Origin of the sequence: Acinetobacter brisouisimilis, from assembly GCF_000368265.1 — a bacterium.
Lineage (GTDB): Bacteria > Pseudomonadota > Gammaproteobacteria > Pseudomonadales > Moraxellaceae > Acinetobacter.
Genome location: NZ_KB851219.1, coordinates 255,262 through 370,604 on the forward strand (window position 1 = coordinate 255,262; position 115,343 = coordinate 370,604).

103 protein-coding genes, 3 tRNA genes, 1 other RNA gene and 1 riboswitch (2 of these 108 only partly in view) are annotated in these 115,343 nt (G+C 39.6%); of the genes, 50 read left to right on the forward strand and 57 right to left on the reverse strand.

Annotated features, from left to right (window positions below; all coding sequences use genetic code 11):
• Positions 1 to 738, forward strand: the 3' portion of a protein-coding gene (locus tag F975_RS04880) for a DegT/DnrJ/EryC1/StrS aminotransferase family protein (protein WP_004750931.1). It extends 438 nt beyond the left edge of the window; the window shows 738 of its 1,176 coding nt (coding positions 439-1,176); the start codon falls outside the window, past its left edge; the stop codon is at positions 736 to 738.
• A 135-nt stretch (positions 739 to 873) separates the two neighbouring features.
• Positions 874 to 2,751: a polysaccharide biosynthesis protein gene (locus F975_RS04885; RefSeq protein ID WP_004750932.1), complete on the forward strand. Its 1,878-nt coding sequence runs from the start codon at positions 874 to 876 to the stop codon at positions 2,749 to 2,751.
• A gap of 659 nt (positions 2,752 to 3,410) precedes the next feature.
• Here F975_RS04885 and F975_RS04890 read toward each other — a convergent pair.
• On the reverse strand, positions 3,411 to 4,319 hold the full coding sequence (locus F975_RS04890; RefSeq protein WP_004750935.1) for a hypothetical protein: 909 nt from the start codon (positions 4,317 to 4,319) through the stop codon (positions 3,411 to 3,413).
• 920 nt (positions 4,320 to 5,239) lie between these two features.
• Here F975_RS04890 and F975_RS04900 point away from each other — a divergent pair.
• The 8 genes from F975_RS04900 to F975_RS04935 all read left to right on the forward strand — a co-directional run bounded on the left by F975_RS04900 (position 5,240) and on the right by F975_RS04935 (position 11,785).
• The gene (locus tag F975_RS04900; protein WP_004750937.1) at positions 5,240 to 6,193 is read left to right on the forward strand and encodes a YagK/YfjJ domain-containing protein; all 954 of its coding nucleotides are present in this window, start codon (positions 5,240 to 5,242) and stop codon (positions 6,191 to 6,193) included.
• A 570-nt stretch (positions 6,194 to 6,763) separates the two neighbouring features.
• Positions 6,764 to 7,048 carry a hypothetical protein gene (locus F975_RS04905; protein WP_004750939.1) on the forward strand — a complete coding sequence of 95 codons (285 nt, stop codon included), beginning with the start codon at positions 6,764 to 6,766 and terminating at the stop codon, positions 7,046 to 7,048.
• A 9-nt stretch (positions 7,049 to 7,057) separates the two neighbouring features.
• Positions 7,058 to 7,369 (forward strand): hypothetical protein, encoded by a 312-nt coding sequence (locus F975_RS04910; RefSeq protein ID WP_004750941.1) that lies wholly within the window; start codon positions 7,058 to 7,060, stop codon positions 7,367 to 7,369.
• Positions 7,370 to 7,436: 67 nt separating this feature from the next.
• The gene (locus F975_RS04915) at positions 7,437 to 7,778 is read left to right on the forward strand and encodes a hypothetical protein (protein WP_212749270.1); all 342 of its coding nucleotides are present in this window, start codon (positions 7,437 to 7,439) and stop codon (positions 7,776 to 7,778) included.
• A 391-nt stretch (positions 7,779 to 8,169) separates the two neighbouring features.
• A complete protein-coding gene (locus tag F975_RS04920) occupies positions 8,170 to 9,222 on the forward strand; it encodes a DUF932 domain-containing protein (RefSeq protein WP_004750946.1) in 1,053 nt (350 codons plus the stop codon).
• A gap of 156 nt (positions 9,223 to 9,378) precedes the next feature.
• Positions 9,379 to 10,425: a YqaJ viral recombinase family nuclease gene (locus F975_RS04925; protein ID WP_004750948.1), complete on the forward strand. Its 1,047-nt coding sequence runs from the start codon at positions 9,379 to 9,381 to the stop codon at positions 10,423 to 10,425.
• Between the two features lie 126 nt (positions 10,426 to 10,551).
• Complete coding sequence (locus F975_RS04930) at positions 10,552 to 11,460, forward strand: recombination directionality factor (protein WP_004750950.1); 909 nt, start codon at positions 10,552 to 10,554, stop codon at positions 11,458 to 11,460.
• 97 nt (positions 11,461 to 11,557) lie between these two features.
• A complete protein-coding gene (locus F975_RS04935; protein WP_004750952.1) occupies positions 11,558 to 11,785 on the forward strand; it encodes an AlpA family phage regulatory protein in 228 nt (75 codons plus the stop codon).
• 412 nt (positions 11,786 to 12,197) lie between these two features.
• On the opposite strand, the gene F975_RS04940 is transcribed toward F975_RS04935, so the two are convergent.
• Positions 12,198 to 12,857: a hypothetical protein gene (locus tag F975_RS04940; RefSeq protein WP_004750954.1), complete on the reverse strand. Its 660-nt coding sequence runs from the start codon at positions 12,855 to 12,857 to the stop codon at positions 12,198 to 12,200.
• A 630-nt stretch (positions 12,858 to 13,487) separates the two neighbouring features.
• Between F975_RS04940 and F975_RS04945 the strand changes: the two genes are divergently transcribed.
• From F975_RS04945 to F975_RS04975, 7 genes are read left to right on the forward strand one after another with little or no spacing between them, the layout of a single operon-like run.
• Positions 13,488 to 14,390 carry a helix-turn-helix transcriptional regulator gene (locus F975_RS04945; RefSeq protein WP_034425751.1) on the forward strand — a complete coding sequence of 301 codons (903 nt, stop codon included), beginning with the start codon at positions 13,488 to 13,490 and terminating at the stop codon, positions 14,388 to 14,390.
• A gap of 8 nt (positions 14,391 to 14,398) precedes the next feature.
• Positions 14,399 to 15,271, forward strand: a complete 873-nt coding sequence (locus tag F975_RS04950; protein ID WP_004750958.1) for a dynamin family protein — start codon at positions 14,399 to 14,401, stop codon at positions 15,269 to 15,271.
• A 2-nt stretch (positions 15,272 to 15,273) separates the two neighbouring features.
• On the forward strand, positions 15,274 to 17,541 hold the full coding sequence (locus F975_RS04955) for a dynamin family protein (RefSeq protein WP_004750960.1): 2,268 nt from the start codon (positions 15,274 to 15,276) through the stop codon (positions 17,539 to 17,541).
• Between the two features lie 12 nt (positions 17,542 to 17,553).
• Positions 17,554 to 18,438: a hypothetical protein gene (locus tag F975_RS04960; protein ID WP_004750962.1), complete on the forward strand. Its 885-nt coding sequence runs from the start codon at positions 17,554 to 17,556 to the stop codon at positions 18,436 to 18,438.
• A gap of 37 nt (positions 18,439 to 18,475) precedes the next feature.
• Complete coding sequence (locus tag F975_RS04965) at positions 18,476 to 21,637, forward strand: ATP-binding protein (RefSeq protein ID WP_004750964.1); 3,162 nt, start codon at positions 18,476 to 18,478, stop codon at positions 21,635 to 21,637.
• 14 nt (positions 21,638 to 21,651) lie between these two features.
• Positions 21,652 to 22,263, forward strand: a complete 612-nt coding sequence (locus F975_RS04970) for an HNH/ENDO VII family nuclease (protein ID WP_004750966.1) — start codon at positions 21,652 to 21,654, stop codon at positions 22,261 to 22,263.
• Positions 22,260 to 22,661, forward strand: coding sequence for an SMI1/KNR4 family protein (locus F975_RS04975; protein ID WP_004750968.1), 402 nt, complete (start codon positions 22,260 to 22,262; stop codon positions 22,659 to 22,661). Before F975_RS04970 ends, F975_RS04975 begins: the two co-directional genes overlap by 4 nt.
• Positions 22,662 to 22,953: 292 nt before the next feature.
• Here F975_RS04975 and F975_RS04980 read toward each other — a convergent pair whose 3' ends face one another.
• The gene (locus F975_RS04980) at positions 22,954 to 23,547 is read right to left on the reverse strand and encodes a DUF805 domain-containing protein (RefSeq protein ID WP_004750970.1); all 594 of its coding nucleotides are present in this window, start codon (positions 23,545 to 23,547) and stop codon (positions 22,954 to 22,956) included.
• Positions 23,548 to 23,794: 247 nt separating this feature from the next.
• Here F975_RS04980 and F975_RS04985 point away from each other — a divergent pair, with 247 nt between their 5' ends.
• Both F975_RS04985 and F975_RS04990 read left to right on the forward strand, forming a co-directional pair.
• Positions 23,795 to 25,174: a DUF262 domain-containing protein gene (locus F975_RS04985; RefSeq protein ID WP_004750972.1), complete on the forward strand. Its 1,380-nt coding sequence runs from the start codon at positions 23,795 to 23,797 to the stop codon at positions 25,172 to 25,174.
• Positions 25,175 to 25,179: 5 nt separating this feature from the next.
• Positions 25,180 to 27,201 (forward strand): DUF262 domain-containing protein, encoded by a 2,022-nt coding sequence (locus F975_RS04990; protein ID WP_004750974.1) that lies wholly within the window; start codon positions 25,180 to 25,182, stop codon positions 27,199 to 27,201.
• Positions 27,202 to 27,269: 68 nt separating this feature from the next.
• Here the strand turns inward: F975_RS04990 and F975_RS04995 are convergent, their stop codons facing one another.
• From F975_RS04995 to F975_RS05040, 10 genes are all read right to left on the reverse strand, one after another.
• Positions 27,270 to 28,727 carry a class I SAM-dependent DNA methyltransferase gene (locus tag F975_RS04995; protein WP_004750976.1) on the reverse strand — a complete coding sequence of 486 codons (1,458 nt, stop codon included), beginning with the start codon at positions 28,725 to 28,727 and terminating at the stop codon, positions 27,270 to 27,272.
• Positions 28,728 to 28,785: 58 nt separating this feature from the next.
• Positions 28,786 to 29,568 (reverse strand): HNH endonuclease, encoded by a 783-nt coding sequence (locus F975_RS05000; RefSeq protein ID WP_004750978.1) that lies wholly within the window; start codon positions 29,566 to 29,568, stop codon positions 28,786 to 28,788.
• On the reverse strand, positions 29,565 to 31,331 hold the full coding sequence (locus F975_RS05005; RefSeq protein WP_004750980.1) for an AAA family ATPase: 1,767 nt from the start codon (positions 31,329 to 31,331) through the stop codon (positions 29,565 to 29,567). Before F975_RS05005 ends, F975_RS05000 begins: the two co-directional genes overlap by 4 nt.
• On the reverse strand, positions 31,321 to 33,093 hold the full coding sequence (locus tag F975_RS05010) for a restriction endonuclease subunit S (protein WP_004750982.1): 1,773 nt from the start codon (positions 33,091 to 33,093) through the stop codon (positions 31,321 to 31,323). The genes F975_RS05005 and F975_RS05010 overlap by 11 nt, the downstream gene beginning before the upstream one ends.
• Positions 33,090 to 35,876 carry a type I restriction endonuclease subunit R gene (locus F975_RS05015; protein ID WP_004750984.1) on the reverse strand — a complete coding sequence of 929 codons (2,787 nt, stop codon included), beginning with the start codon at positions 35,874 to 35,876 and terminating at the stop codon, positions 33,090 to 33,092. The genes F975_RS05010 and F975_RS05015 overlap by 4 nt, the downstream gene beginning before the upstream one ends.
• A 76-nt stretch (positions 35,877 to 35,952) precedes the next feature.
• Positions 35,953 to 36,795: a TIGR02391 family protein gene (locus tag F975_RS05020; RefSeq protein ID WP_004750986.1), complete on the reverse strand. Its 843-nt coding sequence runs from the start codon at positions 36,793 to 36,795 to the stop codon at positions 35,953 to 35,955.
• A gap of 116 nt (positions 36,796 to 36,911) precedes the next feature.
• Complete coding sequence (locus F975_RS05025; protein ID WP_004750988.1) at positions 36,912 to 37,643, reverse strand: Fic family protein; 732 nt, start codon at positions 37,641 to 37,643, stop codon at positions 36,912 to 36,914.
• Positions 37,644 to 37,712: 69 nt separating this feature from the next.
• A complete protein-coding gene (locus F975_RS05030) occupies positions 37,713 to 38,930 on the reverse strand; it encodes a tyrosine-type recombinase/integrase (protein WP_004750989.1) in 1,218 nt (405 codons plus the stop codon).
• A gap of 175 nt (positions 38,931 to 39,105) precedes the next feature.
• A tRNA-Arg gene (locus tag F975_RS05035) sits at positions 39,106 to 39,181 on the reverse strand.
• A gap of 122 nt (positions 39,182 to 39,303) precedes the next feature.
• Entirely contained in the window at positions 39,304 to 40,659 is a 1,356-nt protein-coding gene (locus F975_RS05040) for an amino acid permease (RefSeq protein ID WP_004750991.1), read from the reverse strand.
• Positions 40,660 to 40,903: 244 nt separating this feature from the next.
• On the opposite strand from F975_RS05040, the gene F975_RS05045 reads away from it, so the two are divergent.
• Complete coding sequence (locus tag F975_RS05045) at positions 40,904 to 41,245, forward strand: zinc ribbon domain-containing protein YjdM (RefSeq protein WP_004750994.1); 342 nt, start codon at positions 40,904 to 40,906, stop codon at positions 41,243 to 41,245.
• A gap of 22 nt (positions 41,246 to 41,267) precedes the next feature.
• Positions 41,268 to 42,176 (forward strand): polyprenyl synthetase family protein, encoded by a 909-nt coding sequence (locus tag F975_RS05050; RefSeq protein ID WP_004750996.1) that lies wholly within the window; start codon positions 41,268 to 41,270, stop codon positions 42,174 to 42,176.
• Positions 42,177 to 42,214: 38 nt separating this feature from the next.
• Here the strand turns inward: F975_RS05050 and F975_RS05055 are convergent, their stop codons facing one another.
• The 4 genes from F975_RS05055 to F975_RS05070 all read right to left on the reverse strand — a co-directional run bounded on the left by F975_RS05055 (position 42,215) and on the right by F975_RS05070 (position 45,271).
• Complete coding sequence (locus tag F975_RS05055; protein WP_004750999.1) at positions 42,215 to 43,069, reverse strand: SPFH domain-containing protein; 855 nt, start codon at positions 43,067 to 43,069, stop codon at positions 42,215 to 42,217.
• A gap of 2 nt (positions 43,070 to 43,071) precedes the next feature.
• Positions 43,072 to 43,557 carry an NfeD family protein gene (locus F975_RS05060; protein WP_004751001.1) on the reverse strand — a complete coding sequence of 162 codons (486 nt, stop codon included), beginning with the start codon at positions 43,555 to 43,557 and terminating at the stop codon, positions 43,072 to 43,074.
• A 98-nt stretch (positions 43,558 to 43,655) separates the two neighbouring features.
• Positions 43,656 to 44,576, reverse strand: coding sequence for a patatin-like phospholipase family protein (locus F975_RS05065; RefSeq protein WP_034425755.1), 921 nt, complete (start codon positions 44,574 to 44,576; stop codon positions 43,656 to 43,658).
• Between the two features lie 74 nt (positions 44,577 to 44,650).
• Positions 44,651 to 45,271, reverse strand: a complete 621-nt coding sequence (locus F975_RS05070) for a 1-acyl-sn-glycerol-3-phosphate acyltransferase (RefSeq protein ID WP_004751005.1) — start codon at positions 45,269 to 45,271, stop codon at positions 44,651 to 44,653.
• A 589-nt stretch (positions 45,272 to 45,860) separates the two neighbouring features.
• Here F975_RS05070 and F975_RS05075 point away from each other — a divergent pair.
• The 3 genes from F975_RS05075 (at position 45,861) to F975_RS05085 (ending at position 51,324) form a co-directional block, all read left to right on the forward strand.
• Positions 45,861 to 47,288 (forward strand): DcaP family trimeric outer membrane transporter, encoded by a 1,428-nt coding sequence (locus tag F975_RS05075; protein WP_004751007.1) that lies wholly within the window; start codon positions 45,861 to 45,863, stop codon positions 47,286 to 47,288.
• A 2,012-nt stretch (positions 47,289 to 49,300) separates the two neighbouring features.
• A complete protein-coding gene (locus F975_RS05080; protein ID WP_004751009.1) occupies positions 49,301 to 49,975 on the forward strand; it encodes a DNA-binding response regulator PmrA in 675 nt (224 codons plus the stop codon).
• A gap of 14 nt (positions 49,976 to 49,989) precedes the next feature.
• Complete coding sequence (locus F975_RS05085; protein ID WP_034425758.1) at positions 49,990 to 51,324, forward strand: ATP-binding protein; 1,335 nt, start codon at positions 49,990 to 49,992, stop codon at positions 51,322 to 51,324.
• On the opposite strand, the gene F975_RS05090 is transcribed toward F975_RS05085, so the two are convergent.
• Together F975_RS05090 and F975_RS05095 are read right to left on the reverse strand one after the other, a co-directional pair.
• Positions 51,319 to 52,110, reverse strand: a complete 792-nt coding sequence (locus F975_RS05090; protein ID WP_004751013.1) for a BUD32 family EKC/KEOPS complex subunit — start codon at positions 52,108 to 52,110, stop codon at positions 51,319 to 51,321. The two genes, F975_RS05085 and F975_RS05090, sit on opposite strands and share 6 nt — an antisense overlap.
• Before the next feature lie 161 nt (positions 52,111 to 52,271).
• A complete protein-coding gene (locus tag F975_RS05095) occupies positions 52,272 to 53,459 on the reverse strand; it encodes an ammonium transporter (RefSeq protein ID WP_034425760.1) in 1,188 nt (395 codons plus the stop codon).
• Positions 53,460 to 53,735: 276 nt separating this feature from the next.
• Between F975_RS05095 and F975_RS05100 the strand changes: the two genes are divergently transcribed.
• Both F975_RS05100 and F975_RS05105 read left to right on the forward strand, forming a co-directional pair.
• Complete coding sequence (locus F975_RS05100; protein WP_004751017.1) at positions 53,736 to 54,095, forward strand: YidH family protein; 360 nt, start codon at positions 53,736 to 53,738, stop codon at positions 54,093 to 54,095.
• Between the two features lie 212 nt (positions 54,096 to 54,307).
• Complete coding sequence (locus F975_RS05105) at positions 54,308 to 55,333, forward strand: hypothetical protein (protein WP_004751019.1); 1,026 nt, start codon at positions 54,308 to 54,310, stop codon at positions 55,331 to 55,333.
• 71 nt (positions 55,334 to 55,404) lie between these two features.
• Here the strand turns inward: F975_RS05105 and F975_RS05110 are convergent, their stop codons facing one another.
• From F975_RS05110 to F975_RS05120, 3 genes are all read right to left on the reverse strand, one after another.
• The gene (locus F975_RS05110) at positions 55,405 to 56,076 is read right to left on the reverse strand and encodes an HNH endonuclease (protein WP_004751021.1); all 672 of its coding nucleotides are present in this window, start codon (positions 56,074 to 56,076) and stop codon (positions 55,405 to 55,407) included.
• Positions 56,077 to 56,079: 3 nt separating this feature from the next.
• Complete coding sequence (locus F975_RS05115; RefSeq protein WP_004751023.1) at positions 56,080 to 57,543, reverse strand: AAA family ATPase; 1,464 nt, start codon at positions 57,541 to 57,543, stop codon at positions 56,080 to 56,082.
• A 65-nt stretch (positions 57,544 to 57,608) separates the two neighbouring features.
• Positions 57,609 to 60,515 carry a valine--tRNA ligase gene (locus tag F975_RS05120; RefSeq protein WP_034425763.1) on the reverse strand — a complete coding sequence of 969 codons (2,907 nt, stop codon included), beginning with the start codon at positions 60,513 to 60,515 and terminating at the stop codon, positions 57,609 to 57,611.
• A gap of 147 nt (positions 60,516 to 60,662) precedes the next feature.
• Between F975_RS05120 and F975_RS05125 the strand changes: the two genes are divergently transcribed.
• Positions 60,663 to 61,355, forward strand: a complete 693-nt coding sequence (locus tag F975_RS05125; RefSeq protein ID WP_004751027.1) for a hypothetical protein — start codon at positions 60,663 to 60,665, stop codon at positions 61,353 to 61,355.
• An 8-nt stretch (positions 61,356 to 61,363) separates the two neighbouring features.
• Complete coding sequence (locus F975_RS05130; protein ID WP_004751028.1) at positions 61,364 to 62,167, forward strand: SDR family oxidoreductase; 804 nt, start codon at positions 61,364 to 61,366, stop codon at positions 62,165 to 62,167.
• Between the two features lie 38 nt (positions 62,168 to 62,205).
• On the opposite strand, the gene adeC is transcribed toward F975_RS05130, so the two are convergent.
• The 6 genes from adeC to sdsA all read right to left on the reverse strand — a co-directional run bounded on the left by adeC (position 62,206) and on the right by sdsA (position 71,996).
• Complete coding sequence (adeC, locus tag F975_RS05135) at positions 62,206 to 63,660, reverse strand: AdeC/AdeK/OprM family multidrug efflux complex outer membrane factor (RefSeq protein WP_004751030.1); 1,455 nt, start codon at positions 63,658 to 63,660, stop codon at positions 62,206 to 62,208.
• Positions 63,660 to 66,839 (reverse strand): efflux RND transporter permease subunit, encoded by a 3,180-nt coding sequence (locus tag F975_RS05140; RefSeq protein ID WP_004751032.1) that lies wholly within the window; start codon positions 66,837 to 66,839, stop codon positions 63,660 to 63,662. The genes adeC and F975_RS05140 overlap by 1 nt, the downstream gene beginning before the upstream one ends.
• A 12-nt stretch (positions 66,840 to 66,851) precedes the next feature.
• Positions 66,852 to 68,114 (reverse strand): efflux RND transporter periplasmic adaptor subunit, encoded by a 1,263-nt coding sequence (locus tag F975_RS05145; protein ID WP_004751035.1) that lies wholly within the window; start codon positions 68,112 to 68,114, stop codon positions 66,852 to 66,854.
• Between the two features lie 27 nt (positions 68,115 to 68,141).
• Positions 68,142 to 68,756: a phosphatase PAP2 family protein gene (locus F975_RS05150; RefSeq protein WP_004751037.1), complete on the reverse strand. Its 615-nt coding sequence runs from the start codon at positions 68,754 to 68,756 to the stop codon at positions 68,142 to 68,144.
• A 208-nt stretch (positions 68,757 to 68,964) separates the two neighbouring features.
• Complete coding sequence (locus tag F975_RS05155) at positions 68,965 to 71,004, reverse strand: site-specific recombinase (RefSeq protein ID WP_004751039.1); 2,040 nt, start codon at positions 71,002 to 71,004, stop codon at positions 68,965 to 68,967.
• Between the two features lie 14 nt (positions 71,005 to 71,018).
• Entirely contained in the window at positions 71,019 to 71,996 is a 978-nt protein-coding gene (gene sdsA / locus F975_RS05160; RefSeq protein ID WP_004751041.1) for an All-trans-nonaprenyl-diphosphate synthase, read from the reverse strand.
• 324 nt (positions 71,997 to 72,320) lie between these two features.
• Here sdsA and rplU point away from each other — a divergent pair, with 324 nt between their 5' ends.
• The 7 genes from rplU (at position 72,321) to F975_RS05195 (ending at position 78,004) form a co-directional block, all read left to right on the forward strand.
• On the forward strand, positions 72,321 to 72,632 hold the full coding sequence (gene rplU / locus F975_RS05165; RefSeq protein ID WP_004751043.1) for a 50S ribosomal protein L21: 312 nt from the start codon (positions 72,321 to 72,323) through the stop codon (positions 72,630 to 72,632).
• A gap of 18 nt (positions 72,633 to 72,650) precedes the next feature.
• Entirely contained in the window at positions 72,651 to 72,908 is a 258-nt protein-coding gene (gene rpmA / locus F975_RS05170; RefSeq protein WP_004751045.1) for a 50S ribosomal protein L27, read from the forward strand.
• Positions 72,909 to 73,108: 200 nt separating this feature from the next.
• Positions 73,109 to 73,804 carry an outer membrane lipoprotein periplasmic chaperone LolA gene (lolA, locus tag F975_RS05175; protein WP_004751047.1) on the forward strand — a complete coding sequence of 232 codons (696 nt, stop codon included), beginning with the start codon at positions 73,109 to 73,111 and terminating at the stop codon, positions 73,802 to 73,804.
• A 120-nt stretch (positions 73,805 to 73,924) separates the two neighbouring features.
• Positions 73,925 to 74,692 (forward strand): RsiV family protein, encoded by a 768-nt coding sequence (locus tag F975_RS05180; RefSeq protein WP_004751049.1) that lies wholly within the window; start codon positions 73,925 to 73,927, stop codon positions 74,690 to 74,692.
• A 105-nt stretch (positions 74,693 to 74,797) separates the two neighbouring features.
• A complete protein-coding gene (serS, locus tag F975_RS05185; RefSeq protein ID WP_004751050.1) occupies positions 74,798 to 76,069 on the forward strand; it encodes a serine--tRNA ligase in 1,272 nt (423 codons plus the stop codon).
• A gap of 54 nt (positions 76,070 to 76,123) precedes the next feature.
• Complete coding sequence (gene cysG / locus F975_RS05190; RefSeq protein ID WP_004751052.1) at positions 76,124 to 77,497, forward strand: siroheme synthase CysG; 1,374 nt, start codon at positions 76,124 to 76,126, stop codon at positions 77,495 to 77,497.
• A gap of 36 nt (positions 77,498 to 77,533) precedes the next feature.
• A complete protein-coding gene (locus tag F975_RS05195) occupies positions 77,534 to 78,004 on the forward strand; it encodes a tRNA (cytidine(34)-2'-O)-methyltransferase (RefSeq protein WP_004751054.1) in 471 nt (156 codons plus the stop codon).
• Positions 78,005 to 78,211: 207 nt separating this feature from the next.
• Here F975_RS05195 and F975_RS05200 read toward each other — a convergent pair whose 3' ends face one another.
• Positions 78,212 to 78,598 (reverse strand): winged helix-turn-helix transcriptional regulator, encoded by a 387-nt coding sequence (locus tag F975_RS05200; protein ID WP_004751057.1) that lies wholly within the window; start codon positions 78,596 to 78,598, stop codon positions 78,212 to 78,214.
• 129 nt (positions 78,599 to 78,727) lie between these two features.
• Here F975_RS05200 and F975_RS05205 point away from each other — a divergent pair, with 129 nt between their 5' ends.
• Entirely contained in the window at positions 78,728 to 79,282 is a 555-nt protein-coding gene (locus F975_RS05205; protein ID WP_004751058.1) for a flavodoxin family protein, read from the forward strand.
• 70 nt (positions 79,283 to 79,352) lie between these two features.
• On the opposite strand, the gene F975_RS05210 is transcribed toward F975_RS05205, so the two are convergent.
• The 6 genes from F975_RS05210 to rpoD all read right to left on the reverse strand — a co-directional run bounded on the left by F975_RS05210 (position 79,353) and on the right by rpoD (position 85,830).
• Complete coding sequence (locus F975_RS05210; protein ID WP_004751060.1) at positions 79,353 to 80,759, reverse strand: APC family permease; 1,407 nt, start codon at positions 80,757 to 80,759, stop codon at positions 79,353 to 79,355.
• 240 nt (positions 80,760 to 80,999) lie between these two features.
• Entirely contained in the window at positions 81,000 to 82,184 is a 1,185-nt protein-coding gene (locus tag F975_RS05215) for an iron-containing alcohol dehydrogenase (protein WP_004751062.1), read from the reverse strand.
• 4 nt (positions 82,185 to 82,188) lie between these two features.
• Positions 82,189 to 82,692 carry a hypothetical protein gene (locus F975_RS05220; RefSeq protein WP_034425770.1) on the reverse strand — a complete coding sequence of 168 codons (504 nt, stop codon included), beginning with the start codon at positions 82,690 to 82,692 and terminating at the stop codon, positions 82,189 to 82,191.
• Between the two features lie 80 nt (positions 82,693 to 82,772).
• Positions 82,773 to 83,441 (reverse strand): lipoyl(octanoyl) transferase LipB, encoded by a 669-nt coding sequence (gene lipB / locus F975_RS05225; RefSeq protein WP_004751066.1) that lies wholly within the window; start codon positions 83,439 to 83,441, stop codon positions 82,773 to 82,775.
• A gap of 58 nt (positions 83,442 to 83,499) precedes the next feature.
• Positions 83,500 to 83,787: a YbeD family protein gene (locus tag F975_RS05230; protein ID WP_004751067.1), complete on the reverse strand. Its 288-nt coding sequence runs from the start codon at positions 83,785 to 83,787 to the stop codon at positions 83,500 to 83,502.
• A 96-nt stretch (positions 83,788 to 83,883) separates the two neighbouring features.
• On the reverse strand, positions 83,884 to 85,830 hold the full coding sequence (rpoD, locus tag F975_RS05235) for an RNA polymerase sigma factor RpoD (protein WP_228127409.1): 1,947 nt from the start codon (positions 85,828 to 85,830) through the stop codon (positions 83,884 to 83,886).
• A gap of 283 nt (positions 85,831 to 86,113) precedes the next feature.
• On the opposite strand from rpoD, the gene F975_RS05240 reads away from it, so the two are divergent.
• Both F975_RS05240 and F975_RS05245 read left to right on the forward strand, forming a co-directional pair.
• Positions 86,114 to 86,317 carry a PA3496 family putative envelope integrity protein gene (locus F975_RS05240; RefSeq protein ID WP_004751071.1) on the forward strand — a complete coding sequence of 68 codons (204 nt, stop codon included), beginning with the start codon at positions 86,114 to 86,116 and terminating at the stop codon, positions 86,315 to 86,317.
• 66 nt (positions 86,318 to 86,383) lie between these two features.
• Positions 86,384 to 86,908, forward strand: coding sequence for a YecA/YgfB family protein (locus tag F975_RS05245; protein ID WP_004751073.1), 525 nt, complete (start codon positions 86,384 to 86,386; stop codon positions 86,906 to 86,908).
• Between the two features lie 133 nt (positions 86,909 to 87,041).
• On the opposite strand, the gene tmpT is transcribed toward F975_RS05245, so the two are convergent.
• Together tmpT and trhO are read right to left on the reverse strand one after the other, a co-directional pair.
• Entirely contained in the window at positions 87,042 to 87,686 is a 645-nt protein-coding gene (gene tmpT, locus F975_RS05250; RefSeq protein ID WP_004751075.1) for a thiopurine S-methyltransferase, read from the reverse strand.
• Positions 87,687 to 87,828: 142 nt separating this feature from the next.
• Positions 87,829 to 88,761 carry an oxygen-dependent tRNA uridine(34) hydroxylase TrhO gene (gene trhO, locus F975_RS05255; protein WP_004751077.1) on the reverse strand — a complete coding sequence of 311 codons (933 nt, stop codon included), beginning with the start codon at positions 88,759 to 88,761 and terminating at the stop codon, positions 87,829 to 87,831.
• 98 nt (positions 88,762 to 88,859) lie between these two features.
• Between trhO and F975_RS05260 the strand changes: the two genes are divergently transcribed.
• On the forward strand, positions 88,860 to 89,342 hold the full coding sequence (locus F975_RS05260) for a DUF1289 domain-containing protein (protein ID WP_004751079.1): 483 nt from the start codon (positions 88,860 to 88,862) through the stop codon (positions 89,340 to 89,342).
• Here F975_RS05260 and F975_RS05265 read toward each other — a convergent pair.
• Positions 89,339 to 89,890, reverse strand: coding sequence for a TetR/AcrR family transcriptional regulator (locus F975_RS05265; RefSeq protein ID WP_004751081.1), 552 nt, complete (start codon positions 89,888 to 89,890; stop codon positions 89,339 to 89,341). The two genes, F975_RS05260 and F975_RS05265, sit on opposite strands and share 4 nt — an antisense overlap.
• 85 nt (positions 89,891 to 89,975) lie before the next feature.
• On the opposite strand from F975_RS05265, the gene F975_RS05270 reads away from it, so the two are divergent.
• Positions 89,976 to 90,479: an HPP family protein gene (locus tag F975_RS05270; protein ID WP_004751083.1), complete on the forward strand. Its 504-nt coding sequence runs from the start codon at positions 89,976 to 89,978 to the stop codon at positions 90,477 to 90,479.
• Between the two features lie 17 nt (positions 90,480 to 90,496).
• Here the strand turns inward: F975_RS05270 and ribB are convergent, their stop codons facing one another.
• The 9 genes from ribB to F975_RS05315 form a co-directional block, all read right to left on the reverse strand.
• Positions 90,497 to 91,156 carry a 3,4-dihydroxy-2-butanone-4-phosphate synthase gene (gene ribB, locus F975_RS05275; RefSeq protein WP_004751085.1) on the reverse strand — a complete coding sequence of 220 codons (660 nt, stop codon included), beginning with the start codon at positions 91,154 to 91,156 and terminating at the stop codon, positions 90,497 to 90,499.
• 95 nt (positions 91,157 to 91,251) lie between these two features.
• Positions 91,252 to 91,391: riboswitch (FMN riboswitch) on the reverse strand.
• 135 nt (positions 91,392 to 91,526) lie between these two features.
• Positions 91,527 to 91,907 (reverse strand): aspartate 1-decarboxylase, encoded by a 381-nt coding sequence (panD, locus tag F975_RS05280; RefSeq protein ID WP_004751086.1) that lies wholly within the window; start codon positions 91,905 to 91,907, stop codon positions 91,527 to 91,529.
• 90 nt (positions 91,908 to 91,997) lie between these two features.
• Positions 91,998 to 92,576 carry an aminoacyl-tRNA hydrolase gene (pth, locus tag F975_RS05285; RefSeq protein WP_004751088.1) on the reverse strand — a complete coding sequence of 193 codons (579 nt, stop codon included), beginning with the start codon at positions 92,574 to 92,576 and terminating at the stop codon, positions 91,998 to 92,000.
• 22 nt (positions 92,577 to 92,598) lie between these two features.
• On the reverse strand, positions 92,599 to 92,895 hold the full coding sequence (rplY, locus tag F975_RS05290; RefSeq protein WP_004751089.1) for a 50S ribosomal protein L25: 297 nt from the start codon (positions 92,893 to 92,895) through the stop codon (positions 92,599 to 92,601).
• A 102-nt stretch (positions 92,896 to 92,997) separates the two neighbouring features.
• The gene (locus F975_RS05295) at positions 92,998 to 93,951 is read right to left on the reverse strand and encodes a ribose-phosphate pyrophosphokinase (RefSeq protein ID WP_004751091.1); all 954 of its coding nucleotides are present in this window, start codon (positions 93,949 to 93,951) and stop codon (positions 92,998 to 93,000) included.
• Between the two features lie 39 nt (positions 93,952 to 93,990).
• Positions 93,991 to 94,065: transfer RNA gene (locus F975_RS05300), tRNA-Gln, on the reverse strand.
• Entirely contained in the window at positions 94,064 to 94,897 is an 834-nt protein-coding gene (gene ispE, locus F975_RS05305; protein WP_004751094.1) for a 4-(cytidine 5'-diphospho)-2-C-methyl-D-erythritol kinase, read from the reverse strand. The genes F975_RS05300 and ispE overlap by 2 nt, the downstream gene beginning before the upstream one ends.
• Before the next feature lie 14 nt (positions 94,898 to 94,911).
• The gene (gene lolB / locus F975_RS05310) at positions 94,912 to 95,511 is read right to left on the reverse strand and encodes a lipoprotein insertase outer membrane protein LolB (protein WP_004751096.1); all 600 of its coding nucleotides are present in this window, start codon (positions 95,509 to 95,511) and stop codon (positions 94,912 to 94,914) included.
• The gene (locus tag F975_RS05315) at positions 95,495 to 97,204 is read right to left on the reverse strand and encodes a tetratricopeptide repeat protein (RefSeq protein WP_034425774.1); all 1,710 of its coding nucleotides are present in this window, start codon (positions 97,202 to 97,204) and stop codon (positions 95,495 to 95,497) included. The genes lolB and F975_RS05315 overlap by 17 nt, the downstream gene beginning before the upstream one ends.
• A gap of 117 nt (positions 97,205 to 97,321) precedes the next feature.
• On the opposite strand from F975_RS05315, the gene hemA reads away from it, so the two are divergent.
• Positions 97,322 to 98,605 (forward strand): glutamyl-tRNA reductase, encoded by a 1,284-nt coding sequence (gene hemA / locus F975_RS05320; protein WP_004751100.1) that lies wholly within the window; start codon positions 97,322 to 97,324, stop codon positions 98,603 to 98,605.
• Positions 98,606 to 98,887: 282 nt separating this feature from the next.
• Positions 98,888 to 99,121 carry a hypothetical protein gene (locus tag F975_RS05325; RefSeq protein WP_004751102.1) on the forward strand — a complete coding sequence of 78 codons (234 nt, stop codon included), beginning with the start codon at positions 98,888 to 98,890 and terminating at the stop codon, positions 99,119 to 99,121.
• 47 nt (positions 99,122 to 99,168) lie between these two features.
• Here the strand turns inward: F975_RS05325 and F975_RS05330 are convergent, their stop codons facing one another.
• Both F975_RS05330 and F975_RS05335 read right to left on the reverse strand, forming a co-directional pair.
• Entirely contained in the window at positions 99,169 to 101,031 is a 1,863-nt protein-coding gene (locus F975_RS05330) for a DNA primase (RefSeq protein ID WP_004751104.1), read from the reverse strand.
• 111 nt (positions 101,032 to 101,142) lie between these two features.
• Positions 101,143 to 102,258 carry an outer membrane protein assembly factor BamD gene (locus tag F975_RS05335; protein WP_004751107.1) on the reverse strand — a complete coding sequence of 372 codons (1,116 nt, stop codon included), beginning with the start codon at positions 102,256 to 102,258 and terminating at the stop codon, positions 101,143 to 101,145.
• A 72-nt stretch (positions 102,259 to 102,330) separates the two neighbouring features.
• Here F975_RS05335 and rluD point away from each other — a divergent pair, with 72 nt between their 5' ends.
• Genes rluD through F975_RS05350 form a run of 3 tightly spaced genes read left to right on the forward strand, consistent with a single transcriptional unit; the run spans position 102,331 to position 104,769 of the window.
• Positions 102,331 to 103,383, forward strand: a complete 1,053-nt coding sequence (gene rluD / locus F975_RS05340; RefSeq protein WP_034426150.1) for a 23S rRNA pseudouridine(1911/1915/1917) synthase RluD — start codon at positions 102,331 to 102,333, stop codon at positions 103,381 to 103,383.
• Between the two features lie 40 nt (positions 103,384 to 103,423).
• Entirely contained in the window at positions 103,424 to 104,164 is a 741-nt protein-coding gene (gene pgeF / locus F975_RS05345) for a peptidoglycan editing factor PgeF (RefSeq protein ID WP_004751111.1), read from the forward strand.
• A gap of 44 nt (positions 104,165 to 104,208) precedes the next feature.
• A complete protein-coding gene (locus F975_RS05350; RefSeq protein ID WP_004751113.1) occupies positions 104,209 to 104,769 on the forward strand; it encodes a flavodoxin family protein in 561 nt (186 codons plus the stop codon).
• 179 nt (positions 104,770 to 104,948) lie between these two features.
• Here the strand turns inward: F975_RS05350 and F975_RS05355 are convergent, their stop codons facing one another.
• The 8 genes from F975_RS05355 to smpB form a co-directional block, all read right to left on the reverse strand.
• Positions 104,949 to 105,608 carry a methionine ABC transporter permease gene (locus F975_RS05355; protein WP_004751114.1) on the reverse strand — a complete coding sequence of 220 codons (660 nt, stop codon included), beginning with the start codon at positions 105,606 to 105,608 and terminating at the stop codon, positions 104,949 to 104,951.
• A complete protein-coding gene (locus F975_RS05360) occupies positions 105,589 to 106,656 on the reverse strand; it encodes a methionine ABC transporter ATP-binding protein (RefSeq protein ID WP_004751115.1) in 1,068 nt (355 codons plus the stop codon). Before F975_RS05360 ends, F975_RS05355 begins: the two co-directional genes overlap by 20 nt.
• Positions 106,657 to 106,668: 12 nt before the next feature.
• Positions 106,669 to 107,499 (reverse strand): MetQ/NlpA family ABC transporter substrate-binding protein, encoded by an 831-nt coding sequence (locus F975_RS05365; protein ID WP_004751117.1) that lies wholly within the window; start codon positions 107,497 to 107,499, stop codon positions 106,669 to 106,671.
• 2 nt (positions 107,500 to 107,501) lie between these two features.
• The gene (locus F975_RS05370) at positions 107,502 to 108,338 is read right to left on the reverse strand and encodes a MetQ/NlpA family ABC transporter substrate-binding protein (protein ID WP_004751119.1); all 837 of its coding nucleotides are present in this window, start codon (positions 108,336 to 108,338) and stop codon (positions 107,502 to 107,504) included.
• A 24-nt stretch (positions 108,339 to 108,362) separates the two neighbouring features.
• On the reverse strand, positions 108,363 to 109,748 hold the full coding sequence (locus tag F975_RS05375; protein ID WP_004751120.1) for an LLM class flavin-dependent oxidoreductase: 1,386 nt from the start codon (positions 109,746 to 109,748) through the stop codon (positions 108,363 to 108,365).
• Complete coding sequence (locus F975_RS05380; protein ID WP_004751122.1) at positions 109,748 to 110,971, reverse strand: SfnB family sulfur acquisition oxidoreductase; 1,224 nt, start codon at positions 110,969 to 110,971, stop codon at positions 109,748 to 109,750. Before F975_RS05380 ends, F975_RS05375 begins: the two co-directional genes overlap by 1 nt.
• 10 nt (positions 110,972 to 110,981) lie before the next feature.
• On the reverse strand, positions 110,982 to 112,181 hold the full coding sequence (locus F975_RS05385) for an SfnB family sulfur acquisition oxidoreductase (protein ID WP_004751124.1): 1,200 nt from the start codon (positions 112,179 to 112,181) through the stop codon (positions 110,982 to 110,984).
• 301 nt (positions 112,182 to 112,482) lie between these two features.
• Positions 112,483 to 112,959 carry an SsrA-binding protein SmpB gene (gene smpB, locus F975_RS05390; RefSeq protein ID WP_004751126.1) on the reverse strand — a complete coding sequence of 159 codons (477 nt, stop codon included), beginning with the start codon at positions 112,957 to 112,959 and terminating at the stop codon, positions 112,483 to 112,485.
• Between the two features lie 146 nt (positions 112,960 to 113,105).
• Here smpB and coaD point away from each other — a divergent pair, with 146 nt between their 5' ends.
• From coaD to F975_RS05410, 5 genes are all read left to right on the forward strand, one after another.
• Positions 113,106 to 113,597, forward strand: a complete 492-nt coding sequence (gene coaD / locus F975_RS05395; protein ID WP_004751128.1) for a pantetheine-phosphate adenylyltransferase — start codon at positions 113,106 to 113,108, stop codon at positions 113,595 to 113,597.
• Position 113,598: 1 nt separating this feature from the next.
• Complete coding sequence (locus F975_RS05400; RefSeq protein WP_004751130.1) at positions 113,599 to 113,868, forward strand: YfhL family 4Fe-4S dicluster ferredoxin; 270 nt, start codon at positions 113,599 to 113,601, stop codon at positions 113,866 to 113,868.
• Between the two features lie 20 nt (positions 113,869 to 113,888).
• An RNA gene (rnpB, locus tag F975_RS15335) (RNase P RNA component class A) lies at positions 113,889 to 114,244 on the forward strand.
• Positions 114,245 to 114,306: 62 nt separating this feature from the next.
• A tRNA-Met gene (locus tag F975_RS05405) sits at positions 114,307 to 114,383 on the forward strand.
• Positions 114,384 to 114,528: 145 nt separating this feature from the next.
• On the forward strand, positions 114,529 to 115,343 hold the 5' portion of the coding sequence (locus F975_RS05410) for a sensor domain-containing diguanylate cyclase (protein WP_004751132.1). Its footprint extends 643 nt past the window's final position; 815 of the gene's 1,458 nt are visible here — the first part of the coding sequence; it begins with the start codon at positions 114,529 to 114,531; the stop codon falls past the right edge of the window.

Sequence of the window (115,343 nt, forward strand, 5' to 3'; positions counted from 1 at the left end):
GAAGAAAAAGGACTGTATGTGATTGAAGATTGTGCTCAGGCACATGGAGCAGAATATAAAGGTCGATCTGCAGGTTCAATTGGTCATATAGGAGCTTGGTCTTTCTGTCAGGATAAAATAATGACTACAGGTGGTGAAGGAGGTATGGTGACTACCAATGATGAAGGCTTGTGGAAAAAAATGTGGTCGTATAAAGATCACGGTAAAAATTTCGATAGCGTTTATAGTAAACAGCATTCTTCAGGTTTTCGTTGGTTACATGACTCTTTTGGAACTAATTGGCGTATGATTGAGATGCAGGCTGTCATTGGTCGTATTCAACTTGCTTGTATGCCGAAATGGACAAAAAAACGTACTGAACATGCTGAGCAGATTTTAGAGGCTTTTGAAGATAGTCCTTATTTTACTGTACATCGCCCATCAACTGATTATGTTCATGCGCAATATAAATGTTATGTGCAAGTAAATATAAATGCTTTACCATCAGATTGGTCACGTAATCGTATTATGAATGAAATCAATGCGTTAGGTGTGCCCTGTTTTAGTGGATCTTGTTCTGAAGTTTATTTGGAGCATGCTTTTGATGGTACATCATGGCGACCTATAGAGCGGTTGCCAAATGCGAAGCAGTTGGGGGAAACGAGTCTAATGTTTTTGGTACATCCAACGTTGAGTAAAGATAATATGAAAAAGACTTTAGCTGCTATTCGACAGGTTATTCAAATTATGCAAGTATAATTAAAAGAAAGTGTTGTGGATATATTGTTTTTGATGGTTTGTATTTATTATTTAACAATAAAATACAAAACTGTGAAAATTGTTTTTTGTGTCTTTATTTAGAAAATTGCAAAGACAGTCAGTTAAGGAATTTCCGTGAAACGCACGATTATTCAGCTATTATCGATGTCCAGAAGGACTAAACAGGTGAGTTTATTACTGCTGGATTTATTGATTCTACCTATTCTCTTATGGATATGTTATGCGATTCGGTTATTTGACTGGAATGTTGAAATCATTCCGGGAATGATTCTCAGTTGGATTCTAATCAGTGGACTTTCAGTTTTGAGCTTGTTACTGATGGGAGCCTACCATTTTATCGTGCGGGCTTTTAGTGAACTGTTTATTACAAAACTGGCTTTTGCTGTCAGTTTAATGGTTATAACTTTATATTTATTAGCCTATATGAAATTGACTTCTATTCCCATGTCGATTCCACTCATGTACGGTTTTTTCATGTTTGGTTGGGTCTGGTTCAGTCGTGCACTTATTCGTTTTATTGTACAGGCTATGCTGAGATCTAAAGCTAGGAAGAAGCGCGTTGCCATATATGGTGCAGGTCTTGCTGGACAGCAAATTGCTGCAGTCTTACTACATTCAGATGAGCATATACCATTATTTTTTATTGATAGTAAAAAAACCTTACAGGGGCAGATCATTGGTGGATTAAAAGTCTATTCAGTTGAGGAGGCATTTAACCGTGCCTTTAAAAAATATGCGATTGATGAAATTTTAATTGCATTACCCTCGATAAGTCGTTCACGTAAAAATGAAATCATTAAGCTGCTTGAACCTGCACATTTAAAAATTACTGAATTACCTGATATGACGCAACTGATGGATGGTGAGATTAAGATCAGTGATATCCGTGAAGTAGATATTATTGATCTGTTGGGGCGTGACCCAATTCCACCAATTGAGCCATTACTGACCAAAAATATCCAAGATAAAGTGGTAATGGTAACTGGGGCTGGTGGATCAATTGGTTCTGAATTATGCCGTCAGATTGTGAAAAACCAGCCAAAACAACTGATTATTTATGAATTAACTGAGTTTGCACTTTATAGTATTGATAAAGAGCTGCGTTTAAATAGTAATTGTAACATTATTCCGATCTTAGGTAGTGTACTAGAACAGGGGAAATTGGAACGGGTGATTGAGCAATATGCTGTGCAGACTGTTTATCATGCTGCTGCTTACAAACATGTGCCTCTGGTAGAATGTAATCCGATTGCCGGTTTAAAAAATAATGCATTAGGAACAGCTTTTAGTGTAAATGCCGCTGTGAAAAAAGGGGTAGAAACATTTGTACTGATTTCAACTGATAAAGCAGTACGCCCAACCAATGTGATGGGAGCCTCAAAACGTATGGCTGAACTTTACTGTCAGGCCATGGCAAAAGTACAGCATCAAACTCAGATTAGTATTGTCCGTTTTGGTAATGTTCTTGGATCATCGGGTTCTGTCGTTCCTTTATTTAAACAGCAAATTAGTAAAGGCGGTCCGATTACAGTGACTCATCCTGAAGTGACACGTTACTTTATGACTATTCCAGAAGCATCACAATTGGTGATTCAGGCTGGAGCGCTAGGTACCGGAGGAGATGTATTTTTACTGGATATGGGGGATGCAGTACGAATTCAGGATCTTGCTCGGCAGATGGTGACATTGAGTGGTTTACAGATTAGGGAAGCTGGAAGTACATATGGTGATATTGAGATTCACTATACGGGATTGAGACCTGGTGAGAAACTCTATGAAGAGCTATTGATTGATCAGGATGATACTGAGGTTACTGAACATAGTCGCATTTTACGTTCTTTTGAAAAAGATTTCCCTTTAGACGAATTGCAACCGATCTTTAAATCTCTAGAAAAAATTAAAGCGACGGAACAGGATATCAATTGGGCACTTACACAACTGGAGTGCTATGTTGATGGCTATCGACGTAGTGGGCAAATACAAGTGAATTAATGTTGAATTCACTTGTATTTGTAGTGAGTGCCAGAGACTTAATTTTGAACAGTGAATGATTATTACGATTGCTTTGCCTTTCCACAAGGCAACTAGCATGTATGGTACGGTCTATCTGTACTGTAAAGGAAGGTATTCGTTCAGAATGCGAATATAGATTGAGTATTTTTTATATTGCTGAATTTAATCTTATTTTTAGAGTTGTTTGGATTATTGAAAATGAAAATAAGGTATAATATAAATTCGTGCAGTCTGCGGGACTCGAATTTTTAATTTATACTATTGAAAAGTAATGAAGTAAATAAATTTAAAATTTTTTGTACCGCATATTGTACCGTAAAAAATAAAAGTGCTATCTAATTGATATTTTTAAATTCGCAGTTGACTTGATACCGAGTATTACGCCCACCACCTTCCAATTTAATTTACACTAGATTGTGCGTGGCTATAGCTTTCTCACGTTGATTACCTTTTTGTATTGAGATGGGTACGATATTGTTTAGAGCCATTTTTTGTTGTTTGTATTCGATTTATAAAATAAATCGAATACATGGCTTAATAAGCTCATAATTGTTGATACCTATACTGGATGAACTCTACATACTTTACAAGCACATTGGGTTTCTTAAACATTGTATCTATGGGTTACTTAGCCTCAGTTAATACAAGTTTTTACCTGTTTTTTGATTGCTATACTCTTGATATTTATCTCTAATGATAGATTCGAGTACTTGAGCTTGAGGCTTGTTCAATATCTGCGATAAAAACTCTAATTGTTTATGAGTTTCTTTAGTAAGTGGTAGATGGTAAGCTTTCTTCGTTTTTCCAGCATCTCTAAATTTTTTTTGGCTCCATGCACGACGCATTTTATCTAAAAATAAATTTTTCTCGGCTGGTTGACCAAGGCTTAATGCATCTATTTCTGTGATAACATAAAGATAATTATCTATTAATTGGGTGCTTTGCGATACTAAACAAATATCATTCATTAATGGCTGAAATAAACTTTTTTCACTCTTTTTAATATAAGAAAATGCCCATTGAACTTGTTCTAAATCTTCCTTATTAATCCAAGAAATATCTCTATTATTTGATAAAATATTTCTCCATATTAATTGAAATTTTTTAAAGTTCTCTAATTTGTAAGAAGTTTTACTCTCAGAATAAAGTTTATTAGACAGCTGGATACATTTAATATAAATATTATCTTCAAAAAAATTAGGAATTTCCGAAAAACTATCAAAACTAAAAATTAAAGAACTCAATTCTTTCTCACAAAATTTTTTAAAGAAACTCATTTCTCTAATATCATTTTTATTTAAAAATCTTAAGAGATCAGACTCCTTAATAGAGTGATTTTTTAAAAATTCTTCAATTTCATAATTTTCCTCCTTACAGAGGTAATTTGTTAATTTTCTTTTAAAATCAGCAAAATCACAATAATTCTCTAATAAATTACTAGAGTCTTTAGACCATAAAGCAAGAAGTTGAGGATAACCTAAACTATTAATTTTTAGCTCATACTGATGATATTTTTTTAAATATATTTCTTGGTTATATTTGTGCATTTTTGACCCGAATTTCGTTTAATTTTACTATTATTTTAGCATAAATTTAATCTTATTTTTAAAAATATATGCATAATATTATCGTGATATTTACGTAGTAAAAAATCTATATATTTTTATAAATTAAAAATAAAAACTAATTTAATCAATATTTTATTAGAAATAAGCTTCATTTCATAAATCATTTTTATTCAATTTTATATTGTAAATTATAGCAATAAAATTAAACCTAAAACCAAGTCTTTCACCTTCGTTTTGGTAGCATTCAGCTAGAATTTTGAAAGTTTTCAAACTGCCAAATATATACTCAATCCCTGTTCGTCTTTTGTTGATCTCTTGGTTATAAATTTTCAGTTCGGAATCTAAGTACACCATCTTTTCACTTTGAAGGGTAATAAGGTATTTGAATACAAAATATAAATTTCCTGATAGCCTTACCTGCAAGGATAAAAGCTCTAAAAGGAATCTAGTTTAAATTACGTTTGAATAATTCAAAATCATGCACAGCATTGCGACTGATACATAAGTCAGAATTTGCCAAGTTTTGTAGTAGATAATGGTCTATATCTTGTAATTTATTATATTTATTAAATAAAAAATTAATTAACAGAATTTAAAAATTTCTAGTAGTTATTTTTATAGAAATTTATACTTCTTTATTTAGTTATTAAATATTTCATGAAAATTAATTAGTGATTAAAAATAATCCGAATTCATTAGCTTAACTTTAGCTTAAAAATATCTTAAAAAACCCTTTAAATTCATTGGTTAAATTTTAATTTTTATTAAATTTATTTATATAAAAATAATCAAAAATTACTTGGTTAATTATATTATATCAGATTTATTAAGATCAATATTTTAATTAAAAAAAACCTAAGTAACTCATGTCATGGTGAATAATATTTTTCGGAGACACCATGCAATTAAACACTTTTCTATCCAATCAAATTTCTGAATCAGATGTTTTAATTGAAATTGAAAATTTTATTAAGATTATTATCAACAATGGCTTTGATTTTTCTCTTAAATCAAAGTTTAAAGAGCTACTTGATCAGTTTAATGAAATCTATAATATAGATTACTATTATAGTGACTATAATTCTATCTTTGTATTAATAAAATTAGAAATTGACATGATGCGTTATCATGCTCTTTCTAACTTCAGCGATAGTTATGATTTTGTTCTTTATTTTAGTCGTGAGCAATTAAAAATTCTTGAATTTCAAATTCAAAATCATAAAGAATACATACGAATGTATTTAGATCAATTTTCATTACAGGAGCAGGAAAATACGCGAAATTTAACAGCTTATGTTCGTAAGCTATTTGATCACTATGCAAAGTTATTAATTGTCAGAGTGGATCTAGGTTACCTCAATACATCAAAGAACCAGATCAATATCGAACATTTCTATGAACATGTTCAAATACTTCGAAATCGTTTATCCAATAAAGATACTTGCTTTGAACATCTGCATGGTTATGCTTGGGCCTTAGAACAAGGACAAAGCAGAGGCTATCATGTTCATTTACTCCTGATTTATGATGGAGCAAAAGTGCAAAATGGATCTTATTACGCACAGCAAGCGGGTAAAAAATGGATGGACATTTCTCTAGGGCATGGCTGTTATTTTAATCTTCATCAGCAAAAATATATCAATCAGTTGAAGATGGCAGGATGCGATATTGGGATTGGCATGGTCTCGAGAAACAATGAGAGTGACTGGGAACGTTTACTTCCAGTGATCGAATATCTTACAGATCATGATAAACACGACCAGCATCTCAGAGTGAAATGCTCTAGCACTATGCGAACCTTTGGCACAGGACTATTTGCAAATAGCTTTCGAAGAGGGATTAAAGGGCGTTAATTCAACCAAAAATGCTTCACTTATACATTATGAATGAAAAAAGCAATTTTCACTTTTTTATGCTGAGCGATCGCAAGGTTTTTATCCACTCAATAGAAGCCTGAATTGACTTCAATCAGCCTCACCATTATTCTTATCCTGCTGACCTACATTGTCAGCCGGTTTTGACAGACCGATCCATCTAGCGTATCAGGTACTTATATTCTTCCTGAGTATAAGTCTTGTGCGAAACCTTCTCGTCCCCCTTTGCGGTAGAACGGGAGGGGGACGCGTTCGCGCGTGCTGGTACTAGATGACCAGTCTGTCAACCCCTTTTCGTTCTGCCACCATAATCAATTGACAGTGATTCGGCAGAGCTTCTATTACATCTAGGAGTCCGTCATGGTCATTCAAATTTTCCCCTTACTGTACTGAATTTTATTTCAAACAACTGACTTTTTACCCAGCAGTTGATGGGATTTATTCATCTCATTTTATTGATATCTGCATATCTTCCTGCAAAAGGGAGCATGCATCTTCGTGTCTTTAAAATTTTGATTTCAATACAGAACAATACCAGAGGGGAGCTTTATGAGAATTCAATCATTCAGCATACTTGCTGTACTATTTTTACCCGTTTTATCCGCTTGTTCATCTACCGATACCAAAGACCGTCAAGCTTATATCCAACAATGCATGTATCCCAATGCTGCCATTAAAACTGCAGTGAGTAGTGAAAAACTCTGTACATGTACTTATGACAGCATTCGTGAAAAATTTGGTAAGCCTTTCTTTATCGTCCCAATCACCAGTGAAGAAGACCAAAGACGTCTGGATTTTGCCAGAGGTTATACCGTAGGCAAATGCGTAGAGTAGGAGCAGACTATGTTAAAAAATAAATTACTTTTCATCATGACCACAACTTTGTTTGTTGGCTGTAGCTCAGTTCAAGAAAAAGCTTGTCGGGAAGAAGCAGATGTTGCTGAAACTGTGATGGATGCACGCCTTAAACAAAGCAATATTGCCAATGCAACCCTTTTACTGGCAGGAAACAATACTGAGCTCAGAGAGCGACTCAGACCGATTATCGATGATGCATATGAATATGACCGCGGAGGGTTATCCACTTTTGATGCGACTAAAAAACGATTTAAAGAGAAATATTACCAACAGTGCATCAATCGTCAAGACAAGTAAATACCATTCAAAAATTGAAGAATGGAAAAAAATTTATCCAATATTATGCTTTCGCTGAAAGAAGTAAATGAATATGAAAATTAATAAACTACTTTATGCATGTCTTATTGTCCCAGCATTCTTAATCGGATGCGGTGAAGGTTCATTCAAGGAACAAGAGATAAAAGATTTGTATAACCAATACGCAAACTTAAATCCTAAAGTTAAATCAGTATCAAATATAAAGTGTAGTCAGGAAGGCTACGTTTTCCCAGAAGAAAAAAAACGCCCAATATTTGCTTGTAGTTATGACCTTGAATCAGAAAGTGGTCAGGAGGTTAAAGAGAAAGCGGTACTTATTCAGGATGAGGCAGGCCGTTTATCAATTCACGCCTCAGCATTGTTTGATGGTTCTAATATTCAGTATTAATTCAATTCAAAAGCTTGAGAAGTCGATTATGTCTTTAATTTTTTGGTGTATAGGCATCATCATTCTATTGATTTGGTTAGGGCCAAGTTTTTTCTCATGCTCATATGTTTTGCTATCTTGTCAGCGTTATTGGGGATTGGGAGAAAAAGATAAAATGAAGAAGATCGTGATGTCTATACAGTAAGATCAGGGTGCGATTAATACGACTGGAGCGGTTGGGCTGATTGAAAGGAATTTCACTTATATAACATAAACATGAATCACCAAATAGAATGTTTATCTTGAGTCAATAGATACATTCTTCATTCAAACAGTCTTAGCTAAAGCTGCTGAACTTTATTCCATTCAGGGATGAGGTTCAGCAGCTTTTTTGTTTATAAGGAAACGATTTATGGCACATCTGATTGAAAATATGGCGTATGTTGGCGAAACCCCTTGGCATGGTCTAGGGAATAGCCTAACACCTAATCAACCGATTGAAGTCTGGGCACAGCAGGCGGGCATGGACTGGCGAATTGAATCCTCCAATGTCAGCTATATGGCACAGAATGAACGTGGACAGAACATCATTCTGCCGTATGAAGAACAACGGGTGTTGTACCGTTCCGATACGCATGCCCCTTTATCTGTGGTCAGTCAGCGTTATCAAGAAGTCCAACCCTTGGAGATTCTGGAATTCTATCGGGATCTGACCGAGCAGGCTGGCTTTGAACTGGAAACTGCAGGGGTGCTCAAAGGCGGTAAGAAGTTTTGGGCATTAGCCAAGACTGGACAAACCTCTATGCTCAAAGGCAAGGATGTCAGCAATGGCTATATTCTACTGGCAACTGCATGTGATGGCACACTCGCCACCACTGCCCAATTCACTTCGATCCGTGTAGTCTGTAACAACACATTGGCGATTGCTCTGAAAGGACAAAGCAGCAGTGCGGGTGTGGTGAAAGTACCGCATAGCACCAAGTTCGATGCCGAGAAAGTTAAACAGCAACTGGGTATTTCAGTACGAGCATGGGATGAACACATGTATGAAATGAAACAGCTCAGCCAACGTAAAGTCACCCAGACCGAAGCAGTCGCCTATTTCGATGCCGTGTTTAACAACACTAGCCTAAGCCTTGCTGATCAGGACGACAGCATTATTCAGTTCTACCGCAATGTTGCCACCCAAGCACAAAGCAATCCAACAGGCAAAGCTGAGACTAAAACTGAACCGAATGGACGAGCCATGTCCAAGGTCATGAGCATGTTTAACGGGCAGGGACGTGGTGCTGAACTGAGTTCAGCCAAAGACAATGCCTATGGCTTGCTGTGTAGCATCACCGAGTTTGCCGATCACGAACGTCGAGCTATGAGTCAGGATCACCGTCTGGATTCAGCATGGTTTGGGGCAGGTGCAGCCCTGAAACAACGGGGATTAGAGCAAGCTTTACGTCTTATTGCTTAAGTCAGATTTTTCTAGTCATTCTGAATTCAATCAATACCTTGTCATAACTTTAGCACCCCAATTTCTTCATTAATTTTAACCCTTAAAACGCCCTAATCGATTGTGTTCGGTTGGGGTTTTTTTATGCCCAAAAATTAACACATACAGGAATTTCTCATGAATACAGCCCTTTCAATTTCAAACCGATCTACATCAATTCAGCCAATTCTAAATAACACTCGTCCGAAACTGTTTACCGCCAAACGCTTTGTCGATACCCGAAAGCTCAGTCAAGCCGAATGGCTAGAAGTGCGTCGCCAAGGCATTGGCAGTAGCGATTGTGCCGCAGCCTGTGGACTCAATCCATATATGTCGATGCTGGAACTATGGATGATTAAAACGGGACGCATCCAACAAAACATCGAAGATGATCATCAGGGGCATGCACCTTTGTATTGGGGTAAACAGCTCGAACCCTTGGTGGCTGAATACTACAGCCTGCATACCCAGCATAAAGTAAGACGAGTGAATGCGGTGTTACAGCACCCTGATCCCGATAAGCATTTTATGTTGGCAAACCTCGATTATGCCGTAGTGGGCAATCCTGAAGTCCAGATTCTGGAATGTAAAACCGCAGGTGAACATGGGGCAAAACTATGGCGGGATGGTGTGCCTTTATATGTACTCTGTCAGGTACAACATCAGCTTGCCGTGACAGGCAAACAGGCGGCACATGTCTGTGTGCTGCTGTGTGGGCATGAAACCAAGATATTTAAAGTCAGCCGCAATGAATCAGTGATTACGCACATCATTCAAGCCGAGCGTCAGTTCTGGGAGTGTGTGGAACAGGATATTCCACCGTCAGTCGATGCCAGTGCCTCGGCTGCTAAAGCCCTGCAATTGCTCTATCCAGAGCATGTGCCATTGAGTACGACTGATCTGTCTGAAGATAACGATGCCAATCAACAGTTTGAGCAACTGCTTCAACAGCGCAATTTGATTGAACAGCATCAGGAACAGTTTGATCTGCTCAAGCATCAGCTCCAAGCCAAGATGCAGGATGCGGAACGTGCTGTGTTTCAGGGTGGTTCAGTCACATGGAAACGCTCCAAGGATTCAATCAGTCTAGATAGTAAAGCTTTACTGAAACAACATCCTGAATATCTACAGCAGTTTCCACAAACCAAGCAAGGCAGCCGACGCTTTCAGATTTACAACGATTAAATGGAGTGGTTTTACTCAACTACTTTCACATTCAAGCAACCAACTTCAGAAATCCCATGCTTAGTGCATGGGATTTTTTATTTGTAATTTAACTAATCACTGATGAAATGAACAGAGGATATCCACATGATTAAAGGTCTCATCATCACACCACCTGTACTGGGTCGTATCAGTATCGGCAAGGTAGTCGAAAAGAACGGTAAACGCCTGCCTGAAAAAGACGATCAATTTACCATTACCAGTCAAATCCATACCAAGGAGGGTTGGGTCAAACATCCCATTGATGAACAGCTGCGTGCCAAATCCCCCAATCAGAAACTGAGAAGTATTCCTGTCAGGATGCTGTTTGATGATCCAGAACTGAATCTACGGGCTGAATATACCTTGTTTGACCGTCAGACGGGACGACCCGTGTGTATTGGCGATGGGGAGAGTTGTCAGCGTCGAACAGGCAACGGGGTTGAACAACATCCCTGCCCATCACCTGATTTGTGCCCATTGGCTCAAGGTGGGCAGTGCAAGCCCTATGCCCGTTTATATGTCAACTTGGATGAACAGGATGAGCTGGGTAGCTTTGTTCTTAGAACCACAGGTTTTAACAGCATTCGTACCTTAACCGCAAGGCTGCGTTACTACCATGCCGCAGTGAATGGCTTACTGTCTTGCCTACCGTTACAGCTCACTTTAAGAGGTAAGAGCACCAGTCAAAGCTATGGCACACCAATTTACTATGTCGATTTGACTTTAAGGGAGGGAGTCAGTTTACAACATGCCATCATTGCAGCTAAACAATTGCAACAGGAGGCGCAAGCCTGCGGCTTTCAGCAGGAGTTACTGGATCAGGTGGCTCGACAGGGTTATGCCAATGCAGTGTTTGATCGGGATGAGGGAGACGATGGAATGCAGGTTGTAGATGAGTTTTATTCTGAGCAGCAAGATAATTTATCAGGAGTAGGGGGCAGTCCGAATCAAGCAGTCACGGAGATTCAGCAGATTCAACAAGGCTTGCAGCAAAGTGTTCGGGTGGTGAACTAGGGAAAGATGGGGGAGGGTGTCTCAGTGTAGATTTATACAGGATACCCCGATCATTTGAGCGAATAAGCGCTCGCATCAATGATCAGGAGTAAACATCATGAATGCGATCACAGGTCAAACTTTTTTGATGAATCAAATCATTAACTTAAAAGAAGTTATGCATATTACAAATTTGAGTCGAGCAACTATCTATAACATTATGAATGAAAAACATAAGCAATATGATCCAACTTTTCCAAAGCAAATCAATTTAACCGTTGGGCGTGTCGGTTGGTCTGCATGGGAAATCAATCAATGGATTGCAGTTAAGTCTGAAAATCGCTAATTTGAGTGGGAGCTTCGGCTCCCTTATTTTTTTTGTAAAAAATAGTACTTTTCGTAATTAGAAAATCATATATAGAGCTATAGGTGATAAAGGTCATTATAGTTTGGTATTGATAAAACTTAGAAAAAGAGAATCGCATGGATTATTACAATATAAATTCAGATGAATTTTCCAGCAAACCTACAATGCATATATGTAAACCTTATATTCTTTCTTGAGGTTTTTTTAGAAAAATATATGATTTTTTATTTGGGTTGTGGTTCATGTCGAGATACTTTTGGATTTATGCAACAAGTCTATCAAGTGAAAGTTATAAATAGCTAAGAGAAACTTGTAAGGTTGATACAGAAATACACGGATTTAAATATTACATTAGTAAGCTTTTTAAGCTAGGTAAGTGATGGTGATATACTTAACAGGCTTTCACTTTTGGGGAGATTGAACGCCAGCTACGATTAATTTTCGCTTCAACAAACAAACAGTTATCTTTAACAATGAAGATGTACGCATACCCATCTCCAGTTTTATAAGCATATTCGATTTTGACTTTCGTGATAGAAAAATTTTTCTGCTTTGCAATTTCTTTACGAAGCTCTAACCCCACATCTTTCGATTCTGCCTCATGAGTGATCGTTAAGGTTTCTATATAAGCATATATGTCTGGAACATCTGTGATTGGGGTGAAATTATTTATAGACCAAGAATCATTTCTCGATAGATGTCGGGTGACTAGCATATCATTTTTTTCAACTTCTTCAGTGTCTGAGGCAGCTTGTGTTTGCAAGTTTTTTGCATCTTCAAGTTCTTGAACAGATATTGATCTATTGGTTGTATCCAACACATCCGATGTATTGTGGTTAGAAGCTGGTGCTTTTGTAGGAATGGATGCTGTTTGTTTTGATTGTGATGATTTGGATAGGTCTAAAAAGATTTGTGCAATTAACTTACCAGAGATTTTAGCAATAACTTCAAGTATGTTTTCAGTAACGCCTACTGGAAGTCTACATCCACTGAGAGAAATAGTACTTATACAACATAAAATGATTAGAAATTTCTTAACCAAAGTTGACATTCGATTCTCAATTTTATAAGTGATGACATTATTTTGGTTAAATTGAAGGACAGGTGATGTCCTTAAAAATAGTTTGTTGTGGATATATTCTGTATTAAATGTAATGCAGATTAATAAAAATAAAATTTAGGAATGGTATAGATAAATCATTTTGAAGAACCAAATCTAAACTTATTGAGGGTTTTACTCTTGGAGTATAGCAGCATCAATATGTCTAACTAAATCAGCTGCCTTCTTCAACCCGTTGTATAAATAAATGTGATCTATCTGTTGTGTGAGTGTGTATATAATTGTTTGTATTTTAATCAAATGCGCAATACAGTCATTTCATCTGTATGAAATTTATAGTAATTATCCCTATTGATGATACATTAATTAATTTACTCAAATTGAGCACAAGAATGGCACTAAAGGTAAGCTCTTCATTTATTCTACGCTATTGCACTCATTTGATTAAACAAATAGCTAAAAAAAATGGTGGGCCTGACACCACCTGTCAGAAGAGTAGAGGAAAATACAGCATCTTAGATATGTTATGCAAAATTCGAAAGAGATAGTGTCTTGATGTTTTAAATCAATTGCATCTTAAAAATTTCATATAACATAAAAATGAGAAATAACGGGGTAAGTATGGAAGTAACTTCTTCTGCGCATGAGCGGCTAGCTGAGCGGCTAGTAAAAATTATTGTTAGATTAAATGCTGGTGAGCGGCTTAGTCCAAAAGAATTGGCACAAGAATTCAAAACACATCCACGCACAATCCAGCGTGATTTTGAACGCTTGGAAATTACCGAATTGCCAATTATTCGTGATGAAGAAACCAAAAGGTTTTATCTAAATCCAATCACAATGGGTAATTATGGTGTACGTGATATCGTGAATTTTGCTCAATTGTCAGGTGTACAGAAGTTATATCCAAAGCTGAATGTTCCTTTTCTGCGAGATTTATTAGACAAGGGGAAGCCACCAATTTATTCAGCTAAAGGCTATGCCTTTGAAGATGCTTCAGTTTATGCAGATCACTTTAAAAAATTAAACGAAGCGATACAGCAGAAAAAACAAATTCAATTTTTCTATAAAGATTTACTTAGGCATGTAAAACCTTATCGCATAATCCATCATCATGGCAGTTGGTACTTGGCAGCTGTCGAACAAGAGGAATTAAAAACCTATCGCTTAGCGCGAATGAACAGTATCAGTTCTCCAAAAGCGGTAGTTTATTTTGAACATGACCCTGTGATTTTAGAACGACTTGAAAACGAAAATGATATTTGGCTCGGCACAGAAAAAATTGAAGTGATTTTAACTGTACAACCAGATGTTGCAACGTATTTTACTCAACGTGCGTTATTGCCTGAACAACAAATTATTAAGAATTTGGAAGATGGTGGTTTATTAATTTCCAGCCAAATCACTCATTACCACCAAATCCTCCCTCTGGTTCGTTATTGGATTCCTCATGTCAAAATCGTTAATCCAATAGAGTTGCAGGATGCATTGGAAGTTGGACTAAAGAGCTATTTGGAAAGTTAGGGCAATATATGGACAAGAAATTAAAATTAGCTTTCTTTGCAACAATGAGCTCAGGTAAGACAACATGTATTAATGCATTGCTAGGAACTGAGTTACTACATTCTGCAAATGAGGCAACAACAGCCACAATCACAACAATTAGCCATGCTGATGAAACCTATATTTTTTGCTATGATGAAAATCAATTTCTATTACATCAAAGTTCGAATTTTAATTTTGATAGTATAAAAGTATTAAATGCAGCTCAAGATATTTCTTATATTGAAATAGCATCAAAATTTGAAGTAAATAGAAACCTAGTTATTGTTGATACGCCTGGTGCTAATAATAGTAGAGATCTGAGCCATAGGAATTTATCGTATAAATATTTAAGTAATTATGATGGCTATATTGTTTATGTAATTAATGCTAGTCAACCATTTATAAATGATGATTTTGTTTATATAAAACATATTTTAAGTAATATTAACAAGGATAAAATCATATTTTTGGTGAATAAGCTTGACGTTTTAGATAGTGAGCTGGAATCAGTGGAAGGGTTTTTGGCGAATCTAAGAGAATATTTCAAATCATTAGGATTTGATGAGCCTAAGTTCTTTCTAGTGAGTGCCTACCATGCACTGATTTTAAAGAAGATAGAAAGAAGAGAGCATCTGACAGGTAAAGAAAGAAGGGTATTTCTGAAACTGTTAGGAGATAAAAGTGATAACGAATTTTTAAAACATCTAAATTTGCCAGAAGATATAACATTGAGAATAGATGAAACAGAGTTTTATGATTTTTTAGATAATAAATCTGAAAATCTCAAAAAGTTATATCTGAATACAGGTTTTCCATATTTTGAAGAATTTATTAAACAAGGTTTAAGTAAGAAAATTTAACTATGAATAACATTAATATCAAATATAACCCATTTACAGTAGAAACAATTTTTACAGTGAATGGTACAGAGCTGTCTGATCAGAATATCTTATCGGAGTTAAAAAATAGAAGATTACAACTTTGGGTTGCTAATCTTCCGGAAAAGTTATCCGAGTTTTTTAATGATGATATTAATATAGTAATTACATTTGAAGGGTTAGAATCAGACTATATTGATTTAAAGGAAGAAGTGGAGCGAGCAAATGCGAATGGCATGAACATTGATTTGAATGTAAAGCCCTTTGCTGATAGCGCAGAATCCCGTTTAAATGCAATTAAGACTTTGGTAAGTAAAGCAAAAGAAAACAAGAAATTTGTGAACTATTTAGAAAATAATAGTGAGGTTAAGCAAGGTTTAGAAGAGTCATTTAATAATGACGTTGATGCATATGTTGTAGCTACAATGTCATCAGGTAAATCTACATTCATTAATGCTTTGTTAGGTCATGATTTATTGCCCGCAAGAAATGAAGCAACTACAGCTACAATCGCTCAAATTTTTAATACTAAGTTGGATGGGTATTATGGAGAGAGATATGGTAAAGATAACGTTTTACTTGATGAAAAGCAATCTATCGACCTTAGAGTATTGAATGAATGGAATGATCTTGAAAAGACACATACCATCCGTATAGAAGGTTCAATTCGAGGTATTCAAGAAAGAGACAACGTTCGACTAGTTTTAACTGATACACCTGGACCAAATAATAGCCGTGATGAATCACATGCTCGATTAACTATGTCTTATATACAAGATTCAATCCGTAATCCTTTAATTTTGTATATCTTGAATGCAACACAGTTAGGTATTAATGATGATAAAAATCTATTGAGTTTAGTTGCAAAGGAAATTAAAAAAGGTGGTAAACAAGCAAAAGATCGCTTTATTTTCGTCGTAAATAAATGTGATGAGTTTGATCTGGAGAAAGAATCTCTAGAAAAAGCATTAGATAATGTTAGAAACTATTTACAGGAAAATGGCATTGATGACCCATTGATTTATCCTGTATCTGCTTTTGCAGCAAGATTAATTCGAAATGATGAGCAAAAACTGACAGCTAAAGAGCGTAGAGAAAAGAATAGTTATATTGATCAGTTCCAAGATGATCATTACAACTTTGTTAAATATATGCCATTAACTGCTAAAGTCTCTCGAAAAGTTGAAGAATTAGGATTTTTTGATAATCAGGAGTTTAATACAGCTTTAAAAAATACTGGTATTCCTGCTGTTGAAATGATGATTGATGAATATATTGACAAATATAATCTTCCACATCGTTTAAATAGAGCTAAAGTAGCTTTAGAAAAAGCGATTAATTCTGCTTTAAATGAGGAGAAAATCACACTTTCATTAGAACAAGATGAGGGTGAGCTTAAAGAAATTTTAGATAGTATCCATAAGCTTGAGCAAAAACGAGAACAGGGTTTTCAAACTGAAACTTATAAACAAAAGTTAAAAGAGAAAAAGAATCAACTCCCAACTACCACAATAGATGCTATTGAATCTTTACGCACAGATATTGTAAAGACATTAAATAATGCAGGAAATAGTTTACGTGGTGAGATAAGTCAACAACTCGCCAATAAAAAATTAGAAAGTATTGAAAATGAATTGAAGTTTAAGTTTGGAGAAGTAATCAATGCATTAGAAAATGCTTATACTCTGATGCAAAAGGATATTCAAAGTGATCTTAGTGTTGAATATCAAAAATATGTTGCATCAATATTTGAAGATGCTAATTCATTGAATATTCCAACATTGGAAGGTCTTAAACATAAGCTGCAACATTTGAATATTGCAGTAGCAAGGACCGTTTCTGCTGAAGTAAAGTCAAAAAGGGTAAGAGTTGGACAGAGACAGGTAAGTACTTCTCGTTGGTATAACCCATTCTCATGGGGACGTACGGAGACAATTGGTATTTATGAAGATAAAAAATATGTGTCTTTAGATGAGTTATGGGGCGTGCGGCTTAAAGAAGTGCGAGGACCATTCGATAAATTGCTAGTCGACGGTATAAAACATTTGCAATTTGGGGCAAATCAGATTGTTGATCTTTATATTGCATTTATGAGCAAAGAATTTGACCAACAATTCGATAAGATCATTTCTGATTTGACTGAAAAAATTCAAGATAAAGATAAACGTGAGCAAGTCATTGCAAAAGCGAAGCAAGAATTGCTATGGATTCAAAACTTACGCACTGAACTGAATACAACTTTAGTAGTTTAAGAGAGATTCAAAATGAATTTGAATAAGGAACAAGTTTTACAGTACTTAGATCAGTTAAATGATCAAGTTGAACTTCAGAGTCTGCGTGATGTTAGTAGTGATTTTGAGGCTTTTAATTCTATTTTGGGTGCTTTGATCGAAGAAAAGACACATTATATACGAGAAGATTTTGATCGTTCTCGATTGCAGTTAGATAAAAATTTTTGTCGAGAACGGTTAAATCGAGCGATAGATATTAAACTCAATTTGATTGTTATTGGTGTAAAAGGCTTTACAGAATCTAGTCATATGGAAAATATGATTGCTGATAATGTATCCGCAACACGAAGCCATAATGTAAATAATGTAGAGCAAAAAGCTATATTAAGTAATTTGCCTTCTACATTTGTTGATGAACTATCAAGTCGTGATCTACATGGATTAAAGATATCTTTATTAAATTTGTTGTTAGATCATAGTCAGCCTATTTCCAAGCTAAATGAGCTTTTATTTCTAATGAAAGATAAATGCTCTGATGTATTTGAAGAATATAGAGAGGATATGTTTAATAAACCAATGAATGAAGATGTGAATTTTTGGACATCTGATTATTTTCTAAAGCAAAATGTATCATTGGAAACAAATTTTTCATTCAAACGTTATCAACATCTTTTAGATGTTCGTGAATATTTACGAGTAAATGGTGATCCTGACTTTCAATATATTGAACGAACTAAGGAGAAAACATCTAGTTCCCAAGGCAAGAAAGATGATGAAACTGGTAAAGATCAACATAATACTGAAAGTAATTCAAAATCTTGGATAGATGAGTTAATTGATATTTTGGTTGAGAGTCTACAGAAAATAAAAGATGTCAGTTGTGATTTAATTGAAAAAGTTAAATCGAAATTAAAATAAATCAATAGATATAAGATTAAGATAAGGAAAAATATGTATGAATGATTTAGTCAAAGCAAAAACTGGTGTAAGTTTTAAACAGCAAGACCTTGATAAAATGCTGCAATCCACAGAGTATATTATCAGCAAAAGCTATTTGCCTGATTTATCAAACATGTCTATTTTTCCTGCAAATGTTGAAGCAGTTCATTTAGGTTCGGAAGTTCGATTATTTAAACTAGAACGTCTAGTACAAAACAATAAACAATCAGTTTTAGAAGGTTTAGCAGCCATTTATACAGCTCTAGGAAAATCGGGGTATAGTATATTTTTTGTATTGGAAAGTGATGGAAACTCTACACAAATACAAATTGGTGTAAAAAGTAAAACTGGTACTGGTGCAGGCACGAATGCAGGTCAATTATTACAAGCAACCTTTGAAGGGCAATTTTCTGGTAGTTGCTTGAAGCGAATGTCTAATGCTGAAATCAACAATGTCTTTGCTCGGATAGAAGAATATCAAAAAAATGATGCAGCAGGTGTGACAGCTGTTACAGCAATTCCATCATTATCGGTAACAGACCGTGAATATTTCATGCAAGGTATGGAACGTTTTATTGATGCTGCTGAGGGGCAAATTTATCAGGCTATTATTCTTGCTGAAGTAGTAGATGAACAATTATTACAAATCATTAAAACTGGCTATGAGCAAATTTATACTCAAATTTCTCCTTTTGCAAAGAACACCTTTAGCTATTCTCAGCAAGAATCAGTAAACTTCGCACAGGTACTAGGTTCGAGTGTAACTGAAACCTTAGGGCAAAGTGTTGGACTTACAGAAACAAAAGGTCAGAGTGTTTCTAACGGAACAAATGAAAGTAATCAAGTTGGGTCATCAAAAAATCAAGCTGCTTCTATATCTCCTTTTGGATTAGGTATAAATGCTAGTCAAAGTAATTCCTCATCTATAACCAAAGGAAATAGTTATACTGAAACTGAGAATTATTCAGACAGTAAGACCACTACAAACACAAATTCAACCGCTAATACTTCGACTAATAGTATAAGTAATGGGACAACAACCGGTACGAGTGAACAGCATACGATTGAGTTTCAGAATAAATCGATACAGCAAATGCTGCAAAAAATTGATCGTAATCTAGAGCGTTTGGATGAAGTTCAGTCTTTCGGTGGCTGGAACTTTGCTGCGTATTTTATCGGTAAAACCCCGATTGTTTCGCACTCATTGGGGAGTATTTACTATGGTCTGATGAAAGGCGACGAATCTAGTTGTGAGGCGTCTAGTATTACTACATGGTCTAATACAAATAAGGACTTGATTTTGGGGTATTTAAAGAATCTTCAACATCCACAATTATGCCCAATATTTAAAGATAAGATAATAGAAAAAATCCCATTTTTAACACCAACGACACTATTATCTACAAAAGAAATCGCTTTAACTCTCAATTTACCACAGCATTCGACTTCTACTTTAAGTGTGGTTGAAACAGCTCCATTTGGTCGCTCGATACAATTACTAAACCAATCTAAAGAAAGTGATGTAGATGGTTTGGAACTTGGAGTATTGCGTCATTTATGGAAAGAGTATAATCAAAAAGTTATTCTTAATAAAAAACAATTGACCCAACATACTTTAGTTTGTGGTTCTACTGGGTCAGGTAAAAGTAATACGTTATACACGATATTAAATGAACTACTTCAACAGAAGATTCCGTTCTTAATTATTGAACCTGTAAAAGGTGAATATAAGCATGTTTTTGGAAATGATCCAAATGTGGCTGTATATGGAACGAATCCTAAGCAAGCAAAATTACTACAATTAAATCCTTTTAGTTTCCCAGAAGATATCCATGTCTTAGAACATATTGATCGGCTCATTGAGATTTTCAATGTTTGCTGGCCAATGTATGCTGCAATGCCAGTGATTTTAAAAAAATCTATCCTTAAAGCCTATGAGGTGGTTGGATGGGAATTGACTGAATCTATCAACTTACGGAAAGAAAAATATTTTCCTACATTTAAAGATGTAGCGAATCAGTTGAAAGAAATTATCCAATCTTCTGCTTATTCAGAAGAAGTTAAAAGCAATTATATTGGTTCACTTGAAACACGGATTATGTCATTAACGGATGGTTTAAATGGAAAAATATTTAATCATCATGAGCTTAGTAATACTATGTTGTTTGATCATAATGTGATTGTGGATCTGAGCCGTGTTGCATCATCTGAAACCAAGTCTTTAATTATGGGGATTTTGGTGATGAAGTTAAATGAGTATCGTATTAGTCAAAATCTTGATATGAATTCAGCGCTGAAGCATGTCACCATATTGGAAGAAGCGCATCACCTATTGAAGCGGACTAATACTAGCCAATCTATGGAATCTGGTAACCTTGTTGGTAAAGCTGTAGAAATGCTGAGTGAATCTATCGCAGAAATGCGAACTTATGGTGAAGCATTTATTATTGTAGATCAGTCACCGAATGCCTTAGATATTTCTGCTATTCGTAATACCAATACAAAAATTATTTTACGCTTGCCTGAAGAGCAGGATCGTCACGTGGTTGGTCGTTCTGTTGCATTAAATGATGAACAGCTACAAGAGATTTCTAAGCTTCCACAGGGTGTTGCAATTGTGCATCAGAGTGAGTGGTTAGAACCGATTCTGTGCAAAATTAACTATTTTGAACAGCAAAACCAACGATACATCTTCAATGCTGAAATTGGAAGTATTTCATCTTCACAAAAATTAAGACAAGAAATTGTACGTTGTTTATTATGCATGAGCCAACGTATTCAAGAAGAAAGTCTCTTTGATATTGAACAGATGCAAGCAAATTTGGAACAAATTGCAGATACATTATTGCGTTTAGAGATTGCTGATTTAATTACCCAATATAAGTCTGGCGTGAAAATGGATGCAATCAAAGATTACGAAAAGATTAGTAGATTAATTGTGCGTAGTTGGGAGTTGGAGGATAAGTTAGAGCCTCTTATTCAGCAAACAACAGATGTTGTTGATTTTGATTCTAGACTAAATCATTTGATTATTGAGTCCGATACATTAATTCAGATGGAAGTAAAACAGGCATGTTTTAAATATTTATCTATGTTGGATCAGCGCTATTTAAAAGGTTATCAAATATGGATAGACCAAATAAAGCCAAATACACTTGAACCTTATAACTTAGCTTAATCTAGAGGGAAATTATGATAGATGTGAAAGGAATGACAGAGATAGCATCTTTATCGAAAGGAAATTGGTATAAGGATACATCTACTTCAATAGAGGGTAAATATTCTATCTCTTCTTTAGATCAACCAATATCTAAAATTGTTCCTGAGAGGATGGAACAATCTTTGACTGATTTATCTGATGATAGAAAACAGGAATTGAAAGAGAAGGGATATGGTGAAAAAACTGTTGAATCTATTCGTTCTGAAGAAGAAGCAGATATTTATGATGGGGCAGAACTTGAAGCGAAAGAAGTCAATGGGCGTGAATGTTTGGTTCGAAAAGATATTGATTATGATCAAGTCGATGATAGAGGTCGGACTAATCTTGACCGAATGAGCAAAGGTTTATCTCCTTTAGATAAAAATGGACAGCCTTATGAACTACATCATATTGGGCAAAAAATGGATTCCCCGCTTGCAGAGCTAACCAAAAAAGAGCATGGTACTCAAGAACGTGGGAACTATACAATTTTACATGAAGCCAAAAAAGAATCAGAAATTAGCCGCACTGAATTTGGTAAAGAACGTGCTGAACATTGGAAAGCTCGTGCTGAAGAAGTGAGACAGGAGTTAGAAAACGCATGAATACTTTGAAAGAGTTTATAGTATCAAACTCAGTTGATACTATTAATGTATCAGATGAGCAAATTCAAGCTACAGAAAAGAATTTACCATTTAAGTTTGATTCTGAATATTTGAATTATCTCAGAACTTGTGGGCAGTTAGAATATGATTATTTAGAATTTTACGGTCTAGGTGTTCCCGCCAATTCTCATGTTAATGTTGGACGAGCTTACCAAGAGTTAAGTGCTATAAGCACTTATCCAGATAATTCTATTCCTGTTTTGGATTTAGGGGATGGGCATTATGCTTTGTATAATGTACAAACTAAAGAAGTTACTGAATGGAGCTTTGATGGTATTGTTAAAATACTAAATACAAGTTTAGAGAAATATCTGATGGTAACATTGCAAAATATTTAAATAGTATTTATTGGTATGATTTAACATTTTATAGTTGTGGGTAATAATGGCATTTTTAATGCAATTTATTCATAAGTTTGGTGCAGTGAGTATTAATAATATTATTTATCAATTTGTATGAAAAATTTATTCATGTAGTATGCTGTTCTTGCACACAATAAGTTTAATTTTTAGCCTTTCTAGGACTACCACAATGGCCTGTTAGAAAAGCAGGAATAGGAACTGCAATAAAAGATTAATCAAAATGCTTAAGAAAAGCTCATAGGTCAAAAGACCTATGAGCTTTTTTAGTTTATGTTGTTATTTTACCATATTGATTTTCTTGAGGATCACTTTCTTTTGACCACCAAATAACTAGTAATATGATTGCAAAAGGAATGATCGCTAATAGCTGATACCATCCTGTTCTATTAATATCATGTAATCGTCGGCAACCAACAGCCCACTCAGGTAGACCTAAACCAATTGCAGCAATTACCCAGAAGATGCCTCCAGTTTCAAGCATTTCATCTAGTAAAAATAAAATAAAAATTAATGTATATTTACATAACACGAAGAACCAAAATTCTTGACGGCTAGCTCTACCATTAAAATTGGCATAATTCTTTAAACATTTAATAAACCAATCTACAAATTGATATTGATCTTCTGACTTAACTGTTTTTTTTGGGAGTGTAGTATTATCCGTCGATAAATTGGAAAGAAGTTCAAGATAAATATCAATGGCTTGTCCTTGTGGAGTGATATCAAAATCAACTTTTAAGCCTCGTTCTGGTACAGAGCGTTCTTTCCATTCATTTCCTACGAAAGAGTAACGTTGAGAATCCTCCCCCGAGATAATTCCTGAATTGGTCTGAATTGAAAAATTTAGAATTATACCTTTCATTTTTGTAGTCCCGTGATGTAAAAAGTGATATTTGCTAGTTGGTTAAAAAGGTATATTGAGTGAATAAAGTGACAGGTGAAGTCACATTTAAAGATTTTGATTTTTATATAATTAAGAATTTATTGAAATTTTAAACATATTTTAAAATTTTTTAAATTTCTTAGCTGGATTTTAAATTATATATAAATGATTTTTATAAAATAATTCGCTAGAATGGTATATAAAATATAAAACTATATGGATTAATGTGTCAAAACCACAAGAGTTGATAAAAGTGGCTGTCTGTAATGTAGCTCAGTTACTCAGCGGTAAAAGAATCGAGACTGTAAACCAGACATATATTCGAGGGCAATTAAGTATTCCAGAATACCAGCGTCCATATGTGTGGGGTGAAAAGCAGATTGATAAACTGATTGATGATCTAAAAGACCATAGCCAACAATTTGCTGACAGTCCTTATTATCTTGGGAGTGTGATCTTACATGCACAAGATGAATGTTTGAATATTATTGATGGGCAGCAGCGCTTAACAACACTTGCTTTACTTGGCTATCTAAATGGCGAGCTTGATGATGTATCTCTAACGTATCAAGCAAGTCTGAGTATCCAGAATATTAAGCAAAATTTACAGTACCTTGAAAAGGTACGGAGTAAATGGGAAGAATATATAAAATTTGAAAATATTGTTGTATCACTCGTAGTAACTGAGTCAGAAGATGATGCTTATAAATTCTTTGAAACGCAAAATACAGGTGGTGTGAGGCTCACGGGGCCAGATATTATTAAAGCCCATCATTTGAGAGCTGTGCCTGTAGATTATAGAAATCACTATGCCAAAGAATGGGAAGATTTAGGTGAATTACAAGGCATAGTCATGACGCTGTTAAGAGGGCGTTATTGGAATAGTTTGAAAGGGCGAACAGTTCCTTTTTATCAAGAAAAACAAAAAAATCGAGATGAAGTAGTTGAAGAGTTTGCCAACCGAACTCTAAAACATCAAGACGATGTTGCTTATGGTCTTATTCGTGTGACATATACACCTATGACCAAACAAGCAAAGCAAGATTTGCAAAATAGTTACCAGCTTAGACAGCCGTTAAATGAAGGTATCAATAGCATTTCCTATATGGAATACTTTCAAAATTTATACCGCAAATATTATAAAGATTTAAAAGTCAGCTATTTACCAGAGTATTCTAAGTTTATTCATTGGTTAAAAGAACTAGAAGGTTGTCGTTTCCTAGAAGAGCTTTTCGTCACTGGGTTGATGTTATACATCAGTCAATTTGGTGAATATAAGCTTGATGTCTTTGCTAAGAAGTTTTTTAGGGTGGCCTATTCAAAACGTGTCAGTAATAAAAAAGCAGTAAGGGCAGATTCAATACCTGAGTTTTTAAAAGGTCATAAAGTGTTAGACCTTATAGCTTATAGCTTTACAGCAGAACAGGTTTTTGAAAGTTTAGATTGCTTTGAACTAAAAGTAGATGAAGATGGACTCAATGAAAACACGGTCAAAAGACATTTTGTTGAAGAAACCAATATATACTTTGGATTGGCAATACAACAAGTCATATATGCAGAACAATTTGCAGATCAGTTGAGTCAAACTATACGGAATTTGGGATAATAAGAATGAATCAAGCAGTAAATACAGAGCTTTTATGCTTAAAGCACGTTGTAGATGAGAGTTATCAATTCGTTATCCCTAGCTATCAACGTCCGTATGTATGGAGTTCAATTCATATTGAAGATTTACTCAATGATATTGAGCAGGCATTTAAAAATAAAGAACCTCATTATTTTATTGGTACGACATTGTCATCAAAAAAAGATCATTCAACTTATGAATTAATCGATGGGCAACAGCGTACAACAACATTGATGTTATTTGCCTTGGCTTGCCATGATTACAGAGATTCGGATTTAAAAGGGCATCCGATACTTAAAGTCTCGACTTATGATAAAAAACCGAGATTGCATTTTGAAATTCGGGAAAGAATTGAATCCTATTTGGGTTCTCAAACAGGGCTTGATGGATTTGGTAAGCCATCGCAAGATCAATTGATCGAAGATGCTTATTTGAAGCATATACATGCAGGTCTTGAGTACATAAAACAAAGACTAAAAAAGATTAGTGAAAGTGAGTTAGATCTTAAGGAATTTATAGACTACATCTTTGAAAATGTAAGATGGATTAATAATATTATTCCTGAAAAGACAGATCTGAATAAATTGTTCTCGAGTATGAATACTTCGGGAATACAGTTAGAGCCAGTAGATATTCTGAAATCCAAAATTTTTAAAAAAATTACTAAGAATAAGAAGCTTTATGAGGCAATTTGGGATGCTTGCCAGAATATGAATACATATTTTGAACGAGTGTTACGTAAAAAAATCGAAGCTTCATCATGGAATCAATTGAAGTATGAGCATCTTGAACAATACGATGCAGAGAAAATAGTATTTGATGTCAATGCTGAAGGACCCAAGGCACTGTCTTTGAAAGGTTTATCTATTCAAGATATTGATAGAAAGAGGATTAATTTAGGTCCTGAAACTGACAGCGATAATGAAAAAGAGATTAAAGATCAGATAGAAGAGGATATTCCAGAGGAAGGGAAAAATCATTGTAGATCTTTTATTAGCTTCGAGTTGTTATTAATTCATGCATTGCGTATCTACAAAGTGTTAAATGATGAGAATGATATTGAAGATCGTTTGATTGCTTCAAACTTACAAAAAATTTTTAAAACCTTTGTAAATCAATCCAGTGAGAAAGAGGTAAAATTTTTTCTAGATGTATTGTGGAAAGTACGATATCAATTTGATACTTGGTGTGTTAAATGGCTAGAGAACGAAGATGGTGGTGGTGAGGAATTACGTTTAACTTCGATAAATCGACAGAAAAAGAAAGAGGCTAAAAAAGCATATTTTAATAGGACAAAGAAAGAACATTCTGCTTTAGAGCTTTTACAATGTGTGCGAATTTTTACTGGTGAACGTAGTGCGCAATATTGGTTAACGCCATTCTTAATACACCTAATCACTGCGGAGTCTAGTTTAGGGCAAGATAAAGTTGTTGAGTGGTTAGAGAAAATTGATAATGATTTATCATTGACAGTAGATGACGTCACTCAAAAAGTAGCGAGTTATCAACTTTGTATTGAGGATGAAATAGGAACAAAAGACTGGCAAGAAATTCAAGATTACCTAGAAAGTCAAAAAGGGACTTCTTTTGAACATTACTGGTTCCAAAAATTAGAATATGTTTTATGGAAAAACTATGGTCGTCGTACAGAGAAGAAATTTAAAAATTATCGTATTACTGCAAAAAACTCAGTAGAGCACGTGCATTCACAAAATGAAAGATATGGAGCTACTTTACAAGAATCATATTTGCACGCGTTTGGTAATTTAGCTCTACTAAGTCCAGGTCAGAACTCTGAATATAGTAATAAGCCAGTGACTGTAAAAATGGCAGAATTTGATAGAAAGCCTTCATACGATTCTTTAAAGCTTAAATGCTTATTTGATACTTTCAAAAATTCTGGAAGTAAGAATCTGAATAGGCAAGTTATTCAGACACATCAGGAGAAAATGTTGGCACTTTTGGAAAAACATTATTCTAGTATAGGGGGAATGAGTAGAAAGTAATTATGGCAACTATTCATCAAAGGCTCAAAAAATTAAAGCTAGGCTAATAGAAGTAGCCTAGCTCTATATTAATTTTTCAAACTTAAAGATACTGATTTAAAAGCTTCTAATGCTGCTTCTAAATGCTCAATAATTTCTTGTTGAAGTACGACAGGTGAAGGCAAGTCATCAAGATTATCTAAGCTGCTATCTTTTAACCAAAAGATATCCAGACTGGTTTTGTCACGTGCGATAATATCTTCGTAAGGATAGTATTTGAATCGATCAGTTTCCTTGCGTTCAAAACGATTTTCAGGGTTATAGCATGTGATAAAGTCATCTAAATCAGCTTTACGAAGTTGGCGAGTTTTTAGCGTAAAACGCATGTTGGTCCTAAGGTCATAGAACCAAATACCTTTGGTTTGGATTTGCTCTGATTTAGGTTTGTTATCAAAGAAGATGACGTTTGCCTTTACTCCATTTGCGTAGAAGATACCTGTAGGTAAGCGCAGAATGGTGTGTACATCACATCCAGTCAGTAGCTTTTTACGTACACGCTCGCCAACACCACCTTCGAAAAGTACGTTATCAGGTAAAACAACAGCAGCTTTACCATCTGCTTTCAGCATACTTACGATGTGCTGTAAGAAGTTTAATTGTTTATTTGATGTCGTTACCCAAAAGTCAGGACGTTCATAAGTGAGGGACTCTTTATCTTCTTCACCTTCCTCGTTGGTCAAAGTCATACTACTTTTTTTGCCAAAAGGAGGATTGGCTAAGACGTAATCTACTTTTACAGAAGGCTCACTGATTAAGGCATCTGCACGAGCAATATGTGGTTCATCTGTAAGATGACCAACGTTATGTAGATATAAGTTCATCAAGCATAAGCGACGGGTACTTGCGACGATCTCATTACCAAAGAATGTTTTTTCTTTTAAGAATTCAGCTTGTTTATTATCTAACTTTTGAGCCAATAAGTATTTATGAGCACCTAGGAAAAAACCACCTGTACCACATGCAGGATCTGCAATTGTTTTCATCGGTTTAGGGCGAACACATTCAACAATGGCATCGATGACAGGGCGGGGAGTAAAGTACTGACCAGCGCCACTTTTGGTATCTTCTGCATTTTTCTGCAAAAGACCTTCGTACATATCACCTTTTACGTCAGCACCAATACCACTCCATGTGTCTTCATTGATTAGAGATACTAAGCGATGTAGTTTTGCAGGATCTTGAATTTTATTTTGTGCTTTAAAGAAAATAGCACCTAACATGCCTGACATTGTGCCAAGCTTATTGAGTACTTTGATGTAATGAGCTTCAAGAGCAGCACCTTTTAAGTTAAGGAGACTTTCCCAGTCGTAGTTAGTAGGAATACCAACATCAACTGACTCAAATGGATTTAGTGTTTTTTGCTCATGAGCCATTTTTAAGAAAAGTAAGAATGTGAGCTGTTCTAGATAATCACCATATCCCACACCATCATCACGTAAGGTATGGCAAAAATTCCAAATTTTGGAGATAAGAGTTGTTGCATTCATGAATCACAAGCACAGTTTAAAGAGCTGTAATATTGTATAGATATTGGCAATGCTTTGCTCACATCATTTGAAATAATAGATCTATCCAAGGTTTGTCCTTATGCCCTTGAATGATACATCTAGCGAAAGTTGATAGTGGGCTCTCTGGCTTAATTAATCTACATAAATCTTTAAGTTTATTGGTGAATGCAGTTCGAGACACGGGTTCGTTTATAGTTGAAAAATAATCATTTGCTTCATTAATCCATTCATTAATTTGTAGTGCAAGTTGCTTGCGCATTTCGACCAATTCAGAATGATGTAAATGATAGTATTGGACAGACTCTTCTAATCTCTGTTTATCAATTTCAGTTGCTAAAAAACTTGGTTTTGGTATTCCTTCATCATCGAACATCATGATAGAGGAGCTTGATGGGTCACAAGGGTCTAAGAGAATATATTTTTCTGATCTTAATTCTGCATGATTTTTAGCTTTAGTGGTTGGATCAAAGAGTGGGAAATAATTTCCTTTGCCACCCTTTTGCCCAGTAGCATGGTCAGTTCTTCTTGAATTACAAAAAGTGCATGCGAACCTGAAATTGTTAGGATTATAGGTAAGCCATTTATATTTTGATTTAGGTCTAAAATGATCCACAGCATTGTCAGATCGGTTTTCTCGGGCTTCACAATACCAACATTTACCATGAGATAATGCTTTGAGTTCTTCTTTTAACTCAGTCCAAATATTAGGGTAATTTGATGAATTCAAATCAGGGTCACTATCTATTGTCGCTTGTGTAATAGTAGCCCTGTTTAGCCAATCAGTTGATACGTTTAGTTTTGTCAGATCAATCCATCTCATGTTTGATCCTCATTGTTTTGATTAAGTATAGCCTGAATAATTTCTTCTGCGATTTTTAGTTGCTCGGACGTATCACTATAAGGTTGATTATCCTGTTGTAATTTATTTTTTTCGTGATTATGAAGCGCTTTGAGATATCGTTCATATTGTGAATCACGCATTGAAAACCTAAAGCCAAGATCTTCAAGTTCATTATTAATTTGCATCAACTCGGTTCTTTCATCATCAGTTAAAGGAGTTTCCTTAACTGTGAATATATTCTTGCGCTCGAGTAATTTCTGAGTATATGTGTCTAGGCTGGAATTTAAGCCAAACATATCACTTGTAATAATTCCTGCATACCCCATACCTCGTGGATCAATATCAGGTTCTTTAGATTTAATTGATTGATCTAAATCCCGATGCAAAATTTGAATTTGTTGCTTTTTAAGCTCTGCAATTGCAATTGGATTGTGTGTAGTTAATACAATATGACTGTTTGTTCTTACTCCACTGCTTTCATTTTTCATGAAATCTTCTAAATATTTTAAATATTCAACCGACCATTTAGGGTTTAGGTGAGTATCAGGTTCATCAAGTAAATAAAGACTTTCATCTTCATTCGTAAAACGTAGCAAGCCTAAAACTGTCAGTAATTGTTGTTCACCTTCACTCAATTCTTTAAATGTGACAGCGTCAAGATTCTTTTTTAACTTAACTCGTATATGAACGGCTTCAATTAATTCAGAAACATAAGTACTTTCTAAATCACGAAATAGGATTTGTGCTTCTTTGTGCTCCATGAGTCTTTGAAAAGACGTCATATCTTTGAGAAATAAATATTGATATTCACGAGTTTTCTTATTCCACAGGCTGCTTTTAGAGCTTTTTGTGAATTTGATAGGTGCTAATGAAAGATCGTAAAGTTCGCTTAGAAACTCTCTAACGACTCCTTTTGCATCCCAGAGTCTCGGATCGCCATCATCATTTTTATTTGTCCAAGAGGGTTGGCGCAGTTCAAATAAAATTGATTCAATTCCAGACTCAGCATCAATACCTAACTGATTTTCTAAAAAAGATTTAATGATTTCATCTTGTTTAAATAAAAAAGCTAAAAGGACAAATTGACTATGAATAGGAAGGGCATAGAACATGTGTTTGAAACCGACTTCCTCGGGAGTTTTACCATTTCTCAATTTTTTATCAAATTTTTCTATATATGGATCAAAAATTTCCTTCATTCTGGTGCTTAAGCCAGAATAATAACTAAATACAAATTTAGGTAAGAATTCACTATTCTCAGCTGTAAATTTTGTAAAAGAGACACTAATAGGTTTAGGTAAATCAGTACTTTGTTCTTTAGGATCAATGTTCGGCTTATGATCAGCTTCGAATAAATCAGATTGTTTTAGCTCAACTAAATTTACATATGATTGTTCTTTAGCTGATGGTTCTAAAACTGCTTGAAATGGGATGTATGAAAAAACAAATTTATCTTTCTCTAAATCGGGATCCGCTTGAATAGTGACATATTTTTTGTTGATGCCTGATCCGATTTCATATTTAAGCTCATAAGCAAAGGCTGGTATCTTTTCTTTTTGGATTAAATTTCTAAAAATAATAGCAAGTGCTTCTAATACATTAGATTTTCCAGTTCCATTCCAGCCAATAACGACAGTGATTGATTGATGTTCATTGAAGTCGATAAAGACATCTTTTAAATTTTTAAATTGATGGGTAGGGCTATCCTTAGCACTCCCGATCTTTAAGTAATCAAGACGCATCTGTATTATCCTTGAGTTTGATCAGATCTTGTTCTTTGTTATTTTGTTGATCTGGCTTTACCGTGATTTTGTCATTTAGACTCAGTGTGCGGAGTTGTTCGTAAAATTGCTCGATTTCTTCAATTTTACTTTTACCATTTAGTCCAAAAGTAGTTGCTAGGTCTTGTCCTGAAATCCAATCTGACTGATTTTTTAGAATGTCGAGGATAGTTTTAGACATACCAACTTCCTTTTTTGATTTTGAGGCTGAGAGTTTTTTTGATGTAGCTTTTTTTACTAAAGCTTCTGCTTCACGTTGTTGCTGAATACGTGCTAACAAAACTTGAGCAGGTTCATCACTTGGATCTTGAGGTACAAGCTTTCCAGCAAAAGCATCCTTCAAAATATTAAGTTTTTGATTTGATGCTTGTTTCAGAGTTATTTCTAACGAATCAAATTGATTAGACATATTTTCTAACTCTAAAGATACTAAATTCGTTAGATATAGTTGTTCTGTTAATGGTGGTAAAGCAATAGGAGTTTGTTTTATATCTTCACCAGAAACACCAGTTTGACCAGATGTAGTTTTAGCTCTAGATTTGACATAAGCTCTTGAATGCCCAATATTTGCAGCTAATTCAATCCAATTTGATAATATTTCACCCAATATAGGTTGAGCTCTGATGAGTTTATCAGGGTGTAGCATAGGCTCATCAATATCTCTGACAACACCAAAGACGCCTAATAAATCTATGCTGCCGTTATAACGAGTTATCAAAATATCATTATTTTTGATAATGAAATTTTTAACATCTTCGAAGGGCAAATCAAGATGTCTGCATTCATCTAAGTACACTTTCATTGCTCTTACAGCATTGATTCTTAGGATAGGATAGCCTTTTTGCTCAGTATTAGGTTTTGGAGACATCCCATTTCGAATTGGGTACGCAAGCTGATCTAAGCTAGCCCATGTCCAACTTTTAGGTAGCTTAGGTAAATTTATAGAGTCGTAAGGTTGAATAGGCTCAGGATATTTGTTCTGCCAATTCTTAGGTGGATTTTTCCCTTTTTCCGCAAACTCTTTAAGTTTCTCTTGTTCCCAACGTTCACGGCGTTCTTTTAAAATACGTGCTAAAAGTTGTTCACCAGTCTCTAAAACTTCATTTTGAGATTCACGCCATTCTTTACTCAGCTCACCTTCAACAGCAGACTTTAATAAAGACTGACGATAAAGCTCTAATTTCTTCTGAGCTGTTTCAAGCTCTTCGATTCCATTATCTAGTTCGCTAAATAATTCATCAACTTTGCAAACTATTTTTTCTTGTTCATTAATTGGTGCAATAGGAATAGTAAAGTTAGACAGTTTTGAAGCATTCAAATTTTGTACCGCAATTCCAGCACTTTTTTGCTTTACTAAGTCCCAGTATTGAGGAGTATTAAGGTAATAGGAGAAATATTTTGAATTTATTAATGGTCTAAATCTGATTAGATATGATGCAAATACGGAAGATTTAGGATTTTGAACTAATATTGAATAGCCAACAGATCCTGCCCGAGAAATTAAAATATCCCCATCATAGAGTTTAAATTTTTCTAACTCTTCACTACTTACATCACAAAATGGCACATTATTCCAATCGATAGAACCTGAAGTAATGTCAGTAGTTCTAACATAATGGATGTTGCCAGAATGCTGAGCTTTGGCGGTAAATCCATATTGTGAGGGTAGAGATATTTCACCAAGGGTAGAAATAGCCCAACTTTTAGGTAATGTATTACTCATGCCACTAACTCTTCATTTAATTCTTTCATTAATGGCATCAGTTTTTCTCGACCAAAAACCTCTGCCGCTTTAAATGCCCCACCATGACTTGCTAATGAACCTAACTTAAAATCATTTGGTGTCAGCTGACAGCTATTCGCAATATGATCTTTCATCAAACGTAACCATGTCATCTGCTCATCATTAAAAGCAGTCGCATTATTGGCATTATGTCTAAAAACCCACTTCTGAAAACGTTTATCAACTTCTTCACTAAATGGTGAAAGCTCACGGTCTAACCCAGATGCAAAACGAACCAAAGATAATAAATCGGTTAATTTTCGTTGAGTATTTACACCTTTGACCTGACTGCCTTTGACTCGTTCATAAGCAGACCACAAACGTTCAGTGGTCAATAATAGTGGGGGACGGCTGAGTTTATCATGAAGCTCTTGAATCATGCTCAAGGTCAATTCGCGACGTTGATAAGGTTGGTCATAAAAGAAACTTAAAGCTTCAATCTCTTCACGGTTCTCTTTTAGATATGATTCAAACTTTTCGATATTTTCTTGAGCTTTCTGTTCTACATTTTCAGAAAAACCTCGATTAATCACCTTATCCAAATTAACTGTATCAATGATTTGCTCAGCATCTTTTTTATCAATGAGTAGGTTTCTCAAATTTGGATCATCAAAGACATGATAGGCCTGTTCAAGCAACTCAGTCATTTTGTCTACATACTGTTGCTCTGAAATAGAATCCTCATCTAAAACGTGCCCCTGCAACGCTTCTTCAGCAATAATGGCCTGATTAATCGTATCGGGATCAACTGCATTTAAAATCGCTTCAGTAATCTGTTTTAAACTTTTACCATGGGTGAGTTGGCTAATCTTAGTTTGAGTTTCAGCATCTAAATTTTTGTTAAGGCGAATGAGTCGATTCGCTAAACTTAAGGCTGTATCTTCGTCAACATCACCAATAATAATGACATCCATAAGCTGCTTTAAGGCTGTGGTTGGTTTGCGCTCTAATTGGCGACTCTCGGTCTTTTGTGATTTTTCTACACCCACAGCATCGATGATCACAAATCGAGTTTTGGCTCCGCTAGCACTTTGTGAGACTTTCTTTAAGCCATCTTCATCTAAACTACGAACACCACGACCTTTCATCTGTTCGTAATAGCCTTTAGAACGAACATCCCGCATAAAGAGTAAAACTTCTAAAGGTTTTACATCTGTACCTGTGGCAATCATGTCCACAGTCACGGCAATACGAGGGTTATATTCGTTACGGAAATCGCTGAGTACACCATCAGGATCTTTGGCGCTATAGGTTACTTTTTCACAAAACTCATTGCCTTTACCATACTCTTCACGAACGATATTAATAATGTCATCTGCATGACTATCTGACTTTGCAAAGATTAACGTTTTAGGGACTTCCTGACGATCTGGGAAAATTTCTTGACTCACAGCTCGTTTCATTTCACGAATGATGTTGCGAATTTGACTGGGATTAACCACATCTTTGTCTAGATCTTTATGCGTATACACAATATCTTGATCAGCCTCGACTAAGCGCTTTGCACGAGTTTGGCGATTACGACGATCAATCCATTGCTTAGCTCGAATACTTTGGCCTTTTTTAGTAATTTCCGTTTCAATTTCATAGATGTCATAACCTACATTGACCCCATCAATGACGGATTGTTCATAACTATATTGTGCAACAATATTCTCATTAAAGAAGCCGTAGGTTCGTTTATCTGGTGTTGCACTTAGACCAATCAAGAATGCATCAAAGTAGTCGAGTACCTGTTTCCATAAATTGTAAATACTGCGGTGACATTCATCGATGATAATAAAATCAAAAGATTCGATAGGGACGTTAGGATTGTATTGAATCAGCTTTTTAGATAATCGAGCAGTTTCTTCTATTGTATTCAATTCATTAAAATTTATATCTTCATCACTTTCATCTAGTTTTTCACCAGATAAAATCGAGTACATACGTTGAATCGTAGAAATACAAACATCGGCTTTAGTATCTAAAGTCGAAGACATCAATCTTTGAACGTTATAGAGTTCAGTGAACTTACGCTTATCATCAGGTGGGGTAAAAGCCATAAACTCTTGGTGAGCTTGCTTACCTAAGTTGCGTGTATCAACCAAAAATAGAATTCGTTTCGCATTCGCAAATTTAAGCAGGCGATAAACAGAAGAAATGGCTGTAAATGTTTTACCAGCACCCGTAGCCATGTGAATGAGTGAACGAGGTTGTTGTTGGGCTAGGGATTGCTCAAGTCCAGTGATCGCATTAATTTGGCAATCACGCAGATTATCAGTGACTAAAGGAGGCATCTCCCGAAGGTGCTGGCGCAAAGTTTTCTTTTTTTTGTCCAACTCGTTTAGATATTCAGGTCTATAAAAGTAAAAAAGTTCCCTTGATCGAGGTTCAGGATCTCGTCTGTCTGTAAATCGAATAATTTGCGAAGTCGCTTGGAATAAAAAAGGGAGAGCATCATATTCTTTTTTTGTTTTAAAGCCAGAGGTTGCATATCGCTTGGTTTGACGCTCATGAGTTGTGATATTTTCACCTGCTTTATCACGCTTAGCTTCAATCACACCGACAGGAAGGCGATTTACAAAGAGAATGTAATCAGCAGGACCTGTTTTGGTTTGGAATTCACGAACAGCGATACCTAAGGCAGCACTAGGATTAAAATCTTTTTTATCGACAACAACCCATCCAGCAGCTTTTAACTTTTGATCAATAATGATTCGAGCTTTATCTTCGGGTGTCATGCATGCCCTTTATAAGTATATATATTTAAAAGAAGTATACTTATAAAGTTTTAGAAGTTGAACTCGGACTTTAGATTTATTCTCTTGTTTGGATAGAGATTGCTTCTTTTTCGAGTAAATATAATTCGTTAATGAGTAAAAACTCACGGTATTGATGAACTAGATTTTCATCTTTTTCTCGATGTGCTCTAGCATTACGAAATGCCATGTATGTGCCTGTAAATAAATTTACTCTTCCTTTGATTTCTGCACTATCTGGTACTTTCCATGTTAATAAAGCATTTTCACCTTGAAATGCTTGAGAGAAAAGTTTCGTGCTGTGATCTTTCAGCAGCCCAGTCCGTTCCCTAAGAATATCTTCCAGTCGTTTATAAGCTTTTAGAAGAGCTGAGTCTGGATCTTGTTTAAAGAGTAAAGCTAGATCAAAAATTCTATCATCAATGATTGAGTATGGAAGTTCTAGAGGATAGTAGCGTTTAGTATTATAAACTTCTGAAACTTCCGTTCTGAAGGGATAGATATAGTCGTGTAGACGTATTGGACGAATAATTTCTTGACGAAATAATGAGTCGATATCTACATCACTAAGTGAAGAATGATTTAATTTATTGAGAGTTTTTGAATTAACTAAGATTTCTTCAGTTTCAATTTGATGTTTTTCTAAAAGGCTGAGAGCCGTAGCTAAGCCTTTGGCCCCTTCGCCTGAGTAACCAGATGCAAAACCTGAACGTATAACAAAATAAGAATCAAAAATATCTTTAATAATCAATGCATGATTTTGATTATTAGTTAGCAATAGAGCATGGGTGAGGTTGGAGTTAGTTTGAATCAAATTACCGAGGCTAACTAGACATCTTTGAGTAATGCCTTTTTCACCTAAGTATTCAATATGGTAAAAATTTTCAGGTTTTAGCAGCATGATAATGATAGTTATGTCATTGTTATTAATAATATAATGCTTTAAAAGTATATTGAAATCAATAGGTAATGAAAATTAGCTAAATGTAGTGAGATTATGATTTAAAGTTTATTTTATTAAATCCCTAAAACCACTAGATAAGGCTTAAACCCCTCTAATACAGCATCTGTAACCAATTGAATGAACTTTTCAGTTTGACCAAAGGCCATCCATTGATCTAGTGCTTCATAATAGGCAAGGCGATTCTCAACAGTGATTACACAAGGTGGGTAGCCTGCTTTCATTAGCTCCAAATTCATAAGTAGCCGAGAAGTACGTCCATTACCATCGATAAAAGGATGAATTCCCACAAAGTCAGCATGTACTTTAGCAGCACGTTCAATAGGATGTAGTTGGTTTCCATCAGCATTATACCAGTCGACAAACTGAGCCATTTTGTCATTCAGTAGTGTGTAGTCAGGAGGATTTGATGTTGCACCTGAAATCAGTACATTCTGTTGTCGATAACGCCCAGCATTGTCATCATCAATATTCTTTAAAATGAGTTGATGAATATTACGAATTTGCCATTCTGAAAAAGGTTCATCTTTCCGAATGATATCTTCAACGTAATAAATTGCATCACGGTGATTGATGGCTTCAAAGTGCTCACGTAGTGCCTTGCCACCAACAGTAATCCCTTCTAGAACAACCTTAGTTTCAAGCAAAGTCAGTGTATTGCCTTCAATTGCATTGGAGTGATATGTCCAACGCAGGATTAAATCTTCCTGTAAATTTTTGACAATAGAAGGGGCAAGAGGACGATGTTGATCCAATTTGTGTTTTAAAACATCAATATTTTCAAACATAGCTCTGCCACAACACGATAAAAATCAAAAGTAAATCATAACTGAATCTTGGTTTTAAGCATATATTGATTATTGTGATGGGCTTTTTAGCCCATCACAATAATCTGCCCATATCTGCATCATCACTTTTCGCTTTTCTAAATGCTTGGTGCGGTTATATGCACGACCATGCATATCTTTGACTTGATGAGCGAGTTGTTGCTCAATCAGTTCAATTGGAAACTCTAAAACTTCCTCTAAAATGGTACGTGCAGAGGCACGAAAGCCATGCCCACAGACTTGTTCACTGGTATAGCCTAGGCGACGTAATGCTTGATTAATTGTATTTTCAGACATTGGCTTTAAGTTAGATGTTGTTGCAGGAAAAACATATTCACTTTTATGCCGAGTAATTTGAGAAAGTTCCGAAAGCAAATGAATCACCTGCGTGGATAGGGGAACAATATGCTGGACACCTGTCTTTAATTTTGTTTTTGGTGGGGTATAACACCATAGCCCTTTTTCAAGATCAATATCTTGCCATTTTGCATGTCTTAACTCGCCTGGCCGTACAAACACTAATGGTGCAATTCGTAATGCATAGCGTGTAATAGCTGAGCCTTCATAGTGATCGATATCTTGAAGGAGTAAAGCAAAGTCCTTGGGTTCAACTAATGCTGCCATATGCTTTGCACGAGGGGTTTTAAGAGCACCTCGCAAATCTTGGGTTGGATCACGTTCACATAAACCAATTGATACGGCGTAACGTAAAATCTGACCACATTTCACTTTAACTTTTTTGGCTGTTTCTAATTTTCCTTCTTTTTCATAAAGCTGACAAACTTTAAGCACATCCATTGGTTTGATCTCATGCACGGGCATTTTTCCGATATGCTGATTAATCACTTCCAGTAGTCGTTGCTGCCCCTTTACAGTAGATGCAGCAAAATCTTGTTTGGCAAACCATTCTGTTGCAACTTCTAAGAAAATATTCTTATTTGCATTTAATATCTCGTTCTCAATTCTTTTTTTCTCAGTTTGAGGATCAATGTCTTGAGCAAGCAAAGTACGCGCATCTTCACGTCGACTTCGTGCTTCAGCCAACGTAACCATAGGGTAGGAGCCAAAACTTAAGGAGTTTCTTCTTTTGCTATAGGGACGTGAATAATCAAACCTCCAAGTTTTTTCACCAGTTTTGGAAATGATTAAAAATAGACCATGACCATCAGCTAATTTCTGAATTTTTGCAGGATCAGCTTTGAGAGTCTTAATCTTTGTATCTGTAAGTGGAATAACGATTTTTGGCATTTTTGCGGTATAGGTTTGTATGGTTAGTAGACTTACCGTAAAAAATACCGCAAAAAAATCTAAATTCCAATAGGATATTTTGTACTTGGATAGATGGTATTTTTGTTTAAATAATTGATTTTGATTATTATATAAATCCAGAATGGACAGAAAAATATGAAAATAAACACTAAATTGGTGCGGTCTGCGGGACTCGAACCCACGTCGGTCGCTTAGGAGGCAACTGCTCTATCCAGTTAAGCTAAGACCGCAGCTCAGGCGTTACTCTACCGCAAACCTTCATAAAAAAAAAGTTATTGCGGAGCAATAACTTTTTAAAAATACTCAGAAAATCAGGTTTTGATGAGATAATACGGTCTCTAACCCATTTTCCTTAAGATTTTTTAGCAGCAAGCATTTTAAAGAGCATAAACATCAGCGCAATCCAAATCGGAAGCATAATCACAGACTCTTTAAAGCCTTGCATCCACATGATGTAAAGCACAACCACGATAAAAGCTAAAACAATATAGTTGGTGATCGGGTATAACAATGAAGGATATTTAGTTTTAATTCCTTCGCTAATCATTGCCTTTTTAAATTTCAAATGGGTCAGTGCAATCATTGCCCAGTTCAGAACCAAAGCCCCAACGACAATATACATGAGGTGACCTAAAGCATCCTCAGGAACAAAGTAGTTCAATAACACACAAGCAAAAATCAGTAGCGCTGAAAATAACACGGCAGGAATTGGCGTACCTTGTTTATTGACTTTCAGGAACACTTTTGGTGCATTGCCTTGTTCTGCCAAACCAAACAACATACGGCTGTTGGCATACATGCCACTGTTATATACAGAGAGCGCTGCTGTTAAAATAATGAAGTTCAGAATACTCGCAGCCCAGCCAATACCTAACTGGCTGAAAATCATCACGAATGGGCTTTTGTCTAAACCACCAAGTTGTAGTTTGTCCCAAGGCACAAGTGATAATAAAATCGTGAGTGAACCGACATAGAAAATCAGAACACGGAAAACCACCTGATTAATCGCTTTCGGAATGGTTTTTTCTGGTTGCTCAGCTTCTGCCGCTGCCATACCAATCAGTTCAATTCCACCGAAGGCAAACATGATAAAGGCAAGCATGTAAAATAGACCACTAAAGCCTTTCGGGAAGAAACCACCATGGGTCCATAGATTGGTAACCGTTGAACCTGAGCTTGGGGCAGCTGTGACTAATAATACAATTCCGAAAATAATCATGGCAATTACGGCTGTGACTTTAATAATTGCAAGCCAGAACTCGGATTCGCCATAGAATTTGACATTGCCTAAGTTGACTAAGGTAATGACAATAAAGAAGAAAAGCACCGACACCCACGCAGGGATAAATGGCCACCAGTAGTGAATATATTTTGCAACGGCTGTTAATTCAGACATTGCCACTAAAATATATAAAATCCAGTAATTCCAGCCTGTTAAAAAACCTGGAAAATTTCCCCAATACTTATACGCAAAATGACTGAATGAACCTGTCGTTGGTTCATGAACAATCATTTCCCCGAGTTGACGCATAATTAAAAATGCAATTAAACCACCAATTGCATAGCCTAAAATAATCGATGGCCCAGCAGATTGGATGACTTGTGCGGAACCTAGAAACAGACCCGTACCAATTGCACCACCCATTGCAATCAGTTGGATATGTCTGTTTTTTAAGCCACGCTGTAATTTCGATGACTCGTTACTCAAAATGGTATGCTCAGTAATCCACAAGATTGTGTATTGTAATAGATTGCTATAATTTAGCCTAGCCTTATGAATGACTGGTTGATGTGCAACTTTTGTATGATAACTTTTTGAAAATAATAAATATTTTTTGATTAAAAATTACTCTATTTTCAATCTTGGTTGTGTATTTTGCTGAGATCGCTCAGATATTTTTGAAAAAAAACAACAATCAGGCGATAATGCTTTTTATTTTGAGATGATTAATATGACAATTCCTGCTTGTCCAAAGTGCCAATCTGAATATACCTATGCCGATGGTGAATTATTGATTTGCCCAGAATGTTCTTATGAATGGAAAGAAGGCGAGGTAGCTGCTGAACAAGCTGAGCAAGTTGTCGATGCACATGGTCAAGTCTTGCAAGATGGCGACAGCGTCACTGTAATTAAAGATCTAAAAGTCAAAGGCTCATCATTAGTCGTCAAAGTTGGTACCAAAGTGAAAGGTATTCGTTTGCTTGCTGATGCGAGTGATGGTCACAATATCGATTGTAAAATCAATGGTATTGGAGCGATGAAGCTTAAATCAGAATTTGTTAAAAAAGCGTAATTTCAATATATCCGAGGCAGGTGTGTCAATAATCGCATCAATATCTGCAGACGTTTTAAAATCTGCACAGCAACAAATTCAACAGGATTTAACGCAAGCATTAGATGCTTTTGCACTGCCTGAGCCTTTAAAAGGTGCGGTGTATCATGCTGTGATGTTAGGTGGTAAGCGTGTACGACCTGCACTGTGTTATGCAACTGCGGCGTTACAACCGCATATGCATTCTGCAGCAGTACGTCGTGCGGCAGTTGCAGTTGAATTGATTCATTGTTATTCGCTGGCACATGATGATTTGCCGTGTATGGACAATGATTCTTTGCGCCGTGGACAACCGACGTGTCATGTTGCATTTGGGGAAGATACTGCTTTACTGGCGGGCGATGTGTTGCAGTCGATGGCCTATGAAGTGCTGGGCAGTCGCCTGTTTGATACAGGCGTAGCAATTGAACCCAGTGTCGTCTTAAAGCAAATGCAGATTTTAGCAACAGCCAGCTCGAAAATGGTTTGCGGTCAGGTGCTTGATTTACAAGCTGAAGGTAAAAAAGTTAATCAAGATGCTTTAGAAGATATTCACCGTAACAAAACAGGTGCGTTGATTCAGGCTGCAATCATGATGGCGGCAGTGACGATTTTTAAAGGTACAGATCCTGCAATTCCACAGTTGCGTCAGTTTGGACAGTCAATTGGTCTGGCATTTCAGGTACAGGATGATATTTTAGATGTCACGGCTGAAACTGAAGTCTTGGGTAAAACGGCGGGTAAAGATCTGGAAGTTGAAAAATCAACTTATCCTGCGCTTTTAGGTTTAGATGCTGCACAAGCTTATGCACAGCAATTGCATGATCAGGCGCTACAAGCTTTAAGCCATTTTGGGGAAGATGCACAGCAACTGCATGCGATTACCCAGTTTTTACTGGCGCGGCAACATTAAAAAAAGCGGCTTAGCCGCTTTTTTTATTTTTAAATCAATTATTTTAAAGTACGTCCCATAATGCCACGAATGGTATTCAGTACATCGGCTGGCAGTACCACAGTTTTGGCATTGTTGGATTTTGCCATATCCTGCATCGCTTTAATGTACTGTTCACCAAGTAAATAAGACACAGGAATTTCCTGTTCGCCGATTGCAGAACTCACCATGGCAATCGCTTTTTGCGAAGCCTCTGCCAAAACCACTTGTGCTTCAGCATCGCGGCGTGAAGCTTCTAAACGTCCATCCGCTTCTAAAATGGCAGCTTGTTTTTCACCATCGGCTTTGGTGACGGTTGCACGGCGCTGACGTTCTGCCGCGGCTTGCGCTTCCATAGCAGCCTGCATTGTTGTAGAAGGTTGAATATCCTGAATTTCTACAGTTTTTAAGGTGATGCCCCAGTCGGCAATATCATCGGAAATTGCAGCTTTGAGCTTAGCTTTAATATGATCACGTGACGACAAAGCATCATCCAGATCCATTTCACCGACAATTGAACGCAAGGAAGTTTGCACCAAATTCTGAATTGCGATATTAAAATTTTCAATACCATAGACTGCTTTTTCAGGTGTGGTCAGGTTGATGTATGCCACAGCATTCATCATTAAAACGGCATTGTCACGGGTAATGACTTCTTGAGAAGGAATGTTGAGAACAATATCTTTGGTTGTGACTTTATAAGCAATATCATCAATATACGGAATAATGATACTTAAACCTGGCCCAAGAGTCGTATGGTATTTACCTAAGCGTTGCACGATCCATTTGTTGCCTTGTGGAACAATCCGTACGCCTTTAAAAATAGTGACTGCAACAAAAGCAAGAAGTGCTAAAACAATAATACTTGCGTTCATTATTATTTTCCTTGTTGTGAAGAGGAAGGATTTGAAGAATAGCGTTGTACCAGCAGGTCATTGCCTAAAATATCAGTCACAATAACGCGATCACCGACCTGTACATTGGATGCAGTGCGGCATACCCATTCATCTGCGCCGAGTATAGGTAAGGAAAACCGTACTTTGATTTGCTCGTGATTGAGCCCAGTCTGAATCACCATACCAATTTGCCCGATGGTGGCTTCACGGGGTAAACCAGCCTTGGTTTTATCAATTGACAAAGGTTTTATAAATTTAAACCAGAGTATGGTGCATAAAATTGATAAAACAGTCCATGTAACGACTTGGGTGGCAAAGCCCATCCACGGAAAAATCCAATATAAAATACTGACTATGATTGCAGCGAGACCAAACCAAATCGCTGCAAAAGTGGGTATAACCAGTTCAATCAGCATCAAGCCAATGCCCAAAACAAACCAGTGCCAAGGTTCCAACACAATCTGCATAAGTTGTCTCTATTTATTGGTTTTATGTGCAAAAATCACATCAGTTACTCACTAATGTAGCAGATGATATTGCTAAAAAATATGTTTATTGGGTGTTTTTAGAAACGTGGGCGTGGAGCAGGTCTTAGAGCAGCGGGTGATTTTTTAAAGTTGGCAATTGCTGCTTCTATGGCAGGAATCTTCGCTTGTGCGGCTTGTTCGCCTTCTAAAATTGCATTTTGGCTAGAACTCAAATCAAGCACACCCAAATTGCCGACTTTAGGCTGAATCACTACAGTAGCTTGTTGTAATTCCTGTTGAATGCTTTGTTGACCCATAATGTTAATGGTTTGATCAAGTAGACCAAACATGTTGCCTGCGCCAGTTTTACTTGGACGTGCAGAAATATCAACTGCAATCACAATATCTGCGCCCATGCTTTTTGCAGTACTGACGGGAATAGGGCTGACTAATCCGCCATCGACATACTTCACGCCTGCAATGGTTGCGGGTACAAATACGTTAGGAATACTACACGAGGCGCGAACAGCCTGACCGACATTGCCACGAATAAACTCGGTTTTTTTACCATTGTCGAGGCGTGTTGCTACAGCCGCAAAGCGGATCGGGAATTGCTGGATGGGCTTATTACCCACATTGGCATTAACGTAATCTTGAAGTTTTTGCCCCAGTACAACACCTTGACGGTTAAAGGTTAGATCACGTAAGTCCGACTCTTTGAGCTGAAAAGCCAGTTGTTGTAATTGATAAGGTGTTTTGCCACTTGCATATAGGCTGCCCACAAAGCTGCCTGCGCTGGTTCCCGTGACAATTTTGGGTCTGATTCCATGTGATTCGAGTACTTTAATCACGCCAATATGTGAAAAACCCTTAGCTCCACCACCGCCTAGGGCAAGTGCAATAACAGGTTCGCGTGGCTTAAGTGTTGGAAGTGTTTTTTTAGAACTTGTTGTGTCACATCCCAATAGTCCTGCACCCAATAGGGCAATGCAGGACCAGCGTGTTATTTTAAGTATCATATAATCAAATGTTATGTGCATGAAAAAATGGGAGCGCTTATATCAGCAAATTTTTTAGATATTGACCAGTATTTTTACAAAAGTTTGCGTAAGGGTTCAGACAGCCATTCAAGGCGTTTTGGATAAAATTGCCCTTTATAGTGGGTTAATATTTTTTCTAAATCCTGCTCGTAGTCACCACTCGGTTGCGCTGCACCTAAGCAGCGTAAAACTTTCTTTTGATAATCAAGTGCAAACATAACAATTGGCACATTTGCGCCTGTGGCAATACGGTAAAACCCAGTTTTAAGGTTTTGGGCGTGTTTACGCGTGCCTTCAGGTGCCAGACCAATCCAGATTTTTTCTCTGGATTGCATAATCTGAATGGCTTGTTCAGTAAAACCGCTCTTGCTGTTACGCTGAATAGGAATGACATCAACTTGTTCAAGTAGTGGTTTGAGCGGTGTTTTAAATAATGATGCCTTACCTAAAACCGAGATTTTAACCCCTAAACCCAAAATCCCGATCAGAGCATACCAAGCATCATAATTCGATGTATGCGGCATGAGAATCGCGACCCCTTTGGGTAGGTCAGGAATTTCGCCTTCAAAACTCCAGCCTTGTAAAAATAACAATTGGCGAAACCAAGCACGGCTATTTGCTGTACCACGTGCAGGTAATTGGGGAGGTAGATTCGGAAAATTTTTGGCTTGCATATTGGTCGTTCAATGCCATTTTGACAAGAATGCATTGTAAACTGATGTGCCCATCATGGTTGTACAAATTGTAAGTCTTGAGTTTAATCCCACTACACATACCATTTGGTATATGCAATAGTCTGGTTGAATAACAACCGTTCACTTGTACATTTTTAACGACAAGGGTTCTTGATAGAGTTTCACTTTTTATGCATTTTAGTTCTGATTTTTCTCAGTCATCGTCCTAGTTGTTACTTTTTTGGCAGTGTTTTGGAGTTATCTGTAGAGTTGTATCGAGAATATGGTTATTGATTTTTTAGATGGATTTTCTATTCATTAATTAGAGATAAAATTTTAATTACGAGTAAGTGTTTAAAAAATGTGCAAAAAATTAAAAAATTACATTTTTCTTTTGATCAGAGTATTGGAAAAAAAAGTATTTAAAGTTATTTTTTGTGTAATTCTACGACTTAAGCTGTATAGAAATATATTGAATAAGCAAGGAAGATTAAATTTATTAAGGGATTGTCATAATTTTGTTACTTTAGTTTGGAATAGTAGCGATACTTTCAAAACAACAAGTTTTTTTTATTGGATGGAGAATACTGTGGTCAAGGTAAAAACATTAGCACTTTCAGTCAGCGCAGCTTTAGCGTTGGGCGCAATGGGTTCTGCTCAAGCAGCAACAACAACACAACAAGTTGCTGACTTAAAAGCACAAGTTGCAGAACTTCAGCAAATGGTTCAAAGCCTTTCTAGCCAACAACAGCAACAAGCAGTGCAATTGCAACAACAAGCAGAAATTGCTGCAGCTAAACCAGCACCAGTTGCACCAATGGCAGCTAGCACTAAACCAGGTTGGATCACACTTGCAGATGGTCAAACTCAGCTTAGAGTTTATGGTAGCGTTCGTGCAGACAGCACTTATGACACTAAAGGTGGAAACTCTGATACCACAAGTATTACCAACAATACAAACAAAGTACCTTTAAATTCTGCAAATGGTACTCGAAATAACCTGAACGTATCTGCTGCAACTTCACGCCTTGGTGTTGATGTTGTTCGTCCAACACAATATGGCGACTTAACAGGTAAACTCGAAGCTGACTTTATGGGCAGCAGCAGCACAAATGGCGATGGTTCATTCCGTGTGCGTCATGCTTACCTTTCTTTGGGTAAATGGTTAGTCGGTCAAACCACTTCTCCATTCGTTAACGTTGATACTATGCCTGAAACTGTTGACTACAATGGTGCAATGGGTGGTGGTACAAAACGTAACGTTCAAGTACGTTATACTCAACCAATCACTGCTAATCAAAAAGTGTTAGTTGCGTTGGAAGGTGGTGATGTTGATAAGTTAAGTACTGCGGGTACTGCAATTACTGCTGGAACAACAACTACATCTTCAGGCGGTAACCGTTTACCTGCATTAACTGCACGTTATGACATTGCTACTGCCGATAAAAAAGGTTTGTTGCAAGTTCATGGTATGTTGCATGAAAACCGTATTTCTGCTGCAACAGCAGCAACTAATGCTGGTTATAACATTGACGAAACCAAGTTGGGTTGGGGTGTTGGTGTAGGTGGTAAATATAGCTTTACACCAAATGATACTGTATTTGCTAACTACTATCACCTAAAAGGTGATAACCGATATATGTTCTTCCAAAATGATGCATATGTTGCTTCTCGTGTTGGTACAGATCTTTATATCGGTGAATCTGAGTCTGATTCTGGTTTGCTCGGTTACTCGCATAAGTGGTCACCAAAATTCCGCTCAACTGTAGCAGCTGGCGCAATTTGGTATAAAAATAGCGATACTTATGCAAACTATGCAAAAACAACAGCTTCTCAAACTTTGAACAAAAGCTTGTATAACATTATTGTTAACAGCTTCTACTCACCTGTTAAAGACGTAGATTTAGGTGTTGAATACACTTATGGTCAACGTGAAACATTTGCAAGCAAAACTGCACTTGTAGACAACAAGGGTGATTACTCTCGTGTAGGCTTAATGGCTCGTTATAACTTCTAATTTAACGAACACGAACCTAATGCTTTAAAACCGTAGCCGAATGGCTGCGGTTTTTTATTTTTGGGTGCATAAATTTATTGGTTTAGCCTAAAAGGTATAAGTGACGGGTCTCAGTTTGAATGATGTATTTTTTACTGCTGAAACCATGGTCTTATATATGCTATAACTTGAAGAAAAATTGCGAGTTGAGCATACAGCATAAGCTCATAATCTATTTTGAATCTCAACTTAACTAGCTATTCACAAGGCTTGAAATGGCTACTTTAGGTTACATGCTTACTTTTACCGTGAAATCCTACAAGGTGTACTCCAAAATCCAAAAAATTTACCTATAGTTTTTATCATGGTTTTAGATCCTGCATTTCTAGCTATTGAACAATAAAGATCAGATATATTTTAAGTGTGAAAATACTCAAATTAAGAATAAAAATAAAATAATCAATGAATTGAATTAGTTTTAAAAAAACTGATATTAGAAAGTTTTTAGCAGATTAAGAACACTGTATTCATTATTATTAGGGAATTACGTGCCAAGCAACTGCTACAAATCAAAATGTAAAATCTGTTTTAGATATAGAGTTTTTAGTACGAATAATAATCCTCAAGTATAAATGCAAGATTGCGTGACGAAGAAGCTAATGAAGCCTATACCATCCAGATGTATTTGTACTGCTGAAAATATCTAGCAATAGTCTAGCCCGAAATGTAGAGCAGATCTTGAAAGAAGAGTGCGATTATGTATGAAAGATATGCGCTAGATTCCACAATAGAAATATCAACACAGCACGAATTATTCTTACGCAATATTGTTTATTTGAGAGTGTACATTTTACAGGAAAAGCCCTCTTACTTTAACAAGGCTAGATGTCAATAGTTATTGTTTAAGTGTTTTTTAAGTTAGTCCTTATACATTGCAATTTCCATATGGAAGAATAATTAAGCTGAATTTGTAGGTTAGTTTAAAGCCAAATTCTAGCCAATCAACTTGAACTGTTTGAAGTCGTGCTGGTTTGAGTGTTAAGGCTTTATTATTCTGCAGGGGTAAAATTTTTAGGGCACTAGAACAGAAAATGGTCGACTGTCTTATTATTGGTGATTACTGGATGTACGGCGTATTTTGTTAGACCTATCCTATAAGGAGAATGTTCTCCGAACGAATTCAGAATATGATGCAAACAGGTCACATTAGTCATTCTGTCATCATTTTTTCGCTAGACAAAATTGAGATATATCTCAATTGCGTGTAAGAAAAATAAAATAGGTTTATGAAAGTCGCTTATGCAAGTATTTGCTGTGACTCGGTTTTATGAAAATTATTCCTATAGGTATAATTTTCGATAACTGCTTAAGAAAAAAGACTTGAGGTTTGCTTTGGAGAAAGACAAGGATTGTAATCGGCTTGATTATTGCAGTTAGTGTGGTTGATTTAAGTGATCTTCACTTTAGTTGTTGTTTTGTGGGCATTAGAAGTTAAGTCTCTACGCTTACCGAATAACGAGTTTGGCGCAGGATTTAAACTATTGGACAACATAGATAGATCCTTAAGCCATATTCAAGTGATTGCTCAACATCAGTTCAGATCGCAATGTCCTTGTGATTTAGAAGTGTGAATGAGAAAAATTGCTCAATCGTGATGATAATAGTATTGTTTATATTCATCATATTTGAAGTGATTGATGTTGTAGCTAACCATGATAAGTATCAAACAGGTTTTTGGTATTTATCGAACTATAGTGAGCCACGGCTGAAATTCTTTGTATATGCATAGTGCACGATATACTTTAGTACCATTCCTACAAATTCATAGTTTCGGGATGATGTGGTTTTTTCAGAGTGGTGCAGAAACAAATACGTCGTGTGCTTGTTATATAACAGCAGTAACAAAAAGTGAGCATGATAATGTGCTTCCAACTTTGTTGAAGTTGTTGGATATTGACAGTCATGTTATCCACCCCGAATTAAATATGTTGGTGTAGTGTGCCAACCTGTAAATTGTAATTAGAGTGCATCGAATGTCGAAGATCTTAATAATTGAAGATGATTTTATGATTGCAGAGTCCACCATTACCCTGTTGAAATATCATGGTTTTGATGTTGAATGGGTCAACAATGGTGTTGATGGTCTGGCAGAATTGTCTAAGCAAGCGTTTGATATCGTGTTGCTTGATCTTGGCTTGCCGATGATGGATGGCATGCAGGTTCTCAAGCAGATTCGCCAACGGACACAAATTCCAGTTTTGATTATCTCGGCACGGGATCAGTTAGAAAATCGTGTAGATGGTTTAAATCAAGGTGCAGACGATTATCTGGTGAAACCTTATGAATTTGAGGAGCTATTTGCGCGTATTCAGGCATTGTTGCGCCGTGCGGGTATTGGCGTAAAAACTAGCACCAATGATAAGGTGTTGATTAATGGTGATTTGGTGCTCGATATTGAGCAGCACATTGCCAAGCTTAATGGGCAAATCATTGAATTATCGAATCGTGAATGGGCAATCTTAACGCCACTCATGACACATCCAAATAAGATCTTTTCCAAGTCTAATTTGGAAGATAAGCTGTATGATTTTGACAGTGAAGTCTCTAGCAATACCATTGAGGTTTATATTCACCATTTGCGTGCCAAACTCGGGAAAGATTTTATTCGTACGATCCGTGGCTTGGGTTATCGTTTAGGGCATAATTGAGTTCAAATATAAGAATGCAAAAAGCTAAGTCTTTAGGATCAAAACTAGTTGTTCTCACATCGCTGCTGAGCGTAGTGATGGCATGTATTTTGATGTTTTCGACTTATCATATTGCGCTTAAAGAATTGACCCGAATACTCGATACCCAAATGCAGTTCTTGGCAAGGCGTGCGACCACATTTAATTTAAAAAGTACTCATAGCAGCTTTAATCTTGACCATGAATATGAGCGCCAAGAGCTGTTTATGGATATTTGGTCGTATGATGATGTGAATCAACTCAAAACCAATCAGCTACTTGTCCCTCGAGTCAGCAAGGCGGGTTTTTATCAGCATGAAACTGATAATGGCACATGGTATACCTATGTGTTACCAACGCCGAAATTTCAAATTCAGGTCAGTCAACATGAGCGTACCCGACAAGTTCTAGCGTTAGAGTTGGCGGGCAGTATGGTGCTGCCTTATATTCTGATTATGCCATTTGTGCTGTTTATTATTTTCTGGATTATTCGGGGAAGTCTGAAACCGCTGGATGATCTGAAAAGTGAACTGGCGCAGCGCGATTCCAATGAGCTTACTCATATTCAGGAAGAACAGTATCCAATAGAACTGTTACCTGCAATTCACGAAATTAACTATTTGTTTGACCGTATTTCTAAAACTCAACAGGAACAGAAACAGTTTATTGCCGATGCTGCACATGAACTGCGTACTCCGATTACCGCATTGAATTTGCAAACTAAAATTTTACTGCGTGATTTTCCTGAAAATACGGCATTGATTAATTTAAGTAAGGGCTTGGCGCGAATTCAACATTTAGTCAGTCAGTTATTGGCACTTGCCAAGCAGGACGCCTCGCTCAATATTTTGGAAATGTCGAAGAAATTTCGCTTAAACGATGTGGCATTAAATTGTGTCGAACAGCTGATGAATCTGGCGATGGAAAAAGACATTGACCTAGGCTTTGAGCGCAATGATGAAGTTATTCTCCAAAGTTATGAGCCGACGGTGCATTCCATTATTTATAACCTGATTGATAACGCCATTAAGTACACTCCAACACAAGGGGTGATTAATATTGCCGTATATCCAGATCAGCAGCAGCAAGTTGCGTATATTTGTATCGAAGACAGCGGCCCTGGAATTCCACAAGAGCAGTATGAAGACGTGCTCAAACGATTTTATCGAGTACATCACCATCTGGAAGTGGGCAGTGGGCTAGGGTTATCGATTGTACAAAAAGCGATTCAGCATGTAGGTGGAACATTGAGCTTCGACAAAAGCTTGGAATTGGGAGGCTTAAGAGTTTTGGTCAAGCTACCGCTTCGCCTTCCAACACTGAACTCATGATAAAGTGGGGGTGAGGTTTTTTAAGAAAATCAGGAAAATTTTCATGCGTTTACCATCATTTCCTGTTCTTTCTACACCTACGCTATTCAGCCATCCAAAACGACGTCCAACTTTACTGAGTTGGTATAAAATGTCTTGGCGGTCTTTGAGTGCTTGCTTGACCAGCTGTTCCATCACAGGGCGTTCCTGTTCATTGAAGCGAAATGCCGTAGAAAAAAGTAAACAGAGCCAGTCACGTGCCTGACAAATTTCAAGATCAAGTGTTGTACGTGGGTCAGTTTCAAAGTCAATAAAAGAAATATGTTGCTGACTATCAATCAAAATGTTGCGAGCAAAGGCTTCACTTAAATAACCATTTTGGGCATGGATCTGTTTTAAAGCATGAATTGTTACTTCAAACAAATATTTGCGTTTTTTAAAGTCAGATTCACGTGCCAGGGCGTGATCAAGTTGCATCAGTTGTTGATCGTCATTGGCAATATCTTGAATAAGCAATCCAGAGTCGGATTCGGCAAGGACTTTGGGAACTGCAACACCAATTTTTTCGAGTTGGCGAATACGTTTTGCCTCACAATGAATGGCATCTGCGCCACCATAGTTCGGTACAGGCGCCAAAATTTGTATATTGATCAGTTTGGAAAGCCATTGAACGGGTAAATAGAGCCACCAAGGATGACGTTTTGATGCCTTCTTGAGCCATACTTTTAAACCATCAATCACATACGGTTGAATCGATTGGTTTTGTGTGAGTGCAGTATGTTCTAAGAACTCTTGATATTTTTGCATGCAAAAAACGACACCTAATTTAGGTGATATACGAAAACAAATTGGAATGAAAATGTAGCTCAGTTTGCAAAATAAGTATAGAAATATCTTTTAAAATATTCTGTTTTAGATTGAAAATAAAAGGCAGGATGAACCTAAAATAAGTTCATCCTGTCAAAGACTTAGAATTTACTTTCTTCAGCATTTGCCGAAATTTTATGAATGGATAAATCCGCACCACGGTATTCATCTTCTTGGGTCAAGCGGATTCCCATGGTGACTTTAAGTAAACCATAGACGCCAAAACCACCCGCTAGCGCAATCACAATCGCCAGTAGTGTACCAATCATTTGTGCAATAAAAGACACGCCACCTAACCCGCCAAGAGCAGTTTGCCCAAAAATACCTGCAGCAATGCCTCCAAATGCACCACAAACACCATGCATTGGCCAAACACCGAGTACATCATCGACTCTGAGTTTGTTTTGGGTGTAGGTAAATAGCTGTACAAAGACAACTCCTGCAATCCCGCCAATCAATAGTGCTCCGACAGGATGCACGATGTCTGAACCTGCACAGATGGCAACCAATCCTGCCAATGGACCATTATGCAAGAAGCCTGGGTCATTTTTACCCATATAGTTCGCGGTAATTGTGCCACCAACCATTGCCATGAGTGAATTGATGGCAACCAATCCTGAAATGGCATCTAAACGTTGGGCGCTCATGACGTTAAAGCCAAACCAGCCGACCATTAAAACCCATGAACCAAGTGCTAAAAATGGAATCGAAGACGGTGGGTGAGCTGCAATCGCGCCATCTTTACGGTAGCGTCCATAACGAGCGCCCAGTAAAATCACGGCAGCAAAGGCAATCCAGCCGCCCATGGCATGAACAACAACTGAGCCAGCAAAGTCATGAAAACTCGCACCAAAAGTATGTTGTAACCAGTTTTGGAATCCTAGATTGCCGTTCCAGATGAGTCCTTCGAAAAATGGATAAACTAAGCCGACTAACAATAAAGTGGCGATTGCTTGTGTGCGCATTTTTGCACGCTCTGCAATCCCACCCGAAATAATAGCTGGAATGGCAGCAGCAAATGTCAGTAGAAAGAAACAGCGCATCAGGTTGTAGCCATGTTGTTCTGCAAGTACTTGACCCGAATGGAAAAAGTGTTGACCATACGCGATGTAGTAACCTACAAAAAAATAAGCAATTGCAGAAATGGCAAAATCTGACAAGATTTTACTCAGTGCATTGACCTGATTTTTATGTCGAACTGTACCCAATTCTAGAAACGCAAAGCCAGCGTGCATGGCAAGAACCAGAACTGCACCGAGCAATAAAAATAAAATATCGAAATTTTGCATCATGATCGCTTAAAAATAGTGCTAATTTGGAAATATGCACAAGTATAGCGATGCCTGTTGCACCAATATAGAAATGATTGGATGGAAATTCTAATGATAACAATGCAAAAGCAGCTAAGACTCGATATAAAGCAGTTTTTGCACTAAAACAGAAAAAAAGCACAAAAATAGTGCTTTATTGAAGATGCTTCGTCAAAAGGAAGGCGGTGCTTTACAAGAATATCAGAAATGAATAAAGTGAAATAAGTCATAATTATAGATATAACAAAGGATAAAATGTCTGATTTAAAAGATCCACGTGTGCTTTTAGCTTTAGAACGTACCTTACTGGCTTGGAATAGAAGTAGTTTGGGGTTAATTGCGTTTGGTTTTTTATTGGAGCGTTCAAGTTTGCTTATACACGTGCTTGAATCGACCCAAAACTCGCCTAAAGTCGCATTAAGCAAATGGTTTTCTGTATTGATTGTCCTCTTGGCAGTAGTGATCAGCCTTTTTTCAATACGCCAATATAAAGTTGCTTTGAAGTCGTTAAACCCTTTTGAAATGATTGTTGGTTATCGAACAGATTTACCCGTAATGTTAGGCTTGATTAACATCTTATGTGCAGCGATGCTCTTTGTGATTTTTTTCGTATAGCGATGGCTGGGTATGTTGAATTGCACTTTTATTGTTGATGTGTTCGCAGATTTTAAATCTTCTCGTTAAAAGTTAAAACGAGGTGAAATCGTATTGTAATCGGGGTATTTGAAGCGTTCATAAAGAGATTACTTCAACGAATGCAATGAGCCGTACTGCTGCGTTGCCTCTGCAATCTTGCTATAGTGCTGGTTTTGCAAGTTTGATTGGCGATGACCACTGATCTAAAGATAAGCGTACAGAAAAAAGCTGAATTTTCCCCACAGCAAAAAAAGCTCAATCGCCTGATCGACAAAATCGAACAGCAAAAAATCAGCCTTGCTAGTTGGAAAAATGCTCAGGATGAGATTCAACAACACACGCGACAAAAACTCTGGCCTGTCTATGCAGAACTACATACTGTCCTGTTTCAGCAACTTGAACAGCTCTGGAACATGTTACACAGCCACGAATTTTCCAAAGCAGAAGTGCAGCAACTCGATGAGAAAATTGCCAGTCTTGCCAAAATGTTGAAGCACTCGAACACATTGTCTGCTGATCAGAAAACTCAGGCCGCTAAAATCAACACTTTTTATCAGCAAGTTGCAGCGCAATCGACCACTAAAAAAAGCAAAAAACCGCAAAGTGTGAGTCTCGAGCATCAGGAAATTCCTCAGCAAGATGAGTTTGAGATAGAGCAAGACTTTGAACAATATGCCGCTGAGCAACAACAGGCACGAGAACAAGCCAAACAGCAACGTCTACAACAAAAACGAGAACAAGCCGAGCAAATGGCAGCGCAGTCGCTCAAAATGGTGTATTTAAAAATTGCTGCGATGATTCATCCTGACCGTGAACAAGACGAGGCGAAGAAACAAGAAAAAACTGAATTGTTCCAACAGGCGAATCAGGCGTATGAACAACAGGATTTGTTTTATTTGTTGAAAATGCAGTTACAGCTTGAGCAGAACAAGGGAGTGACTTCAAAAGAATTAACTTCTGAGCAAGTAAAGTTTTATCAATTGGCTTTGGATGCTCAAAGTCAGCAGCTTGAAAGCCAAATGAGTGAGATTTTAGAGTCTTTTTATTTTGGTAATAAAAAAGTCAAAGCTGAGCATGTGCATATAAGTGATGTCTATAAAGCCATAGATGCCGATTGTGCTGAGTTAAAGCAGCAATTGAAGTGGGAAAAGGAACGCTTAAAGCATATGAAAAAGGTGAGTGGAGTGGAGATGTTGTTGGAGCATGGGGTTTTGTAAACTTTTAAAAGCCACTCTCCCTTTGCGCAGCAGTGCTGCTCATCTCCTAAAAGGAGAGGGATTAAAAGTATTTAAAATACATTACCAACAATTTTTGAAAGATCATCATCTCTAGTGATAGCCCACTTCCAAAATGCAGAAAATGGAAATTCCTTATCACACATAGCTTTTAGTTGTTCAATAATTTCGGCTTTAGCTTTAGAAGTTAAGGGTAAATCAGGATAAAGTAATTTATTTTTCAAAATACACCATTGAATTTGGTATTTTTGGATTTCTTTTATTAATGAATGTCTACTTATACCTCTTAATGCAGTATTGGTTTCATTAAAGCATCTATCAAGAAGATCAATAGTTGATGAAATCTCTAAACTATTTGGTAGATTTCCTAACTGTACCGTTACTTTATGAGCTTCGTTATTGACAAGAGGGCAATGTAATTCAATTGCTTGCGATACATCAATTGGTTGGCAGCAATCCAAAATATTTATATGTATATCACCTTTGATGCTATTACATCTTACACAAGCATAAAAAAGGTTATGCCAGTCATATTTTTTTGTTTCATTACCTAAATGTGGGTCACGATGTTCGATATTTACATCAGGAAATCCTTGTCTCTCACATAGATAACATTTAGCAAAGAATATATCTTGTAGTTCTTCAACTACATCAGCAGCGCGATAGTCTTTAGTAGATTTTGTTAAGCTTTTAGGAAATTCACTCGGTCGTTCAACAGAAAACATGAATTAATTGCCCTCATGTTTTAATTTGGCAAGTTTATTTTTGGCAACCATATACTGTAGTTGCAGTTCTACAGAAAGCTTATCAAAATCTTTATTAATATTTCTCAAGGTTGATTGAATTTTATCTAAATTTTGAAGTGGAATTTCAGATTCAATGAATTGAACTAGTTGTTCAGATAACTTCTTCAAGTTTTCAGTTTCATCTTGAACATGGAATAATTCTTTTATAATAGATTCATGTGAATAGAGGCTCAAATCCTCTTGAAAAAACTCACCATTTGAAATGTCATAGACTACAGTATCGTTATCTGTCGAAGTAATAACGAAAGGCGAATGCGTACTTACAATAAATTGTATTTTAGGGAATGCATTAATTAAAAATGGGAGTACTTTCTTTTGAAGAGAAATATGTAAATGAACATCAATTTCATCAATAATGGCTATGCCAATTAATTCTTCGGGAGCAACTTCTTGAAATTGTGCACGTACTAATAAGTTGGCATAAATATTAAAAATAGCTTTAAAACCTGACGACAGAGAATCAAAAGAAAATGAGATATCTTTATCTTTTTGAATAATTAAAACTTGATCTCCTTTTTTTGTAAAAGAAAGTTCAATAGTGGGGTTTTCCAAAATAGTTTGAAGATCTTTTTCAATTTTTAAAAACCATCTTTCTATTTCATTTGTATCAAAAAACCTGGTACTAAGAGCACCTTCATTATGCTCTTGGGGTTCTCTAAACTTTATTAAATTATAAAAAGCCATTCTTTGATCAACTAAAAATGCTTCTAATGCATCTTCTACATCATGTTTCTGTTGGTTGTTTTTAAAGCTTTCAAAACTTTGAAAAACTGTCATTGTAAATAGGTTAGAACTAACCCTTGATGATTCAAAGTAATATATGTTTTTAGAGTGATTGATAGGATAAGCACTAATTCTTTTAGTATTTGTTAAATAGTTGTCTATTAATTTGATTAGTGAGTTATAAAAGTTATCTATGTGGTGTGGATTGTTATAGTAGTAATAATTTTCTAAAATTGAATCGGGGTTCTCAATCTTGAGATGCTCATATTGTGTAGTACTATCCGTTTTTAGGAAGTAGGACTTTTTCTTTTTATTAAAAAATTTATATTTATTAGAGATTAAATTTTGTATATCTAATAAATGGTTTTTATAATTGATTTCAGAGTCATAATTATTTCGAAACTTATTTATATTTTTTATTTCTTGATTTTTAAAGTTGAGAGATAAAGGGTAATTATTTATTCCTTTTTTAAGAAGTTCTGAAATTTGTTCACGAAGAATCTCTTGTATGTGTGACTCTGTATTTTTATCTTTTTCTAATTCTGTTCGTAAATCGTTTAAGAATCTTGTTTTTCCAACACCATTTTTACCTGTAATAATTAAATGTCTTTGATTTAGATGAATTTCACTATCATTGTAGATAATTATATTTATGTAGTTCATTTTAAAAATAAAGAGCTGAATAATCAGCCCTTTATATTATAGATAAAATCAGAGGCTTTAAAGAATTAAAGCGCCGCAATCTGTTCCATATTCGCTTTAATCTTAGCTAACTGGTCAGCAAACTCAGCCAGTTTCACTTTTTCACCTTCAACCACAGCCGCAGGTGCTTTCGCCACAAAACCTTCATTTGCAAGTTTAGTCGCAATTTGGTCATGCTGCTTTTGCACTTTGTCCAAGTCTTTTTGTAGGCGACCAAGTTCCGCTTTCGGGTCAATTAAACCTTTCATTGGAACAAATACAGACACGTGACCCACAACAGATGAAGAAGACAATGGTGGTTGCTCAGCATCAGCCAAGAAAGTAATGCTTTCAACTTTAGCTAAGGCTTTAAACAATGCTTCAATACGCGTGATCTGTGCTTTTTCAGCATCAGTAGTGTTTTGAAGCAACACTGGTAATAAACGTGCATTACCTAAGCCCATTTCACCACGGATGTTACGAACAGCACCAATCAAACCTTGTAACCACTGCATGTCCGCTTCAGCTTGCTCATTGATTTTCTCTTGAGCAGGCAGAGGGTATGCCGCAGTCATAATGGTTTCGCCTTCAATACCGAGCATTGGTGCAAGGGTTTGCCAAATTTCTTCAGTTAAGTACGGCATAATTGGGTGTGCTAAACGTAAAGACGCTTCCATTACCGCCAATAACACGCGACGAACTTCCGCTTTACGCTCCTCAGATACTTCAGCATCGTTCAATACTGGCTTGGTGAGTTCTACATACCAGTCACAGTATTCATTCCAGATGAAGTCATAAATTGCTTGTGCAGCCAAGTCTAAACGGTAAGTCGCAAAGGCTTGCTGAACTGCTTGTTCTGCTTTTTGTAAACGGCTGATGATCCACTGTTCAGGTAATTCCCAAAGATCAGGACGAGCGGTTTGACCAACCGTTTGACCTTCAACATTCATCAACACGAAACGGGTTGCGTTCCAAATCTTGTTACAGAAGTTACGGTAACCTTCAACACGTTTCATATCGAACTTGATGTCACGACCTGTGTTGGCAAGCGCACAGAAGGTGAAACGAACGGCATCTGTACCGTAAGCTTGAATACCTTCTGGGAATTCTTTACGGGTCGATTTTTCAATCTTCGTCGCTTGTTTCGGGTTCATCAAACCAGTGGTACGTTTTTGTACGAGGGTTTCAAGGTCTACACCGTCAATCAAGTCTAATGGGTCAAGTACGTTGCCCTTAGATTTAGACATTTTCTGACCTTCGCCATCACGTACCAAACCATGTACATAGACAGTTTTGAACGGAACTTGTGGCGTACCATCTTCATTCTTCATGAAGTGCATGGTCATCATGATCATGCGCGCTACCCAGAAGAAGATAATGTCAAAACCAGTCACCAACACATCAGTTGGGTGGAAGGTATTGAGGAAGTAGTTTTCAGCATCTTTGGCTTTGTCGCCAGTCCAACCCAAAGTTGAGAAAGTCCATAGCGCAGATGAGAACCAAGTATCCAATACGTCTTCATCTTGGTTTAATGCAACATCAGCAGGAATGTTGTTGTTGGCACGGACTTCCGCTTCGTCACGACCCACAAAGACATTGCCTTGAGCATCGTACCAAGCTGGAATACGATGACCCCACCATAATTGACGTGAGATACACCAGTCTTGAATGTTGTTCATCCAAGCCATATACATGTTGCTGTACTGTTCTGGTACAAACTTGATGCGACCATCTTTTACGGCTTCGATTGCAGGTTCAGCCAGTGGCGCAATTTTCACATACCATTGGTCAGTCAATAATGGTTCTACAATCACGCCTGAACGGTCACCGCGTGGTGGTTTCAAGGTATACGGTTGAATTTGGTCTAACCAGCCTTCAGCTTCAGCTTGTTCAACCAGTTTCTTACGTGCAGCAAAACGCTCTAAACCAATGTAGTCTGCTGGTGCAGCGATGGTTTTAGAAATTTGCTCACCCGCTTTGGCGATGTATTCAAACTCAGCCAACACTTCAGCATTTTTGTTGAAGATGTTGATGATCGGCAATTCACAGCGTTTACCCACTTCATAGTCATTGAAGTCGTGAGCAGGGGTGATTTTTACACAGCCTGTACCGAATTCTTTATCAACATATTCATCTTTAACGATTGGAACTGCACGCCCTGTAATCGGTAGGATGATGTTTTTGCCAACTAACGCTGCATAACGCTCATCATCAAGGGCAACCGCAACCGCAGTATCACCCAATAAAGTTTCAGGACGTGTGGTTGCAACCACGATGTAATCTTTACCATCATGCGTGCGTAGTGATTTATCTTCAAAGAAGTATTTGAAGTGCCAGAGTGAACCTGCTTCTTCTTTATCTGACTCAACTTCAAGGTCAGAAAGAGCCGTTTGTAATTTAGGATCCCAGTTTACTAGGCGTTTGCCACGGTAAATTAAGCCTTCTTCGTGTAGTTTAACGAAGACTTCTTTTACGGCATTCGACAAACCTTCATCCATGGTGAAGCGTTCACGTGACCAGTCTACAGATGAACCCAAACGACGGATTTGGCGGGTAATGTTACCGCCAGACTGTTCTTTCCATTCCCAGACTTTTTCAATGAACTTTTCACGGCCCAAGTCATGACGGCTGATGTTTTGTGCACCAAGCTGACGTTCTACCACCATCTGGGTTGCAATACCCGCGTGGTCAGTCCCTGGTTGCCATAAGGTGTTTTTACCTGACATACGGTTGTAGCGGGTGAGGGCATCCATAATGGCATTGTTAAAACCATGACCCATGTGCAAGTTACCAGTGACGTTCGGTGGTGGAATCATGATACAGAATGAATCCCCTTGACCTGATGGCTTAAAGTAGCCTTTGTCTTCCCAAGTCTTGTACCATTTTTTCTCGATCTCGGTAGGATCGTAGGTTGTAGCAATATTCTGAGCGGAATTCGCAGTTGCGTCAGTCATAGTTAACAGATCAAAAGTGCAAAAAAATTGGCTCCATTGTAGCAAAAAAATCCACAAGATTAAGCTACAAAGCGTCGGCAATCTGTGGCATATCATGCGACAATATCCAGTTAAGCGATAAATTGGATGCTTGAAGCAGGATTTTTTATGGGGTATGTGGTCAGTTTGCAGGTCAACCCGCAAAGTTATGCACAATTTTTAACGTTACAACAGCAACTTAATGCCGCAACCAAGCAAAAGCTGGCACATGAGTTGGGGCAACTACTTGCCGATGTTGCGGTGCAAATTATTCAGCAAGTGTTTGTAGATTTATTGACCCAACAAAAGCAGCGTGTGCAACGTCCCGAAGGGCATAAAATTGCTGAAGAGTCCGAAAAAGTCGTGCAGCATGTGCTGGATGCCTTAAAAAAATATTTGCCGTGGTCAGTGGCATTGCTCAGTAATACGCGCTTGGTTGATATCGTTAATTATTTTGCGAAATGTATTGTCTTGGAACAAGATCAGGTATTTTTACGCTATCCTGTAACCGATACCTTGGTTGATCAAGTTTTAACATTGGTTCAAAAGATTCAGGCAGGCGATGCCAGCCAGATTAGCCCTGCATTTCATGCACTGACTGAAATTATTGATCAGGGCGTGACGCATTTAATTCGTGTTCCCAAAGAAATGCTCCATTTTAACTTTGTGGTGGATAAAACTTTAAATGGCGTCATACAAATGACCACACATATGGGCTATAAGCGTTTACAGGGCTTAGGCAAGGAAGTTGATTTGCACGTTGCACCTTATTATATCGATCATTTCCTGAAATTTTTGATTCGTGATGGACATACAAAATAAGGCAATTTATGAAAACACAAAATTTGCAAGATCAGGTGGTTTGGATCACAGGGGCATCTTCGGGAATTGGGCAGGCTTTGGCGATTGTCTTTGCCGAGTTAGGTATGCAATTGGTTTTGTCTGCACGTCGTGACAGTGAGTTACAACGGGTAAAAGCCTTGCTGGCAAACCAAGAGAAGCATATTTGTATTCCGCTGGATATTACCAATGCCATGCAAATTGAGCAGGCGCTACAGCAGGTCTTGGCAGAAAAAAGCAGAATCGACTGGTTGATCAATAACGCAGGTTTAAGTCAGCGTGCTTTAATTCAAGACACGTCCATGGACACTGAGCGCAAGATTATGGAAGTAGATTATTTTGCTCAAGTCGCTATGACCAAAGCTGTTTTACCAACGTTGCTCAAGCAAAAGTCGGGACGTGTGGTATTTATTTCCAGTGTCGCAGGGCTGATTGGAACTCAATATCGAGCCACGTATTCGGCTGCCAAAGCTGCGATTCATATGTGGGCAAACAGTTTGCGTGCCGAGGTTGCCGCACAGGGAATTCATGTTGCAGTCGTGTTCCCTGGTTTTGTTAAAACTAACGTGTCGCTAAATGCTTTAACAGGAAATGGCGAAGCACAAGGTTTCCAAGACGAAGCGATTGAGCAAGGCTTAGATGCAGATGAATTTGCTCAGCAGACAGTCAAAGCCTTGCTGCAAGATCAGGAATATATTGTGATTGGCGGCAGAAAAGAAAAACTGGGCGTAATGTTGTCACGTTTGTCACCATCCATACTGTATAAACAGATTCGTAAAGCGCAAGTGAAGTAATAAAAAAGCCCACCGAAGTGGGCTTTTTCTTGTCTGGTCTATTTTTTCTGATTGCGTTCAGCACTTGAGGCAGGGTACTGCACTTGGTCTGAAGTGTTGGCTTTCACACCACCACCTAAGGTTTTATACAATTCAATCTGATTGTTCAGATTGGTTTGTTCAAGCGTCAGTAAACCTTGTGCCGCAGCGTAGTTTGAGCGCTGTGCATCCAAAACTGTCAAGTAATTATCAATTCCTGCGCGGAAACGGGCGGTTGATAATTGATAGTTTTTGTTGGTTGCCTGTACCAAACTACGCTGTGCTGCCAAGCGTTCATTGATATGACCGCGGGTTGCCAATACGTCATTGACTTCACGGAAAGCAGTCTGAATCGCCTTTTCATATCCTGTTAAAGACAACTGTTGATCAACTTTTGAAATTTTGACGTTGGTTTTACGTGTTCCCCAGTCAAAAATTGGCAGATTGATCGACGGTGCAAATTGCCAAATCGTTGAACCCGATTTAAACAGATCACTTAACTGGTAGCTGGCAAAACCTGCGTTTGCAGTTAAGCTAATGGTTGGGAACATGGCTGCTTTCGCTGCACCAATATTGGCGCCTGCTGCACTTAACTGATATTCAGCCGACACAATATCTGGACGGTTGTTGAGTAAGTCACTTGGTAAGCCTGCCGCCAACACTTTTTGCGAGGTAATCTGCTTCACAGTGTCCTTTGGTAGCAACTCTGCTGGAACAGTTTTACCGACCAAAAGATCAAGCAGGTTTTTGGCTTGTTCAAGTTTAGTCTGATAATTAGCAACGTCACTACGTGCAGTTTCTACAGAAATTTGCGATTGGCGCAGTGGGACTTCACTGTCGATACCGACATCAAAGCGTTTTTTGTTGAGGTTATACGATTCTTGCTGCGCTTTAAGCGTTTGCTGTGCCAGATGCAAGTTTGCATTGGCATAAGAATAACTCACCCACGCTTCAGCCACCTGACTAATCAAACTAATTTGAGTTGAGTCTTTCGCTGCACGTGTAGACAAGTAACTATCAAGTGCTGCGTCTTTTAGGCTGCGCACACGTCCCCAGAAATCTAGTTCATAAGACGTGACTCCAAGAGAAACCTGATACATTGAAGAAGGTTTCCAGTTAGAGGTGGCTGTTTGAGCACGAGCATAGTCAGCTTGTGTACCGACAGTTGGTAGCTGATCAAGTTCAGTCACATGATATTGCAACTGTGCTTTTTGAATATTCAATGCAGCAGTACGCAAATCACGATTATTGTCCAAACTCATTTCAATGACTTTTAACAAACGTGGGTCTGAAAAATAGTCTTTGTAGCCTTGCTCTGCAACAGAAGATCCAGCAGTATTTTGCGATGCAAACTGATTTGGAATATCGGGTTTTGCAACAGGCTCTGGACCGCGCATGCTTTGGCAGGCAGCCAAAGCAAGTGCAAGTGTGGAGACGGCAATGCTACGACCTGTAAGAGACCATATGTTTTGCATCACGATTTATGCTCCTGAATTTGGGTATTCTTTGGTTTGTATTTAAAGATACTACGAATCCAAACAAAGAATACAGGAATAAAGAAAATACCAAGTAATGTTGAGCTGAGTACGCCACCCAATACACCATAACCAACAGAGTGCTGACTACCTGCACCTGCACCTGTTGAAATAGCCAGTGGCAATACACCAAAACCAAATGCCAGCGTGGTCATGATAATTGGTCGTAACCGCAGTTTTGCTGCATGCATGGTGGCTTCAAACAGTTCTTCACCTTTTTCTTGCAGTTCTTTTGCGAATTCGACAATCAAGATCGCGTTTTTCGCCGAAAGACCAATCACCGCAATAATCGCCACCTGAAAGTAGATGTTATTGGCAAGATTTGGATTCTTCAAGATCATCAAGCCGACAAAGGTGAGTGCTAAAGCACCGATAACGCCCAATGGTACCACCAGTAAGACTGAAAAAGGCACAGACCAGCTTTCATATAACGCTGCCAAACACAAGAAGACGATCAGCAAGGAAAGAACATACAAATAAGGACCTTGTTTACCTGAATCCTGTTCTTCAAGTGACAGACCTGTCCATTCATAGTCAAAGCCTTTTAAGCCCATAGCTGGCAGTTTCTGCATGATTTCCTGCATGGCCTGCATGGCTTCGCCCGAACTTTTGCCTGGAGCGGCTGAACCCTGAATGTTAATTGACGATACGCCATTATAACGTTCTAAGCGCGGTGAGCCATATGTCCAAGAACCTGTAGCAAAACTAGAGAATGGAACCATCGTCCCTGAAGCGTTACGAACATACCATTTGTTGAGGTCTTCAGGCATCATGCGGCTAGGTGCATCACCTTGCACATAAACTTTCTTGATGCGTCCCTGATCAAGGAAGTCATTTATATAACTACCACCCCAAGCAATACTCATGGTGTTGTTAATGTCTGTCAGGTTAATACCCATAGCACCTGCTTTGGCTTGGTCAATCTGAATTTGATACTGTGAAGTATCTTGCATCCCATTCGGACGTACTGCCATCAAGCGCTTGTCTTGAGATGCCATGCCCAAAATTGCATTACGTGCCTCAAGCAGTTTGGCATGCCCCTGACCATTGATATCTTTGAGCATAAAGTCAAAACCAGAGCTTGTACCGAGCTCAGGCATTGAAGGTAATTGTAACGGGAAGATCATTGACGCATCTTTGATCATGCCGTTGAGTGCCATTGCACGTCCAACCAGTGCACCGATTTGGGTGTCTGGGGTTTTACGTTCGCTCCAGTCTTTGAGTTTGACGAACTGAATCCCCTGGTTTTGTCCCACGCCTGTAAAGGAGAAGCCTGCCACACTAAACACGGATGCCACACTCGATTTTTCTTTATTCATGAAATAATCGGTCATGGTATCTAGGGTTTTTCCAGTACGTTCCAAAGAAGCGTTGGTTGGCAACTGGACCAGTGCCATGACCACACCTTGGTCTTCATCGGGCAAGAATGCAGTTGGCAGTGATTTAAACAAGAAGCCTAGAAGACCAATCACAATCGCATAAAATGTTGCGGAGAACACTTTATGATGGGTCATGCGATTGACACCATTTTGATAACGATGTGAGAGTTTGTCGAAACCGCTGTTAAATCCTCTAAAGAAACGAGCAAAAATATGATTGCTTGGCACTTTATTGGGGTCATGCTGTTTCAAAATGGTGGCACAAAGTGCGGGGGTAAAGGTCAGGGCAATTGTTAATGACAACACCATGGCGGTCACTAGAGTAATTGAAAATTGCCGATAAATCACACCCGTTGTGCCACTGAAAAATGACATCGGAATAAAGACTGCAGTTAATACACTGGTAATACCAATCAATGCACCTGTAATTTGCTGCATTGATGTTTCGGTTGCCGTCACAGGATCAAGGTGTTCTTGTTGAATCAGCCGTTCGACGTTTTCTACCACCACAATCGCATCATCGACCAGCAAACCAATTGCAAGCACCATGGCAAACATGGTCAAGGTGTTAATCGAGAAGCCAAACAGGTTAATAACCGCAAATGTCCCTAGCACAACCACAGGCACGGCAAGCGTTGGAATGATTGTTGCACGCCAATTCTGCAAGAACAGGAACATGACAATAAACACCAGTATAATCGCTTCAACTAGGGTATGTACCACGTTTTCAATCGATAGTTTAATAAATGGTGTACTGTCAAATGCAATCGTATCTTTCATACCCGCAGGATAGTTTGGACGTAATTTTGCAAGAGCAGCCTGTACGTTGTTGGCAGTATCGAGTGCATTGGCACCAGTTGCCAGACGAATCGCGACACCACCCGCAGCTTTACCATTATATTTAGTGTCGTACTGATAGTCTTCAGCACCAAGTTCTACACGCGCCACATCACCCAAGCGGACTTGAGCACCCGATGTGGTGTTTTTCAGAATAATATTTTTAAACTGTTCTGGTGTTTGCAATAAGCTTTGCGCATTGACTGTCGCATTGATCATCTGACCATTGACCGCAGGTGATCCCCCAAGCTGACCGACAGAAACCTGAGTGTTTTGTGCTTGAATCGCACTACTTACATCACTTGGGGTTAACTGATAATTGGTCAGTTTTGCAGGATCGAGCCAGATACGCATCGCATATTGACCACCGAAGACCTGAACTTCGCCTACACCCGCAACACGGCTGAGCGGCTCAGAAATATGCGAGTTGACATAGTCCTTGATGTACGCACCGCTTAAGCTGTCATCGGGAGAGTAGAATGCCACTACCTGCAAGAAGCTCGCACCTGATTTTTTGATGGTCACCCCTTGATGCTGTACAGCTTGAGGTAAAGATGCTGTTGCTGTCTGCAACTTATTTTGCACCTGCACCTGTGCCATGTTGGGGTCAACCCCTTGCTTGAAGTTCACGGCAATCGACACAGAACCGTTGGCTGCGCTTTGTGAACTAATATAGCGCAAACCATCCAAGCCGTTTAATTGCTGTTCAATGACCTGTGTAACGGTATTTTCAACAGTTTCAGCAGATGCCCCTGGATAAGTTGCCGAAATTGTAATTTTCGGTGGAGCAACTGTTGGATATTGTGCAATTGGCATCTTTGTCAGCGTAATAACCCCCGCCAACATGATCACCAATGCAATCACCCATGCAAAAATTGGGCGATGAATAAAAAAGCGAGCCATTCAATCTACCCCTTAAGCATGTTGCTGTGCTTGCTGTTTAGATGAGCTTTGAGCCGGTGCTGATGCATTTGGTTTTGCGACAGGAGTAACAGGATTTGCTGGCGTTGCTGCTTGAGCAGGAGCAGGCTGATACGGTGTGGTTTTCACCTGTTGGCCTTCTTTCACTTTAGCAACACCATCGGCAATGACTTTATCACCTGGTTTTAAACCACTGGTTACAATCCAGTTTTGACCTTGAGCAGCAGAAGTCTGAACATTACGAGTTTCTACAATACCTTTTGCATTGACAATAAATACCGTTGCTTGACCTGTCGGTGTGCGAGACACCGCAATTTGTGGCACTAGATAAGCATTTGGAACAACACCTTCCACAATTTGTGCGGTGACGTACATACCAGGAAGTAGCAAGCGATCCGGATTAGAGAACACGGCACGAATGGTAATACTTCCTGTACTGGTGTCTACACTGGCATCGGCAAAGGCAAGGTTCCCCTGATTGCCATATGTGCTTCCATCTTCAAGTTTAAGTTTAACTTTAGCGTTGTTGCTGTTGTCTAAACTGCCTTTTTTCAGTTCCTGTCTCAAACGCAACAAGTCACTGCTTGACTGGGTAATATCGACATAAATCGGATCTAGACGTTGAATTTTAACCAGTGCATCGGCTTGTCCCGAAGTGACTAAAGCACCTGCGGTAAATGATGAACGATCAGTTTGACCTGAAATAGGCGCACGAATTGTAGAGTAGCCGAGATTGATTTGTGCGGTGTTTAATGCTGCACGTGCTGCCTCAACCTGAGCTTTTGCAACTTTCACTTGGCCAACCAAATCATCGTAGTCCTGCTTGGCGACAGCATTAATGCCGACCAACTGGTTATAACGATTCATTTTGGTGGTTAGACTGTTGAGATTGGCTTCTTGCTGTAACAAACTTGCTTGGGCATTTTCAACACCAGCACGGTTAGCACGAGAGTCAATTTGATACAAAGGTTGACCGGCTTTGACATAGCTACCTTCAGCAAATAGACGTTTTAAAATCACGCCGCCTGTCTGAGGACGAACCTCAGAGACTTCATAAGGCGATGTTCTACCTGCGAGTTCAACCGTTTTCTCCACATTTTGTGGCTGAGCAACAATTACACCGACTTCAACCATAGGTGCTTGCTGGGAAGCGGCAGCTTGCTGCGCATCCTTTTTGTCATTGCTACAACCAACAAGTGCGATACTTGTTGCCAATGCGCAAGCAGTAAGGGTTGGAACCCAAAGCTTAGCTGCCATCATTCTTACACCTCTTTTAGATTTTTTCTAAAAATTAAATTGTTGTTTACTCATATGAATTCGCGTGAATCCGAGCCAAATCAGGGCTACCCATAAAAAGCCAATGCCCCAACCTGCCAATACATCTGTTGGGTAATGTACACCTAGATATACTCGAGAAATCCCCATAAATATGAACCAGATACATGCTGTTGGTGCAATGCTGCGGAAATGTGGGTGTCGTCGGTAAATCATAATTACAAGGCATGCCAGCGTTGCTGCAGAGACACTATGACCACTAGGAAAGGATGCACCATAGCTATTGACCATATGGTAGATAGAGGCAGGGCGTGGACGATCAAAATACCACTTTAAACTCCAGCCAATAATACTGCTCCCACTCACTGCTAAAATAATGGTTACGACGATCGCATACTGTCGAATGCGCAGCCAGTAAACACACCAAAGTGTCGTAAATATCGATACAAAAGGCATGCTACCAAGATCAGATAAGCCTTTTGCAACAGGATCTAACCACTCAATTCGATGCAGGCTCAATATTCTGACAATTTGCTGATCTAAAATTTGAGTGCTCATTAAATTCAGTAGACTGACACTGAAAATAAAAAAAACACAGCCAATACAGAACATTAGATACGGCATGCATCAACCTTGTAATTTAGGTCACCGAACAACGGTATTTTTAAGAAGGTAAAGTGTACTTTCCAGTACACTTTTTTTCAAGTCTGAAAATTTATAGTAATTTTATTTCAAGTTTTTTTTAACATTAAGTAAACAAACATAACAAAAAACAGCAGGGTTCTATTGTGGATACATTCGATTTTATATCGTTATAACATTGTATTTGGTGTTATTTTTGAGGGTGTTCAGAAGTTTCAGATGTTGTTTTAGGTGGCCAAAAAAAGTCACTTGGTCGTGTTACAAAATGGGTGAGCACCAACTTGGCCAAAGGTTTCCATTGTTCAAAACGAACGCGTCGAGCGCGTAATGCCACAAGAATAGTCAATGAAAAACTGACAAATAGGTTAGTGAGCCCAATCAGTAAAACGCCAAAACTAGACACTAGAATTAGTCCCAAATCAGGAGGTTCATTGATGGACATTAAACCTTGAATGAGATTTGCAGAAGCAAAAGCAATATGTCGAATATCTAAGGGTAAGCCTAAAATAAAACCAATGGTGCCCATACTGCCAAGCATTATTCCAAATATGAAATTACCCGAAAGTGCACCCAGATTGCGTTCGACATAATCAGAAAATCTAATTTGACGTTCTTCACCTAGCCAATCGCGTAAGCGCTGATGTGCTTTTAGACGTGGACCAATTTTGCGGTAAATCGCCATGTTGTCGAAGTAACCCGCAATTAAGCCCGATAAAAACAAACATACCCCTGCAATTGCGGCGTGGGGAATTGCCAGAGAAGTAAATGGATCAAGACTGTGTAGCAAGTCGGCAGCCTTGGCATGCTTCAGTAAGGGCTCACTGGTTATCTTTTGCCATAAAAAAGTGATGATTGCAGCAGTGGGGATCGCAATCGAAATATTACCTAAAATGGCAATAAACTGTGTACGTATAATATTGACAATCAACTCTGCAAGTTCAGCAAGTTGCGCCGTCCGTGAGCCCTTACGATGCTGAACCGTAGCTGCCAATGCCGCAGCAGTCATGGCGGGTTGTTTGGTTGCAACTGTGAAATGCAAGATGTGAATAAATACGAACCCGAAAGCATAATTCAGACTATAACTTAATGCATGAGCGAATGGAGCAAGTGTTAGACGAGACAGCAGAATCTTTAGGGTTGCCATCAAAGCAATAATGCAACCTGCACCTGCGGCTGCCCAGTACATACTAAAAAAACCTTGTTTGTCAGTGCTGACATAATTTTCGCCAGTCTTGCTCGCATTTTCAGTGACTTGAAAAGCCAGTAATTCGCTGTTGGCAGAAAGTAATGCGCCAACACTTTTTTCATTGTGGGTGGCAGTGACCAAATCACAGATCAGTTTATGAATACCATTGGCACGAATCTCTTTAGATTCCTGTAATAATTTCAATAACAGCTCTAACCGCTCAAGACTCTGTTCTAAAACTGTCAGCAAATAGGTCAGATTCAAACTGACGCCAATCCGTTTAGTGGATTTACGAATATTACCGACAATGGTCTGACATTGTTCAATCATCACAAACGCCTGTGCAGCATCCAGCGGTTGCTCTATGCTTACCTGATGATCTTTCAGTAATAGGTTATTGAACTTATTAATAAAACCAATAATTTCACGGTTCTGTGCGATAAAAGGAGATTCGTATTCGGTGAGTTTTGGTTCGGCATAAATCAGCTCTGGAAATAAACCAATTCCACTGATGCGATAACTCAAAACATTAATTGCTTTAATTACATCTTGTTTTAGCAGGTTTTTTTGCTGCTTCTGATTTTGATTCTGGTCAAATAATTGAAATAGTACCCGCCATTCAACAAGCTCAATCTGTTCGAGCCAGTAATGGTCGGTCGGTAAAAAAAAGACTTTTTCCAGCAGGTTTTGCAACTGAGTCTGGTCATTAATCGGAGGCAAGATATGAGACATAAAACGCTGTCCCAATTGATTCCAGAAACCATCCAAGGACAAAATCCCAATGTCTGCATACAGTTTTGTTTGCTGATATTGGGTGATTAGGCACAGCAAATACTGTTGCAAGCTCACAATACTATGCGGAGTTTGTCTCAATGCTTGCAATAGGCAACGAAACTTGCTTCTGGTTTCTTCCACATTGTGTGGATTTTCTGGACGAAGCTGCTGAACGAGATCAATCAGGATTTGTTCATCTACAGCAGTTGAAGGGTATTCAAGCTGCTGTTGTATATGAATCAGAATTTGGCTGATAGATTGTTGAGTCATCTCACCACGGTCTATTATTGGATACGATCCAGAGCCAGCATGGCTAAATTGTATAATCCCTGACGGGCAATACTCTCTGGTAAAATTGCTAAAGCATCAATGGCAAGCTGAGTTTCTTGTTGGGCACGCAGGCGACAATAATCCAAAGCGCCAGAATTTTGTACAATACGGATGACGTCATCAAGTTCAGTCAAGCCGCCTGTAGCAATACTTTTACGGATAATCTCGTGATCTGTACCTGAGGTCTTACTTAATGCCGAGATTAATGGCAAAGTCGGTTTACCTTCCATTAAATCATCGCCAATATTCTTACCCAATGTTTCAGCGTCCGAGGTATAGTCTAAAATGTCATCAATAATCTGGAAGGCATTGCCAAAGTGTCCTGCATATTGTTGTAGCGCCTGACGATATTCAGGTTTACCGACTAAAATTGCAGCACCTTCAGTCGCGAGCTGAAATAAGCGTGACGTTTTACCATGAATAATGCTGAGATAAGTTTCTTCTGTGGTATCTGGTTGATGCTGCGCCTGAAGCTGTAGCACTTCGCCCTCGGCGATCTCGCAAGTTCCTGTTGAAAACTCTTTTAATAAGGTCATATTGTTGAGATCAACCAACAAATCAAAAGAGCGAGCAATCAGAAAGTCACCGACTAAAACAGCAGTTTGATTGTTCCATGTGGCATTGGCAGTAGGTCGACCCCGACGTAAATTAGACTCATCCACCACATCATCATGAACCAATGTTGCCGTATGCAACATCTCGATAACAGCTGCTAAGCGCTGAGTCTGGGTGAGATCATTTTCACCACAGGCTTGTGCCGCCAGTAGACACATGATTGGGCGCATACGTTTGCCACCTGCCTCAACCACATGTTTGCTCACAGACATAACCAGTGCGACTTTAGAGCTAATTCCTTCATTGATAAATTTATCCATTGCAGCAAAGTCCGCAGCAACAGGGGCGAGAATATCTTGCTTAAAATCGATGGCCATAAACATAAAACCTAAAATCTATTTAAAACGTTTTTATACTGCCTGCCACAAGCAAATACATTGTGGCTGAAAGCATGTTTTATACCATAAAATAGATGTTTTTCTTAGTTCTTGGTTTTTTATTTGCGAATAATAGTTAAAAAATAATAAAAAACAACTGGTTATATATAGTTGACTTTTAATGTGTAAAAATAAATATGCCTACTTGTTGTTTGTATGTTTTTTACTTAAAATACTAGCCCTTTATATCCCCAGTGGCGTTCGTTTTAAGATCGATATATCCCTTTATCGACACGACGACACGGGCTTGGTTTGGAGTACATTATGTACGCAGTAATCCAAAGCGGTGGTAAACAGCACCGTGTGGTTGAGGGTGAAACCCTTAAAGTAGAATTGTTAAAAGCTGAAACTGGTTCAACTATTACATTTGATGATGTATTAATGGTTGTAAACGGCGAAAGCATTCAAATCGGTGCTCCAGTTGTTGCTGGCGCTAAAGTAACTGCAGAAGTGGTTGGTCATGGTCGTCACGACAAAATTCGTATTGTAAAAATGCGTCGTCGTAAACACTACCGTAAACAACAAGGTCACCGTCAATGGTTTACCGAGTTGAAAATTACTGGTATTTCAGGCTAATCACGAGGAGTAAGAGACATGGCTCACAAGAAAGCCGGTGGTTCGACACGTAACGGTCGTGATTCAAACCCAAAAATGCTAGGTGTTAAAGCTTACGGTGGTCAAACTGTATCAGCTGGAAGCATCATCGTTCGTCAACGTGGTACAGAATTCCACGCTGGTGCAAATGTTGGTATGGGTCGCGACCATACTCTATTTGCTACTGCTGACGGCGTAGTAAAATTCGAAGTGAAAGGTCAATTTGGCCGTCGCTACGTAAAAATTGAAGCTGTATAAGCTTTGATTAAAAAAAAGCCTGCTTTTGCAGGCTTTTTTTATGCTTCAATTTTTCATATTTTATTCATGAATAGGGAAAATGCTCACAAACTGGTGCTATAACAAATACAAAATTGCTTATATTCTCTGTTCTTAGATTTTCTCATCTAGAGTAGTATGGCAAACAATGCAACTGCATTTATAAAGAAAAAGGTGAATCAATGAATATGCTTCGTAAAACATTTTGTGCTGCGGTACTTGGTGCCGTGACTTTGGCTCCAGTCGTAAGTACAACAGTTTTCGCAGCGCCAGTTGCCGCTTCAGAACAGCAAGCAACTCAAAATTTAGTCAGACAGTTAACCAATTTACATAGCTTGAGTGCGAACTTTGAACAAACCACCAAAAGTAATGGTAAAAAAACAGTACAGAAGAAAGGGTTAACAGCACAGCACCTGAACCAGACATTCCGTGGCGTGATGAAAGTCGCTCGACCAGGAAAATTTTTCTGGGAAACAACAGCACCATCAAAACAAACCATCGTGACGACGGGTAAGACAGTATGGATTTATGATCCTGACTTGCAGCAAGCCGTGCGTCAAAGTTTGAGCGATCAGGTTGCCAATACACCTGCATTATTGCTTTCAGGTAACACTAGTCAGATTATGCAGTCTTATCGTGTGAGTCAGCCAGACCACAGTAAAACTTACTATACCTTGACGCCAAAAACTAAAGAAAGCGCATTTCAGAATTTGAGTATCAGTTTTTCTGCAAATGGTACCCCAGCGTTTATGATTTTAAATGATTCTTTAGGGCAAACCACAACCATACGTTTTACCAATGCGGCGAAAAATGTCAGCATTCCTGCATTGATTTTTAATTTTACCCCACCTAAGGGTACGGATATTATTGATCAGTAATATTTTTCTGATCCGAAGAGCCTGCGATATGCAGGCTTTTTTGTTTAGCAAGAATGCAACACAGTTTAACAGCCAAATCCTTTATAGTGAAAAGATTGCTGAATATAAGGGAGTTATACGTTGAATTATAAGCATAAAATACTCAATTGCTGTGTTGGCGCAGTCTTAGTAAGCGTATTGAGTGCCTGCCATGACAGTCAGCAATCTCAACATACTCAGGAAACCTCATCAGCCAGTCAAAGCCTGTCGCAAACTGCAAGCATTCCATTAATTCAGGCAAAAACTCAGCCTATTATTTTGCCAAAAGTTGAAGTTTGTGAGAAAGATGAATGCACATCTTATCAATTGGCAACAGTGCAAACCAATGTGAACTGGATTGATGGATTCTTCTTGAAACGTTTCAAGAAAGATTTTCCACTGGCATTTAACCCGCCTGCATCTGAACCAGCAGCCAGTCAGGCACAGCATTTAACTCAAAGTTCGAATAGCGCTCTGGTGCGTTATTTAGGGCAAAATGCCAATCTGGCTTCGTTTGTGATTGAGTCGGAAACTTATAATCAGGGTGCAGCGCATGGCATGTACCATAAGGAATATATGATTTTTGATTTAAAAACCAAGAAACGCATTATGGTAGATGATCTTTTACAAACCCAAGTGCAGCAAAAACTTCTGAATGCCTTGTATGAAGCCAACCAGAACTGGTTCAGTCAGCATCAATTTGCCAAAGAAAAACTGGAGATTACCGATAATTTTTACTATGGCGCAAATGGCATTGTTTTCGTGTACCCACTATATGAAATGGCCTCTTATGCTGAGGGTATGACAGAACTGACCTTGCCATATTCGATGGCAAAAGGTCTGATTCGTGCTGAATATTTGCCGAAATAGTCTTGGATCCTGTAGCTCAGCTGCAGGATTCATCACAGGTGACTGTATTTTTTAGAATGAAGCGCTTACACTATACCCAGTCTTTTTTATGCAATTTGATTGGTTATGATTGACCCGAAATTACTGAGAAATAATATTGAGGCGGTAAATGCAGCGCTTGCTAAACGTGGTGTAAAACTGAACGTTGAAGAATGGGCAGCTTTAGAATCTCGTCGTAAAGAAATTCAGTCTAAAACTGAAAATCTCCAAGCAGAACGTAATGCTGGAGCGAAACAGGTTGGGCAAATCAAAAAAGCAGGTGGCGATGCCTCCGAAATTATGACCCGTATGCAAGCCATTGCCGATGAAATTAAAACGGCAGAACTTGAACTGGCTGAATTGCAAAATGAAATTGAACAAAAATATTTGTCGATTCCAAACTTGCCAGACGAATCTGTACCGAATGGCAAAGATGAAAGTGATAATGTTGAAGTCTACAAATGGGGGACGCCTCGTGAATTTGACTTTGAGATCAAAGATCATACTGACCTTGGCGAGTGGATGGGCGGTTTGGAGTTTGAAACTGCAACCAAACTGACAGGTTCACGCTTTAGTGTTTTGAAAGGACCACTTGCGCGTTTACAACGTGCATTGACCCAGTTCATGCTTGATACACATACCCTCAAAAATGGCTATACCGAAGCGTATGTGCCGTATCTGGTGAATGCTGATACTTTGCGTGGCACAGGTCAACTCCCTAAATTTGAAGAAGATTTATTCAAATTAAAAGGTGAGAAAGAATATTACCTGATTCCAACAGCAGAAGTGCCAATCACTAACTTTGTACGTGATGAAATTATTGATGCAGATCGTCTGCCACTCAAATATACCGCACATACACCATGTTTCCGTAGTGAAGCAGGGTCTTATGGACGCGATACGCGTGGTTTGATTCGCCAGCATCAGTTCGACAAAGTTGAGATGGTGCAAATCGTGAAGCCTGAAGATTCGATGCAGGCTTTGGAAGAGCTGACTTCTCATGCAGAAGGTATTTTGCAGGCATTGGGTTTACCGTACCGCAAGATTATCCTTTGTGGTGGTGACATGGGCTTTGGTGCAACCAAAACTTACGATTTGGAAGTTTGGGTGCCAAGCCAAAATACTTATCGCGAAATTTCAAGCTGCTCAAATATGGGCGACTTCCAGGCGCGCCGTATGAAAGCACGTTATCGTGTTGATCAAAAGAAACTTGAACTGGTACATACTTTAAATGGTTCAGGTTTGGCTGTAGGTCGTACCTTGCTTGCCGTTATGGAAAACTATCAGCAAAAAGATGGCAAAATCGTCATTCCTGAAGTATTACGCCCATATATGGGTGGTTTAGAGTACATCGATTAATTTTGTGCACGATTTTTGCTTAAAGACGATCAGATTGAAAGTTAGGGAGTTGTTGTGGAAATTTTTCCAATCTCGCTCAAGTTGCAGCAGCAGCGTTGTTTGATCGTTGGTGGTGGGCATATTGCCTACCGCAAAGCGATTTTGTTACATAAAGCAGGAGCAATCATTGATGTGGTTGCTCCTGAAATCGATGAAAATCTGCTTGAGATTGTGCATAAATCAACAGGGAAATTCCTGCAACATGCATTTGTTGAAACTGATTTAGAACATCCTTATCGTCTCGTCATTGCAGCAACAAATCAGGCTAAAGTAAATCATCTGGTTTTTGATTTGTGTGAGCAGCGTAACCTATTGGTCAATAGTGTAGATGATATTCCGCACTGTCGTTTTATGGTACCTGCGATTATTGATCGTTCGCCTTTGGTGGTTTCGGTTGCTTCAAATGGCACATCTCCAGTACTTTCCCGCCAGTTACGTACCCAGATTGAGAGTTTGTTGCCACATGGTTTAGGAAAGCTGGCAAAATTTTCGGGGCACTGGCGTAAAGCTGTGAAAGAAAAAATTCCCAATCCTGATCAGCGTCGGGTGTTTTGGGAAGAGCTGTATGCCAGCCCACTCAAAGAACAAGTGTTTAATGACAACTTGGAAAAAGCCGATCAGATGCTACAACAGGCACTGGCAGAGTGGACAGCACCCAAAGGGGAAGTGTATTTGGTCGGAGCAGGGCCAGGTGATCCTGAACTATTGACGCTCAAGGCTTTACGCCTCATGCAACAAGCAGATGTGGTGATTTATGACCGTTTGGTCTCTCCACCTATTTTAGAGTTATGCCGCCGCGATGCTGAAAAGGTGTATGTGGGTAAAGCACGCTCCAATCATAGTGTCCCTCAAGATGGTATCAATGCTTTACTGGTTGAATATGCACAACAGGGCAAACGGGTCTGTCGCCTAAAAGGTGGTGATCCGTTTATTTTTGGACGTGGTGGCGAAGAAATTCAGGAATTATTTGCTGCGGGTGTGCCTTTTCAGGTTGTACCCGGGATTACCGCGGCATCAGGCTGTTCGGCTTATGCAGGTATTCCATTAACACATCGTGACTATGCTCAAAGTGTACGTTTTCTGACAGGACATCTGAAAGAAGGTTCCCCTGAATTGCCTTGGGATGAACTGGTGTATGAAAACCAGACTCTGGTGTTGTATATGGGCTTGGTAGGACTGGAAAAAATTAGCCAGCAACTGATTGCTCATGGTCAGCGCCCAGATATGCCTGTCGCACTCATTTCTAAGGGAACAACACCCGATCAGAAAGTCGTTGTGGGAACACTGGCGGATATTGCCAGTAAAGTCACCGAATATCAAATTCAAGCACCAACTTTGACCATTATTGGTGAAGTCGTGCATTTACGTGAACAGTTACAGTGGCAGTAGTTGCAGTAACTTCTGTAGAAAAAGTCGAGAAAAGTTGTGATTCATGTGGTTTTGTACGAGCCTGAAATTCCAAGTAATACGGGAAATATCATTCGTTTATGTGCCAATACGGGCGCTCAGTTACATTTGATCAAGCCTTTAGGTTTTGAACTGGATGACAAAAAGCTCAAGCGTGCAGGATTGGACTATCACGAATATGCACGTATGAAAATCTGGGATAATTTTGAGCAGTGCCTTGAGAACTTGGCAAGTCAGGGCGTTGAGCATATTTTTCCATTGACGACCAAAGGTTCGGCAATTCCGCATACTGTTGATTTAAATCGTCCTGTGGCATTGCTGATGGGGCCTGAAACCCGTGGCTTGCCAGAACATGTACGCCTCATGTTTCCAAAAGAACAATGGATTCGTCTGCCAATGGCAGAAAATTCTCGCAGCTTGAATTTGTCGAATGCCACAGCAGTCATTGTGTATGAAGCTTGGCGTCAACAAGGTTTTAAAGTGCTGTAATGATCAAAGTTGCATAAAAAAGTGTCCTCTTTATGAGGACACTTTTTATTTATTTATAAATAGGCTTTGATCATCAGCCATTTCATTTCTATTGTGCTTCATTGAAATATATTTTTTGTTTTGGGGTAAAGATAAAGAAGATATCAAGCCTCGAGGAACGATGCCTAATATTTTTATCCATTAAGAACTTATAAATTATTCAAAAACTTAGTCAGTTGATATTTTTTTCAGATTCGCATCATAAGCATTTTGTGCATGTAAAACACGATCAATATTCTGTTCCGCCCATTCTTTTAATAAATATGCAGTTTTTGAGAAATCTGTTCCGAGTGGAGTTAAAGCATATTCTACTCGGATTGGGCTGCTATCGATCACAGTTCTTTTCACAAAGCCGTCACGTTCTAAGTTTTTAAGTGTTTGTGACAGGACTTTGGGAGAAATTCCTTCAATGTTTTTTTTCAAAAGATTGAAATGTTGGGAGGAGCATTCCAATACATTCATGATTAGTAACACCCATTTATTGGCAAGTGTTTCAAAAAACAGGCGTGCTGGACAATACAGATTGTAAATGTTGTAAGACGGTAACGATGTCATATTTCAAATATATTCCGTGCTATGTTTGATCAGATACCAGTAGTTACCTTTTGGTAACTAATTGACAGTTAGTTTCTAAAATATATTATATAGCAATTCCTTTCTAAAACGAAAAAATAGGGTTTCAACATGGCAAAAGTAGCAGTGGTATATTTTTCTGGATATGGTCATACCAAAGTGATTGCAGAGACGTTTGCAAATGAAATTGCAGCACAACTGATTCCAATTGACCAAAATGGCGATATTCAAGAAGCTGACTGGGAAACTTTAAATCAGGCCGATGCAATTGTATTTGGTGCACCAACTTACATGGGTACAGCGCCTTGGCAATTTAAGAAATTTGCTGATGCAACTTCAAAAGCATGGTTCACTCAAGCATGGAAAGATAAAGTGTTTGCAGGTTTTACCAACAGCGCAAGTTTTAACGGTGACAAACAAGTAACACTCATTCAGTTGCAAACTTTGGCATCACAACATGGTGGTCTTTGGGTGAGCTTGGGATTGTTGCCTGCGAATACAAAAGCAGCGACTCGCCAAGATATTAATAACTTGGGCGGATCAGTCGGTCTGTTGGTACAGTCTCCTGCCGATGCAAGTGTCGATGAGATTCCATCAGGTGATTTAGATACAGCTAAAGCCTATGCAAAACGTGTTCTAGCGATTACTGAAAAATTGGCAGGCTAATTCAAAGCTTGATTTGACAAACAGAAGTCATAAAAAACCAGCGTAAAGCTGGTTTTTTATTGAGCGTACTCTAGTCGTGTTTGTACTGTGGTGGTGGAATTTTAAATCCTTTGGTTTTATAGCCAAGGAATAAAACCCCAATCACAGCCCAGACAATTCCCCATTGCAACGCAGTGTGGTTAATCTGAAGCCAGAGTGCACCAATTGAGATAAAGCCGAGCATTGGAATCACCAAATAGCGGAAAATATCTGCGGCTGTTTTGGTACGTCCTTCACGCAATACATATTGTGAAACCACACACAGGTTCACAAAACTAAATGCAGTCAGTGCCCCGAAGCTAATCAGGTTAATGACATGCTCAAGGTCGGTAAAACCCGCAGAGAGTGCGATGACGCCAACCAAAATAATGTTAAAAGTGGGGGCATGAGTTTGTGGGCTCAGATGTCCAAAATATTTTTTGTTAAAGACCCCATCACGACCCATGACATACATCAGGCGTGATACTCCTGCATGTGCAGAAATACCCGATGCCATGACTGTTACAATCGCAAATGCCAAGATCACAGACTTGAACATCTCACCACCGACGATGCGTAAAATATCAGGTTGGGTGGCATCGACGTGTTTGAAGTATTGTGCAGGGTTCCCTGGAAAATACAGTTGCATAAAGTAGGTCGCGGCAATAAACACAACGCCCGCAATCAGTGCAGTCAGGAAAATGGCTTTAGGTAAGACTTTATCGGTTTCATGGGTTTCTTCTGCCAGTGAACTGAGTGCATCAAAACCTGTAAAAGAAAAGCACAAAATGGTTGCCCCAGAAATTAAGGCGCCTAGTTTGGCTTGATCACTCCAGAACGGTGCAGATGAAAGCAAGGTGCCATTATTTGCTGCCGATAAACCCATTGCAGTTTGTGCAGTATGACCAAGTGCCAAGTCTTTAATAATTAAAAAGACAAAAATCGCAATCACCAGCATCTGGAAAAATACGATTAAGCCATTCAGGTTGGCTACAAATCTGATGCCGCGCAGGTTGACCCATGTCATAAGTCCAGTCAGACCAATGACCCATACCCATTGATTCACGCTGGGGAACATGCTTGTTAAATAGATGACAGCAAGTAAAATATTCACCATCGGGCTAAGAATATAGTCGAGCAGGGAAGACCAGCCAACCATAAAGCCCGCATTGGGATGAATCGCACGTTGCACATAAGTATATGCTGATCCTGAAGATGGATAACGTTTGATCATATAGCCATAGCTCAGCGCAGTGAACAGCACCGCCAGCAAGGCAAAGAAATAAGATGTTGGTACATGTTGGGCACTGGCTTCAGATACCATACCGAAGGTATCGAACAAGGTCATGGGTTGAATATAGGCAAGACCTATAACAATAACATGCCCCAGTAGAAGTGATTTTTGCAGTTTTGCTGCCGATTGAGTCCCAGGAGAATGTGTCAACGGCGTTATCCTCATAATCGTTGATCAAGGATCAGCTATCAATTTTTAGGATCGTTTAGGACGAACGATCCCCCCATTTTTTAACAAAGAGCGCAACTTTATCGTAAATAGATATCTGTTGTCAGCAATTAATTGCAGTATTCCTTTAGCAATTTTTCTGCCAATTCAACGATCTTTGCATTGTAGTTGATTCTTATATAACAAAAAACGCCCAATGTACCAGTGGCAATGGGCGTTTTTTGTTATTTGGTTGGTTTACCACGCCTTTTGCAAGATTTCTCGTAACTGTGCTAAAGAGGCTTCTTTAGGGTTGTAAATAATTGAGCCATCATTTAAGGCTTTTTCTGCAACCTCATCGAGCTGGCTTTCGCTAACTTTGCCTGTTTCACGCAAATTACGTGGCAATTTGGTCAGTTCATACAAATGATCACGAATGCTGTAGAGGGTTTCAATGGTTTTGTCAGTACGTTGATCGGCTGGGGTTTGTGCATAAATATCTGCACCAGCCAAAGGTAACAACAGCTCCGCAATTTTATCGCCATTGACCGACTTGTTGTATTCAAGTACATACGGCAAGAACAGGTTCATACATAGACCATGAGGTAAATGTGCAACTGCACCCAATGCATGCCCAAGAGAATGTACCAAGCCAACCATAGAGTTAGAGAAAGCAATCCCTGCCATGGTTGATGCTTGTGCCAGTTCTAAACGTGCCTCTGCATCTTTAGGGTTATCCAATACTTTAAACAGGTTCTGGCTAATTTTCTTGATTGCGCCTGTTGCATAGGCGTCACTCAGTGGATTTGCCGCCATACAAGTATAGGCTTCAATCGCATGCGTCATGGCATCCATAGCGGTCATGGCAGTCAGGTGCGCAGGTAAGGTTTGCGTCATGCGTGGATCAAGAATCGCGGCATGTGGCATCAGGTAGTAAGAAGCAAATGCCATTTTGACATTTTTGACAGGGTCAGAAACCACAGCCACCATGGTGACTTCCGAACCTGTACCTGACGTCGTTGGAATCACAAAAAATGGTTTCAGTGGTTTAGGTAAATTATGTGCACCCGAATATTTGAGTAAATCATCACCGCCTTCAGTGACTAAAATATTGGTAGCTTTCGCTGTATCAATCACCGAGCCACCACCGACTGCAATGAGCGCATCACATTGATGTTCACGATAAAAAGCTGCGGCTTTTTTCACGGTTTCTAAGCTTGAATCGGGTGGTACTTCATCAAAAATAAAGCCGATTTCAGCATCAGTTGAGCTAAATGCCGTTTCAATCGGTTCAAGCAAACCATTGGTACGTACGCCTTTATCGGTAATAATCAGTGGGCGTTTTGCACCTAAAGTAGCAAGTTCAAAAGGAATATGTTCTAAAGCTGCGTGACCTGCAATGACTTTGACTGGACAGAAAAATTCATAATACGCTTTTGTCATGTGCTTATGCGCTCCGTTTTAGAAAGGATTGTGCAAGTTTTAAATAGATCAGGCTGGCGTTGGATAGTTTTTCTTTAAAGCCAAGTTGTTCTGGGTATTGTTTGACCGCGAGTGATGCAATGAGTTTGGGTAAGATTAGCGATTCCATTTTGTTTAAACAGCGCACAAGGCGAATCGCATAAGAAACGTCACCATCTGCAATCATACGGTCATTGGCAAAGGCGCGTGCAGTACTTTCCTGAAATGAAAAAACCAGGAATGCATGTTCCAAATGTTTAAAGATAATGCACAGATCAGGTTTACCGCTTGGTTGATCGACCAGTTCAAGTTGCTTAAGCTGATTGACTCTCGCAGTAAATGCTGGGCCATGTGGAAAAACTTTCATGGACAGTGTGAAGTTTTCAGGGAATTTAGCAATTTCTTGCTGAATTTCAGGGTCAACTTGGCTGGCAATCACCAAGCCATTGCCAATAACACTCATCATGAGCTTGACGTAAGCTTGCTGCATTGCTGGTTTTAACGGCTTAGTGAACACGTACTTGTCCTTTTTTGTATTTATTGATCTGAAAGAGAGAACCAGAAAAAACGTTATTTTTCCAGAATGACCTCAATTTCTTTAAAGTACTGAGTTTGTGTTAAATATTCAATCACGTCTTGGCTGAGTTGTGTAAATTTAGGATGATTTTCGACAAGATCCTGAATACGCACCATTTCCAAACCAGCATAGCCGCATGGATTAATGGTCTGAAAACCGTGCAGGTCACAGTCAATATTTAATGATAACCCATGATAGCTGCGACCACGGCGAATTTTAAACCCTAAAGAACCGATTTTACGCCCATCCACATAGACGCCTGGTGCATCAGGTTTAGCATACGCTTCGATCTGGTACTTTTTGAGCAGGTCAATCATCAACTGTTCGGCAAAGCTGACCAGTGTACGCACATGCCATTTTAAGCGGTTGAGGTCAAACAGAAAGTAAGCGATCATTTGCCCTGGGCCATGCCATGTTACCTGACCACCACGATCTGACTGCACTACAGGAATATTGCTGCTAACCAAAATATGTTCGGGTTTTCCAGATTGTCCTTGAGTGAGTACATCTTGATGCTGCAACAGCCACAACTCATCGTGAGTATCTGCTTCACGTGTTTCAGTGAAGGTTTTCATTTCTGAAAACTTGGCTTGATAATCTTGTAAGTTATCGAAAATACGAATAATAAGTTTTGGTGACTGCTGGAGAGTAGATGCATCCATGGAATGAAAAACCTTATATAAAAAACAAAACCAGATGTTTTAGGCATCTGGTTCAGGATTAAAGCGCAGTTCGGATATGAGGGCAAGCTGCCAAGTCTGCATACAGTGCGTGAACTTGCTCAAGTTCCTCAAAACGCAGTTGGGCAGTAATCGAGTGGTATTTTCCTGTACGCGAAGGTTGTACAGCCAAAGTGGCTTCATCAAACTCAGGGAAATGTTTGATCAAGATTTCTACCACAGCAATACGAAGTTCTGTACCTGCATTGCCAATGAGTTTAATAGGATAATCCATTGGGAATACCCAAAGGTCTTCACGAAGTTCACGAGAAGGTGTGCGATCTAACATAGGTGCTCTCAGCAGTTGAAACGCCTGCAAGAGCAGGCGTTTTTTAATTCTTTAAAGATAAAATGGGGTAGTTTCCTGAAAAATCAAGAATCCCGATTAATCATTTTCCAAGAATGAACGTAAGTGTTCTGAGCGTGAAGGATGGCGCAATTTACGGAGCGCTTTGGCTTCAATCTGACGGATACGTTCACGCGTTACATCAAACTGTTTACCTACTTCTTCAAGCGTATGGTCAGTTGGCATATCAATACCAAAACGCATTTTCAAGACTTTGGCTTCACGTTCAGTCAGGTTTTCAAGCACTTCACGAGTTGCTTCTTTCAAGCCTTCTGAAGTTGCAGCATCCACTGGTGATGTGATGTTTTGATCTTCAATGAAATCACCAAGATGCGAATCTTCATCATCACCAATCGGAGTTTCCATTGAAATCGGTTCTTTGGCAATTTTCAGCACTTTACGAACTTTAACTTCATCCATTTCCAGACGTTCACCTAGTTCTTCAGGAGTTGGCTCACGGCCCATTTCTTGAAGAAGCTGGCGAGATACACGATTGATTTTGTTGATCGTTTCAATCATGTGTACTGGAATACGAATGGTACGTGCTTGGTCGGCAATCGAACGGGTAATGGCCTGACGGATCCACCAAGTTGCATACGTCGAGAATTTGTAACCACGGCGATATTCAAACTTATCTACCGCTTTCATCAAGCCGATGTTACCTTCCTGAATCAAGTCAAGGAATTGCAAACCACGGTTGGTGTATTTTTTCGCAATCGAAATCACCAAACGCAAGTTGGCTTCAACCATTTCTTTTTTGGCGCGACGTGCTTTGGCTTCACCAATCGCCATACGTTTAGAAATATCTTTGATTTCCTGAACGTTTAAGCCAAGCTCAGTTTCAATATCTGCAATTTTTTGCTGGAATGCCAAGATGTCTGGGCGAACTTTTTCCAGATGCGGTTTCACTTCTGGTGTTACTTTGGCAAGCTGCGCATCCAGCCATGCTGGATTCGATTCTTGTTGAGGGAATGTAGTACGGAACAAGTTACGATCCATACGACCACGACGGACTGCATAACGCATGATTTCACGTTCAGCCGTGCGGATACGCTCATGTGTACCACGGATCATTTCAGAAATGATATCAAATAAACGAGGTGTGAATTTGAACATCATAAATACAGTTGCAAGGGTAACCAATGCTTCATCAGCTTCTTTCGAGTTACGACCATGCTGCTGAATCGCTGCTTTAGTTTTGCTCCACGCTTGTTCCAACTCTGCAAAACGCACTTTTGCAACTTCTGGATCTGGGCCTGAATCACCTTCAGAATCGTCATCACCTTCCGACTCTTCTTCCTCATCGTCGTCGTCAAGTTTGACCTCTTTGGCAGGCTTCGATGTATCTTCTTCGACATCGACCAATTCGGTTTCTTCTTCCTCGATGACTTCTGGAATGTCATCGTCGGTTTCAGGGTCAAGGTACCCTGATAAAATATCAGCTAAACGGCGTTCGCCAGTGTTAACGTCTTCGTATTCTTGGAGAACAACTTCAACCGCATTTGGCCAGTAAGCAATCGCATTTAATACATCACGAATCCCTTCTTCGATTCGTTTTGCAATGCTAATTTCACCTTCGCGAGTGAGCAGCTCAACGGTTCCCATTTCACGCATATACATACGAACTGGGTCAGTCGTACGACCAGGTTCGTTTTCAACTGAAGCAAGTACCGCAGCGGCTTCTTCTTCGGCAACTTCATCGGCTGCTTCGGTTGATTCGCCAAACATAGTATCGTCAGATTCAGGCGCGCGTTCATGAACAGGAATACCCACATCTTGAAGCATTTGAATAATGTCTTCAATCTGTTCGCTTTCCGTGATTGAGTCTGGGAGATGATCGTTAACCTCAGCGTAAGTTAAGTAACCTTGCTCTTTGCCTCGGCTAATCAGAGCCGCTACTTGAGAAGTAGGGGAATGCATATCGCTCATCTTTTGCTTACTCTTTGTTGAATCTGTGGCAGTGAAAAACCGTGCATGATAGCACAATTTGTTTAAAAAATTCAGAAATCATGGGGCGGGCACCGAATTCATGATATCTTTTGTGTTGTTAAAGTAGAATGGATATTGTGTCATTTTTAATTTTTTCAAGTCCGTGCAATTTTGTGATGAAAAACTCCAGATTCTTAATAAATACACAAAAAAAACGCGGAAAAAAAGCAGATTTTAGTGAGAACCCTAAAAATATAAATGCATAAAAATCTTGACAGAAATAAATAACTACGCTAAATAGCGCGTAAAACATTTATATTTTTATGTTGAGGTAGTTTGAGTGTCTTCTACAGATTTTGAACTAGATGATAACTACGATGATGACGTTAGCTTTGATGAGGCATCGAATAAAATCAGTGCCAAAGAGTCATTAGAAAAACGTCGTTTAATTGATGACTTGCTTGCGCAACGCCGTTTGGAGCGCGAGTTGAAAGACTTTGATTATGATTTCGACGATGATGATTCGGGCGATGATGATGCATAAAAGCATTTAGAATATCATCCCTATCAATGCTATGCTCATACCCTAGTAACCAATAATGGAATCAAAATGAGTTCTTTGAATTTAGATCAGTTAAGTGATTATTTAGATGGTGACCAAAACGAATATGGTCTAGATTTTGCGGCAACTCATGGATTTTTATGCGCGATTGCTGTTGGACCAAAATTTGATACTTGGCTTGATGCTTTGTTTGATGGAAACCCAAATAAAGTGCCGAGTGAAATTGTGGTGCAGGTCAAATTATGGCTCGAACAGTTACGTCAAAGCCTTGCCAATGAAGAAGGAATCGAGTTTCCTTTTGAAATTGAAGAAGCCGATGTAGACTCAAGTTTGGGTGACTGGAGTGTTGGTTTTGTCGATGCCATGTTCCTGAACGAAGAAGCATGGTTTACGCCTGAGTTCGAAGAACAATTAGTCGATTTGACTTTGCCAATGATGATCTTTAGCGGCGTTGATGAAGAAGATGCACAAATGGAATCTTTCCGTCGCAACGGGCAGTTAATGGATGAACTTGCAGAAGAAATTCCAGACAATCTAAATGAACTTTTCTTGATGTATCATACACAATCATGATGATATGACAGGCGATGCCGTGATGGCATTCTGCATGTCATAGTTAATTATTGTTGTTGTAGCAAAAGCCTGATCATTGTAGCAATGGTCAGGCTTTTTTATGAAAAAATGAAATTTTTGTTAGTTCAGCACGTTAATGATCAATCTTTTTTGTCAGATACCAGGCAGTTTCAATCGCATCCTGTTGTTGGAATGCTCTTGGTCTTTCAATGCGAATCAATGGCTCGATATCGTAAACATCATCATACAAACCTTTGATTTTTGTTTCGGGAATTGAAAAGGGTGGGCCTGAAAAGGCATCCTGATCATATTCATAGCTAATCAGAAGCTGCGGAGCATTGTTGGTAATTTCCTTGAGATGCTGTGCATACTCAACCCGCATGTTTTCAGGTAAGGCGACTAACGCTGCCCGATCATAGATTGCATCGACATTGCCAAGTAGCGGCTGGGTAAGTTGAAAAATATCGCCATTAAAAATGTCGATTTGTGGATGATGAAAATGTCGAAGGCGTTGATTTGGTATTTCTTCAAAAGGCAAGTTTAGAGTTTTGATTAACTCTTCAACGGCCAACTCACTTAACTCAACGGCGACCACACGCAACCCTTGATCTAGCAGCCAATGCATATCCAGACTTTTGCCACAAAGCGGAACAAAAATCCGATCATTTTTTTGCAAGGATAATTTGTCGATATATTTTGCTAAAAATTCATTGACTTGCTGTTGATGAAAACCAATCTGATTGTTTTTCCATTTATCTAGCCAAAATTGCTCTTGCATGATACAACCTTATTCTTACTTGAATTTTCAAAACATTAGCGGATTTTGCATACAAGTTAAAAGAAATTTTAGTCAAAAATTAAGATTTCCCGTAATAAAAAAGCCATCGTGTTGATGGCTTAATCTTTAATGAAACTTAATTTTATAGGCGTTTTCTTTTTGCTGCGGCAATTTGAGATTGGCGCATACGGAATCCCGCTTTTTGTTTCTCGCTGGTTTTGTTGATGCAGTACACACAAGATACGCCATGTTCATAGCTTGGCAATACTGATTCTTCAGGGGTAAGCGGCCAGCCGCAAGCGTGACATTTAATATTTTGACCTTCTTCAACGCCATGAGTTACTGCAGTACGACCATCAAACACGAAGCATTCACCTTCCCACATGCTTTCTTCAGTAGGGGTTTCTTCAAGGTATTTCAAGATCCCACCTTTGAGGTGATAAACTTCTTCAAAACCTTCTTGTAAAAGCAAAGAGGTTGATTTCTCACAGCGAATACCACCTGTACAGAACATGGCAATTTTTTTGTCTTTATGCTGTTCAAGCTCTTTTTTGACGTATTCTGGAAATTCACGGAAAGTTTCAGTTTTCGGGTCAATCGCACCTTTGAATGTGCCTGCTTTGTATTCGTAATCATTACGAGTGTCGATCAGAATGACATCATCACGTGCAATCAGTTCATTCCATTCTTTAGGATCTAAATAATGACCCACCAAATCACGTGGTTTAACTTTAACACCCAAAGTTACAATTTCTTTTTTTAGCTTGATTTTCATTTTACGAAATGGCTTGTCAGAGCTATGAGACTCTTTATATTCCATTGCGTTAAAGCCTTCATTCAGCAAAAATTGATGAATCGTATCAATCGCTTGACGATCTCCAGCGACTGTACCATTAATGCCTTCATCAGCTACAATTAGAGTTCCGCATAGATTGATAGTTTTAACCAAGTCAAGTAGACGTTGCTGCAAATCAGCAGGGTCTTGAATTTCTTTGAATTGATATAGTGCGGCAACAACCCAATCAGCGGTCGCTTGCTGTTCTACAGGTGCAAGCTGTTCTACAGTAGCGTTCATGCGGGACTCCAAATGTATTAAGATAGAAAAATAAGGCGCGTATTTTAGCGTGATTTTGAAAATTAAGCGAGAATGGTTCTTGTGAAGGAGAGGTTGGTTTGAGTAAAGATCGTCGCATTGCGACACTCACCCCATGTGCAGGGCGTTGTTCCACTGTATTTGGTGATCATGTCTGTCGAGGCTGCCGACGTTTTAATCATGAAGTGATTCAATGGAATACTTATACACTTGAACAGCAGCGTGTCGTTTGGAAGCGTCTGGATTCCCAGTTAGATCAAATTTTAGTGCCGATGCTGCCTCATGCCAATCTGCAACACGTTGAGGGTTTTATTATTTCAAAACGTACACGCTTGTTACCTGATGCCTCTATTGGGCGCAAGTTGTATCATGCGCTTAAGATTTGTGAGAAACATCGCCAGTTTGCTGAAGAGAGTGGATTGGGCATTCAACAGGCACAAGTCAAGCCATTGTGGGATGAGTTTGAGCGGCGTGTATTGGCACTTGCTAAAGCCAGTTATGAATTCGCCTGGCTGCGTGCCGACGGGATTCATTATAGTTTATTGCACATGGCAGATGATTAAGCCTGTAAATTTTTTATCAGGTTGATCATGAGTTGTTTGTTCTGTTCAGCAATTTCTGCTTGAAAGCCTTCAACCAAAAATCGGCTTATTAACCCCTCTAAAAAATTATAGCACAATTCAGTGACTGCCTGTGGTTGCTTGAGGTGTTGTGCGTACTGCGCAATAAATTCGTATAACCAGTGCTTATGCTGCTTAGCGAGATCAAGAATTTCAGTATCTTGCTGTGAAGACTCTCCAACAACTCGTACAAATAGGCAACCTTTAAAATGATCTTGCTGAAACCACTGAACGTGCCAGTCAAAAATCTGCTCAAGTGCGGCTAAACCTTGAGCCTCTCCAACAAAATCACACAAACTTTGCCGAAACTGAAGATCTCGCTTTTTTAGTACGGAAGCAACGAGTTGCTGTTTATTTTTAAAATATGTGTACAGCGTTGTTTTGGAACAGCCTGATTCATCCCGAATTAAATCTACTCCAACTGCGTTAAAACTGTGCTGATTAAATAACTTTTCGGCAGTGCCCAGAATTTTAGCTGCGGATTTTGACATGCTTTTTTCTCTTGTAAATAGTACAGATCTGTACTATTTTGATTTTAACGTGCAAATCGACAAAAATCAATTCAGGGGGAACGTGATGTTGAAATCATTCCAGTATTCAATTTCTGATTTAATGAAGGCACTGGTGGGCGCGAGTCTGAGTATTGCCATTTTATTGTATTTGACCCAGCTTTCTCATCAGCTATGGATTATGGCGCCGTTCGGTGCAAGTTGCGTCTTGTTGTATGCTGCGGCACAGTCACCTTTGGCTCAGCCTAAAAATGTGATTATCGGGCATGTGGTATCGGCAGCCATAGGCTTGGCATTTGTGCATTACATTCCGATTAACATTGCTACGATAGCGTTTGCTGTGGGCTTGGCGATTGTATCGATGCAGATTTTTGCGTGCGTTCATCCACCTGCGGGAGCAAATCCATTATTGATTTTATTGAGTGCATCATCGGTGCATTACGATTGGGATTTTCTAATTTTCCCTGTGCTGACAGGTGCGATTACTTTAGTTGTGATTGCTCAATTGATGCATGCTTTACAGCAAAGGTTTGAGAAATATGGTGAGAAAAACGCATCACCATCGTTGTGATGATGATGCTAAAAAAATTAAACGTGTTGAGCTAAACGATATTGAACCAATTCTTCAATAGTAATGACGGTTAAATGATGAGTCTGAGCATAAGATAACACCTGAATGCCTGCAGCCATTGTGCCGTCTGGGTTGGTTAATTCACACAATACGCCTGCTGCTTTTAAACCTGCTAGTCGAGCCAAATCAATCGTAGCTTCGGTGTGACCACGGCGGGTTAAAACACCACCTTCACGTGCGCGTAATGGAAATACGTGTCCAGGGCGATTCAAATCGCTGGCGACAGCACCATCTTTGGTTGCCGCGCGAATGGTAGTCACGCGGTCTTTTGCCGATACGCCTGTTGTCACGCCTTCAGCTGCTTCAATGGTGACGGTAAATGCCGTATGGAAATGGCTAGAGTTGTTGCTCACCATTGGTGGAAGTTCTAGATGATCAGCCAGTTGTTCAGTTAAACATAAACACACGATACCTGAGCCATCACGGATCATACGTGCCATGGTTTCTACATTGAGAGTTTCTGCGGCAACAACTAAATCTGCCTCATTTTCACGGTCAAAATCATCCATGACCAAAACAGGTTTGCCTTGGCGGATATCTTCTAAAGCTTGTTGAATGCGTTGTTCAGCAGGGGATAGGCTTGAAAAAAATAATTCGGGTTGAATTAAAATAGACATAATGAAACGCTCACGTAATTTAGATACAGGAACATTTCAGGACTGATCGAAAAAATGGGGTCGTGACAAAAGCTTGAAAAGTGAATCTTCTGAAACGTCGACTTCTTTCATCCGGACTATACCGTCGGCTTTGGATTTGCACCAAATCTGCAAATGACACCAGCCATTGGCTCGCGGGCTTGCTCGAGAGTGAGCTTACCGCCGGTGGGGAGTTGCGCCCCGCCCTGAAGCGATGTGACAAAATTATAGCGTTATTTTTTGTGAAAAATCATCCTTTCTATAGAATGATTCGTACTATAAATATTAAATAATTTGCTATGAGCAGTAATCTGAGCATATCGAAATATGCTCATGATCCAACTCAAAAAAGTTAAGCAACCTGTACAGGAATACAGTTGGCCGTATGGTTGACGGTATTGTCAGGATTAGCATAGACAAGGCGTGGTTTATGAGCATTTGCTTCTTGTTCATTGAAGTCACCAAATGTTGCAATAATCACGATATCACCCACTTCAGCCTGATGTGCAGCGCCACCATTAACGGAAATGATGCCTGAATGATCTTCACCACGGATAGCATAAGTTGTAAAACGCTTACCATTGGTGACATTCCAAACATGAATTTCTTCATATTCACGAATGCCTGCCAAATCCATTAAAACGCCGTCAATTGCACAAGAACCTTCATAGTGAAGCTCAGCATGTGTGACGATTGCGCGATGGATTTTGCATTTTAATAAACGTGATAACATGCAAATATCTCCTCGATTTGCTCAGTTTGCTAGAAAAAAGGCATTCAAAGACTTAAGAGATGTACATAAAGATGCCATCAGAGATTGAATTTACGGTTTATAGGCATTGATCTGATTCATGGCTTGCGAAACCTGACCATTAACCAAAAGTTGAGTCTTCGACAATGCATGATCAATTGCTGCATCTATAAGATCCTGTTCACTTTTAGGTGCTTTACCTAAAACATGACCAGAAACACGTTCTTTAGCACCAGGGTGCCCAATACCAATACGTAAACGATGAAAATTGGCACCAATATGCGGAACAATGTCACGTAGACCATTATGGCCACCATGACCACCACCTGTTTTGAGGCGGATCACACCAGGGTTCATATCCAGTTCATCATGTGCAATTAAGATTGCTTCAGGCTGAATTTGATAAAATTTGGTGAAAGGAACGACACTTTGCCCAGAACGGTTCATGAATGTGGTAGGGAGTAACAAACGGACATCATGACCTTCGATGTTACCTCGACCGCTGATACCGTAAAATTTGGGATCTGCTTTTAAACTAATGCCATAACGGTCTGCGAGTTGCTCAACAAACCAAAAGCCGGCATTGTGTCGGGTTTGGGCATATTCTTTACCAGGATTGCCCAAACCGACAATGAGCGAAATTTTAGTCACGAAACTACGCTCTCACTTACCATTACGCGCGTTTGAAGTCAGCGTGCATAGGAGTGTTTTTTGCTGGGTGACGTTGAAGCGCTTGGATTTTAACGCTTTCAGTTTTGTCACCAATTTTGATTTCTACAACTTCAGCAAAGAAATCATTGTTTTCTAGAGCTTTAACAAGTTCACGAAGTTCTAAAGTTACAGTTACAGGTTCTGCGTCACCACCGTAGATGATAGCAGGAACTAATGCTTCACGACGAAGGCGGCGGCTCGAACCTTTCCCTTGTTTGTCTTCAGCACGTGCTTGAGCATTTAATACGAAATTAGCCATGAGATATCCTCATTAAGTTACGAAACAGCCAGATTTGCGACCAATCTGGCTAATAGAAAGCCCCGCATTATAGCAGGGCTTTAGGAAAATTGTGCAGCTATATTATAAATAGCTGTCAAACATCGCGCTGATCGATTCTTCGTTGTTAATACGACGAATGGTTTCAGCAACCATGCTTGCAACAGAAACCTGGCGAATTTTACCTAAATCAATCGCTTCTTGTGATAAAGGAATGGTATCAGTTACAACCAATTCATCAATCACAGAGTTGCGTAGATTTTCGAGTGCTTTACCTGAAAGTACAGGGTGAGTTGCATAAGCAACAACACGGCGTGCACCAAATTGTTTAAGCGCATCGGCTGCTTTACATAAAGTACCAGCGGTATCGACCATATCATCTACGATGACGCAGTCACGATTTTTGACATCACCGATCAAGTGCATCACTTGAGATTCATTCGCTTTTTGACGACGTTTATCAATGATTGCTAAATCGATATCGCCCATCTGTTTTGCAACGGCACGTGCACGAACAACACCGCCAACATCTGGTGATACTACCATCAGGTTGTCATGTTGTTGTTGACGTAAGTCCGCAAGCAAAGCAGGTGTACCGTAAATGTTGTCGACAGGAATATCGAAGAAACCTTGAATTTGGTCAGCATGCAAATCGATCATCACAACACGGTCAATACCAACAGTAGTGAGCATGTCAGCAACGACTTTAGCTGTAATCGGCACACGTGCAGAACGTGGACGACGATCTTGGCGAGCATAGCCAAAGTAAGGGATAACAGCAGTAATACGTCCAGCACTAGCACGACGAAGTGCATCAGCCATGACCAAGATTTCCATCAGGTTATCATTGGTTGGGGCGCAAGTAGGCTGAACGATGAAAACGTCCTTACCACGTACATTTTCAGTAATTTCTACAGCAATTTCACCATCAGAAAAACGGTTAATTGAAGCAGAGCCTAAAGGAATGTGTAAATGGCTTACGACTTTTTGAGCGAATTGTGGATGAGCATTTCCACTAAAAACGACAAGATTGGGCATGAAGCACCCTTGGCGGTTGATGTGTTGTTTAGAAGAATCTGGCAGGGGCGGCTGGATTCGAACCAACGGATGGCGAGATCAAAACCCGCTGCCTTACCACTTGGCGACGCCCCTATAGCACTACCTGTATGTCATACAAAGGAGATTTATCCAAGCTTTGTACCAAGTAAGCTTTACATGGTGCATTGCGAACGATCTGCTCTGTTTGCATATCAGGAGTTACTTCAACAAAAACACAGGCACCTGTTCCTGTAAGCTTTGCAATGCCGAACTGATCGAGATATTGCATTGCCTCATCAACTTCTGGATATAAGCTTCTTGCGATTGGCTCAAAGTTATTTCCGAAATCCGATGGCTTTCGCTGATAGGCGCAAAATTTAGAGGTCTTGGAATCTCTTGTCAACGTTTTTTGTGAAAAAAGTAGTTGAGTGCTGATAAAACAATCAGGTTTAAGCACAATGAACTGTTTTTTAGGCAAATTGATGAATGTAATTTGTTCACCGATGCCTTCTGCCCATGCATTGTGACCATACACAAAGACAGGTACATCGGCACCTAAGCTTTGCCCAATTTCTGCCAGTTGCTGGATATTTAAGCGGCATTGCCAAAGCTGATTGAGTACCAAAAGCGTCGTTGCCGCGTTGGATGAACCACCGCCTAGACCTGCACCCATAGGAATATGCTTGTCTAAATGGATATTTAATCCGCAAAATCGCTGAGCAAAAGGCTTGAGTTTTTCAGCAGCCTTGAAAATCAGATTGTCTGTTTGTTCAACATTGGATAACCCATCTAGGCAAATGTTTTGATTACCATTAGGTTCAAACTCAAGCCAGTCATATAAATCGATGAGTTGGAAAATGGTTTGCAATTCATGGTAACCATCAGCTCGTCGACCAGTGATATGTAAAAAAAGATTAAGTTTTGCAGGGGAAGGAACGCGAATCATAAATTGAAATCTAGTTAGCGGTCTTGAATGACCATTGTAATACGATTTTCCTGACCATCATCAAGCTGTTGTTTTAAAATTAATTTGTTAGGTAGGGTTGCAGCGTTGTTGTAACTGAGATGGACGATCCAGCCATCTTCAATAAATTGGGTCGGGCGCTGCTGTTGGTCTTTTTCGATTTGCACTGAAGCTGTTGCGGGCTGCGCTAAAATCCAGTGAACCAAATCGGTAATGGGAGCTTGCCAGCCTGTCGCTTTTTCTAAAAGCTCTTCTGGTGTTGCTGCGTGAATCAAGCCTGTTTTTGCACTATTGAGGGTCACTTGTCCTGGTATCCCTTGAATATGGGTTTTGCCTATACCCAGTGCGCCACTTAGCTCAATGTTAAAATTGTCCTGCTGTTGTTCCCATGTAAAAAAAGCACTGCCAGATTGTTTTGGTGTACGCACTCCAATTTTACCTTGCAGAGAAAAATTGGTTTCTTGAGTTGGTGCGATTGTATTGGTTGTAGGCAGCTGATTGGTCATCGCTTGGGGCTTTCTGTACTGCTGACAGCCTGTCAAAATTAAACTACTGCTAGTCAGTAATCCTAAACCAATTTTAGTGAACAGATGCATGGTGAACTAAACTCATTTTTTGCTGTTGTGATAATAACAAGGAATTTAGTTGAATTACTTGTGGATTGTTCGGATGTTTTTGTTTGAGTTCTTGTAGTAAATCTGCAAATTTCTGCATGTTGCCTCGTAAATACAATGCCTTGGCTAGGCGAACGCCTGTACCTACATTTTCATTGAGCAGGTAGGCTTTTTCTAAGGTTGGGATCGCAGTTGCAAGATCATTTTGTAAAAAGGTGATTAGGCCATAAGTGTCGAGAATAGAGGCTTGATCGGGTGCATACTCCAAAGCATGTTCGACATATTTGCGTGCATCGCCCAAGCGGCGGTTTTGTAATGCCAGTGTATAAGCATAGGCATTCAGATATGTAGGGCTATTGGGTTCAATGCTCAGTAACTTATTTAAATCTTGTTCTAAACGGTCTTTATCCTGATAAGGATCAAGCAGTAAGACTTGTGCGTAAATCAAATCAGGGTCATCGGGCAGATTGTGAATTGCTTCATCAAGCAGTTCAATCGCTGCCAGTTTATGATTAAGTTTCTTCAGGATTTCTGCTTGCAGTTGATATAAAAAACTGGCGTGTTGCGGATAATTGACTCGTTCTTGTGTCAAAAAGCGTAATGCATCGCTGAGCTTATTTTCTTTATCATAAATGGTGACGAGACTTCGGCGTGATACCGTGTATAGGCTACCATCAACTAGGCGATAATAGGCTTTTGCTGTTTCATAATGCTGTTTACGCTCAGCATTAATCGCGAGGTAATAATAGGCATCATTTTGATATTGTGAAGAATTTTTAAGTTGTAATAAGAAACCTTCGGCTTGATCATAACGTTTTAAGTCAATACTGGTTAAGCCTGCAATAAAAATAGGTTCATCGGCAGAAGGCCATTTACGAATAACACTTTCAAGTTTTTTTAAGCCAAGTTCAGATTGACCAATCTTGATTAGATATTTTGCTTCAGCAAGACGTACTTCCAGGTTGTAAGAATGCTGACGACTCGATTTTGCATACCATTTTATGGTGGCATCCTGATTACCCGATGCATCCAAAATATTGGCTTTAAGTAAAATAAAACTGGTGACATTTGGGCGTTTGCGCAAAGCGCGCTGTATGTCTTTTAACGCCTGTTCTAGTTGATTGTCTTGGGCTTCTAAGCTTGCAATCATCACCAAGATGGATGGATTACTTCGGGCTTTACTACTGCGCAAGGTTTTGAGCAGTGTGGTTCGATCTTCTTGTGAGTCCGGTGCAATCCCCGCGACAATTTCAGCCAGATCGGCATCGGGGTCGATGTTTAAAATTTTATCAAGTGTTTGTGCAGTTAACTCATATTTATGTGTTTTTAGTGCAATGTGTGCTAAATAGAATAGAGCAGGTACATCTGTTGGGTCTTGATTGACCCAGTGTGTCGCAATATCGAGTGCAGATGGCAGGTCATTTTCATCAAGCGCGATGTCGAGCGCACGTTGTTTGACTGCTGTGGAACTGTTATGAATTGCCAGAACTGTATAGTTGTGTAATGCTGTGGCAGTTTGTTGATATTGCAAAGCAAATTCTGCAATCATGGTTTGTTGTAACGGAAGTGGATTATAGTGTGCCACTGTTGTATTTTGCGCGTAAGTGTAATTATAGGCACATAAGGTGATGCTTCCTAGCAATAAGATTGTGCTAGAATAGCGTCGTATCAACATACATGATTGTTGGCGAATTGTTTGCTGCAAAATTTCTTTATCCAAATATTTATGCTTATTATGACACCGATGATGCACAATAACACATGCATAATTTTAGTGAAATGATGATCTGACATGGCGTTCATTGCTTTAGGTGTCAACCATCAAACAGCCTCAGTTGAGTTGCGTGAACGTGTTGCGTTCAACGCAGAACGACTGCGTACTTTATTGGCTGAACAAAGTCATCAAAGTCAATTCAATGACTTAGTGGTGGTGTCAACCTGTAACCGTACCGAAGTCTATGCGATGACTGATGAAGCAGATATGCTATTAAATTGGCTCGCTCAAGCCAATGGTATTGATGTTAACCAATTGTTTAATCATGTATATCGCTATGAAGATATTCAGGCAGTTTCTCACCTGATGCGGGTTGCGAGCGGCCTGGATTCACTGATGCTCGGTGAGCCACAAATTTTGGGACAGGTAAAATCGGCATTGTCGCTGGCCAAAGAATCGGGCACGGTGTCTGGAAATTTAAACCGTGTCTTCGAATATGCGTTTTATGCAGCTAAACGTGTGCGCTCAGAAACAGCCGTTGGCAGTCATGCAGTGTCTATGGGGTATGCCGTAGCTCAGTTAGCACAGCAAGTTTTTAGCCACCCTGCAAAACTGGTGGTGCTCATGGTTGCGGCAGGGGAAATGAACAGCCTTGTAGCAAAGCATATGGCAGATCTCGGTGTGGCAAAAATCCTGATCTGTAACCGAGGGCGTGAACGTGCAGAAAAGCTCGCCAATGAAATTACACCATTTGTAGAAGTTGAAATTATTCCATTTGAAGAACTGTCACAACATTTGCATCGTGCCGATGTGATTTCAAGTTGTACAGGCAGTTTGCATCAAGTCATTGCTTATCAGGATGTCAAAGCAGCCTTAAAGAAGCGCCGTTATCAACAAATGTTGATGGTAGATTTGGCCGTTCCGCGTGATATAGACCCAAAAATTGAAAGTTTGGATGGTGTGTATCTATACGGTGTTGATGATTTACAAAGCGTGATTGATGAAAATCTGGCTCAGCGCCGTCAAGCGGCAGTTGAAGCTGAAGTTATGGTCAATCAGCTGGCAACTCAGTTACTTACTCAAGAAAAAGTCAAGCAAGCAGGGCATTCAATTTGTACTTATCGTGAAGCTGGACAGCAGATGCAACAAGAAGAAGTTGAGCATGCCTTACAATGTTTAAAAGAAGGTGAAGCACCTGAAAGAGTGATTCAGGAACTTGCACATCGTTTAACACATAAACTACTTCACCCGACCTCTATGTTGTTGCGTGAAGCTGCTCAAACTGAAGATCCTGAATATTTGGAATGGATTCAAGATCATTTACAACGTGTGTTGCAGCATCGCCGAAAACCCAAAAGTTAGTTTTTTGTGTTTTGCATTGTGAGCGTGCAATATTTTATATTTTGTGACTACAAAGTCATTTTTTTTGAAACTCTTCAGATATTAAAAAAATAATGATTATTCTTCAAAAGATTAATGCCTACTTGGTTGTCAAGTCGTGTGTTTTTTAAGTGATACCGAGAAATTTTAACGTTGTTCTATTGCTCTTTAGACGCATTATACTGTCTCCGCTGTAAAATCTCCGAAAAGGATATTGGTTGATTTTCACTGCTCGCATTTCATTTTTAGCGGTAGGAGATTGACATGAAATATCGTATGAATTCTGCATCGTCACATATTCGGTTACTACAGGTATGTTTACATCCGTGGCAGTTTGGTAAGCGCCAAATCGCACTGTATTGCCCTGATTTAAAAAGTATTTCGATTGGGGTCTTTGATGGTGAATTTGAAAATGCCCAGACACGCCAGCAACAATTACAGCAGCTTGGCGTGCATAAGTGTTTTCAATCTGCTTATCGGCATTTATTTTTTAATTAATTGTTGTGATGCGAAGCAGGTGAGATAAATTGCACTTGCTATTTTTATTAGTGTAATAATCTTAAACTGATTTTCTTGGTCAGTTCATTGAGCTGCATTCGTAAATTTTGCGATTCCTGTAATGATGCAGGGCGTTTCATGCGCTGTCTAAGCAATTTTTCTTGTAAAGCTAAAGCATTTTCTTTGGCAAAATTAAAAGCCTGTTCTGGCGAATTTAAAATATCTAAAACATTGGTGCGCTGTAATAATTCGGCAATTTCATTTCGATACGCATAGCAAGCACCTAGAACATAATAAATGGCTCGCTCCTGATCTTCTGGCAGTTTATCAAAGACTTGATCGAGAACCGCTAGAATTTCGGCTAACAGATCATCTTGCTGAATATAGGCGCGTAATTGCTCAAAGTGTGTATATAAAAACGGATTACTCATCAGCAAGGCAACTGCAAAGTCTTCATCTCGCGTGCGAATATTGAAAGAGAGTGAAGCGTCATGGCTGATTTTGGGGGTAAAGCGTTTGCCTAGCCCCAGCTTTTCCCGAAAAGCCTGACTGAGCAAATAACGATAAGAGCCTTGTGGAGGCAATAATTGCGTCATATTTTTCAGTTCGCCCATCACCTGACTTTTCCCTTCGGGTGTACTGACATCATGCTGCTGGGTCAGTAAAGCAAATAAAAAATCAGACAGCAAAGGTGCTTGTTGCCAGAGCTGCTGAAATCTCTCTACACCTTCTTGGCGAATTAAAGAGTCAGGATCGTGGTCATTGGGTAAAATAAAAAATTTCAGTTCACGACCATCATTGAGGAGGGGCAGGGCAATTTCTAAAGTGCGCTGTGCAGCTTTTTGACCTGCACTATCGCCGTCAAAAGCGATGGTAATCCGATGATTGCGTTTGAATAAAATGTTGAGATGTTCGGTGTTACTGGCAGTTCCGAGTGTCGCGACGGCACCATGTATGCCTGCCTGATGTAAGGCAATGACATCCATATAGCCTTCGACCAATAGCCAGTCTTGTGCTTTAAATTTGGTACCTTCATACAGTCCATATAGCAGTTGGTTTTTATGGAAGACTTCAGAATCAGGTGAGTTGATATATTTGGGTTTGATTTCGTCGTTCAGGGCACGACCACCAAAACCAACCACACGTCCTTTTGGGTCACGAATCGGGAAAATCACCCGATCCCGCAATAAGTCAAAGTCTCGTCCGCTGTCACTGGTACGAATCAAGCCAAGTTGTTTTAAACCATCAATATCTTGAGGGAATGCTTGTTCCAAGTGCTGCCAGTCTTCGGGTGCATAACCCAAACGCCAGTCTTGAATGGTTGTAGGGCTTAAACCACGTTGCTTGAAATAACGCTGAGCAGAAGTGCTTTTGGGGAGTTGCTGCTGATAAAACTGGGCAATATTTTCCAGTAAATCATACAAATTCCCTTCTTGGGTAATCTCGGCAAACTGCTGGTCTGCAAATAAAAACGGATCATCCTGCGGAAATGGATAGGGTTCAAAGTCCTGAATATGGTCGGGTGTAGGTGCAGGAGCAACAGGTGGAGTACTGATGCTTGGTGCTGGTGTTGGCGTAATTGTTTTTTTATAGGTAAGTTTCTTACTGTCCTGATTGTCTTTCGGAAGTTCGATCCCTGTCTGACTGGCTAAGTCTTTCATGACATCGATAAAACTGCGGTTGTCGATGTCCATTAAGAATTTAATGGCATTCCCATTGGCTTGGCAACCAAAGCAGTGATAGTACTGTTTGTCCCGATAAACATGAAAAGACGGGCTTTTTTCCTGATGAAACGGGCAACAGCCTGAGTATGTGCGTCCAGTCTTTTTAAGTTTGACACGCTGACTGATCAGATCGACAAGATCTGTACGGTCAAGAATTTGGTCAATGGTCTGTTGTGGAATCGCCATAATCAGGGATGTAACAATACGATGCGGGTTAACCAGTGTAACAAATTTTCAAGGTACACAAAATATAAAAGGCAAGCTCATGAGCTTGCCTTTACGAACGATAGACCGAAATTAGTTGCTTTCAGGTTTGTCGAGCATGCCGAAGCTTAAGCGGTTAGTCCAGCTGCGTTTTGGTTTTTCATTTGAATTGTCAACAGGCGCTGCAACAGGTTCAGAAGCGATCACTGGTGTAGGTGTAGCTGTAGTTGGTGTACTCGTAGCTTCAGTTTCAGGTTTGTCGAGCATGCCAAAGCTTAGACGGTTGGTCCAGCTACGTTTTTCTTCCGTAGTATTATCAGGGCTAGCTTTCTGCTCGCGCACGTTGTTTTCTGAACTACGACCAAAAATACCTAAAGTCGCCTTGTTCCACCAGCTGCCTTCTTTACGTGCCGCTGCAATGTTCACACTGCCATTGGCTTTGACTAAATTTGGATAATTTAGCTTTAGGACATTGGTATATTGCTGAGCGCTTTGCTGATCACCTAACTGGTTATAGCTATAGGCAATCGTTGCTAATGCTTCTGGAATTTGTGGGGTGTTTGGATAATGTTCAACGACCCACTGGCTACGTTCAATCGCAGCAACCCATGCTTTACGTTCAACGTTGAAGCGAGCAGCGGTCATTTCGTGTTCTGCCAGTTCCTGACCAATATATTTCATACGCTGTGCAGCATCGACAGAATATTGGCTTGATGGGAAACGGCGAATCAAATCGACAAAGTTTTGATATGCCAATTTTAAATAGTTGATATCACGATGTGATTGCTTAAGTGAAGTATAACGCACAAGACCATCATAGTTTTGTTCCATGTTGGCAACGCCACGTGCATAGTAAGCATAAGCAACATTTGGATGGTCTGGGTTTAAACGAATAAAGCGATCGGCGGCAGTGACAACCCCAGGATAGTCTTTTTGTTGGAATTTGACATAAATTAAATCCAACTGCGCTTTTTGAGCATGTGTGCCTGTTGGAAAGTAAGTATCAATCGCTTGGAGATTTTTTGCCGCTTCATTATATTGACCTTTATTGAGCGCTTGTTCAGCCGAATCAAAGTAGGCTTGTTCGCTGTTTTGTGGTCCGAGATCGACAACTTCTTTTTTTGATGGATTGCTGCTACAGCCCACAAATGTACCAGCAATGCCTAAACAAAGCACAAGCATAGTAACTTTATAACGTGGTAGCGACATAAAAATTCCTCAGTTAATACGGCCAATGAGCTACAATGGCATTATTAAACCATTATTGTCTTAATGAGCCAAATGACTTCAACACAATCTTCTCATTCTAATTCCACTGAAACAGATTTCAATTTACTTGAAGATGCTGAGGATGCAGATAATCATACTTCGAGCGTAACTGCAACACATTTATCGTTGCAATTTCAGGTGGATGAACAATATCTTGGGCTGCGGATTGATCAGGTTGCAGCAACCGTTTGGGCTGATTTTTCACGAGAAAAACTCAAACAATGGATGAAAGATGGGCATCTGTTGGTTGACGGTAACAAAATTAAACCGAAATATCGCTGTGAAGGGCATGAATTACTCACGCTTGATGTTGAGCTTGAGGTGCAAACTCACAACCAGCCTGAAAATATCCCTTTAGATATTGTTTATGAAGATGACGATATTCTTGTCATTAATAAACCCGTTGGTATGGTGGTGCATCCTGGTGCGGGCAATGGATCGGGAACACTGGTCAATGCTTTACTGTATCACTATCCAAAATCGGCAGAGTTGTCGCGTGCAGGACTGGTACATCGGATCGATAAAGACACCAGTGGTTTGCTGGTGGTCGCGAAAAATCTGGAAGCACAGTTTTCATTGACCAAGCAACTCGGTGACAAGTCTGTCTATCGTGTCTATGACCTTGTGGTATATGGCAACATTATTGCAGGCGGCACGATTGATGAACCGATTAAACGTCACCCTGTTGACCGTGTAAAAATGACCGTGCTTCCTGGTGGGCGCGATGCTGTGACGCATTACAATGTTAAAGAACGCTTCCAGAATTTTACCCGTGTACAGGCACAGCTTGAAACAGGTCGTACGCATCAGATTCGGGTGCATTTTACCTATATTGGCTATAGCCTGGTGGGCGATACTGTATATATGAGTCGTGTTCGTGTGCCCGCGGGTGCTTCAGAGCGTTTAGCCAGCACTTTGCGTGGCTTCCGCCGTCAAGCCTTGCATGCGGCAAAACTCGGTTTAGTGCATCCACGTACGCAAGAAGAAATGCTATTTGAAGCGCCGTGGCCAGAAGACTTTAAAAATCTAGTTCAAGTATTACGCGAAGAAAATGCAGCCTACTAATCAGGTCGTATTTGCTACACCGCAATCGGAGAATTCAGTCATGCAATTTGTTCAAGGTTTACCCCAAGGTGTTTATGTTGGGCAAACTCATGTTCAGCATCCAGAAAGCCTTTCCAGTGAACGTGCTGAACTGTCAGGCTTTAATCTGGCCTTACATGTGCAGGATGATCCAGTGCGTGTGCAGCAACATCGTATGACATTGTTAACCGAGTTTGCTCAGTATGGTGTCAATAAGTTGACGTGGATGACGCAAACGCATAGCACGATTTGCCATACGGTCAATCAGCAAGTCTACTTTGAGCCATTGGTGGGTGATGGTTTGGTCACCCAGCAAAAAGGGCATGCCATCTTGATGATGACCGCAGACTGTTTGCCTGTGGTTTTAGGCAATGCTGATGGCACTGAAGTGGCCAATCTGCATGCGGGCTGGCGTGGTCTGGCAGGCGGGATTATTGAAAATACTATTGCCGCGATGCAGACCAAACCCACATGGGCTTGGCTTGGTGCGTGTATTAGTCAGCCTTGCTTTGAGATTGGTGCAGAAGTCAAACAGGCATTTTGTGAAAAATACCCGTTAGAGTTCGCCTTTAAAGCAGGTGAGCAGGCAGGGAAATACTATGCCGACCTGTATGCGATTGCGCGTTATATTTTAGAGCAGCATGGTGTGGCTTTAGTGTCGGGTGGAGATCAGTGTACCTACACCCAGACTGAGGATTATTTCTCTTATCGCCGTAATGCGAAAACAGGTCGCATGGCGACATTCGTGTTTATGCAAGAATAATTCATGCTAAACTGCTCGGGATTTTTTGCTATTGATTCTCAATAATGACGACGTTGCCTAAATCCCTTGCTATTGTTTACCACAGCCCATATGGGCATACCGCAAAAGTTGCCCAATACATTGCCAAAGGCGCAGCGCAAATTGGCGTGACTGTCCATGTCATGTCCATTGAGCATGTGGATTGGGACAAGCTGGATCAGGCACACGGCATTATTCTAGGCTGCCCAACCTATATGGGCAGTGTTACGGGGCAGTTCAAAATGTTTATGGACTCGACCTCGAAGCGCTGGATCAACCGTTTGTGGCAAGGCAAACTTGCCGCAGGCTTTACCAATTCGGGGGGGTTAAGCGGTGACAAACTTTCTGTGTTGCAGCAAATTAATTTGTTTGCCATGCAGCATGGCATGCTTTGGACAGGTTTGCCGTTGTTATCGACAGGGCAAAAAGACACCGATTTAAACCGTTTGGCCAGTCACTTGGGACTCATGACCCAATCTAATAATGCGCCTGTTGAAATTACTCCGCCACAAGGTGATCTGGATACAGCTATCTGGTTTGGTGAATATATCGCGCTGATGTTGAATCGCCTGAATCATTCAGCCTAAGTTCACTTTTGCCGCATTTCAAAGCTAAAAATCATCGCAACAGTGACGCTGACCTGAGCATGAACCCAGTCAGCGCATGTTGAACCTTAAGAATTTGACTGTTCTCGCCATTTCTCCTTTGCTATTTATCTCACAGGGAGAAATAGTGGATATATGGAAGAAGCCGATTCAATCTCCAATCACAATTTACGTTTATCCAGTTGGCGTGCCAGTTGATCGCCAGTGGCTTGAATCAGCATCACCAAAATCACTAACACCACAATCACCGCAAACATAATCTGCAAATCAAAACGCTGATAACCATAACGATAAGCCACATCGCCCAAACCGCCTGCGCCAATCGCTCCTGCAATTGCCGATGAGTTAATCATGGTGACAATGGTCACGGTAAATCCCGCCACAATGCCAGGCAAAGCTTCAGGCAACAGCACATGCCAGATAATCTGCTTGCGGTTACAGCCCATGGCTTGGGCAGCTTCAATCAGACCATGATCGACTTCTCTTAAACTCACTTCGGCAATCCGCGCGAAAAACGGCGTGGCTGCTAGTGATAAAGGGACAATCGCAGCCCAAACCCCGTAGCTCGTCCCGACAATCCAGCGGGTTATTGGAATCAGTGCCACCATTAAAATCAGAAAAGGTACAGAACGGGTAATGTTGATGACCCAGCCAATTGGTTGGTTGATCTTAGCAGATGGAAAAATGCCCTGAGCTGAAGTGCTGACCAAGATGACCGCAAGTGGTAAACCGATCAGCAAGGCAATCAGTGCCGATAAGCCGACCATCACCAAAGTATCCAGTGTACCTGTCAGAAGCAGGTCAAATAACTGATCTTGCATAACCAAGCTCCTTGAGTTGTAAATGCTGAATATGTTGCCAATCTTGCAAATCAGGTGTTGGGCGATCTGAATCAACTGCAATCACCAAACGCGCCACGATATAGTGCTGAATCTGATCAATATGGCTTTGTAGAATCTGTACAGGTGACTGAAACTTTTGCAGAAGTTGGTTAAAGTCAAATGCCTGATCAGCGCGATGTGCATAGTCGATTTGCAGAATTTTTTGTGCATGTTTTCCACTGGCATCAGGGCTAAGCGCAACCGCAAAGTCCTGTTGTTCCAGGTTCAGCAGTTCTTGGGTAATCTGCTGTTGAGGGTTGGAAAAGACTGACCAGACTGCACCAGACTCGACAATTTCACCATGATCAATGACCACTACTTCGTCGCAAATGTCACGAATCACTTGCATTTCATGGGTGATCAGCACAATGGTAATACCCAGTTCCTGATTGATTTTTTTCAGTAAAGCCAAAATGGTGGCAGTGCTTTCTGGATCGAGTGCCGAGGTGGCTTCATCACAGAGCAAAATTTCAGGTTGATGCACCAAGGCTCTGGCAATCCCGACACGTTGTTTTTGTCCACCTGAAAGCTGGGCAGGGTAATGCTCAGTTTTTTCACTCAGTCCGACCAAGTCCAGCACATGATTGACGCGTGAAGATATTTCCGCTTGGGCAACTCCTGAAATTTTCAGGGGCAACGCCACATTTTCCCAGACGGTTTTGGCAGACATTAAATTGAAATGCTGAAAAATCATGCCGATTTTCTGACGCAGTTGAATCAGTTCGGCATGTTTGAGCTGGGTCAAATCCTGTTGATGAATCAGGATCTGACCACTCGATGGCTGTTCCAGACCATTCAGGCTACGTATCAGAGAGGATTTTCCTGCACCACTTTTGCCGATAATGCCAAAAATATGCCCTTGTGGAATATCCAGTTGGATGTCTTTTAAGGCATGAACCTGTTGGCTTTGCCCCGCATAGTATTTATTCAGGTTACGAATTTTGATATGCGGTGTACTAAATTCGAGCGATGTCCCAAAACTGACCATGTTGCTTATCTCCTATTGCCAACCTTTAAACCAGAGACCTTGACCAAAATCTTTATCTAAAATTTGTTGAACTTTCGTGGACTGTTGAAATGTTTTAACAAAGGTGGCAAGTTTTTGATTCTTATCTTGATAATCGCCGCGTGTTACAAAAAGAATGGCATATTTTTTATCAATTGGATCTAAGAAAAGAGCATCTTTGGGGTCTGCTGTTTTTGCCATTTTTAAATAATGTGGATAGCCAAAAATTAAATCAGCATCATCAATTGCACGTGCGGTTTGAGGGCCTTCAACTTCAACAAATTGGAATTGTTTAGGGTTGGAAATAATATCTTGTTGGGTAGAAAGCTCATTTTGATCATCTTTTAACTGAATGAGTTTCGCTTTATCTAATAAAATTAATGCACGAGCCAAATTTACTGGGTCACTTGGAATGACAATTCGTGCATGTTCAGGTAACTCTGTGAGCGAATGGTATTTCTTTGAATAAAGCCCAACATGGCTACCAGTTCCAACAGCGAAAGCATGTAAATTAAAATGAGTTTGGCGAATCGCATTTTTTAGATAAACACTTTGCTGAAAAAAGTTGGCATCAATATCACCATTTTGCACTGCAATATTGGGTGCTTGCCAATCAGAAAATTCGACCAGTTTGACATGAATGCCTTGTTTTTCAACATCATCTGCCACGCTTTGTAGCAGATCTTTATAGGGTGGACTAATGCCTATGGTGAGCACATTGTCCTGATTTTTTTGCTGAATATAACGATAGCCTGCTAAGCCAAAAATAGCCAAAACAACGACAAAACTTATAATTAAAGGGCGAGATTTTAATATTCCTGACATTGTTACCACCCTGCATACCACAGCCCAGAGCCAATTTCCGCATTTAGCGAGGCTTTGACGAGTGGCGAGTGTTGATAAATATCGACAAATTTTTCTAAGCGACCGCCTTCATCTTTATAGTCTTTACGCACTACAAAAAGAATTGCATAGCGTTTGTCTTCTTGGTTATTTAGTAGCAAGGCTTTTTTCGGATCGATGGTTTTGGCAAGGTTTAAATAATGCGGATAGCTGAATGCCAAATCGACATCGTCGACTGCACGGGCTGTTTGTGGGCCTTCCATTTCAACGAATTGTAAGTCTTTTGGATTCGCCACAATGTCTTTTAAATTCGATAAATAATTCTTCGGATCTTTTAAGGTAATCAGTTTGGCTTGCTGTAATAATAGTAACGCGCGACCTTCGTTGACAGGGTCATTCGGCACAGCAACGCGGGCTTTATTTGGCAAGGCATCCAGACTGCTGTATTTTTTTGAATATAACCCGACGCGTGATGCAGCCCCCGCAGCAAAAGGCTGAAGCTTGTATTTACCTTCTTTAATCGCATTATTTAAAAACGGTTGATGCTGGAAAAAATTGGCATCAATATCGCCGTGATTGAGGGTAATGTTCGGCGTGTTCCAGTCGGAAAACTCTACCAGTTTGACATTTAACCCCTGTTTCTTGGCTTCGTTGGCTGCGACTTGTAAGGTATTGGCAAAAGCAGGGGTAATCCCGATCACCAGTTCCTTGCTTTGTGCCTGACGGTGCTGATTCCATGCAAATAAGCCTGCGATGACGGCAACCACCACCACACCAATGCTGGCGATTTTCTTACCTGATAATGTCTGTGTTTGTCCCATGAAAAATATCTCAAAATTGTGTGTTTAGCCGTCGAGTGCGACAGCATTTGATAATGTCTGTGTTTGCTTGCCCTGACGTGCAGGATGCTGAGTAGGCAGTTGATTACCTTGTGCAAAAATCTTGTGACGCAACGTGCCATCGGCATAAGCAGTTTTGTAACGTCCACGCTGCTGCCACTCAGGAATCACATACTGAATAAAATCTTCATGTGATTCAGGGGTAATGGTGCGGGTCAGGTTAAAGCCATCGATGTCGGTTTGATCCAGCAGTTCAATCAGTTGCTCGGCAACTTCGGCGCCACTGCCGACAAAGAGCGGGTAGCGACCACCCAAAACATGCTGTTGTTTTAAGTCCCGTGGAGTGATTAGCTGTTCTTTAAATTTCTGATTGACTGAAGCAATACTGTTGGTGTCTTGATAGGGAATGGCTTCATCATCGGTAAACTGCGCAAGGTCGATGCCAACTGAACTGGAATAATGCGCCAAACCTGCTTCAGGGCTGGCATAGCGTTGATATTCGCTGAGTTTTTCCTGAGCTTCGGCTGATGTCTTTGCGGTGACTACGGTAATACCGACAAAGACTTTAATCGAATGTGGATCGCGCCCTTGTTCACGTGCCAGTTGGCGTAGGCGCTGTACTTGCTGACGGATTTTTTCAGGGCGATCGCCACCAATAAATACACATTCGGCATGGCGCGTGGCAAACTGCATGCCACGTGGTGATGCGCCAGCCTGAAACAATACGGGTGTGCGCTGCGGAGATGGGGCAACCTGAAACACGCCTTCACTTTGGAAGAAACGCCCGTGATGCTGAATCGGGTGAACCTTGCGTGGGTCAGTAAAGATGCGTTGCTGTTTGTCTTTCAGGACAGCATCATCTTCCCAAGAGTCTTGCCAGAACTTGTAAGATAATTCTAAAAATTCTTCGGCTTGTTCGTAACGTAAATCGTGATCTTTCAGCCCTGACTGACCAATCAGGCGTTCGGCACTGTCGAGGTAGCCTGTGACGATATTCCAGCCGATCCGCCCGCGAGTCAGGTGGTCTAAACTGGCAAAACGCCGTGCCAGTTGATAAGGATGTTCATAACTTAAATTCACCGTTAAGCCAAAACCCAAATGCTCTGTGACACTTGCCATCGCAGAAATCAGGGTTGCAGGGTCATTACTTGGCAGTTGCACCGACTCACGTAAAGTCACATCGAGGTTGTTTTGATAAACATCGTAAACCCCAGTAATGTCAGCGATAAACACACCATCAAACAGACCTTTTTCCAAAGTTTTGGCTAAATCTGTCCAGTAGTTCAGCTCGTCAAAACGGTAGGATTGATCGCGTGGATGTGTCCATAAACCGTGATTGATATGCCCAACACTGTTCATGTCAAAGGCATTCAGTAAAATCTGCTTCGACATTACAGTGTTCCTCGGCGCGGCGGCAAAATGTGGTTCAATACATAATTGCCAATAAAATAATATTTCCAGCGAGCAGCATCGTGCAGGGTATGTACCCGTGTATTACGCCAGTACAGGTCAAGACCATCATCACGTTGACTGCCGCGGCTACCTGCCAGTTCAATCAGTTTGGATGAAGCCAGCAGTGCAATGTCGGTGCTATGCGCTCGTACTTTGGCTACCTGAATCGAAGCAAGGGCAATGTTGTCGACTGTCGGCTTTGGCTTGGCAGCATCGACTGCATAGGCAGCCTGTTTCAGGAGCAGTTCACTGGCTTTGACATCGACTGCGACTTGACCCAACTCGTATAAGGTCAGTGGGTCTTGGCTTGCGCTATCGACATGAGCATCTATCCACGGGCGGGCTTGTCTGACTCGTTGCAGGGTTTCTTCAAAAGCTGCACGGGCAATCCCGACTTCAATGGATGCATGAATCAGTTGGGCAAAAGGCCCGACCACGGTTGGCTGTGTAAATGCCGAATCAAATGGAATCACATCGTCTTCTGCGACGAAAACCTGATTAAATTTGACTGTACCGCTGCCTGTGGTGCGTTGTCCAAAACCTGACCAGTCATCTAGCAGTTCTAAACCATCACTATGTCGTGGTACAAAGGCCAAAAACTCACGTTCTTGTGCATCTTTCACTAAAGTGGGAATACGATGGGCAAACAAACTGCCTGTGCAGTAAAACTTCTCACCCTGAATCAGATAACCACCTTCAATCGCCTGAATCTGGCTATGTTTCTGGGCGGCATTTCTGGTTTTAAACTCGGCAAGTGCATTGCCAAAACGAGCACCTTGTAATACTTCACGGTAAAGTTGCTGTTTTTGTTGTTCTGTGCCTGTATTGCGTAGCACTTCAAGGGCATAAAAATGGTTTTGTGGAATTTGCCCGATTGAACCATCTACACCGCTAAACAGCGCCACAATTTGAGCCACTGTCCAACTTGAGACTTCTGCACCGCCGTATTGTTTCGGCACCGTAATTGCCCATAACCCAGACTGGCTAAATTTTTGAATTTCTTCAAAAGGCAAGCGGCGCTCTTGATCACGCTCAACGGCCAGTTGCTTGAATTCCTGACTGAGTTGCTGTGCGATCTCCAGTGCTTCGGCATCTGAGGTAATAATGTGGGCGGTATGGTGTAGTTGAGGCTGTTCTGCCCAAAAATCTTGATAGGAAGTCATGGCCTTCTCCTTAAATCCATGCGTGGCGTGCAGGAAAAACGCCGTTTAAGTAATAATTGCCCAAGGCATGATATTTCCAGCGTACTGGGTCATGCAGGGTATGCACGCGCGCATTGCGCCAGTGCTGGTCGAGGTTGTATTGGCTTAAAGAAGAGCGGCTGCCACCGAGCTCAAACAGTTTTTCCGAAATGGTTAGGGCAGCGCGATGCGCATAAATTTTGGCTTCAGCAACGGCAATCGAGGCTTGAGCAGCCTGAGCGTCGCTTATACTGGACAGCTGATCCAGTTCATCGAGGAGTTCAGCCGCATTATTGAGCAGTAGTACACTGGCATTGAGTAAAATATCTAGCTTGCCAATTTCCTGTAAGGTAAATAATTCCTGACTGGCGCGCTCGACCTGAGCATCGACTATCGGGCGAGCTTTGCGTACTGAACTGAGCGTATCTTGCAAAGCTGCTTCGGCAATCCCGACACCAATCGAGACTTGCAGTAGTTGTGAATACGCCCCGCGATAATTTGCCGTTTCATTAAGTTTACGTTCATCAAAAATCAGTTCGGGGTCAACCTGTACCTGATGCAGTTTGACTGTGCCACTCGATGTAGTGCGTTGCCCAAAACCATTCCAGTCATCAACCACTTCAACGCCGTGTTGTTGTCTTTCAATCAAGACCAACACCACATGACCTTCAGGATGCAGTGCTTTGACTGCCAGTAACTCTGCAAAGCTGCTGCCTGTCGAATAAAATTTTTCACCTGTCAGGAAGTATTGACCATTCACCAAACTCAGTGTTGTATGCAAAGTCTTGGTGTCTTTGCTGTGCCTTTCAGGTCCTGCATTGGCCAAGAAGCGACCTGCTAAGATTTGCTGATAAACCCATTTTTTTTGTTTTTCAGTGCCCATAATTTCGATCAGATTGAGCACCCCAAACTGGTTCTGTGGAATTTGACCCACATTGGCATCGGCTTTCGCCAAGATACGAAACACGTGACTTAAGGTTTTATTGGAAACAAAAGCACCGCCATAGGTTTTGGGAATACGAATGCCAGTCAACCCTTTTTGAGTGAGTTGCTGAATGACATCGGTAGGTAAAACGTGTTGTTGATCACGTAGATTTCGTTGTTCTAAAGCAAAATCTGCCAATTGATAGGCAGCATTAATCGCTTCTTGATCGTTTTGAATAATATTGGCATTTGGCTGAATAGTAGACATGACAAGCCCCTTGATTGCATCGTCACACCGTAATCAGAAAAAAAGCGGTTGAGAAATAAGGCTTATTGCAAACCTTATGTAAAAAACTGCATAAAAAGTCAAAAATAAGATAAGAATGGAATTAAAAAATTAAGTTATTGATATTGTTTGTATTTTTATTTTATTGCTGCTGTATTTAAAACTGGAATACAGAAAAACTGCTAAGTAATGCAGAAATCGAGCTAAATGTATCCGAATACAGACGGGGCCTACGGGCATAAAAAAAGCGAAACCAGTGGCTTCGCTTTTAAAAGAATCAGGGTTAGCGGTGAAAAATACGGGCTTTGTCACGTTGCCAGTCGCGGTCTTTTTCAGTAGCGCGTTTGTCATGTAATTGCTTACCTTTTACCAGCGCAATTTCCAGTTTCGCCAAATGTCCTTTCCAGTAACATGCCAAAGGTACACACGTGTAACCTTTTTGATTGACTGCGCCTGTGAGCTGTTCCAGTTCACGACGTGACAGTAACAGCTTGCGAGTACGAGTGGCTTCGGGGACTACGTGAGTTGAGGCAGACAAGAGCGGCTGAATCTGTGCGCCAAATAAAAACGCTTCATTATTTTTAAAAATAATATAGCTTTCAACCAGACTCATACGCCCAGCACGCAAGGATTTGACTTCCCAACCCTGTAGGGAAAGACCCGCTTCAAATTTTTCTTCGATAAAATAATCATGACGGGCACGCTTATTTTGTGCAATAGTTCCGCCATTATTTTTCTTGACTACAGTTGCTTTCGCCATAATTAAATCATTCCAAAACTGTATCTATTGTGCCGCAAACTTTTCCTAAGGTGAAGCTTTTCTACAGAAAACAAAGCAGTTCCTTCGCTAAAAAATAACTTTTTGCTAGAATAGCTGCACCAAAGCGTAAACTAGAGAAGATTAGGATGTCGAAATCACGCATCATTTACCCGGGGACGTTTGATCCATTTACCAGAGGTCATATTGATTTAGTTGTGCGTGCAGCCAAAATGTTTGATGAAGTTGTGGTTGCGATTGCAGTCGGGCATCATAAAAATCCGATTTTTTCCCTTGAAGAACGCGTGGAACTGGCACAGCAGTCGCTGAGTCATCTCGATAATGTTGAATTTATGGGTTTCGATGGCTTGTTGGTCAATTTTTTTAATGAACAAAAAGCTACAGCGGTGTTGCGTGGTTTACGTGCAGTTTCGGATTTTGAATACGAGTTTCAACTCGCGAATATGAACCGTACGTTAGATGCCAGCTTTGAAACCGTATTTTTAACACCTGCCGAGCAGTATTCTTTTATTTCATCCACCATGGTACGTGAAATTGCACGTCTTAATGGCGATGTATCTAAATTTGTACCGAAACATGTGGTTGAAGCATTTAAACGTAAACATCAGCAAGGTTGGTAGCGTGTCATTATATATTACTGAAGAATGTATTAACTGTGATGTCTGTGAGCCAGTATGCCCCAATGAAGCGATTTTCTTTGGGGAGCTGATTTATGAGATCAATCCTGATTTATGCACCGAATGTGTGGGGCATCATGATCAACCGCAGTGTCAATTATTTTGTCCTGTTGACTGTATTCCTCTCGATCCGAACCATAAAGAAAGCCAAGAGCAGTTATTTGAGAAGTATCAACGACTGACTGCGCAAAAAAACGCAAGCATTTCTGAATAAGATTTGCTACTATACGCGCCGAAGTGAGCTGGACGGTCGCTGCTGTGGAGGTCTTCGTGACTGAAGCAGGGGAGGAAAGTCCGGGCTTCAAAGGGCAGGGTGCCAGGTAACGCCTGGGCGGCGCGAGCCGACGGAAAGTGCAGCAGAGAGTAGACCGCCTCATTCGTGAGGTAAGGGTGAAAGGGTGCGGTAAGAGCGCACCGCGTGTCTGGTAACAGTTCACGGCATGGCAAACCCCACCAGAAGCAAGACCAAATAGGAATCCTGAGGTACGGCCCGTACTGGATTCGGGTAGGTCGCTTGAGCGTATGAGTGATTGTACGCCTAGAGGAATGATCGTCCTCGACAGAACCCGGCTTACAGGCTCACTTCCCTTATTTTTTTGAAAAAATGCTTGACGCTGTAACAAAAAGTAAAGATAATGCGCGCACAGTTTTCGGCTATGTAGCTCAGTTGGTTAGAGCACCGCACTCATAATGCGGGGGTCACAAGTTCAAGTCTCGTCATAGCCACCATTTTATAAACCATGCATCATTGCATGGTTTTTTTTTGAATAATTTTTACATTTAAATCTAAGTTTTGGTTTTTCTTGGGGTTGTGATTATGCTATTACAAGAAATAACTCTATATATTTCACATTTATAACAATAAGGACAAACTATGCCACATATTGATGCCATAGATTCTTTCCATATTTTTCAGCTTGCTCCGATTGCCATGTGGATTGAAGACTGGAGTGGTATTGCAAGGCAGTTTGTCCAGTGGCGTGAACAGGGCGTTACCGATTTACGTCATTTTTTACAACAAGATCCCCGGCGTATTCGTCAGTGTGTCGAGCAGATTCAAATTCTAGACGTGAATCAGGCTACCTTAACTCTATTTGAAGCACGTGATTTTGCGCATTTGTCAGCGCATTTATCTGATATTTTTCGCGATGAAATGTATAACCTGCAAATAGAGGGGTTGGTTGCCGTATGGAATGGTCATTTGCAGTTTGCTAGTGAGCAGGTCAATTATTCAATTTCTGGAAAACGGATTGATATTCAACTGCGTGGGCAAGTTTTGCCAGAGGCGGAGCAAGATTTAAGTCGCATTTTAGTCACGACGGAAGATATTACCGCCTATCAAAATGCACGCCGTCAGGAATTTAAAAATCGTGCTTTGGCAGAGGCACGCTTTGTATATTCACCTGCGGCATTGTGGGTGGAAGATTTTAGTGTGATCAAGAAAAAACTCGATCATCTGAAATATATTGGTATTGAAGATTTACGGACTTTTCTGGATGTACACCCAGAATTTATAAGTGACAGTATCGCGGGGATTCGGGTACTTGATGTCAATCAAAAAGTATTAGATTTATTTTTAGCACCCAATAAACACGTTCTGCTGGAAAATATTGATAAAGTTTTGGGTTGCCCAGAAATGCTCAATTCATTTCGTGAGCAGTTGCTGGAACTTTGGGAAGGTAATCTGTT

Coding starts and splice junctions, on each gene's coding strand:
- serS (WP_004751050.1), top strand. CDS start 74,798: ATGATTGACCCGAAATTACTGAGAAATAATATTGAGGCGGTAAATGCA.
- F975_RS05335 (WP_004751107.1), bottom strand. CDS start 102,258: ATGTCGCTACCACGTTATAAAGTTACTATGCTTGTGCTTTGTTTAGGC.
- F975_RS05145 (WP_004751035.1), bottom strand. CDS start 68,114: ATGGCAGCTAAGCTTTGGGTTCCAACCCTTACTGCTTGCGCATTGGCA.
- hemA (WP_004751100.1), top strand. CDS start 97,322: ATGGCGTTCATTGCTTTAGGTGTCAACCATCAAACAGCCTCAGTTGAG.
- F975_RS04960 (WP_004750962.1), top strand. CDS start 17,554: ATGAATTTGAATAAGGAACAAGTTTTACAGTACTTAGATCAGTTAAAT.
- F975_RS05370 (WP_004751119.1), bottom strand. CDS start 108,338: ATGGGACAAACACAGACATTATCAGGTAAGAAAATCGCCAGCATTGGT.
- F975_RS05110 (WP_004751021.1), bottom strand. CDS start 56,076: ATGTTTTCTGTTGAACGACCGAGTGAATTTCCTAAAAGCTTAACAAAA.
- F975_RS05055 (WP_004750999.1), bottom strand. CDS start 43,069: ATGAACGCAAGTATTATTGTTTTAGCACTTCTTGCTTTTGTTGCAGTC.
- F975_RS04915 (WP_212749270.1), top strand. CDS start 7,437: ATGAATATGAAAATTAATAAACTACTTTATGCATGTCTTATTGTCCCA.
- F975_RS05205 (WP_004751058.1), top strand. CDS start 78,728: ATGGCAAAAGTAGCAGTGGTATATTTTTCTGGATATGGTCATACCAAA.
- F975_RS04935 (WP_004750952.1), top strand. CDS start 11,558: ATGAATGCGATCACAGGTCAAACTTTTTTGATGAATCAAATCATTAAC.
- lolB (WP_004751096.1), bottom strand. CDS start 95,511: ATGCATCTGTTCACTAAAATTGGTTTAGGATTACTGACTAGCAGTAGT.
- pgeF (WP_004751111.1), top strand. CDS start 103,424: ATGCAATTTGTTCAAGGTTTACCCCAAGGTGTTTATGTTGGGCAAACT.
- F975_RS05210 (WP_004751060.1), bottom strand. CDS start 80,759: ATGAGGATAACGCCGTTGACACATTCTCCTGGGACTCAATCGGCAGCA.
- F975_RS05295 (WP_004751091.1), bottom strand. CDS start 93,951: ATGCCCAATCTTGTCGTTTTTAGTGGAAATGCTCATCCACAATTCGCT.
- F975_RS05230 (WP_004751067.1), bottom strand. CDS start 83,787: ATGTTAGATCGCACACCTTCTCGTGAACTTCGTGAAGACCTTTGGGTA.
- F975_RS05060 (WP_004751001.1), bottom strand. CDS start 43,557: ATGCAGATTGTGTTGGAACCTTGGCACTGGTTTGTTTTGGGCATTGGC.
- F975_RS05090 (WP_004751013.1), bottom strand. CDS start 52,110: ATGCAAAAATATCAAGAGTTCTTAGAACATACTGCACTCACACAAAAC.
- F975_RS05200 (WP_004751057.1), bottom strand. CDS start 78,598: ATGACATCGTTACCGTCTTACAACATTTACAATCTGTATTGTCCAGCA.
- F975_RS05360 (WP_004751115.1), bottom strand. CDS start 106,656: ATGGTCAGTTTTGGGACATCGCTCGAATTTAGTACACCGCATATCAAA.
- F975_RS05330 (WP_004751104.1), bottom strand. CDS start 101,031: ATGGCGATTCCACAACAGACCATTGACCAAATTCTTGACCGTACAGAT.
- F975_RS05025 (WP_004750988.1), bottom strand. CDS start 37,643: ATGTTTGAAAATATTGATGTTTTAAAACACAAATTGGATCAACATCGT.
- F975_RS05130 (WP_004751028.1), top strand. CDS start 61,364: ATGAAAACACAAAATTTGCAAGATCAGGTGGTTTGGATCACAGGGGCA.
- lipB (WP_004751066.1), bottom strand. CDS start 83,441: ATGGATGCATCTACTCTCCAGCAGTCACCAAAACTTATTATTCGTATT.
- panD (WP_004751086.1), bottom strand. CDS start 91,907: ATGTTATCACGTTTATTAAAATGCAAAATCCATCGCGCAATCGTCACA.
- F975_RS04975 (WP_004750968.1), top strand. CDS start 22,260: ATGAATACTTTGAAAGAGTTTATAGTATCAAACTCAGTTGATACTATT.
- ispE (WP_004751094.1), bottom strand. CDS start 94,897: ATGATTCGCGTTCCTTCCCCTGCAAAACTTAATCTTTTTTTACATATC.
- F975_RS05125 (WP_004751027.1), top strand. CDS start 60,663: ATGGGGTATGTGGTCAGTTTGCAGGTCAACCCGCAAAGTTATGCACAA.
- F975_RS05070 (WP_004751005.1), bottom strand. CDS start 45,271: ATGCAAGCCAAAAATTTTCCGAATCTACCTCCCCAATTACCTGCACGT.
- trhO (WP_004751077.1), bottom strand. CDS start 88,761: ATGAACGCTACTGTAGAACAGCTTGCACCTGTAGAACAGCAAGCGACC.
- F975_RS04995 (WP_004750976.1), bottom strand. CDS start 28,727: ATGAATGCAACAACTCTTATCTCCAAAATTTGGAATTTTTGCCATACC.
- F975_RS05215 (WP_004751062.1), bottom strand. CDS start 82,184: ATGACAAAAGCGTATTATGAATTTTTCTGTCCAGTCAAAGTCATTGCA.
- rluD (WP_034426150.1), top strand. CDS start 102,331: ATGACTTCAACACAATCTTCTCATTCTAATTCCACTGAAACAGATTTC.
- F975_RS05120 (WP_034425763.1), bottom strand. CDS start 60,515: ATGACTGACGCAACTGCGAATTCCGCTCAGAATATTGCTACAACCTAC.
- ribB (WP_004751085.1), bottom strand. CDS start 91,156: ATGTCTATTTTAATTCAACCCGAATTATTTTTTTCAAGCCTATCCCCT.
- F975_RS05265 (WP_004751081.1), bottom strand. CDS start 89,890: ATGTCAAAATCCGCAGCTAAAATTCTGGGCACTGCCGAAAAGTTATTT.
- F975_RS05030 (WP_004750989.1), bottom strand. CDS start 38,930: ATGCCAAAAATCGTTATTCCACTTACAGATACAAAGATTAAGACTCTC.
- F975_RS05115 (WP_004751023.1), bottom strand. CDS start 57,543: ATGAACTACATAAATATAATTATCTACAATGATAGTGAAATTCATCTA.
- F975_RS05105 (WP_004751019.1), top strand. CDS start 54,308: ATGACCACTGATCTAAAGATAAGCGTACAGAAAAAAGCTGAATTTTCC.
- F975_RS05000 (WP_004750978.1), bottom strand. CDS start 29,568: ATGAGATGGATTGATCTGACAAAACTAAACGTATCAACTGATTGGCTA.
- F975_RS04955 (WP_004750960.1), top strand. CDS start 15,274: ATGAATAACATTAATATCAAATATAACCCATTTACAGTAGAAACAATT.
- F975_RS04950 (WP_004750958.1), top strand. CDS start 14,399: ATGGACAAGAAATTAAAATTAGCTTTCTTTGCAACAATGAGCTCAGGT.
- F975_RS04940 (WP_004750954.1), bottom strand. CDS start 12,857: ATGTCAACTTTGGTTAAGAAATTTCTAATCATTTTATGTTGTATAAGT.
- F975_RS05150 (WP_004751037.1), bottom strand. CDS start 68,756: ATGCCGTATCTAATGTTCTGTATTGGCTGTGTTTTTTTTATTTTCAGT.
- F975_RS05085 (WP_034425758.1), top strand. CDS start 49,990: ATGCAAAAAGCTAAGTCTTTAGGATCAAAACTAGTTGTTCTCACATCG.
- F975_RS05020 (WP_004750986.1), bottom strand. CDS start 36,795: ATGCTGCTAAAACCTGAAAATTTTTACCATATTGAATACTTAGGTGAA.
- F975_RS05350 (WP_004751113.1), top strand. CDS start 104,209: ATGACGACGTTGCCTAAATCCCTTGCTATTGTTTACCACAGCCCATAT.
- lolA (WP_004751047.1), top strand. CDS start 73,109: ATGAATATGCTTCGTAAAACATTTTGTGCTGCGGTACTTGGTGCCGTG.
- F975_RS04900 (WP_004750937.1), top strand. CDS start 5,240: ATGCAATTAAACACTTTTCTATCCAATCAAATTTCTGAATCAGATGTT.
- F975_RS05385 (WP_004751124.1), bottom strand. CDS start 112,181: ATGTCTACTATTCAGCCAAATGCCAATATTATTCAAAACGATCAAGAA.
- F975_RS04965 (WP_004750964.1), top strand. CDS start 18,476: ATGAATGATTTAGTCAAAGCAAAAACTGGTGTAAGTTTTAAACAGCAA.
- adeC (WP_004751030.1), bottom strand. CDS start 63,660: ATGCAAAACATATGGTCTCTTACAGGTCGTAGCATTGCCGTCTCCACA.
- F975_RS04945 (WP_034425751.1), top strand. CDS start 13,488: ATGGAAGTAACTTCTTCTGCGCATGAGCGGCTAGCTGAGCGGCTAGTA.
- rpmA (WP_004751045.1), top strand. CDS start 72,651: ATGGCTCACAAGAAAGCCGGTGGTTCGACACGTAACGGTCGTGATTCA.
- F975_RS05140 (WP_004751032.1), bottom strand. CDS start 66,839: ATGGCTCGCTTTTTTATTCATCGCCCAATTTTTGCATGGGTGATTGCA.
- F975_RS05010 (WP_004750982.1), bottom strand. CDS start 33,093: ATGAGTAATACATTACCTAAAAGTTGGGCTATTTCTACCCTTGGTGAA.
- rplY (WP_004751089.1), bottom strand. CDS start 92,895: ATGGCTAATTTCGTATTAAATGCTCAAGCACGTGCTGAAGACAAACAA.
- F975_RS05245 (WP_004751073.1), top strand. CDS start 86,384: ATGAGTTCTTTGAATTTAGATCAGTTAAGTGATTATTTAGATGGTGAC.
- F975_RS04990 (WP_004750974.1), top strand. CDS start 25,180: ATGAATCAAGCAGTAAATACAGAGCTTTTATGCTTAAAGCACGTTGTA.
- F975_RS05155 (WP_004751039.1), bottom strand. CDS start 71,004: ATGACTCAACAATCTATCAGCCAAATTCTGATTCATATACAACAGCAG.
- F975_RS05375 (WP_004751120.1), bottom strand. CDS start 109,748: ATGTCGAAGCAGATTTTACTGAATGCCTTTGACATGAACAGTGTTGGG.
- smpB (WP_004751126.1), bottom strand. CDS start 112,959: ATGGCGAAAGCAACTGTAGTCAAGAAAAATAATGGCGGAACTATTGCA.
- F975_RS05365 (WP_004751117.1), bottom strand. CDS start 107,499: ATGTCAGGAATATTAAAATCTCGCCCTTTAATTATAAGTTTTGTCGTT.
- sdsA (WP_004751041.1), bottom strand. CDS start 71,996: ATGGCCATCGATTTTAAGCAAGATATTCTCGCCCCTGTTGCTGCGGAC.
- F975_RS04925 (WP_004750948.1), top strand. CDS start 9,379: ATGAATACAGCCCTTTCAATTTCAAACCGATCTACATCAATTCAGCCA.
- F975_RS04980 (WP_004750970.1), bottom strand. CDS start 23,547: ATGAAAGGTATAATTCTAAATTTTTCAATTCAGACCAATTCAGGAATT.
- F975_RS05355 (WP_004751114.1), bottom strand. CDS start 105,608: ATGCAAGATCAGTTATTTGACCTGCTTCTGACAGGTACACTGGATACT.
- F975_RS05270 (WP_004751083.1), top strand. CDS start 89,976: ATGTTGAAATCATTCCAGTATTCAATTTCTGATTTAATGAAGGCACTG.
- rplU (WP_004751043.1), top strand. CDS start 72,321: ATGTACGCAGTAATCCAAAGCGGTGGTAAACAGCACCGTGTGGTTGAG.
- F975_RS04905 (WP_004750939.1), top strand. CDS start 6,764: ATGAGAATTCAATCATTCAGCATACTTGCTGTACTATTTTTACCCGTT.
- F975_RS05095 (WP_034425760.1), bottom strand. CDS start 53,459: ATGCAAAATTTCGATATTTTATTTTTATTGCTCGGTGCAGTTCTGGTT.
- F975_RS05045 (WP_004750994.1), top strand. CDS start 40,904: ATGACAATTCCTGCTTGTCCAAAGTGCCAATCTGAATATACCTATGCC.
- F975_RS05325 (WP_004751102.1), top strand. CDS start 98,888: ATGAAATATCGTATGAATTCTGCATCGTCACATATTCGGTTACTACAG.
- F975_RS05005 (WP_004750980.1), bottom strand. CDS start 31,331: ATGCGTCTTGATTACTTAAAGATCGGGAGTGCTAAGGATAGCCCTACC.
- F975_RS04890 (WP_004750935.1), bottom strand. CDS start 4,319: ATGCACAAATATAACCAAGAAATATATTTAAAAAAATATCATCAGTAT.
- F975_RS05100 (WP_004751017.1), top strand. CDS start 53,736: ATGTCTGATTTAAAAGATCCACGTGTGCTTTTAGCTTTAGAACGTACC.
- F975_RS05080 (WP_004751009.1), top strand. CDS start 49,301: ATGTCGAAGATCTTAATAATTGAAGATGATTTTATGATTGCAGAGTCC.
- F975_RS04910 (WP_004750941.1), top strand. CDS start 7,058: ATGTTAAAAAATAAATTACTTTTCATCATGACCACAACTTTGTTTGTT.
- F975_RS05380 (WP_004751122.1), bottom strand. CDS start 110,971: ATGACTTCCTATCAAGATTTTTGGGCAGAACAGCCTCAACTACACCAT.
- F975_RS04920 (WP_004750946.1), top strand. CDS start 8,170: ATGGCACATCTGATTGAAAATATGGCGTATGTTGGCGAAACCCCTTGG.
- F975_RS05315 (WP_034425774.1), bottom strand. CDS start 97,204: ATGTTGATACGACGCTATTCTAGCACAATCTTATTGCTAGGAAGCATC.
- F975_RS04930 (WP_004750950.1), top strand. CDS start 10,552: ATGATTAAAGGTCTCATCATCACACCACCTGTACTGGGTCGTATCAGT.
- F975_RS04970 (WP_004750966.1), top strand. CDS start 21,652: ATGATAGATGTGAAAGGAATGACAGAGATAGCATCTTTATCGAAAGGA.
- coaD (WP_004751128.1), top strand. CDS start 113,106: ATGTCGAAATCACGCATCATTTACCCGGGGACGTTTGATCCATTTACC.
- F975_RS05065 (WP_034425755.1), bottom strand. CDS start 44,576: ATGATACTTAAAATAACACGCTGGTCCTGCATTGCCCTATTGGGTGCA.
- tmpT (WP_004751075.1), bottom strand. CDS start 87,686: ATGCAAGAGCAATTTTGGCTAGATAAATGGAAAAACAATCAGATTGGT.
- F975_RS05015 (WP_004750984.1), bottom strand. CDS start 35,876: ATGACACCCGAAGATAAAGCTCGAATCATTATTGATCAAAAGTTAAAA.
- F975_RS05220 (WP_034425770.1), bottom strand. CDS start 82,692: ATGCAGCAAGCTTACGTCAAGCTCATGATGAGTGTTATTGGCAATGGC.